92 protein-coding genes and 1 pseudogene (2 of these 93 cut by a window edge) are annotated in these 115,343 nt (G+C 64.2%); 42 read left to right on the forward strand and 51 right to left on the reverse strand.

All coding sequences use genetic code 11. From position 1 onward, the window contains the following. From C7450_RS04925 to C7450_RS04935, 3 genes are all read right to left on the reverse strand, one after another. Positions 1-871: the 5' portion of an efflux RND transporter periplasmic adaptor subunit gene (locus C7450_RS04925; protein ID WP_110373751.1), read on the reverse strand. The gene continues 452 nt to the left of window position 1, outside the view; only the first 871 of its 1,323 coding nucleotides appear in the window; it begins with the start codon at positions 869-871; its stop codon lies beyond the left edge, outside the window. A gap of 120 nt (positions 872-991) precedes the next feature. Next, entirely contained in the window at positions 992-1,492 is a 501-nt protein-coding gene (locus C7450_RS04930) for a peptide deformylase (RefSeq protein ID WP_110373308.1), read from the reverse strand. Further along, positions 1,492-2,925, reverse strand: coding sequence for an MFS transporter (locus C7450_RS04935; protein WP_170147062.1), 1,434 nt, complete (start codon positions 2,923-2,925; stop codon positions 1,492-1,494). Before C7450_RS04935 ends, C7450_RS04930 begins: the two co-directional genes overlap by 1 nt. Before the next feature lie 197 nt (positions 2,926-3,122). On the opposite strand from C7450_RS04935, the gene C7450_RS04940 reads away from it, so the two are divergent. From C7450_RS04940 to C7450_RS04950, 3 genes are all read left to right on the forward strand, one after another. Beyond that, positions 3,123-4,169, forward strand: coding sequence for an L-idonate 5-dehydrogenase (locus C7450_RS04940; protein WP_110373310.1), 1,047 nt, complete (start codon positions 3,123-3,125; stop codon positions 4,167-4,169). A 37-nt stretch (positions 4,170-4,206) separates the two neighbouring features. Then, entirely contained in the window at positions 4,207-5,694 is a 1,488-nt protein-coding gene (gndA, locus tag C7450_RS04945; RefSeq protein ID WP_110373311.1) for an NADP-dependent phosphogluconate dehydrogenase, read from the forward strand. Positions 5,695-5,766: 72 nt separating this feature from the next. After that, positions 5,767-6,285 carry a gluconokinase gene (locus tag C7450_RS04950; RefSeq protein ID WP_245449489.1) on the forward strand — a complete coding sequence of 173 codons (519 nt, stop codon included), beginning with the start codon at positions 5,767-5,769 and terminating at the stop codon, positions 6,283-6,285. Between the two features lie 201 nt (positions 6,286-6,486). On the opposite strand, the gene C7450_RS04955 is transcribed toward C7450_RS04950, so the two are convergent. Together C7450_RS04955 and C7450_RS04960 are read right to left on the reverse strand one after the other, a co-directional pair. Then, a complete protein-coding gene (locus C7450_RS04955) occupies positions 6,487-6,984 on the reverse strand; it encodes a GNAT family N-acetyltransferase (RefSeq protein WP_110373313.1) in 498 nt (165 codons plus the stop codon). Beyond that, on the reverse strand, positions 6,971-8,176 hold the full coding sequence (locus C7450_RS04960) for a GntR family transcriptional regulator (protein ID WP_170147063.1): 1,206 nt from the start codon (positions 8,174-8,176) through the stop codon (positions 6,971-6,973). The genes C7450_RS04955 and C7450_RS04960 overlap by 14 nt, the downstream gene beginning before the upstream one ends. A 148-nt stretch (positions 8,177-8,324) precedes the next feature. Here C7450_RS04960 and C7450_RS04965 point away from each other — a divergent pair, with 148 nt between their 5' ends. The 4 genes and pseudogenes from C7450_RS04965 to C7450_RS04985 all read left to right on the forward strand — a co-directional run bounded on the left by C7450_RS04965 (position 8,325) and on the right by C7450_RS04985 (position 16,389). Beyond that, entirely contained in the window at positions 8,325-9,578 is a 1,254-nt protein-coding gene (locus C7450_RS04965) for an NAD(P)/FAD-dependent oxidoreductase (protein ID WP_110373315.1), read from the forward strand. Between the two features lie 558 nt (positions 9,579-10,136). After that, positions 10,137-10,403, forward strand: a pseudogene (locus tag C7450_RS04975) (Tn3 family transposase); the annotation flags it as partial. 347 nt (positions 10,404-10,750) lie between these two features. Further along, entirely contained in the window at positions 10,751-15,481 is a 4,731-nt protein-coding gene (locus tag C7450_RS04980) for a PAS domain S-box protein (protein WP_170147064.1), read from the forward strand. Continuing rightward, positions 15,445-16,389 carry a GGDEF domain-containing protein gene (locus C7450_RS04985; protein ID WP_210206369.1) on the forward strand — a complete coding sequence of 315 codons (945 nt, stop codon included), beginning with the start codon at positions 15,445-15,447 and terminating at the stop codon, positions 16,387-16,389. The genes C7450_RS04980 and C7450_RS04985 overlap by 37 nt, the downstream gene beginning before the upstream one ends. Before the next feature lie 113 nt (positions 16,390-16,502). On the opposite strand, the gene C7450_RS34275 is transcribed toward C7450_RS04985, so the two are convergent. From C7450_RS34275 to C7450_RS05005, 4 genes are all read right to left on the reverse strand, one after another. Further along, on the reverse strand, positions 16,503-16,826 hold the full coding sequence (locus C7450_RS34275; RefSeq protein ID WP_110373318.1) for a hypothetical protein: 324 nt from the start codon (positions 16,824-16,826) through the stop codon (positions 16,503-16,505). Beyond that, positions 16,807-17,085, reverse strand: a complete 279-nt coding sequence (locus tag C7450_RS04995; RefSeq protein WP_110373319.1) for a hypothetical protein — start codon at positions 17,083-17,085, stop codon at positions 16,807-16,809. The genes C7450_RS34275 and C7450_RS04995 overlap by 20 nt, the downstream gene beginning before the upstream one ends. A 573-nt stretch (positions 17,086-17,658) precedes the next feature. Then, entirely contained in the window at positions 17,659-18,690 is a 1,032-nt protein-coding gene (locus tag C7450_RS05000; RefSeq protein WP_210206370.1) for an NAD(P)-dependent oxidoreductase, read from the reverse strand. A gap of 54 nt (positions 18,691-18,744) precedes the next feature. Continuing rightward, on the reverse strand, positions 18,745-19,920 hold the full coding sequence (locus tag C7450_RS05005; protein WP_110373752.1) for a Gfo/Idh/MocA family protein: 1,176 nt from the start codon (positions 19,918-19,920) through the stop codon (positions 18,745-18,747). 431 nt (positions 19,921-20,351) lie between these two features. Between C7450_RS05005 and C7450_RS05010 the strand changes: the two genes are divergently transcribed. Continuing rightward, positions 20,352-20,792, forward strand: a complete 441-nt coding sequence (locus C7450_RS05010) for a DUF983 domain-containing protein (protein WP_110373321.1) — start codon at positions 20,352-20,354, stop codon at positions 20,790-20,792. A gap of 41 nt (positions 20,793-20,833) precedes the next feature. Here C7450_RS05010 and C7450_RS05015 read toward each other — a convergent pair whose 3' ends face one another. Genes C7450_RS05015 through C7450_RS05025 form a run of 3 tightly spaced genes read right to left on the reverse strand, consistent with a single transcriptional unit; the run spans position 20,834 to position 25,234 of the window. Beyond that, a complete protein-coding gene (locus tag C7450_RS05015) occupies positions 20,834-22,018 on the reverse strand; it encodes an acetate/propionate family kinase (protein ID WP_110373322.1) in 1,185 nt (394 codons plus the stop codon). Next, positions 22,015-23,445 (reverse strand): bifunctional enoyl-CoA hydratase/phosphate acetyltransferase, encoded by a 1,431-nt coding sequence (locus tag C7450_RS05020; protein ID WP_110373323.1) that lies wholly within the window; start codon positions 23,443-23,445, stop codon positions 22,015-22,017. Before C7450_RS05020 ends, C7450_RS05015 begins: the two co-directional genes overlap by 4 nt. Then, a complete protein-coding gene (locus tag C7450_RS05025) occupies positions 23,429-25,234 on the reverse strand; it encodes a PHA/PHB synthase family protein (protein WP_110373753.1) in 1,806 nt (601 codons plus the stop codon). The genes C7450_RS05020 and C7450_RS05025 overlap by 17 nt, the downstream gene beginning before the upstream one ends. Positions 25,235-25,773: 539 nt before the next feature. Between C7450_RS05025 and C7450_RS05030 the strand changes: the two genes are divergently transcribed. The 4 genes from C7450_RS05030 (at position 25,774) to C7450_RS05045 (ending at position 30,086) form a co-directional block, all read left to right on the forward strand. After that, positions 25,774-26,715, forward strand: a complete 942-nt coding sequence (locus tag C7450_RS05030; RefSeq protein ID WP_110373324.1) for an ABC transporter permease — start codon at positions 25,774-25,776, stop codon at positions 26,713-26,715. After that, positions 26,715-27,590 carry an ABC transporter permease gene (locus tag C7450_RS05035; protein ID WP_110373325.1) on the forward strand — a complete coding sequence of 292 codons (876 nt, stop codon included), beginning with the start codon at positions 26,715-26,717 and terminating at the stop codon, positions 27,588-27,590. Before C7450_RS05030 ends, C7450_RS05035 begins: the two co-directional genes overlap by 1 nt. Before the next feature lie 5 nt (positions 27,591-27,595). After that, complete coding sequence (locus C7450_RS05040; protein ID WP_110373326.1) at positions 27,596-28,456, forward strand: glycerophosphodiester phosphodiesterase; 861 nt, start codon at positions 27,596-27,598, stop codon at positions 28,454-28,456. Between the two features lie 67 nt (positions 28,457-28,523). Next, the gene (locus C7450_RS05045; RefSeq protein ID WP_110373327.1) at positions 28,524-30,086 is read left to right on the forward strand and encodes an ABC transporter substrate-binding protein; all 1,563 of its coding nucleotides are present in this window, start codon (positions 28,524-28,526) and stop codon (positions 30,084-30,086) included. A 252-nt stretch (positions 30,087-30,338) separates the two neighbouring features. Here C7450_RS05045 and C7450_RS05050 read toward each other — a convergent pair whose 3' ends face one another. The 11 genes from C7450_RS05050 to C7450_RS05105 form a co-directional block, all read right to left on the reverse strand. Further along, positions 30,339-31,160, reverse strand: coding sequence for a TIGR02594 family protein (locus tag C7450_RS05050; RefSeq protein WP_110373328.1), 822 nt, complete (start codon positions 31,158-31,160; stop codon positions 30,339-30,341). Between the two features lie 341 nt (positions 31,161-31,501). After that, positions 31,502-31,939: a VirK family protein gene (locus C7450_RS05055; protein WP_110373329.1), complete on the reverse strand. Its 438-nt coding sequence runs from the start codon at positions 31,937-31,939 to the stop codon at positions 31,502-31,504. 120 nt (positions 31,940-32,059) lie between these two features. Continuing rightward, on the reverse strand, positions 32,060-33,532 hold the full coding sequence (locus tag C7450_RS05060) for an alkaline phosphatase family protein (protein ID WP_170147065.1): 1,473 nt from the start codon (positions 33,530-33,532) through the stop codon (positions 32,060-32,062). 53 nt (positions 33,533-33,585) lie between these two features. Then, positions 33,586-34,572 carry an ABC transporter ATP-binding protein gene (locus tag C7450_RS05065; RefSeq protein WP_110373331.1) on the reverse strand — a complete coding sequence of 329 codons (987 nt, stop codon included), beginning with the start codon at positions 34,570-34,572 and terminating at the stop codon, positions 33,586-33,588. Next, positions 34,569-35,672: an ABC transporter ATP-binding protein gene (locus C7450_RS05070; protein ID WP_425351150.1), complete on the reverse strand. Its 1,104-nt coding sequence runs from the start codon at positions 35,670-35,672 to the stop codon at positions 34,569-34,571. The genes C7450_RS05065 and C7450_RS05070 overlap by 4 nt, the downstream gene beginning before the upstream one ends. A 95-nt stretch (positions 35,673-35,767) precedes the next feature. Continuing rightward, the gene (locus C7450_RS05075) at positions 35,768-36,715 is read right to left on the reverse strand and encodes an ABC transporter permease (RefSeq protein ID WP_110373332.1); all 948 of its coding nucleotides are present in this window, start codon (positions 36,713-36,715) and stop codon (positions 35,768-35,770) included. Next, entirely contained in the window at positions 36,712-37,593 is an 882-nt protein-coding gene (locus C7450_RS05080; protein ID WP_110373333.1) for an ABC transporter permease, read from the reverse strand. The genes C7450_RS05075 and C7450_RS05080 overlap by 4 nt, the downstream gene beginning before the upstream one ends. A gap of 250 nt (positions 37,594-37,843) precedes the next feature. Then, the gene (locus tag C7450_RS05085; protein WP_110373755.1) at positions 37,844-39,397 is read right to left on the reverse strand and encodes an ABC transporter substrate-binding protein; all 1,554 of its coding nucleotides are present in this window, start codon (positions 39,395-39,397) and stop codon (positions 37,844-37,846) included. 55 nt (positions 39,398-39,452) lie between these two features. Beyond that, positions 39,453-40,940, reverse strand: coding sequence for a M81 family metallopeptidase (locus C7450_RS05090; RefSeq protein WP_110373334.1), 1,488 nt, complete (start codon positions 40,938-40,940; stop codon positions 39,453-39,455). Between the two features lie 444 nt (positions 40,941-41,384). Next, positions 41,385-42,701: a type III PLP-dependent enzyme domain-containing protein gene (locus C7450_RS05100; RefSeq protein ID WP_110373336.1), complete on the reverse strand. Its 1,317-nt coding sequence runs from the start codon at positions 42,699-42,701 to the stop codon at positions 41,385-41,387. A 31-nt stretch (positions 42,702-42,732) separates the two neighbouring features. Continuing rightward, positions 42,733-44,196, reverse strand: coding sequence for a M81 family metallopeptidase (locus tag C7450_RS05105; protein WP_110373756.1), 1,464 nt, complete (start codon positions 44,194-44,196; stop codon positions 42,733-42,735). A gap of 335 nt (positions 44,197-44,531) precedes the next feature. Here C7450_RS05105 and C7450_RS05110 point away from each other — a divergent pair, with 335 nt between their 5' ends. Together C7450_RS05110 and C7450_RS05115 are read left to right on the forward strand one after the other, a co-directional pair. Continuing rightward, positions 44,532-46,031, forward strand: coding sequence for a M81 family metallopeptidase (locus tag C7450_RS05110; protein WP_110373337.1), 1,500 nt, complete (start codon positions 44,532-44,534; stop codon positions 46,029-46,031). Then, positions 46,028-46,408: a RidA family protein gene (locus C7450_RS05115; RefSeq protein WP_110373338.1), complete on the forward strand. Its 381-nt coding sequence runs from the start codon at positions 46,028-46,030 to the stop codon at positions 46,406-46,408. The genes C7450_RS05110 and C7450_RS05115 overlap by 4 nt, the downstream gene beginning before the upstream one ends. Positions 46,409-46,517: 109 nt before the next feature. Here the strand turns inward: C7450_RS05115 and C7450_RS05120 are convergent, their stop codons facing one another. Next, positions 46,518-47,531, reverse strand: a complete 1,014-nt coding sequence (locus C7450_RS05120; protein ID WP_110373757.1) for an ABC transporter ATP-binding protein — start codon at positions 47,529-47,531, stop codon at positions 46,518-46,520. Between the two features lie 50 nt (positions 47,532-47,581). Next, positions 47,582-48,607 carry an ABC transporter ATP-binding protein gene (locus tag C7450_RS05125; RefSeq protein WP_245449490.1) on the reverse strand — a complete coding sequence of 342 codons (1,026 nt, stop codon included), beginning with the start codon at positions 48,605-48,607 and terminating at the stop codon, positions 47,582-47,584. Between the two features lie 225 nt (positions 48,608-48,832). Here C7450_RS05125 and C7450_RS05130 point away from each other — a divergent pair, with 225 nt between their 5' ends. The 4 genes from C7450_RS05130 (at position 48,833) to C7450_RS05145 (ending at position 53,500) form a co-directional block, all read left to right on the forward strand. After that, on the forward strand, positions 48,833-50,446 hold the full coding sequence (locus C7450_RS05130) for an ABC transporter substrate-binding protein (RefSeq protein WP_110373340.1): 1,614 nt from the start codon (positions 48,833-48,835) through the stop codon (positions 50,444-50,446). Positions 50,447-50,667: 221 nt separating this feature from the next. Further along, entirely contained in the window at positions 50,668-51,651 is a 984-nt protein-coding gene (locus C7450_RS05135) for an ABC transporter permease (RefSeq protein ID WP_110373341.1), read from the forward strand. A gap of 12 nt (positions 51,652-51,663) precedes the next feature. Beyond that, positions 51,664-52,605: an ABC transporter permease gene (locus tag C7450_RS05140; RefSeq protein WP_110373342.1), complete on the forward strand. Its 942-nt coding sequence runs from the start codon at positions 51,664-51,666 to the stop codon at positions 52,603-52,605. 166 nt (positions 52,606-52,771) lie between these two features. Continuing rightward, the gene (locus tag C7450_RS05145; protein ID WP_245449491.1) at positions 52,772-53,500 is read left to right on the forward strand and encodes a GntR family transcriptional regulator; all 729 of its coding nucleotides are present in this window, start codon (positions 52,772-52,774) and stop codon (positions 53,498-53,500) included. Between the two features lie 77 nt (positions 53,501-53,577). Here C7450_RS05145 and C7450_RS05150 read toward each other — a convergent pair whose 3' ends face one another. From C7450_RS05150 to C7450_RS05160, 3 genes are read right to left on the reverse strand one after another with little or no spacing between them, the layout of a single operon-like run. After that, positions 53,578-53,967: a RidA family protein gene (locus tag C7450_RS05150; RefSeq protein WP_110373343.1), complete on the reverse strand. Its 390-nt coding sequence runs from the start codon at positions 53,965-53,967 to the stop codon at positions 53,578-53,580. Between the two features lie 53 nt (positions 53,968-54,020). Continuing rightward, positions 54,021-56,078 (reverse strand): alpha/beta hydrolase domain-containing protein, encoded by a 2,058-nt coding sequence (locus tag C7450_RS05155; RefSeq protein WP_110373344.1) that lies wholly within the window; start codon positions 56,076-56,078, stop codon positions 54,021-54,023. 43 nt (positions 56,079-56,121) lie between these two features. Continuing rightward, a complete protein-coding gene (locus C7450_RS05160; RefSeq protein WP_110373345.1) occupies positions 56,122-57,375 on the reverse strand; it encodes a metal-dependent hydrolase family protein in 1,254 nt (417 codons plus the stop codon). A 283-nt stretch (positions 57,376-57,658) separates the two neighbouring features. Here C7450_RS05160 and C7450_RS05165 point away from each other — a divergent pair, with 283 nt between their 5' ends. The 3 genes from C7450_RS05165 to C7450_RS05175 all read left to right on the forward strand — a co-directional run bounded on the left by C7450_RS05165 (position 57,659) and on the right by C7450_RS05175 (position 60,287). Further along, positions 57,659-58,564 (forward strand): NAD(P)-dependent oxidoreductase, encoded by a 906-nt coding sequence (locus C7450_RS05165; protein ID WP_170147066.1) that lies wholly within the window; start codon positions 57,659-57,661, stop codon positions 58,562-58,564. Between the two features lie 185 nt (positions 58,565-58,749). Continuing rightward, complete coding sequence (locus C7450_RS05170; RefSeq protein WP_110373347.1) at positions 58,750-59,541, forward strand: cyclase family protein; 792 nt, start codon at positions 58,750-58,752, stop codon at positions 59,539-59,541. A gap of 236 nt (positions 59,542-59,777) precedes the next feature. Further along, a complete protein-coding gene (locus C7450_RS05175; protein WP_246574280.1) occupies positions 59,778-60,287 on the forward strand; it encodes a MarR family winged helix-turn-helix transcriptional regulator in 510 nt (169 codons plus the stop codon). Positions 60,288-60,346: 59 nt separating this feature from the next. On the opposite strand, the gene C7450_RS05180 is transcribed toward C7450_RS05175, so the two are convergent. Next, positions 60,347-61,066: a response regulator gene (locus tag C7450_RS05180; RefSeq protein WP_110373348.1), complete on the reverse strand. Its 720-nt coding sequence runs from the start codon at positions 61,064-61,066 to the stop codon at positions 60,347-60,349. A gap of 15 nt (positions 61,067-61,081) precedes the next feature. Then, positions 61,082-64,228: a PAS domain-containing protein gene (locus C7450_RS05185; protein WP_170147067.1), complete on the reverse strand. Its 3,147-nt coding sequence runs from the start codon at positions 64,226-64,228 to the stop codon at positions 61,082-61,084. Positions 64,229-64,686: 458 nt separating this feature from the next. Here C7450_RS05185 and C7450_RS33870 point away from each other — a divergent pair, with 458 nt between their 5' ends. After that, complete coding sequence (locus C7450_RS33870) at positions 64,687-65,367, forward strand: response regulator transcription factor (RefSeq protein WP_170147068.1); 681 nt, start codon at positions 64,687-64,689, stop codon at positions 65,365-65,367. Between the two features lie 63 nt (positions 65,368-65,430). On the opposite strand, the gene C7450_RS05200 is transcribed toward C7450_RS33870, so the two are convergent. Genes C7450_RS05200 through C7450_RS05215 form a run of 4 tightly spaced genes read right to left on the reverse strand, consistent with a single transcriptional unit; the run spans position 65,431 to position 69,657 of the window. Continuing rightward, on the reverse strand, positions 65,431-66,267 hold the full coding sequence (locus C7450_RS05200) for a carbohydrate ABC transporter permease (protein ID WP_110373351.1): 837 nt from the start codon (positions 66,265-66,267) through the stop codon (positions 65,431-65,433). Beyond that, positions 66,264-67,214 carry a carbohydrate ABC transporter permease gene (locus tag C7450_RS05205; protein WP_110373352.1) on the reverse strand — a complete coding sequence of 317 codons (951 nt, stop codon included), beginning with the start codon at positions 67,212-67,214 and terminating at the stop codon, positions 66,264-66,266. The genes C7450_RS05200 and C7450_RS05205 overlap by 4 nt, the downstream gene beginning before the upstream one ends. Further along, positions 67,211-68,491 carry an ABC transporter substrate-binding protein gene (locus C7450_RS05210; protein ID WP_110373353.1) on the reverse strand — a complete coding sequence of 427 codons (1,281 nt, stop codon included), beginning with the start codon at positions 68,489-68,491 and terminating at the stop codon, positions 67,211-67,213. The genes C7450_RS05205 and C7450_RS05210 overlap by 4 nt, the downstream gene beginning before the upstream one ends. A 32-nt stretch (positions 68,492-68,523) precedes the next feature. Then, positions 68,524-69,657 (reverse strand): mandelate racemase/muconate lactonizing enzyme family protein, encoded by a 1,134-nt coding sequence (locus C7450_RS05215; protein ID WP_170147069.1) that lies wholly within the window; start codon positions 69,655-69,657, stop codon positions 68,524-68,526. Positions 69,658-69,903: 246 nt separating this feature from the next. Here C7450_RS05215 and C7450_RS05220 point away from each other — a divergent pair, with 246 nt between their 5' ends. Together C7450_RS05220 and C7450_RS05225 are read left to right on the forward strand one after the other, a co-directional pair. Next, on the forward strand, positions 69,904-70,944 hold the full coding sequence (locus tag C7450_RS05220; RefSeq protein ID WP_245449519.1) for a LacI family DNA-binding transcriptional regulator: 1,041 nt from the start codon (positions 69,904-69,906) through the stop codon (positions 70,942-70,944). A 104-nt stretch (positions 70,945-71,048) separates the two neighbouring features. Then, positions 71,049-71,936 carry an aldose 1-epimerase family protein gene (locus tag C7450_RS05225; RefSeq protein WP_110373356.1) on the forward strand — a complete coding sequence of 296 codons (888 nt, stop codon included), beginning with the start codon at positions 71,049-71,051 and terminating at the stop codon, positions 71,934-71,936. Positions 71,937-72,036: 100 nt separating this feature from the next. Here the strand turns inward: C7450_RS05225 and C7450_RS05230 are convergent, their stop codons facing one another. Next, entirely contained in the window at positions 72,037-72,594 is a 558-nt protein-coding gene (locus C7450_RS05230; RefSeq protein ID WP_110373357.1) for an NAD(P)H-dependent oxidoreductase, read from the reverse strand. Between the two features lie 114 nt (positions 72,595-72,708). Between C7450_RS05230 and C7450_RS05235 the strand changes: the two genes are divergently transcribed. The 5 genes from C7450_RS05235 (at position 72,709) to C7450_RS05255 (ending at position 78,573) form a co-directional block, all read left to right on the forward strand. Beyond that, the gene (locus C7450_RS05235) at positions 72,709-73,611 is read left to right on the forward strand and encodes a LysR family transcriptional regulator (RefSeq protein WP_110373358.1); all 903 of its coding nucleotides are present in this window, start codon (positions 72,709-72,711) and stop codon (positions 73,609-73,611) included. A gap of 121 nt (positions 73,612-73,732) precedes the next feature. Then, on the forward strand, positions 73,733-74,152 hold the full coding sequence (locus C7450_RS05240; protein WP_110373359.1) for an Hsp20/alpha crystallin family protein: 420 nt from the start codon (positions 73,733-73,735) through the stop codon (positions 74,150-74,152). 13 nt (positions 74,153-74,165) lie between these two features. Next, positions 74,166-76,595: an endopeptidase La gene (gene lon / locus C7450_RS05245; protein WP_110373360.1), complete on the forward strand. Its 2,430-nt coding sequence runs from the start codon at positions 74,166-74,168 to the stop codon at positions 76,593-76,595. Positions 76,596-76,888: 293 nt separating this feature from the next. After that, on the forward strand, positions 76,889-77,815 hold the full coding sequence (locus C7450_RS05250; RefSeq protein WP_110373760.1) for an ABC transporter ATP-binding protein: 927 nt from the start codon (positions 76,889-76,891) through the stop codon (positions 77,813-77,815). Further along, the gene (locus C7450_RS05255; protein ID WP_110373361.1) at positions 77,812-78,573 is read left to right on the forward strand and encodes an ABC transporter permease; all 762 of its coding nucleotides are present in this window, start codon (positions 77,812-77,814) and stop codon (positions 78,571-78,573) included. Before C7450_RS05250 ends, C7450_RS05255 begins: the two co-directional genes overlap by 4 nt. 124 nt (positions 78,574-78,697) lie before the next feature. On the opposite strand, the gene C7450_RS05260 is transcribed toward C7450_RS05255, so the two are convergent. Beyond that, positions 78,698-80,143 (reverse strand): sensor domain-containing diguanylate cyclase, encoded by a 1,446-nt coding sequence (locus C7450_RS05260; protein WP_342588490.1) that lies wholly within the window; start codon positions 80,141-80,143, stop codon positions 78,698-78,700. Between the two features lie 388 nt (positions 80,144-80,531). Between C7450_RS05260 and C7450_RS05265 the strand changes: the two genes are divergently transcribed. After that, the gene (locus tag C7450_RS05265) at positions 80,532-81,641 is read left to right on the forward strand and encodes an NAD(P)/FAD-dependent oxidoreductase (protein WP_110373362.1); all 1,110 of its coding nucleotides are present in this window, start codon (positions 80,532-80,534) and stop codon (positions 81,639-81,641) included. Between the two features lie 6 nt (positions 81,642-81,647). Here C7450_RS05265 and C7450_RS05270 read toward each other — a convergent pair whose 3' ends face one another. The 3 genes from C7450_RS05270 to C7450_RS05280 are packed head-to-tail and all read right to left on the reverse strand — an operon-like array spanning position 81,648 to position 84,980. Next, positions 81,648-82,478 (reverse strand): ABC transporter permease, encoded by an 831-nt coding sequence (locus C7450_RS05270; RefSeq protein ID WP_110373363.1) that lies wholly within the window; start codon positions 82,476-82,478, stop codon positions 81,648-81,650. Next, on the reverse strand, positions 82,478-83,425 hold the full coding sequence (locus C7450_RS05275; RefSeq protein ID WP_110373364.1) for an ABC transporter permease: 948 nt from the start codon (positions 83,423-83,425) through the stop codon (positions 82,478-82,480). The genes C7450_RS05270 and C7450_RS05275 overlap by 1 nt, the downstream gene beginning before the upstream one ends. Before the next feature lie 10 nt (positions 83,426-83,435). Further along, entirely contained in the window at positions 83,436-84,980 is a 1,545-nt protein-coding gene (locus tag C7450_RS05280) for an ABC transporter substrate-binding protein (RefSeq protein ID WP_110373762.1), read from the reverse strand. Positions 84,981-85,724: 744 nt separating this feature from the next. Between C7450_RS05280 and C7450_RS05285 the strand changes: the two genes are divergently transcribed. From C7450_RS05285 to C7450_RS05305, 5 genes are read left to right on the forward strand one after another with little or no spacing between them, the layout of a single operon-like run. Beyond that, complete coding sequence (locus C7450_RS05285) at positions 85,725-87,668, forward strand: PrkA family serine protein kinase (protein ID WP_110373365.1); 1,944 nt, start codon at positions 85,725-85,727, stop codon at positions 87,666-87,668. A 20-nt stretch (positions 87,669-87,688) separates the two neighbouring features. Beyond that, a complete protein-coding gene (locus C7450_RS05290) occupies positions 87,689-88,999 on the forward strand; it encodes a YeaH/YhbH family protein (RefSeq protein ID WP_110373366.1) in 1,311 nt (436 codons plus the stop codon). After that, positions 88,996-90,552 (forward strand): SpoVR family protein, encoded by a 1,557-nt coding sequence (locus C7450_RS05295; RefSeq protein ID WP_110373367.1) that lies wholly within the window; start codon positions 88,996-88,998, stop codon positions 90,550-90,552. Before C7450_RS05290 ends, C7450_RS05295 begins: the two co-directional genes overlap by 4 nt. A gap of 31 nt (positions 90,553-90,583) precedes the next feature. Continuing rightward, on the forward strand, positions 90,584-92,278 hold the full coding sequence (locus tag C7450_RS05300) for an ATP-binding protein (RefSeq protein ID WP_170147070.1): 1,695 nt from the start codon (positions 90,584-90,586) through the stop codon (positions 92,276-92,278). Positions 92,279-92,288: 10 nt separating this feature from the next. Beyond that, complete coding sequence (locus tag C7450_RS05305; RefSeq protein WP_245449493.1) at positions 92,289-92,627, forward strand: STAS domain-containing protein; 339 nt, start codon at positions 92,289-92,291, stop codon at positions 92,625-92,627. A gap of 59 nt (positions 92,628-92,686) precedes the next feature. On the opposite strand, the gene C7450_RS05310 is transcribed toward C7450_RS05305, so the two are convergent. Genes C7450_RS05310 through C7450_RS05330 form a run of 5 tightly spaced genes read right to left on the reverse strand, consistent with a single transcriptional unit; the run spans position 92,687 to position 98,297 of the window. Continuing rightward, entirely contained in the window at positions 92,687-93,853 is a 1,167-nt protein-coding gene (locus C7450_RS05310; RefSeq protein WP_110373370.1) for an alanine racemase, read from the reverse strand. After that, positions 93,850-94,590, reverse strand: a complete 741-nt coding sequence (locus tag C7450_RS05315) for a GNAT family N-acetyltransferase (RefSeq protein WP_110373371.1) — start codon at positions 94,588-94,590, stop codon at positions 93,850-93,852. The genes C7450_RS05310 and C7450_RS05315 overlap by 4 nt, the downstream gene beginning before the upstream one ends. Beyond that, the gene (locus C7450_RS05320; RefSeq protein WP_170147072.1) at positions 94,587-95,597 is read right to left on the reverse strand and encodes an ABC transporter substrate-binding protein; all 1,011 of its coding nucleotides are present in this window, start codon (positions 95,595-95,597) and stop codon (positions 94,587-94,589) included. The genes C7450_RS05315 and C7450_RS05320 overlap by 4 nt, the downstream gene beginning before the upstream one ends. Before the next feature lie 25 nt (positions 95,598-95,622). Continuing rightward, positions 95,623-97,641 (reverse strand): MFS transporter, encoded by a 2,019-nt coding sequence (locus C7450_RS05325; RefSeq protein ID WP_110373373.1) that lies wholly within the window; start codon positions 97,639-97,641, stop codon positions 95,623-95,625. Then, positions 97,638-98,297, reverse strand: a complete 660-nt coding sequence (locus tag C7450_RS05330; RefSeq protein ID WP_110373374.1) for a hypothetical protein — start codon at positions 98,295-98,297, stop codon at positions 97,638-97,640. Before C7450_RS05330 ends, C7450_RS05325 begins: the two co-directional genes overlap by 4 nt. 224 nt (positions 98,298-98,521) lie before the next feature. Here C7450_RS05330 and C7450_RS05335 point away from each other — a divergent pair, with 224 nt between their 5' ends. Genes C7450_RS05335 through C7450_RS05345 form a run of 3 tightly spaced genes read left to right on the forward strand, consistent with a single transcriptional unit; the run spans position 98,522 to position 103,344 of the window. Next, positions 98,522-99,286, forward strand: coding sequence for a hypothetical protein (locus tag C7450_RS05335; protein WP_110373375.1), 765 nt, complete (start codon positions 98,522-98,524; stop codon positions 99,284-99,286). Further along, the gene (locus C7450_RS05340; RefSeq protein WP_146227265.1) at positions 99,273-101,120 is read left to right on the forward strand and encodes a hypothetical protein; all 1,848 of its coding nucleotides are present in this window, start codon (positions 99,273-99,275) and stop codon (positions 101,118-101,120) included. Before C7450_RS05335 ends, C7450_RS05340 begins: the two co-directional genes overlap by 14 nt. 13 nt (positions 101,121-101,133) lie before the next feature. Further along, positions 101,134-103,344 carry a SpoIIE family protein phosphatase gene (locus C7450_RS05345; RefSeq protein WP_110373377.1) on the forward strand — a complete coding sequence of 737 codons (2,211 nt, stop codon included), beginning with the start codon at positions 101,134-101,136 and terminating at the stop codon, positions 103,342-103,344. Here C7450_RS05345 and C7450_RS05350 read toward each other — a convergent pair. From C7450_RS05350 to C7450_RS05380, 7 genes are all read right to left on the reverse strand, one after another. Further along, a complete protein-coding gene (locus C7450_RS05350; protein WP_245449494.1) occupies positions 103,320-104,390 on the reverse strand; it encodes an RHE_PE00001 family protein in 1,071 nt (356 codons plus the stop codon). The two genes, C7450_RS05345 and C7450_RS05350, sit on opposite strands and share 25 nt — an antisense overlap. 168 nt (positions 104,391-104,558) lie before the next feature. After that, on the reverse strand, positions 104,559-105,353 hold the full coding sequence (locus C7450_RS05355; protein WP_110373763.1) for an ABC transporter permease: 795 nt from the start codon (positions 105,351-105,353) through the stop codon (positions 104,559-104,561). Positions 105,354-105,364: 11 nt separating this feature from the next. Beyond that, positions 105,365-106,228 carry an ABC transporter permease gene (locus C7450_RS05360; protein ID WP_110373379.1) on the reverse strand — a complete coding sequence of 288 codons (864 nt, stop codon included), beginning with the start codon at positions 106,226-106,228 and terminating at the stop codon, positions 105,365-105,367. Further along, complete coding sequence (locus C7450_RS05365; RefSeq protein ID WP_110373380.1) at positions 106,225-107,325, reverse strand: ABC transporter ATP-binding protein; 1,101 nt, start codon at positions 107,323-107,325, stop codon at positions 106,225-106,227. The genes C7450_RS05360 and C7450_RS05365 overlap by 4 nt, the downstream gene beginning before the upstream one ends. A gap of 153 nt (positions 107,326-107,478) precedes the next feature. Then, positions 107,479-108,492 (reverse strand): ABC transporter substrate-binding protein, encoded by a 1,014-nt coding sequence (locus C7450_RS05370; protein WP_110373381.1) that lies wholly within the window; start codon positions 108,490-108,492, stop codon positions 107,479-107,481. Between the two features lie 141 nt (positions 108,493-108,633). Continuing rightward, positions 108,634-110,328 (reverse strand): thiamine pyrophosphate-binding protein, encoded by a 1,695-nt coding sequence (locus C7450_RS05375; protein WP_110373764.1) that lies wholly within the window; start codon positions 110,326-110,328, stop codon positions 108,634-108,636. Between the two features lie 98 nt (positions 110,329-110,426). Beyond that, positions 110,427-111,923, reverse strand: a complete 1,497-nt coding sequence (locus tag C7450_RS05380; protein ID WP_110373382.1) for an aldehyde dehydrogenase — start codon at positions 111,921-111,923, stop codon at positions 110,427-110,429. 258 nt (positions 111,924-112,181) lie between these two features. Here C7450_RS05380 and hutC point away from each other — a divergent pair, with 258 nt between their 5' ends. The 4 genes in view from hutC to C7450_RS05400 are tightly spaced (at most 25 nt apart) and all read left to right on the forward strand, a layout consistent with a single transcriptional unit that may run on beyond the window. Continuing rightward, complete coding sequence (gene hutC / locus C7450_RS05385) at positions 112,182-112,970, forward strand: histidine utilization transcriptional repressor HutC (RefSeq protein ID WP_110373383.1); 789 nt, start codon at positions 112,182-112,184, stop codon at positions 112,968-112,970. Next, positions 112,967-114,292: a UbiD family decarboxylase gene (locus C7450_RS05390; RefSeq protein ID WP_110373384.1), complete on the forward strand. Its 1,326-nt coding sequence runs from the start codon at positions 112,967-112,969 to the stop codon at positions 114,290-114,292. Before hutC ends, C7450_RS05390 begins: the two co-directional genes overlap by 4 nt. An 11-nt stretch (positions 114,293-114,303) precedes the next feature. After that, positions 114,304-114,912 (forward strand): UbiX family flavin prenyltransferase, encoded by a 609-nt coding sequence (locus C7450_RS05395; protein WP_210206371.1) that lies wholly within the window; start codon positions 114,304-114,306, stop codon positions 114,910-114,912. A gap of 25 nt (positions 114,913-114,937) precedes the next feature. After that, positions 114,938-115,343, forward strand: partial view of an aspartate/glutamate racemase family protein gene (locus C7450_RS05400; RefSeq protein ID WP_110373386.1) — the 5' portion only. Its footprint extends 341 nt past the window's final position; only the first 406 of its 747 coding nucleotides appear in the window; the start codon lies at positions 114,938-114,940; its stop codon lies off the right edge, out of view.

Raw genomic sequence — 115,343 nt, forward strand, 5'->3', positions numbered from 1 at the left:
GGCGCTCGTCCCCGTTGGGAAATTCCGCCTTCAGGCGCAGCGTCGCCGTGGTTGGATCGATCCGGTTGTCGATCACCGTGACCCGCCCCGTCCCCAGCACGGTGCCGGACTGGTCCGTCGCCGTAATGGGCACCGGCCCAGACCGCATCGCCTCCTGCATGGCCTGCAAATGCTTCTCTGGCAGCGTGAACAGCACCGCGACAGGTTTCAAGGTCGCCAGAATACCGATCGGCAGGACGTCTGAGGGATGCACGACATTCCCGGCATCGGCCTGGCGGATCCCCATGCGTCCGTTTGTCGGTGCCGTGATCGTCATATAGTCGAGATTGGTTGTCGCGCTGTCGATCGCGGCCTGGTCCGCGGCGATCGTCGCTTTGAGCTGATCAACCGTCGCCTGCTGCTGATCGAGTTGCTGCTTGCTGGCGAAATCCTTGCTGGCGAGCGCCAGAGACCGGGACAGATCCGCCTGGGCGCTGCGCAGCTGTGCCTCGTCCTTCGCCTTCGTGGCACGGGCCTGTGCAAGCGCCGCTTCCGTCAGCCGCGGGTCGAGCCGCGCGAGGACGTCGCCCGCCTTGACGTGCTGCCCTTCCCTGAAGGCAACCTCCTGAAGGGTCCCGTCGACGCGGGTGCGCAGGTTGACGGTCTGGGATGCCTGCACCGTGCCGAGGCCGGTCAAGGTCAGCGGCACATCCCGCCGGGTGACGGGCGTGGCCGTTACAGGAACGGCAGCCTGCGGCGGGGAAGCCGGTGCCGCGCCTTGCGACCGCGCGGGCAGCGTGAGGACGCCCGCCGCTGCCGCGAGCGCCACGGAACCAAGGGCGGCCAGCACAATGAGGGTTCGCACCGAAGTAAAACGCCGAAACGAGGACATGGGACCCTCGGAGATGACCTCCCACACCATCGTTCCCGATTTATGGCGCGACAGTGGCTTGCAAGATTAACTCGCGTCCATGTTGAGCGGGGCTTTCGCGGGATTCCCGCGACGCGACACTCAGCTCAGCCTGTGCAGCTTGTCGTACTGCTTGATCAGCCGGTCCCGCTTCAAACGGGACAGCCGCTGCAACCAGAAGATGCCGTCGAGCTGGTCAACCTCGTGCTGCAGGCAGATCGCGAGGAGACCTTCCGCCTGCTCGGTCTGCTCATGGCCGTCGAGGTCCTGATAGCGGCAGACCACCGCGCGTGGCCGTTCCACCTCGGCACGGACGCCGGGCATGGAGAGGCTGCCTTCCTCGTGGCGCATGAGCGTCTCGGAGATCTCGGTGATCACCGGATTGACATAGATGCGCGGCGCCGGATCGCCCTGCAGCCGGACGACGACAACCCGCTGGAGGACCCCGATATGGGGAGCGGTCAGGCCGAGGCCGGCCGCCGCTTCCAGCGTATCGGCGACATCGTCCGCCAGCCCGCGGAGCGCCGCATCGAAGGTGACCACAGGCGCGGCCAGCTGGCGCAGCCGCGGATCGGGATAACGCAGGATGGCACGCGCCGTCATCACGCCGCTCCCTTTGGCTGTGGCTTGCGGGCGAGGAAGAAGAACAGGCCGGACAGGGCCGTCAGGACGGCAAGGGCGATGAACACTTGCCCGTAGGCCACGGAGGCATCGAGCATGAGCCCGACCGCGACCGGGCTGATGATCGTGACGATCGCCGCGAAGGTCTGCACGATCCCGGCGATCTTGCCATAGGATCGGCGGCCGAAATATTCGCCGATCAGGGCGCTCGACACGGCCGTGCGCGTGCCCCAGGCGAAGCCGAAGATCGCGGCGAAGATCGCGATGGCGACCACGCTCGGCGACGCCGCCAGGATGATGAGCGCCACCGCCGCGGCAACGACATTCGTGCCAAGAAGCACGCGCTTGGGGGCGAGGTCGCCGAGCATGCCGCCGAAAATGCGGCCGGCGAGATTGAAGACGTTGACCTCGGCGAGAAAGAGGGTGGCGACAGCGCGGCCGGAAACCCCCTCGAGATAGGGAAAGAGATGCACCAGCAGCGCCGCCTGATGGAAGTTCGAGAAGGCCATGGCCGCCGTCACGAACCAGAAGGCGTGCGTGGCCAGGGCCTGGCGCAGCGAAAGCCCCTCCGCGCCGGAGGGCCTGGCGGCATGCACACCCGCAACCGGCACCGGCCCCCCGTCGGGCCGCAGGCCGAGTGCCTCCGGATGGCTGCGCACAAGAAGCATCACCGGCAGGCCCAAGCCCAGGATGGCAAAGCCGGTGCCGATGGCGGTGAGACGCCAGCCCACATGGCTTTCGGCCAGAACGATCAACGGCAGCGCGACAAAGCCCGCGACCGCGAAGCCCGCCACGGCGAGCCCCATCGCGGTGGAGCGGCGGGCGGAGAACCAACTGTTGATAAGCTGGCTCACCGTGAGCAGCCCGATCAGGCTATTGGCGAGCCCCATGCTCAGGCACGCGACATAAAAGCCAACCAGAGACTCCATCGTGCCGAACAGTGCAAAGGCCGCGCAGTAGAGGATTGTGCCCGCAACCATCAGACGCTTGGCACCAAAGCGATCGACGAGCGCGCCGCCCAGGGGCCCCAGAAGCGTATCGACCGTCTGGACGGAGCGGCCAAGCGACATCTGCGCCGCCGTCCAGCCGAACTCCTGGCGCAGCGGCTGGGCATAGATGGCGAGCCCCTGCATGGAGATGCTGGTGATCATCTGCGCGCAGAAACCGGCGGCCACGATGATCCAGCCATAGAAGAAACGCTTTTGGACGCGGGCGACGAATGTCAGGGGCACCGCGCCCGGGTCGGATGCGCCGGGTCGATCATCCGGCGGAGCCTCGCGCCTGTTCACCGCGCAGGCACGCCACGTGCCGGCGAATGGATCGAGATCGAGCCTTCGACCATGGAAAAACCTACCGCAGCGACCGCGCGCCTGATGCTCGTGGATAGCGGCCCGCTCTCCGGACGGCAAGTCCATCGCCTGGTCCGATCGCGTATCGGCCTTCGATCTGTGCAAAAAAGTGATGGACGGGGGGTGTTGTATCCTTGGATCAGCCCTACAACGGGGCGTAGAACAGGCTTGGTGCTGCCGATGACCAGAATGGCACGGACCTCTATCGAGTCGTAGGAAGGAATGCGGGGCTCGCTCTCCGCTCGCATTATTCGAGGAAACACATGTCGTCTTCACCATTGGGCGTCGTCGTTCATGCACCCAAGGATCTGCGTGTCGAGGAGGTGGCAGCTGTTGCACCCGCGGCCGGCGAGGTCCGGATCCGTATTGAAGCCGGCGGCATCTGCGGCTCGGACATGCACTATTACAGCCATGGCGGCTTCGGCACGATCCGCATCAAGGAGCCCATGGTGCTCGGCCACGAGATCGCCGGGACGGTGGTGGAGCTCGGTTCCGGCGTCAGCCATCTCGCCCTCGGCACCCGCGTCGCCGTCAATCCGAGCCGCCCCTGCGGCGTCTGCAAATATTGCCGCGAAGGCGCTCCGCGTCAGTGCCTCGACATGTATTTCCTCGGCAGTGCCATGCGCTTCCCCCATGCCCAGGGCGGCTTTCGCCAGAGCCTGACGGTGAAGGCCGAACAGGCCGTGCCGATCGCCGAGACCGTCTCCATGGGCGAAGCCGCGATGGGCGAGCCGCTGTCGGTCTGCCTGCACGGCGCGCGACAGGCGGGACCGTTGATGGGCAAGCGGGTTCTCGTCACCGGCTGCGGTCCCATCGGCATGCTCACGGTGATCGTCGCCCGCTACGCAGGCGCTGCCGAGATCGTCGTCACCGACGTCAGCGACTTCCCCCTGTCGATCGCGCGCCAGGTCGGCGCGACACGGGCGATCAATATCGCCGCCGAACCGGATGCCCTGGAGGCCTATGGAGCAGACAAGGGCACCTTCGATGTGCTGTTCGAAGCCTCCGGCCACCAGTCGGCGCTTGTCGGGGCCTTGGCCGCCCTGCGACCCGGCGCCGTCATCGTGCAGCTCGGGCTCGGCGGCGACATGACACTCCCCATCAATGTCATCGTGGCCAAGGAACTCCAGCTGCGCGGCACCTTCCGCTTCGATTCCGAGTTCAATCTGGCGGTTGAACTGATGAATCGCGGCCTGATCGACGTCAAACCGCTGCTGACCGCCACACTTCCTTTCCGGGAAGCCAACGACGCCTTCAACCTGGCACTGGACCGCTCGCGGGCCGTCAAGGTGCAGATGGCTTTCACATAATAACGGTTCAACCTCGGCCCCTGCCCCATCGGCAGGGATGGTGTATCGCGAGACGGCCCTGCGCTACCCAGGCAACAGACCCCGTCCTCGCGCGAAACAGGAACGAGACATGACGACAAAGGCTTCAGTAGGCGTCCTCGGGCTCGGAACCATGGGCGCCAATCTCGCCCTCAACCTGGCGGACCAGGGCGGCCAGACCGTCGCGCTTTTCAACCGCACGACCATCAAGGCGCAGGAACTCGCGGACGCCAATCCCGCCTTCGCGAAATCCCTCGTTCCGACCGACAGCCTCGAGCGCTTTGTCGAGGCGCTCGCCACGCCGCGCATCATCATCCTGATGGTGCAGGCGGGCGCGGCCGTCGACGAGCAGATCGCGGCGCTCAAGCCGTTGCTCGACAAAGGCGACATCGTCATCGACGCCGGCAATGCCGACTTCAACGACACGCGCCGCCGCGCGGCTCAATTGAAGGACAGCCCGATCCGCTTCGTCGGCATGGGCGTGTCCGGCGGCGAACTCGGCGCCCGCCACGGGCCGTCGATCATGGCCGGCGGCGACGCGGACGTCTATGCGATCATCGGCCCGATCCTGGAGCGCATCGCCGCCAAGTATCAGGGCGCCCCCTGCGTCGCCCATATGGGGCCCGACGGCGCGGGCCATTTCGTCAAGACCATCCACAACGGCATCGAATATGCCGATATGGAGATGATCGCCGAGGTCTATGGCATCATGCGCGACGGCCTCGGCCTCAAGGCTGCGGATGCCGCCAAGGTCTTCACGCGGTGGAACGCGGGCGATCTCGCCTCCTATCTCATCGAGATCTCAGGCGTCACCCTCGCCGAAATCGATCCGGATACGGGCAAGCCGATGGTCGACGTCATTGTCGACGAGGCCGGCCAGAAGGGCACTGGCCGCTGGGCGGTGATCGAGGCGCAGAAGCTCGCGGTCAGCGCCACGACGCTCGAAGCCGCGGTCTCGGCGCGCATCATCTCCGCGCACCGGGCCGAGCGTGCCCGCACCGGCGCGATCTATGACCTCGGGGCCACCGAAAAGCTCACCGGCGTCGACCTCGATGCGCTCGAGAAGGCGTTGGAAACCGCCAAGATCATCGCCTATGCGCAGGGCTTCGTCATCATGCAGGAGGCCTCGAAGACCTTCGGCTGGAACCTTCCGCTCGGCAAGATCGCCGAGATCTGGCGTGCCGGCTGCATCATCCGCTCGCGCTTCCTCGACGCTATCACGCGTGCTTTCGATGCCAGCGAGACGCCGGAAAACCTCCTGCAGGTGCCGGAATTCGTCAAACGCGTGAAGGCGGGCCAGGGCGCGTTGCGCCGCGTGGTGGCGCAGGCCGTGCTCGCCGGCATTCCGGTGCCGGCCCTCTCCGCGGCGCTCGCCTATTTCGACGATCTGCGCCGGCGACGCGGCACCGCCAATCTGATCCAGGCGCAGCGCGACCTGTTCGGCGCACACACCTTCCGCCGGCTCGACCGGGACGGGGTCTTCCATCACGAATGGCCGCCGGTCTGATGCCGGATATACGCGCCTCCACCGCCTCGGATAGCGTCAGTGGCCAGATCCTCAACGTCGATGGAGGCGTCCTTGCGACGCTCTGACCAACCGGTTGCCATCGTGTTGATGGGGGTCGCCGGCAGCGGCAAGACCACGCTCGGCCTTGCTCTGGCCGCACGCTTGGGGCTCACCTTCTACGATGCCGACGATTTCCACCCGCCCGCCAATGTCGCCAAGATGTCGGCGGGCATTCCGCTGACCGATGAAGATCGCGCGCCGTGGCTCGCCCGGCTCGCAGAGCTTTTGCGAACTTCACGCGCTGAAGGCCGTTCGGTCGCTTTGGCCTGTTCGGCGCTCAAGCGGCGCTACCGCGACCGCCTGCGCGAAGGTTGCCCGGCCATCCTGTTCGTGCATCAAGTCGGTGACCGCGCCATGATCGCCGAACGCATGAAACACCGACCGGGCCACTACATGCCGCCGTCGCTGCTCGACAGCCAGTTCGCCGCCCTGGAATTGCCGGATGCGGACGAAAACGTACTGACCCTCGATGGCACCGAACCACCCGCCCTCCTCGTCGACCAGGTTGTCGCCCGGATTGCCGGGTCATAACGAGGGTATCGCGTTGATTTCCCGCTAAACAACGCTAAGGCAGATCAGATCGTGAATACCAGGTGGCTGGCGCCGAACATATCGCTTGGATAAGCGGCTGACGTTTGTGACCGCCGCCGCTGTCGTGTTGGTCGCGCGCCCAAGGCGTCGCATATTTTGCCCGAAAGCGAGCACCGAAATCACAGGCTACCGATGGTAACACTACCCCTTGAGCTCGCGTTCCATGATCCGTGAGTAACCGGAGAAGCCCGCCGCCATCCAGAATGCCAAGCCGTTCGGGTTAGTCTCCAAGACCTCCAAACGCACGGTGTTAGGCTTCTTCACGCGCTTATCGAGCAAGAGTTCAAGGCAGGCGCGGCCGAGGCCGGTCCGCCGCATATCTCGTGTGATGAAAAACTGGCGGATGTAGACCCGACTTACGCCCTTCAACGAGTCGTCCGCCTCGATCCGATAGGTGACGAAACCGACCGGGCCATCCGCCAGCATGAAAATCTCGACGCTGTAGCCGTCGATGTCCTGGAAGCGCTCGAAACGCGCCTCCATCTCCTTCAACGTCAGCGTGGCATGGATGCCTTCGTCCTGACGGAGCTGCAGGTTCATTCGAGCAAGCATCGCGTGATCAGCCCGATCGGCCTCGCGAATAACGAGGCCCGCAAAGGCGATCCGCGGATCGTTCGGTTGCAGATCAACCGGCGTCATCGATCAGGTACTCCATGATGGTGCTGAACGGCGTGAAGCCATTGCGGGCCCAGAACAGCTTGCCTCCCGGGTTGTTTTCGATCGCTTCCAGATAGATCCGTTCGCCGGGCCGATAGCGCTCCTTCACCAGTGCCTGGAAAGCAAGCCGCGGCGCATCGCTCAGGCGGCGATCCTTGACGATGTAGTAGCCACGCAAATGAATGCGCCGACCGCCGGGTTCGAGCGGATCGGGTTCATAGCGATGCAACGCGTAGCCTATGACCTCGTCCTCAAGGACGAACAGGTCGATCGACCAGCCCTGCTCGGCGAACTGGGCGAAGCGCTCTTCCAGTTGCTCCGCCGTCATCGCGTTCCGGTGGCCCTGATCGTCCAGGGATTGCCGGTTCATCCGGCCGAGCAGCGGCAAGTCGCTTGGCTCATGCCGCCGCAGGCGGATCCGGGCCGCGAGCTTCTGCTCGCCCAAGTCCGGCTGTCGCAAGGACCAGGCCGCATCCGACCGTGGTGTGGCCCCGCCATGGGGGTTGAGGTATTGCAGGATGGTGTCGCGCTCCTCCTGAAGATGCTCGGCCATCTTCGAGACAGCGCGATCGGGCCGTCGATCCACGAGCGCCTTGAACAGACCGCGGTGATCGAGCGCGGCGGCCTTCAGATTCTCCGGAGCCGACGGGATCAAGATTTGCAGGAGCTGAAGCTCGACCGCGAGCTTCGCGAAGGTCGTCGTGACACGCTCGTTGCGCGCCGCCGCACAGATCGCCGTGTGGAACGCAACGTCGGCCTCGATCGCACGCTGCCGGGAGTTCGCGAGCACGGCGGTCTCGAAGGCTTCCAGGGCGCCCTCGACCTGCTTCAGCTCGGCGGCGGATCCGAGTTCGGTGGCCTTGGCGACCGCCGCACTTTCGAGCAGGGAGCGCAGGACGTAGATCTCCTCGACCTCGCTCTGCGTGAAGGTCCGCACGAAGCAACCGCGAAAAGCTTCGCCCGATAGCAGACCCGCTTCCCGCAACTGCCGGCAGGCCTCCCGGACCGGGCCGCGGCTCACGCCGAGACGACGCGCAATCTCGACCTCCGGAACTTTCTCCCCGGGACGGATTTCCCCCGCGAGGATGATGCGCGTGATCTCGTCGGCGACGCTCTCGCCCAGCGGTCGCCGCTTGCCTCCGTCGTCGCCCTGTCTTGAAACTGAACTATCCACGACGCTTTCCGACTTCCCGAAAACGCCATCCAGTACTGTCATCTCCGAGATTGTCAACATTTTCTTGATTGTTGACAATAATGGGATTGCTGACTATCCAGCCGCTATCGCCGTTACGGCGCTACGATGCTGATGGCCGGAGGCATTGATGGTCCCCACAGATTGGAACGACGAAGCCGCGATCGTGATCATCGGCGGCGGGGTCGTCGGGTGCTCGATCGCCTATCACTGCGCCCGCGAGGGGCTCTCCGACATCCTGCTGATCGAACGCGGGGAAATAGGGGCCGCGACGACCGCGCGAACCGCTGGGCAGGTCTCATCCGGCCGCACCGACCCCAACATGCTCCGCATGCAGCGGCACACCTTCAACCTCATCCCGGACCTCGAGGATGAAGTGGGCGAGCCTCTGGACTTCCGGCGCGTGGGCAATCTCCGGGTGGGCTTCTCTGCCGAGCGTGCAGCCGAACTCGCGAAGCTGGAGGCGCCGCTTTCCGCGGAGGGCATCCCCTTCGAGCGCCTGGACGCTCCGGCCGCCCGCGAGCTCTGTCCCTGGCTGGACATGTCGGACGCTGGGACGCGCCTTTGGCTGCCCGATGCCGGTATCATCGACGGAACCCGGCTGGCTGCCGCCTATGCCCGGGCCGCCAGAGGGCGCGGCGTTCGCATTCAGCGTGGCGTCAGCGTGATCGACGTCGTCCGCGAAGGCCCGCAGGTCATCGGGGTGCGAACCGCAAGCGGGACTGTGCGGGCACAACATGTAGTCGATGCCGCCGGGGCCTGGTCGGCGGTCGCCGCAAGGGCTGCCGGCACATATGCGCCTGCGGCGCCGACGCGAAGCCACTATTGGGTGACAGCCCCGCATAGAGATGGCGTGGCCAGCCAGCCGATCCTCAGCCTTCCCGACTTCAAGGGGTACACCCAGCCGTTTTCCGGCGGGCTGCTCGTTGGCTTCTCCGAGCCCGCTTCCAAGACGTTCGACCCCTTCACGCTGCCGGACGATGTAGATTTCGCCCCGCTTTTCGATCCGGAAGCCGATCAGGAACAGCTCGTCGTCCAGCTCGACCCCATGCGTAGCGTCGCGCCGTCGATCGACGAGTGGCGATTCTCACATCACATCGCCGGGCTGTGCACCTACACGCCGGACGGAAAATTCGCGATCGGCGCCTTCGAAGGCCTGAGCGGCTTCATGATCGCGACCGGCTGCTCCGGCGCAGGCGTTGCTGCGTCGGGTGGCATCGGACGTCTGATCGCCGAACTCCTGGCCGGACAAGCGCCATTCGTCGACCCCCATCCATTCAGACCCGACAGGTTCGGAACCGTGGATCCGGCCTCGGAGGCGTTCCGTGCGGCATGTTCGGCGGCGCGCGCGGGCAAATGGAGCGGCGCCGTCTCGCCGCGGTGATCCGCCCAGCAAGAAAGCAACGACCAGGCGGGTGCCGTCTCCCGAGGGGGGACGGGCTCCCCTCCGCGACCACACAGTGCCCCATCCCAAACAGACAGGGGGGTCGGGCGATCGCTTGGCAGCGTATCCAGGCCCTCCACTCTTTTGGAGCAGAGGATGCCGACCCGTCGCAACACCCTTGAATTGGCCTTCGCGGGCTTCGCCGCCAGTGTCTTCCCGGCCTAGGCCCAGGGCTGGAACTTAAAATATCCCGAGCTGGTCTTCGCCGTGATTCCGGCCGAGAACGCATCGGGTGTCATGGAGCACGACGGCCCGTCTTCCATCGCGCGCGCGGATAACGGGAGCGAAGATCGAGGCCTTCGCGATCGACACCAATCTCGATGGCACTCAGGGCTATTACTCGGTCTTCTACGTGAAGAAGGACTCGCCTTATCGAACGATCAAGGATCTGAAGGCAAGAACCTGAGCCTCCTCGACCCGAACTCGACGTCCGGCAACAACGTGCCGCGCTTCGTGCCCAATCAAATGCGCGTCGAGCCCGAGAGCTTCTTCGGCATCGATCACAGCCACGAGACCCAGCAATACCGCGCCTCCGGACTGAACCTCGTCATCGCCGCGATCGTCTATTGGAACTCCACCGACATGGCCGTTGCCGTGGCACATCTGCGATTGATCGGTGAATCCGTTCCAGACGATCTCCTGGCCCATACCTCGCCGGTCGGCTGGGAGCATATCGCCTTCTCAGGCGACTTTCTCTGGGATCGCGCCGCGCTGGCGGCGAACCGAAAACCGCTCAATCTGTCGCCCAATAGCCGTGCGGCATGATCGCGTTCACCGATCGTTAGCGCTTAGCGTTGTTTTGCGGGAATCCAACGCTACGCCCTCAAAACGCCCCCCATCGCAAGCTGCGCTGTTGCAAAAATGACTATCGCAATTTCCAGATTGCCGTAATGTATTCGCTGGAAGCGAAACAGAGAATCTTGTCGGAGAAAGAACAGTTTTTGTAATCCTTCTCAGACAGTTAAAGATCATGCCGTCCGGTGGTTCCCTGTCTCTGGCATGAAAGCAAGAGCAGGGCACTCCCAGCACAGATACGAGAGCCGACGGGCACTGGGATGTCTATAGCGGAACGCGGTGGGGCCAAGAGTGCCATATCAGCCCCAGAGAGTGCCATGTCAGTCCCAGACGGCGGGGAGCGTATCGAACCCTTGCAAATCCCGGCATTCTATATTCAACGCTGGAGCGCGCTTGTCGATACGCTCGCCCGCCTATGGCCCGGCACGGCGCCGCGCGTTCTGCAATTCATCGCGCATCGCTTTGTGCCGGTCGCCATGCTGGCCGACGACACGGCCGCCATGGACGATCCCGTCGCGCCTGTCCGTCACCAGGTGCTGGAGACCGGGCACGTCATGGCCGATACGCCTTCGGGAACCTATGTCGGCCTGCGTCTTGACTGGCCTGAGGGGCAACCGTTCGGCGTGATCGAAATCACGGGCCACGCAGAGCCGGCCGACACGGCGGCGATGCGCTGCCTGCTGGAGCAGTTTCATACAGTTATTGCGGATAATCTGGCCGACATTGCCACGCGCGCAGCGAGGATTTTCCCAGATAAGGTCTATCGGCAGCTTGCCGAGGCCAGCGCCGACGAGTTTTATGTTCACGATGAACAGGGGCGCTTGCTGGACGTCAACGCGCGCGCATGCCTCAATACGGGTTATAGCCGCGCCGAGCTCCTTACGCGCAACGTTGCTGAACTCTCCCCGACATTCAGTCGAAGCGAGCTTCTCGATTTCTGGGCGGAAACAGCGCCGGGCACCAGTCGACTGCTCAATATCGGGCGATGCGATCATAGCGGTGCGACCCTTCCCATCGAGGTCCTGGTGACCTGCCTCATGGTCGACGGGCGCAAGCTTTTCTTTGCCTGGGTGCGGCCCATCGCGGAACGGGTGGCCTCGGAAGAGGCTATTCGGCGATTGAACGCCGAATTCGAGCGACGTGGTGGTGAGTGCGGGGAGGAATGGCGCCAGTCCGCCGATGTCCTGCAAGCCGTGATGGACAGCGCGACCGATGCGATCTACGTCAAAGACCTGGAAGATCGTTTCCTTTTGTTCAACAAGGCCGCCGCGCGCTTTGCCGGCCGCGACAGCGCCGAGGTGCTCGGAAGAAGGGCGATCGACATCTTCGGAAGGGACTTCGGGGATCCTAGCCGCCGGCATGAGCTGGAGGTCATGAAAAGCGGTCGTCCCTCGACGATCGAGGAAGTGCTTCCGACCTCGGAGGGCGAGCGCCTCTTTCTGACGACCCGTAGCCTCTATCGTGACAGCAATGGCGCAGTCGCCGGACTCATCGGCATTTCGCGAGATATTACCGAGAAGAAGCGTGCAGAGCAGGCCCTGCGCGACAGCGAAGCGCGCTGGCAATTCGCCCTGGACGGCTCCGGCGACGGTGTCTGGGACTGGAATGTCCTGACCGGTCACGTCTTCTATTCCCGGCAGTGGAAACGCATGCTCGGCTATTCCGACGATGAGATCGGCGACACGACTGACGACTGGTCCGACCGGATCCACCCGGACGACAGGGAGCGCTGCTGGCAAATCATCGGCGAGCATTTCGCCGGAACAGATCCTGTCTTCACGCTTGAACATCGCATGCGGGCCAAGGATGGATCGTGGCGGTGGACCCTCGATCGCGGAAAGATCGTCGAGCGCGAGGCGGATGGGACGCCCACGCGCGTCATCGTCACGCATACGGACATTACCACGCATAAGGCGGCACTGGACGCGCTCATCGCAAGCTACCAGTCTCTCCGCCAGGCGGAAAAAATTGCCCGCATAGGGAGTTGGTCATTTTGCGTCGCGACGCAGGAGTTTTCCTTATCCGAGACGCTCAAAGAAATGATCGGCATCGGGCCGGAGGCCCCAACGCCGACGCCCGCCGGCATGCGCGCTCTGCTTGATCCCGCCGGAGCCGAAGCCATTGCTGCTGCGGTGCAGCGCTGCCTCGCGACCGGCGAGCCTTATGGGGTCGATGTTCATCATTTCAGGCGTGATGGCACAAGCTTCGCCGCCCATATCCGCGGACAGGCCAATCGCGACCCGGACGGCGCGATCGTCGGGCTGACCGGCACGGTTCAGGACATCACCGAGCGGGAAGAGGTCCGGCAACGCATCGCCGTGCTCGCGGATAACCTGCCGAACGGCGCGATCTACCGCCTTGAATGCAATCCGCCTGAACAATACGAGCTCACCTATGTCAGCGCCGGTATTCACGCGCTCATTGGGATATCGGCGGAAGAAATCGTCAATAATCGCGACGCATTCATCAGTGCTATCCACGAGGACGACGTCGAGCGTTACAAAAGCACTATTGTATACTCGCTCGAGACACAGACGGTCTTCGATTGCCAGTTCAGGGCGCGCAGGCGCGACGGACGGATCATATGGATGCATTGCCGCTCGGCGCCACGCATGATGCCGGGCGGGACGACCGTCTGGGACGGCATCATGCGTGACATCACGATCGAACGGGAAGCGGCCGAAACGCTTGAGCGTGCCAAGGAAGCGGCCGAGGCAGCAGAACGGGCCAAAAGCGATTTTCTGGCAACCATGAGCCACGAGATCCGTACGCCGATGAACACGGTCATCGGCATGACACGCCTGACCCTTCTCACCGATTTGGCTCCCAAGCAGCGCAATTACCTTGAGAAGATCGACGCATCCGCCAGGACACTCCTCTCGATCATCGATGATGTGCTTGACTTTTCGAAGATCGAAGCCGGCCGGCTGGAGCTCGAGGACACCGAATTCACGCTTGAATCGGTGCTGGAATCGGTCTCTGACGTCACGGCGATGCGCGCCGAGGAAAAGGGCCTCGAGATCGCCTATGCCGTGGCGCCGGAGGTTCCGCGTCAGCTGCGCGGAGATCCCCTGCGCCTGGGACAGGTCCTGATCAATCTGGTCGGCAATGCTATCAAATTCACCCATGAAGGAGAGGTGGTCGTCACCGTCAGCGCTGCGCCGGGCCAGGACAGTCGCCATGTTCTGCTGGAATTTGCCGTGCGCGACACCGGCATCGGCATGACATCTGCCCAGATGTCCGGGCTATTCCGGCCGTTCGCCCAGGCTGATGCGAAGATGGCACGGACCTACGGCGGAACGGGTCTTGGCCTTGCAATCTCCGAGCAGATCATCGCCTTGATGGGCGGCACGATCGCCGTCGAAAGCGAATTCGGGCAGGGCAGCACCTTCCGTTTTACGGTAAGGCTCAGAACCGATCCCGCGGCCGCGGCAACCGTCAAACCCGTCTGCCACAAAGCGATCAGCGCCCAGCGTGTTCTCATCGTCGATGACAATGCAAGCGCAAGGGAGATCTTGCGCCACATGGTGGAGGCCTTCGGTCTGGAAGCGCTTGCGGTTGCGTCCGGCGCCGAGGCGCTGTCCATCCTGCGGGCTGCCTCGGGCTCGCACCGGCCGTTCGATCTCGTGCTGATGGATTGGCGCATGCCGGGGATGGACGGCATCGAGACCGCCCGCCGCATCCGCGCCGATGCCTCGATCGAGCATATGCCCGCCGTTCTCATGGTCACGGCCTATGGCCGCGACGAGGTGCTTCAGCAGATCGATCAGATCGGATTGCAGGGACTGCTCATCAAGCCGGTGACCGAATCGGTGATGTTCAACACCATCATCGATACCCTGCCGTCCGCCCACATCGGCCCTGCCCGCCGGACGAGGCGGGAGCCGCCATCGACCACGCCGCGCCCTCCTCTCGTCGCGCAGCTCGCCGGCAAGCGTGCGTTGGTCGTCGACGACAATCCGCTCAATAGAGAGGTAGCCTGCGGCTTCATCGCTGCTGTCGGGATGAGAGCCGAGACGGCGGACAACGGTATCGAAGCCCTCGCCCGGCTTCGGCGCAGCCCCTTTGATGTGGTGCTCATGGACGTGCATATGCCGGAGATGGACGGCCTCGCCGCCGCAAGGGCGATCCGCAGCCATCCGGACTGGACCGATCTTCCGATCATCGCGCTGACCGCGCAAGCGCGCGTCGAAGATCGCCGCGCGAGCCTGGACGCCGGGATGACAGCCCATCTCACCAAGCCGATCGACGAGACGGCTCTCTATGAAACGTTGCTTGACGCCCTTTCGGCGCCCGCCCGCGCTCCATCGATAGCTTCCTCACCGATCGATGCCCCGACTGCGGCGTCTGGAACCTCGTCCGCGGGGGCTCAACCTTTCGCGCCAGCCCTCGACATCGCATCCGTCATCAGCCGTTTCGGCGGCCGCCGGGATCGCATCGCACGGCTGCTGCGAGGCTTTGTGCACGATTTTGCCGATGCCTCCGCTGCACTTGACGATCATCTCCGGCGCGCCGATTTCGCGAAGGCCGCTGCGCTCGCCCATACGGTCAAGGGGGCGGCAAGCTATCTCGGTGCGCGCGACTTCTGTGCCGCTGCCGAGGCCATAGAATACGTGGCCATCGACGATCAGGCGGCAGTGGCGGCCGCTGCGCGCGACTTCCGCATCCGGTTGCAGGAACTTCTGACCGAGGTGCGCGAGCATCTGGATGCCCAGCCGGCACCTCAGCCATCCGGCCGCGCACGCCGCCAAGACCTGTCTCCTCAAGACCCGTCTCGCCAAGAGCCGCTTGGCCACGACTCCCTCGGCCAAGACAACGCGCTCGCACGCGCGCTCGTCGCCAGGCTGGAACCCTTGATCAGTCGCGGCGACTACGCCGCCCACCAGTTGCTGGACGAACTGGCTGATGCTGGCGCGGCGTCTGCGATCGGGCATCACGTCGAGGCCCTGCGTGCTTATTTCGACGAGCTGGAGCTCGACAAGGCTGCGCGGGAACTCCAGCAGATCGAGGCTTGTCTGCAATCATCACCCCCTTCGGTTCGCGGATGAACGACCTGACTACACCGACCGTCCTCATCGTTGACGATGAGCCTATGAACAGGATGGCGCTTGCGGAGCTGTTGAGCGGGGAATGCCGTTTGCTCCTGGCCAAGGATGGCGCAAGCGCCCTGCAGCGCGTCGCCGATGAGCCGGACATCAGCCTGATCCTGCTCGACGTTTCGATGCCCGGCATGGGGGGCTATGAGGTTCTGCGCCGCCTGCGAGCCGACGCGCGCACCGCCGACATCGGTGTGATCTTCGTCACGGGCCATACGGATGAACGCGACGAGGAACGGGGCCTGCTGCTGGGCGCCCAGGATTACGTCTCCAAGCCGATCCGCCCCGCGATCGTCAAAGCCCGCGTCCGGAATTATCTCAAGCTCGCCATGCAGCGCCGCGAGCTTGAACGGCTATCGCAGCAGGATAGCCTTACAGGGATCGCCAACCGCCGGCATTTTGACGAAGAACTGGCACGGGCCTGCCGGCACGCGCGGCGCAGCCAGGAATCCCTCTCGCTGGCGATGATCGATGTGGACCATTTCAAGCAATACAATGACCACTACGGCCACGGCGCCGGCGATGACGCCCTGCGTCGCATCGCCCATACTTTGGCGGGCGTGGCGCGGCGTCCCTACGATCTGGTCGCACGCTACGGCGGCGAGGAATTCGTTCTGCTGTTGCCCGGCGTTGTCGATGTCGAAGCGGTCCTGGAACAGGCGCGCCGCGAGGTGATGCAACTCGGCATCGCGCATCAGATGTCCACGACCGCGAGCGTCCTCACGGTCAGCTGTGGCGGCATCGTAGCGGACGCCGGCCGACTGCCCAAGACGAAGGAATCCTTGCTCAATCGCGCCGATGAAGTCCTCTATCGGGCCAAGCGGGAGGGGCGGAATCGCGTCCTGACCGAGCGGTTTTGAGAAGCCTCAATCCAGGAGGCACGTGATGTGCAATCCCCTGCGATCGCGGGGGGATGGGCGTCCCACCCATACCGTCTCGGCAGCCCGCCAACCGACGGCATGGAAGCCGAATCTCAGGCGCGGCCGGCTATCGGCATCCGGAGCAGATCCGGCTCGCGCAAAATCTGCGCCGTCATCGCCAAAGCCGCCTGCAGCAGTGCGATATCCGCCTGCGGATTCGGCCGCCAGCCGCAAGGACACGCATGATCGCCACGATGAGCATCGCTCACTTCCCTATAGACCGAGCCGAGCGCCTCGGCCGTCATTCTCAGGACAGCCATCGGCGGCAAGCGGCTTCCGTGCAGCACATCACAGAAAGCCGCCATGAGTGCCTGGCGCAATTCCTCATCATAAAAACGCCCGTCCTCCGGCGATGTGTCATGCAGCACGACATCCAACCCTTCCTTCGCGTGGCACGTCGGACTGCACTCTGTCCGAAGCGTCGACCAAGCCGACGGCCAGAAGATCGACCAGCCGCTGCATGCGTCGCGACAGCGCATCATAGGCAAGGGAACTCACATTGGCCGGGCCCTTGACGAAGGCATAGGCACATTGCAGTTCCAGCCTCGTCGCCCCGGTCCGCAACAACTCCTCGACGATCAGCCGATCCGTCTGTCCCACAATCGTCGCCACGTCGCGCTCACAAATGACGCTCATATCGATCCTCGATCTGGACCCGGGCGCGACCCGATCGCAAGGCATCAGCTCGCGGACAGGATTCTCGCCGGGCAATATCCGTAAAAAATTGCGCCTGATGTAACAGCTGAATTATTCGGGTTCAGCGAAAAATTCAGAGCCACTCCAGCCTAAAGCTCAAATAATTCCAAATTTAAAATCTCTGATGGTTAAAATGAGGAGAAAAATTGGCGGGGATACGATCATATTCTTGTAACTTAGAATGTTCGATACGCGTTTTGCCGACCAATGCTTCCATCATTCCGTCGGCTTCACACATAGAGGGCAAATCGCCGTTCTGCAAGTCACATCCGCAGTAAAATACATAGAACTATTCGAATATCATAACTTGTTATTTCTCTAATCTTCTCGATAAGTATCGCTGCCCGCTGCAATGCCGATCACCGCCCCATTGGAAACAGGCCGATGATCGTGGCGTGATGGGTCACGCTGTCGCTGCAGTCAGGCGATACCCGCCCCACCCGGCCGGCCGGCGGCAGCCCGGACCCCGCGCCCTCCCCGCATTGCGTGACCTGGAAAGGACGGGCGCGATCCCTACGGGAGCTTGCCCCCTTGCGCCGGCGGGCTGCGCATCTTGAGCACGGTCTCCCAGCGCGCCGGCTGCAAACGCTGCGGCGGCAGCCCCCGCAGGATGAGATCGAGATCGTCGAGCACCATCTCGCCGATCGCCTCCATGGCGGCGGGCGTTCCGCCGGCGCGATGGGGCGAGAGGAGCAACCGGCTTTGGCGCACGGGGTCGCCGGCTGCGATCGGCTCATCCGGAAATACATCTGTTGCCGCTCGAAAATGCCCTGCGTTGGCAAGGTCGGTAAAGGCGTCAAAGTCCACGACGCCCGCGCGGCTGCCGAGCACGACGATACTCCCGGGCGCAATGCGTTCGAGCGCGGCGCGCCCTAAAAACCCCTGATTGTCAGAGGTCACGCCTGCCAGAATGAAGATGAACCGCGAGGTGGACAGCACCGTGTCGAGATCGGCGGGGCGGACCTGCTCGGCGCGAAGCGCCCCGCCTGGCAGCCAGGGATCATAGACCTGGATGTCGGCCGCGAAGCCGGCGAGCATGCGGCGCAAGGCCCGCCCGATATTGCCATAGCCGATCAGTCCGACCCGCGCCTCGCTGAGGAGAACCGCGTCCTGATTGCCGGCAAGGCCGTAGCGCTCGGTGCCGGCACGCACCGCGCCATCAGCGGCCGTGATCCCGCGGGCGAGATCGAGCGCCAGCGCCAGCACCATTTCCGCCACCGGCACGGCAAAGGCCGGCGCAATCGACAGCACCGCGATACCGCGCGTGAGACAGGCGTGGTAATCAATGTTCTGATAGAAATTGCCCTCGACATTCAGGACGGCCCTGAGCTTTGCAGCGCGTTCGACGCGCGCGGCCGGCAGGGGCGTCTGCCCGATGATGGCGACGGCCTCGGGAAGCATCGCCTCGATGAGGCCATCGTCCATGGGTGCGTGCTCGCTCTGGACGACCTCGGCCATCGCCGTGAGCCGCTCCCATTGGGCCGCGTTGAAGATGCGCTCCCGCTGCCGCGGATGGGGATCGAGAAGCACCACCGGCTTTGTCACTGCATATCCCTCCCTGCCTGTTCTTGCTGTCGGCCTGATCGTTGCGCGGTCGTCTCACACGCGCGGAACGGTCGCCCAGGTGCCGCTTGCGGTCGAGGCAAGGCACGCCTCGATGAAGGCAAGCCCTTCAGCGCCATCCGCGGCTGTCGGTGCCATGCGGGCGTAATCCTCCGGCTCACGGCCGGCCCGGCGGGCCGCGACGAGCGACGCAAAGTCGCGATAGATATTGGCGAAGGCCTCGAAGAAGGCCTCCGGATGCCCCGGCGGCAAACGCGCGGCCTGACGGCTGTAGGGATGCAGGGTCGGCAGGCCCCGTGTGCGCAGCTCCGCCGGCCTGGCATTGCGCATGATGCGCAGTTCATTGGCGCTGGCCTGCGCCCAGGCCAGGCCCCCCTCCTCGCCATAGGCCTCCAGCGTCAGGGCGTTCTCGGCACCCGTCGCCGCCTTGGTCACGAACATCACGCCGCGCGCACCGCCCTCCAGCCGCAGGATGACCGAGGCGGTGTCGTGGGCCACACGCCCGGGAATGACCGCGCCGACATCGGCCAGCACGGCCTCGACCCGCCGACCCGTCACGAAGGTCAGCATCTGATGGGCATGGGTGCCGATGTCGCCGAGCACGTGGCTCAGCCCGCCGCGGGTGGGGTCGAGGCGCCAGCGCAGACGATCGGTGATCGCCTCCGGGTTGCCCTCGACATGCGAGCCGAGCGATCCCTGCACATAATTCGCCTGTACCAGGCGCAGCGTCCCGAGTTCACCAGCCGCGACCGCGCTCTTCGCCTCGCGCAGCATGGGATAGCCGGAGTAATTGTGGGTGAGGCAGAAGACGAGCCCGCGCGCGCGGGCCTTGGCGACCAGGGCGCAGGCTGAAGCGAGGTCATTCGTCAGAGGCTTGTCGCAGATCACATCGAGACCGGCGTCCAGGGCCATCTCGGCATAGGCCTGATGGCTGTCGTTCGGCGTCATGATGGCAACGGCGTCGATGCCGTCCGGTCGTTCCGCCTCCGCCGCGAGCATGGTTTGAACGTCGCTGTAGCCGCGTGACAGGCCAAGCGCCTCGGCCTCCTTGAGCGCGCGCTCGGGATGCGAGGACAGGACCCCGGCCACGAGCTCAAAACCGTCGTCGAGGCGGGCCGCAATCCGGTGCACGGGTCCGATCAGGGACGCGCCGCCGCCGCCAATGAGCCCAAGGCGCAGACGACGACCCAACAGTTCAATGACGGAGATCATGGCGACGCCTCCTGCCCCCTGGATGAGAAACGTGCTCGATCCCGACATGCGGAGCGGCACCTTCGTTTCGCGCAGGATGAAGCATCGCGCGCGACTTACAAAGCCCCTGCCGGCAAAAACCCGCATCTAGACGTCCGGCTGGCGCAAGGCCGATGTGACGCGGGACGCGCCGCCGCCGTGATGCAGATTTCGCGGGACCACCCGAATGACGTTTGCCACGCTAATGCTTGCCTTTTACGCATACACTTACAAATTGTATGCCTTCTCTGAAATGACCGCTTTCTCAGGATTTTTCTCATTCGAGGCTGCGGCATCATGCCTGCGACGTTAGATCCGGCGGGCCGACCACATTGAAGATTGACGATGGATACATACATTACGCATACAGATCGCCTGTCATAGCCGGTCCGCGAGTATCGAGGAGAAGCGCGATGTCCGAGAGCGCGGTGTCGAAGAATGAGCAGTGGCCGCCACTGCCACCCATGAGAACAGGACTGCGTGGGCGCTGTCCGCGTTGCGGACAGGGCCATCTGTTCAAGGGCTTCCTGACCCTGGCGCCGGAATGCGAGGTCTGCGGGCTCGACTATCAATTCGCCGACCCCGCCGATGGGCCGGCCTTCTTCGTCATGATGTTCGTCTGTATCCCGGCTGTTCTGTTCGGGCTCTGGATCGAAACGGCCTACGAGGCGCCCTGGTGGGTCCATCTGTTCACGACCCTGCCGGTGCTGCTCCTCTTCTCAATCCTCCCGCTCCGGCCCTTGAAGGGCTGGCTGGTCGCAAGCCAGTTCTTCTTCAAGGCGGAGGAAGGCCGGCTCGCCCGGCCGGAGGACGATCCGCCGGCCAAGGCCGCCCCCCAATCAGGCAGCCACTGAGCTCGTGGTGAAGGGGTCAAGGCGGCTCGCGCCGCCCGGCCTCACCGCGTCACGGCCAGCACGCTCTCCGCCTCATCGGCGATCACCTGCTCCTCGTCCGTCGGAATCACGAAGGCCGAGACAGGGCTCGTGGCGGCGCTGATGCAAGCGGCATTGGCGGCATTGGCCTCTGCATCGAGCGCCAGTCCAAGCCAGGCAAGACGATCGGCAACGGCGGCACGCACCCGCGGCTGGTTTTCGCCGACGCCCGCGGTGAACACGATCGCATCGAGCCCGCCCAGGGTCGCCGCAAGCCGGGCGATTTCCCCGGCGATCCGGAAGGCGAAAACATCCAGCGCTTCGCGCGCCTCCGGGCGGTCGCTCGCCAGGAGCTCGCGGCTGTCGGCGCTGATCCCGGACATGCCGAGAAGGCCGGACTTGTTGTAGAGGATATCGCTGACCTCGGCCTCGCTGCGCCGCCCGCCCTCCAGAAGATAGAGGATCACGCCCGGATCGAGCTGACCGCAGCGCGTCGCCATCGGGATGCCGTCGAGGGTGGAGAACCCCATGCTCGTATCGCGACTGACGCCACAGTCGAGCGCGCAGAGGCTCGCCCCGCTGCCGAGATGGGCGGCGACGACCTTCCCGCGGGCGACAGCCGGCGCGCGACGCGCCAATTCCCCGGCGATGAACGCATAGGACAGGCCGTGGAAGCCGTAGCGCTTAACGCCCTCGTCATGCAGCGCCCGTGGCAGGGCGAAGCGGCGCACCACATCGCTCTGCGTGCGGTGGAAAGCCGTATCGAAGGAGGCTGTCTGCGGCAGGTCGGGATGCAAATCGCGGATGGCGCGGATCAACCGCACGCATTGCGGCTGATGAAGCGGCGCGAGCGGCGTCAAGGCGGCGATCCGGGCAATGGCCGCCTCATCGAGTGAGACGGCCCCGGCGAAGACGTCGCCGCCGTGGACCACGCGATGGCCGACCGCGGTCACAGCCCCCATGTCGAAATGCCCTGCCAGCCAGCCGAAGGTCTCGCCGAGCACCTCCTGCAGCGCGCCGTCCGGTGACGCGGCCAACGTCACGTCTGCCGTGGCCGGCCCTTCGGTGAGGTGGAAGGTGAGTGGCTTGCGGCGAAAATCGATGGTCCCCTTGCCGATCCGCTCGCAGCGGCCGCCGGCGCGTCTGAACAGACCGATTTTCACGGTCGAGGAGCCGGCATTGAACGTCAGCAACAACGCGTCGCTCATCGGAGGGGCCTCTTCACCAGCGCCCGGCGCGCGGCCACCAGCTTGGCCAGCGCAGCGGAAGCGATGCGCACCTTGAGCGAATCCGAGCGGCTCGTGAGAATGATGGGCACCCGGGCGCCAAGCACGAGCCCCGCCGCATCCGCACCGCCGAAATAGATGAGTTGCTTGGCCAGCATGTTGCCGGCCTCAAGGTCCGGCACCAGCAGGATATCGGCCTGCCCGGCGACGGGAGAGACGATGCCCTTCGTGCGGGCGGCTTCCAGGTTGATGGCGTTGTCGAAAGCGAGCGGCCCGTCGACGCGGGCGCCGACGATCTGCCCCCGCGCAGCCATCACGGTCAGCGCCGCCGCATCGAGCGTCGACGGCATGGCCGCATTCACCGTTTCAACGGCTGCCAGCACCGCGACCAGCGGCTCGGCAATGCCCAGGGTCACGAGAAGGTCCACCGCGTTCTGGCAGATGTCCCGCTTGTGCTCGAGGGTCGGCTGGATGTTGATCGCCGCATCGGTCACGATCAGCGGCTTGCCGTAGGCCGGGACGTCCATGGCATAGACATGGCTGATGCGCCGTTCCGTGCGCAGGCCGGAATTCGGATGGACGACGGCGCCGAGCAGTTCATCCGTATGGAGACTGCCTTTCATCAAGGCTGCCACCTTGCCGGCTACCGCCAGTTCCACCGCGCGGGCAGCGGCGGCATGGCTGTGCTCCACCGGCTCGATCGTCAGCCCGTCCAGCGATAGCCCGGCCGCGGCCGCGACCGCGCGGATCTTCGCCTCCGGCCCGACCAGCAGCGGATCGAGCAGGCCCTCGTCGCGGACTTCGATCGCCGCCTTGAGCGCCTCCGGTGAGCAGGGATGCACGATCGCGGTGCGCAGCGGCGGCAAATCCCGCGCCTGCTGCACGAAGGATTCGTAGCGATCATGGTGGCGCAGGGTGACATCCGGCAATCGGGTCGGCGCCCAGCTGATCGACGCCTCTGGCGCGATCACGGTCGCGGTGCCGGTCAACACATCCTCGCCCTTCTGATTGGTGCAGCGGGTGTCGAGCAGGACGATGCGCTTCTCCGCGCGCTTCTCCAGCACCGTCGCCGTGACGGTGATCGTGTCGCCGGGCGCCACCGGCTTGCGAAAGCTGAGATCCTGATCGAGATAGATGGTACCCGGTCCCGGCAGCTTTGTGCCGAGCAGCGCGGAGACGAGGGCGCCGGTCCACATGCCGTGCGCCACGATATGACCGAAGAGATCGGAGGCCGCGAAGCGCGTGTCGAGATGGGCCGGATTGACGTCGCCCGAAACGACAGCGAACAGATCGATATCGTCGCGGTTGACAACGCGGGTCAGCGATGCGCTCTCCCCCACCGTCAGTTCGTCGAAGGTCCGGTTCCTGAGCATGGTATCGTTCACGGCCGCCTCACCTTTGCAGGACATAGGTGCCCGGGGCGGCACCCAGCGGTCTGTAACCCTTGTCCACCGCCCCGATGGCCGGCGGCGCGACGCGCTCCGGCGCGGAGTGGCGCGCGAGCCAATCCGCCCAGGCGAGCCACCACGAGCCCTCCTGGCTCTCCGACACCTCTGCCCATTCGTCGGCGCTCAGGCAGACGTCCGTCGCCATCTTCTCGGCCGAGCGGAAGCGGCGGCGTGGACGACCGGGCTCGCTGACGATGCCCGCATTGTGGCCACCGCTCGTCAAGACGAACGTCACATCGGTGTCGGTGAGATAGTGGATCTTGTAGACTGAGTGCCAGGGCGCCACATGGTCGCGTTCGGTGCCCACCGCGAACATGGGCGCGCGAATATTCTGCAAGGCGGCCGGCCGGCCGTCCACTATGAAGCGGCCGGCTGCGAGCTCATTGTCGAGATAGAGCCGCTGCAGATATTCCGCATGCATGCGATAGGGCATGCGCGTGGAATCCGCATTCCAGGCCATCAGATCGATCATCGGCGCCCGTTCACCCATCAGGTAGTCGTGCACCAGCCGTGACCAGATGAGATCGCTGGAGCGCAGCAGCTGGAACGCCCCCGCCATCTGGTCCGCAGCGAGAAAACCGCGGTTCCACATCATGCTGTCGAGGAAATGCACCTGGCTGTGGTCGATGAACAGCGCAAGCTCGCCGGGCTCGCTGAAATCCGTCTGCGCCGCGAGCAGCGTCACGGATGCAAGACGATCATCGCCCGCACGGGCCATGGCCGCGGCGGCGATCGCCAAGAGCGTGCCGCCAAGACAGTAGCCGGTCGCATGGATCTTTGCGTCCGGGACGATCGCATTGACGGCATCGAGTGCCGCCATGACCCCCATCCGGCGATAGTCGTCGAGCCCGAGATCACGATCGCCCGCATCCGGGTTGCGCCAGGACAGGCAGAACACCGTATGGCCCCGATCCACGAGATAGCGGATGAGGGAGTTATGGGGCGAGAGATCGAGGATGTAATATTTCATGATCCATGCCGGTACGATCAGCACCGGCTCGGCGAAGACGTCGCCCGTCGCGGGCTTGTACTGGATCAACTCGATCAGGTGGTTGCGGAACACGACCTCGCCCGGCGTGACCGCAACATCGCGTCCCACCACAAAATTCTCTGTGCCGGCGGCAGGCTGCCCCGTCCCGATACGCCCGATATCGTCGAGCCAGTTCCTGTAGCCTTCCGCGAAATTCATGCCCGCGGTCTGCCAGAACTTGGCGATCACTTCCGGATTGGTGAAAATATTGTTGGAAGGCGACAGCACATCGAGAAGCTGCCGCGCCGAAAATGACACGACATCCTCGTGGTGCGGGGAAACGCCCGGCACGTCGCGGGTCACGTTGTGCCACCATTGCTGATTGAGCAGGAAGGCCTGGACGAGGAAGCTGAAGGGCGGCTTCTGCCAGGCGTCGCCCGTGAAGCGGTTATCACCTGGCAAAGGCGCGATGCAGGGGGGTGTCTCAGGCACGTGGCTGGCGATGGCAAGATAGCCGGCAAAGCGGTTGGCTTTGCGCATGGCCTTGGTCAGCAGCTCCGCCTGCTTGCCCGGCGCATGCGCCAGGTGGATCGACCAGTCGAACAGGGCGAGCGCCATGGCCGCCGGCGACAAGCCCCCCGTCAGCTGCGCCGTGAGGGCCTCACGCATGCGGTCGACCGCCTTGAACACCTCATCTTCGCCGCCATCGGGCCGATGAGGCGCGCGGGTCATGGCGGAGGAGGCGGGAGCGGCGGGCCGCGCCCGCGTTTGCGGAGGCATTGGGGGCGGCACCTGGGGTGACACCTGGGGTGACACCGGGAACGGCATGACATGGCCTGAATGTGTCACAGGCGCATCGACGACACCAGCACGCGGCACTTTCCTCAAGATACCATCCTTCTCCACGGCGAAGACCATCGGCGACATAAAGCCACCCGGCCTCGCGACTAGACCTGCTCCGGCATTTTACCGTAGCGCGCCAGCCTCCCATAGGCTTGATCTGCATCAATCCATCCCGGTCCATTGGCTTAAACCGGGAAAACGTCCGAGATTTGGGCGGCATAGTCACCTATCGGCAACTGCCATCCCGCCATCATGATCTTCTCAGAACACGACGTTGGTGTCGAACAATAAGGGATAGATCCTGCAAACCGCAGGGAGGAGGCGCTTCGAAGCGTCTGATGGCTATGCATGATCTCAACCTGACCCATGTCGAGATGTCTTTTCCGGGCCTGCCGCCGCGCCTGTCACATGCCTGTCGTGGATCGCAGAGCACATAGATCCCTTCAACTGCACGTCAGAATCTGATCGGTTTCACCATGCTACGCTTTCTGGCTGTGCGAACGGCTCGCGCCATTCTCACGCTGTTCATCTGTGTTTCGGCCGTCTTCGTCACCTTACGCCTGGCGGGCGACCCTGCTGAAATCATGCTTTCCGTTGATACGCCCCCTGACGTGCGCGCCTATTACAGCCAATTGTGGGGTCTCGATCAGCCGATATACGATCAGTACATCCGCTACGTCACAAGCGCGTTGCGCGGTGATTTCGGGATATCCTTCGCCGACGAGCGACCCGCCTTCGATGCGGTGGTCGAAGCCTTGCCGAATACCGCGCTGCTCGGCTCCGCCGCACTGCTGCTTGCCCTCGCCATCGGCCTGCCGCTCGGCATCCTTGCGGCCCTCAAGCACAACAGCGCCATCGACAGGCTGGCGATGGCCTCGGCGGTCTTCGGTTATGCCGTGCCGGTGTTCTTCCTCGGCATCCTGCTGATCCTGCTCTTTGCGCTGAAACTGAGGGTATTGCCCTCCGCCGGATCGGACAGCCTCGTGCATCTCATCCTTCCGGTCGTCACCCTCGGGCTGCCGCTCGCGGGACGTCTGGCGCGTTTTGCGCGCACATCGACGCTGGAGGTGCTCGGCAAGCCCTTCATCCGCGCGGCGCGCGGACGCGGGGTGATGCCCATCGGCGTCATCCTGCGTCACGCGCTCCCCAACGCGTCCGTGCCGCTCCTGATGTTCCTCGGCATCGAGATCGGCAATATCCTTGCCGGCAGCGCGGTCGTGGAGACCATCTTCGCCTGGCCGGGCGTCGGCCGTCTTCTCGTCGATTCCGTCGCCACCCGCGACCTGCCCGTGGTGCAGGCCGTCATCATCACCATCACGCTGATCATGGTGTCGGCCAACCTCCTCGTCGATGTCCTGCATATCCTGATCGATCCGCGTCTCGGCGGCTTCGGCCGCGCCTCGGGAGCGCATGCGTGATGGCAACGCTCGAGACACCTGCACCGGCGCAAGGCCGATCGGCATCGCTCGGCATGTCGCCGGTCGTCGTCATTTCGACGGCCTTCCTGTTCTTCATGGTGTGCGTTGCGGTGTTCGCCGAGTGGCTGGCCCCGGCCCATTTCACGACGCAGAACCTTGCTGCGCGCCTGCGTCCGCCGATGACAGTGCAGGGCGATTTCACCTATTATCTCGGCACCGACCAATTGGGCCGCGACATCCTGAGCCGGCTCATATACGCCATCCGCACGTCCATCCTGATCGCCGTGCTCGGCACCCTCATAGGCGCCGTTGTCGGCACCCTGCTCGGCTTCGTTGCGGCGCGATTGCGGGGCCTGCCCGATCAGGCGATCATGATGCTGGTCGACACGCAGGCCGCGATCCCGGCGCTCCTGCTGGCCCTGACGATGCTCGCCTTCTTCGGCAATAATGTTGTCCTCTTCATCATCCTCGTCAGCCTTGACGGATGGGAGAAGTACACGCGGCTCGCCCGCGGGCTCGTGGTCTCCGAACAGACCAGCGACTACATCAACGCCGTCGAGGCGCTCGGCGCGCGCTCGGGCCGCGTCATCCTCAAGCACCTTCTGCCGAACATCGTCGCGGCGCTCGTGGTGCAGGCGACCTTGAACTTCCCCGGCACCATCCTCCTGGAAACCTCCCTCTCGTTCCTCGGCCTCGGGGTCCAGCCGCCGGGCACGTCGCTCGGCCTGATGCTGGGCGAAGGCCGGCGTTACCTGCTCAACGCCTGGTGGATCGCGGTCTTCCCGGGATGCGCCATCTTCCTGACGACGCTCGCCATGAGCCTCTTCGGCGACTGGCTGCGCGACCGTCTCGATCCGACCGTCGACCGAGGATGAACGCGATGGCCTTTGACTGGACAGCACCTTCAGCCAGCCCGCTCGTCATCGCCCATCGCGGCGGCGCGCTGCTCGCGACCGAGAATACCGCAGCCGCCTTCAGCGCCGCCCGCGGCGCCGGGGCGCATGCCATCGAAACCGATGTGCGCCGCACGGCGGATGGGGCGCTGGTCTGCGTCCATGACGCGGATCTCATGCGTCTCGCCGGCGACCCGCGCAGCGTCAGCGCGCTGACCTTCCAGGAGCTGCGGGCCAGCCTTCCCGAGGTGATGATGCTGGATGAAGCCCTCACCGCCTCCGAGACGATGGGCGTCCTGCTCGATGTGAAGACCACCGACAGTGCGATCCTCGCCCCCATCATGGCGGTCCTCGCCGAGGGCGAGGCGATCGAGCGCACCATGCTCGGGCTGCGTGAGCTGTCGCTGATCGAAGCCGCCCGGATGCGTTCGGAGGCAGTCAATATCCTGGCCTTCCTCGAAGACTGCGACGCGGCGCGGGAGGCGTGCGACGCGGGTGCCAACTGGTTCCGTCTATGGGAAGGCGATGCGACCGGGCAACGCGCCGAAGCCGTGCGGGCGGCCGGTCTCCATCTCGCAGTGATGGTCGGCCAGCCGCGCGCGCAGCCGCTGCCGGACGAGTACCCGCCCTTCCCGGTGGGCCATATCGATGCCGCGGGGCTGGCCGCCCTCGCAGCCATCCGGCCGGATGCCATCCTTCTCGACGACCCCCGGCTCGTCCCCAATCTCCAAGTTTCCGGTCTCCAAGTTCCGCAACGCGAAGTTCCAAACTCCAGGGCCCGACGCGGCGGGAGCGACCGCTTCAAGAGCAGTCCCCTGTCGCCCCCCGCTCTGCATGACCCCACGTGATGGCTGCCCATGATGACCGCATGGGCCGGCCGGCGCGGATCGTTTATCCACCTCAAAGGAGCTGATCATGGTTACGTTCTCACGCCGCCACATTCTCGGAGGTGCGGCTGCCGCCCCCTTCCTGATGGGGGCAACGCGCGGCTTTGCGGCCGCCGGTGACCGCCCCAATTTCACGATCGCCGTCGCCGATCTGCCGGCGACGCTCGAGCCGGCGCGCGAGCTCTCCAATGTCGGCACCCGCGTCACCTATTCGATTTTCGACACGCTGATCCGTCGTGACTTCCTGGGGTCGCCCGACGGCGGCGGCTCGGAGCTGAAGCCGCATCTCGCCACCAAATGGGAGCGCGTGTCGCCGTCGGAGCTCATCGTGACGCTCCGCCAGGGCGTGAAGTTCCACAACGGCGATGAGCTCACCGCCGACGATGTGGCCTATACCTTCCGCGATGGGCGGCTGTGGGGCGACAAGGCCCAGATCCCCAGTGGCAAGCCCTATTTCGGCGTCCTCTCCGGCGTCGAGCCCATCGACCGCTACACCGTCCGTTTCCGCACCAAGGTACCGGATGTCCTGCTCGAGCAGCGCCTCGCCTCCTGGTGCGCCTGGATCGTCAACAAGCGCGCCTATGAGGAAATGGGCTTTGAAGCCTATTCCAAGAAGCCCGTCGCGACCGGCCCCTACCGGGTCGTCAGCCATAGCGCGTCGGAAGCAACCGTGCTCGACGCCTTCGACGACTATTTCATGGGGCGTCCGACGGCCAAGCGCGTCACCTTCAAGCGCGTCCCGGAACTCGCTGCCCGCGTCGCCGGGCTAGTGGCGGGCGACTATGATCTCATCACCAACATCCCGCCGGATCAGATGAACGTGGTGGGTGACTACAAGGACATCGACGTGCGCTCGGTGGTGCTCGCCAATGTCCATGTCATCGCCTTCAACGAGAGTGACAAGCTGTTGTCCGACAAGCGCGTCCGCCAGGCACTCGCATCGTCGATCAATCGCCAGCAGCTCGTCGACAGCCTCTGGCAGGGAACGGCTGTCGTGCCGGCAAGCCACAACTTCCCCGAATACGGCCAGATGTTTGTCGAGGGCCGCAAGCTTCCCTTCGACCCGGTGAAGGCAAAGGCGCTCCTCAAGGAAGCAGGCTACAACGGCGAGCCGATCGTCTATCGCACCCAGGCGAATTACTACACGAACGCGCTTGAAGCCGGCCAGATCCTGATAGAGCAGTGGAAGGCCGTCGGTATCAACGCTTCGCTGCAGGTGGTGGAGAATTCCACCCAGCTGCGCGGTCCCGGCGCCCAGATCTTCAACTGGTCGAATTCGACGCGCCTGCCTGATCCGCTCGGCGCCATTTGGGTGGCCTGGGGGCCCGACGGCGAGATCCAGAGCCAGCATTTCTGGAAATCCACTGATGCCTTCAACAAGGCGGGCCGCGCCCTGGAAGCGGAGACCGATCCCGCCAAGCGCAAGGCTCTCTTCACCGAGATGCTGGACATCTGGGAGGACGAGGCGCCAGCGACCATCCTCTACCAGCCAAGCGAGGCCTATGCGATCAAGAAGTCGATCGCCTGGCGCCCGACAACCTTCTACTTCATGGATCTTCGGCCAGACAACCTGTCCTTCGGCAAGGTGTGAGGGCGAGCTCCTTCCGATAAGCGAAAAGGCGGCTCACGCCGCCTTTTCTGTATCATCCTCTCCGCAGGTCGCAGGAGACGTGACCGGCGTCGAGAGCCAATCAGGCTTGCACGGAATCGTCGGACGCCACCCAAGCCAGCGTGGGAACCCGTGGCAGACGAACCTGCTCTGGACCCGGGTTTGTCTCGACCGAGTGCTTGTCTCGACCCCGTGTTTGCCTAGACCCAGTATTTGCCTAGACTCAGTGTTTGCCTAGACCCAAGCCTCGTACGAGGTCGCGCCCGTGCCGATGGTGGCGATCTCCACATCATCCAGATCAAACCGGTCCAGGGCCGGAATCTGGCCGTCGTCAGCCTCAGGATCGGTCGCCAATATGTCTGGGTCTAGCAGAATGTCGTGGCTCATGCCGACGGCAGCAGTCCCGTCACCGTCCTGATCAAGCACGAGCGCGGTTCGCTCCTCGCTGCTGCCAGGCTCAGGAGACGCCGGCAGTATGTACAAATCGTCTGACGGAATGTCCACGGAGCGGGTGGACCGCGCAGACACCGTCGCATGGTCGTGCGCGGGTGCCGTCGCGGGGGTCAAAGCGGCTATTTGTTCATTGTTGAGAGTAGGCACGTTGTAGAATTCGCGATCCGGCTGACCATCCGGCCAGCGATAGCCGAGGACCCGCGAGGCCGGGAAGGCTTCGACAGTCACCGCATCGTGCTGGTTGCCACCCAGGAGCAGGAGGTCCCCGGTCTCGGTCTTTCCGACGAGAAACCCCGCATGCCCTTTCCAGGAGGTGGGCGATTCACGCCAGAGCACGACCACGCAACCGACGGCCGGCTCGTCGAGGGTCACCGGCAGATTAAGCCATTTGCGTGCGACTTGCCCCGTTTCGACGGTCTCTTCTCCGGAGCTCCGCAGGATGTGATCCATGAAGGCACCGCACCAGGGCGTCTCGTCGTCACGGAACGGTGCTCCCATGTCCTGCCACCAATCGACGATGGCTTGATTATGCGTCGGCCCCGGGATCTCGCGCATGCCGACATGGCTGCGCGCAAGCGTCAACCATTTTGCTTCTCTGGCCATGTTATCATCTCCAAGCCAATTTGATTATTTGCTTTATACTTGATTCCAATCAAGTAAAACGGAATATACCGATGGCGAAATGCGACAACAATGAAATAAGACAGAGAAGTATGGTATAATGCGCGCACCTCATAAAGACTTATAAATATAATATATATTTCGATTTTTAGAAGATTACCGAGATGTCGCGCGATTTTTGGCGTTCGATTTCCGGCCCTCGCTGGCCTTCCCCCGAGGGACGCATGACGGCCTCTTAACGCGCGGAGGCAGGGTATCGCGACAGCGCGCAAGGCGCGTTTCGCCCGAGAGGCCCCTCTCCGCGCGGGGACGATTCGGACGTCTCAGTCACCCTTCAACTGCACCGCGCCATCGCGTCGATTGCAGAGGTAGCGCTGCTCCGGCGATGCGGGTTTATAGGTCGCAGGGTCAATACGCCTGAGCGTAAGCTCAACACTATCGTCGGGCTTGAAGCGTGCCCGAATGTATTCGAGCTTCATCGATCCATCGGTCGCTTCAAAGAGATGCGTGCCCGAGGTTGCGATATAGTCGTCCAACAGATTGTAGGCGAAGAAACGTACAACTGCCGCGACGGGAGGCCCTTGCTTGCCCTTGTCGTCCTGGCATTTGGCGAAGTCGATCACGATGGACGGCAAGGCCCCACGCGCCAGGGCGGCGCGTAACTCCTCATTCCCCATCTCCGATGCTTGCGCCGACGTCCAGAGAACCGCGCCTGGCCCGACAAGCGCATTCACCAGACCAAACCACCACGCCCGCCGCATCAGCGCCCCCCAACGAACGATGTTGAGGGATGATCTTATGAACGATGCGACTTTGGCGCGGAGATCTGATCCTTCTTCATGGCGATCGACGCCGATGGCACATGAAGCCTGGGCGGCTTATCAATGCCCCCCGCCGAGGATGAAACGCCGACCGGCGTGCGCCACCATGTCGACATGCTGGGCAAAACGTCCATCGCCGGCTGAATGCCGCGTGACCTGGGGCTCGTCTGCGGCAGGCCGCGCGAGATTGCGGCCCTGCATCGTCGGCGCAGGCGCGATGCCGATGAGCCCGAGCACGGTCGGGGCGATATCGATGATTCCGGCCGGCGCCGCCGTCTGGCCGCCACGGCCTTCCGCAGTCTCCGCACCGACGATCAATACGGTATTGAGCTCATGCGGGTTGATGCCGCCATGCATGCCGCCGCCGAGCGGAACATCGCCGGGCGTCATGATGCCGAGCCCCGGCAATCCGAACGGGTCCTTGGAGAGGTCGGAGCGCAAGATGAACATAAGGTCGGGCTGGCGCATATGCCCATTGCCGATGAGGTCGAGCGACAGCGTGCCCGCAATCTCCCCCTCCACGTCGTTCCGCGCCCGGGAAAACACGTGGCCGACATCGGGCTGTTCCATCAGCCAGCGTGCCAGGCGGCCGACTGTCGCCGCATCGCCGTCACGCAAGCGGATCTCGCCGCTGATGCCGCCTGTCACGGTCAACGCGGCCTCGCTGATGTCGCGCCCCAGATTGACCTTGAAGCCGGCGGCAGCCGCATCCGCGAAGAGCGGTCGCACCGCCCCTGTCGAGATCTGGCCGTGGTCGGACGCCACGATGACGGCGATGCGATCGCGATCCGGCTGGCTCTCCACCCAGTCGAGGATAGCGCCCAGGCCGCGGTCCGCCTCGGCGAGGCCCGCCTTCGCTTCCGGCGACCCGAGGCCCTTGTAGTGGAACGTCGTGTCCGGCTCGTTGAACCACACGATCGCGACGTCGGGCGCGAGCTTCGGCAGCACGTAGTCCACCATCAGCGTGGCTGCGTAGCGCAGCTCGTCGAGCCGTGGCAGCTCCCGCTTCGGCAGGGGCCCGACATGCGCGATCGCCTCCGTCACCGCTTCGGGCGTCTGGGTGCCTTCCACGCCATGCATGGAAAAGGTCCAGTGGCCATTGGTGCGGGCACGCGGATTGATGAAATGCGTGGCCCCCGCCGATCCCGTATGCACGACCGCCAACCGCTTGCCGGCTTTTGCCAGGACGTCACCCAGGGTGTCGACCTCGACCATCCGGCCGCCGTGGTAGGCCTCGGCGCGGCGGATATGGTCGATATCTCCGGTCATGAAGATAGCGTCCGGCAGCGCCTCGCGGTGGTAGAACGCGTTGCCGACGATGCCGTGCACGGTCGGCGGCGCGCCGGTCGCAATCGACGTCGTTGCCACGCGCGTGACCGAAGGAAAGACGCTGCGGGCCTCGCGGAACCAGGTACCGCGGGCTGCGACCCGCAGGATATTCGGCGTCAGCTCCGGCGTCACCAGATCCGGACGCAGGCCATCAAACACTGTCACGATCACCCGGTCGACGGCCGGCTTGCTATCTTCAACCATTACGATGTCCTCGAAAGCGATAATCACACCGCGCCACGGCGGACGCCATCGCGTTATGCAGCGGCGGACCGGGCTGAGACCGCCGGAACGAGGTGGCAGGCCGCCAATCGCCCCTCGGCGACAGGCCGCAGCGGCGGTACCTCGCTTCGACATATGGCGGTGGCACGCGGGCAGCGCGGATGAAAAGCGCAGCCCGCCGGCCGATCGACCGGATTCGGCGGATCACCTGCCAGCACGATGCGCTTGCGATCACGCTGCCCGACGGTTGGGATCGCCGAGACGAGCGCCTCGGTATAGGGGTGGGCCGGCGTGTGGAAGAGATCGTCCGGCGCCCCCTGTTCGACGATCCGGCCGAGATACATCACCGCGACCTCGTCGGCGATCTGCCGCACGACCTTGAGATCATGGCTGATGAAGAGATAGGCCATACCGAAACGCCCCTGCAGATCCTGCAGGAGATTGATGACCTGGGCCGCGACGGAGACATCGAGGGCCGAGATCGGCTCGTCGCAGACCACAAGCTCTGGGTCGAGCACGAGGGCGCGCGCGAGGACGACGCGCTGGCGCTGCCCGCCCGACAGCTCGTGCGGATAGCGCTCGAACATCGCCGCACGCAGGCCAACGGCATCGAACAGGGCGAGCGCCCGCTCGCGGGGCGTCTGCGGACCGCCCTTCAGCCCGTGGATGATCAGCGGCTCGATGACCTGCTCACCGACGGTCAGACGCCGATCCAGCGCCGCCAGCGGGTCCTGATGAACCATCTGCATGCGGCGCCGCATGGCGCGCCAATGGCTGTCGCGCGTCGCCGATACCGGCTCCCCGGCAAAGGTGATGCGGCCGCGGCTGGCCGGCTGAAGCCCCAGGACCAGCTTCGCGGTGGTCGACTTGCCGCAGCCGGATTCCCCGACGACTCCAAGCGTCCGCCCCGCATCGAGCGTGAAATTGACACCATCGACGGCATGCAGCCAGTGCGTCTCGCCGCGCTTGCCGGTGACCCGGTACCGGCATGCCAGATCCCGGACATTCAACAGGGGGGTCACGCCGACAACTCCCGCTGGCGATCGCGATTCGGCCAGTCCAGATCCTGCACCACCGGATCATGCCGGCCGGCCTCACGGGCGGCCTGTCGTTGCCATTCGCCCATCAGGGCGTCGAGCCGCCGGCATGCCGAAAGATGACCCGTCCCGGCGGGCTGCAGCACGGGAATGCCGTTGCCGCAGTGCGCCTCCGCATAGGCACAGCGCGGCGCGAAGGCGCATCCGGGCGGCATTGCGTCCGGCGAGGGCACCGTGCCGCCGACCGGCGTCAGCCGCACGCGCGGTCCCTCCAGAGAGGGAAGCGCGGCCAGAAGTCCCCGCGTATAGGGATGGCGCGGAGAGCCGAGCAGATCCTGCGTCGCGGCCGTCTCCACGACGCGCCCGGCATACATCACGGCCACGCGGTCGCAGAGATCGGCAATGACGCCGAGATCATGGGAGATCAGCACGAGCCCCATGCCGGTATCCCGCCGGATATCGCGGATGAGGTCGAGAATCTGCGCCTGGATGGTGGCATCGAGCGCCGTGGTCGGCTCGTCGGCCACCAGCACATCCGGCTCGCCGGCGAGCGCGATGGCGATCATCACACGCTGGTTCATCCCCCCCGACAGCTCATGCGCATGCTGGCGCAGGCGGCGGGGCGCATCGGCGATGCCGACGCGGTCGAGCAGGCGCAACGCTTCCCGCTCTGCCGCCTTGCCGGTGAGCCCGCGATGCAGGCGCAGCGCCTCGCCAATCTGCGTGCCGATGCGCAGGATCGGGTTCAGGCAACTCGTCGGGTCCTGAAAGATCAGGCCGATGCGCCCTCCCCGCACGTCGGCGAGCTCGCGTTCGCTGAAGCCGCTCAGATCCCGGCCATTCAGGAGCACGCGGCCCGTCGTCACCGCGCGCTTGCCGAGAAGGCGCAGCGCCGCAAGCCAGGTAACGCTCTTTCCGCAGCCCGACTCGCCGACAATGCCGAGCGCCTCGCCGCGCTGAAGCGTCAGATCGATGCCATGCACGACGCGCGTCCGGCCGGCGCCCTGCGCGAAGGCGACCGTGAAATCCTCGAGTGACAGCAGCGGGGGCGCCGCACCAGTGGATCCCGGGACGGGATGCAGCAACGGCAAGAACCTCCCCGAGGGAGGCTGTTGGGAAACGGCAGTCATCATCCCCGCATTTGCACGCGGATTGATGACGGCCGCATGACACGGGACTTTCAGCGGTATTCGATGCGGGGATCGATGACCGCATAGAGAATGTCGACGATGAGGCTGATCGCCATGTAGATCACCAGAATAACGACGATGCAGCCCTGGATCAGCGGATAATCGCGCGTGCTGATGGCCTGGATCAGGAGCCGCCCAAGCCCGGGATAGGTGAACACGGCCTCGGTCACCACGGCCCCACCGATGAAATTGGCCACCATCAGGCCAACGATCGTGATGAAGGGCAGCAACGCGTTCTGCATGATGTGATGCCCGACGATCTGACGCTCCGAGACCCCCTTGGCACGGGCGGTGCGGACATAGTCGGCGCGCGCCTCGCTGACGAGCGAGGCCTTGAGAAAGCGCGCCAGAATGCCCGACACATAAAGGCCGAGCGTGAGGCCGGGGAGAATCAGGCTACGCAGGGCCTGGTTGGGATCCTCCCAAAGCGGCACATAGCGCGACGCCGACGGCAGCCAGCGTAGTTCCACCGAGAACAGCAGGATGAGCAGGATGCCGAGCCAGAAGGTCGGCACACCGAGCGCGAGCGCGTTCCAGCCGTTGAGCAGCCTGTCGACCCAGGATCCTTCCTTCACGGCGCCGGTGATCGCCACGGGAATACCGATGACCAGGGCAACCAGAATGGAGACCAGGGCGAGTTGCAGCGTCGCCGGCAGGCGCTCACCGATCAGCTTGGTCACCGGATCGCGGCTGTGCAGCGACTGGCCGAAATCTCCGGTGACCGCATGCGTCAGCCAGTTGAAATACTGCACGGGAATGGGGCGATCGAGCCCGAGCTTGCGTGTCGCGGCGGCGATCTCCTCCGGCGTCGCGTTCTCGCCGACCATCATGCCGACCGGCCCGCCCGGCACGGCGAAGATCATCGCCCAGATGGCGAAGGACGCGATCAGCAGCACCGGGATGAGTTGCGCCAGCCGGCGCAGGATGAAACCCGTCATGGCCCGGCCCTCTCCAGTTCACCGGGCGTCCCGCCCCCCGAACGCGGATCGAGGGCCCGCGACATCTGTTTCCCGATGGTGTCGAAGGACAGAATGGTGAGGGTGAGAACGAGACCCGGCAGCACGGCGTAATAGGGTGCCTCATAGAGGTAGGACTTGCCCGTGCGCAGCATCTCGCCCCAACTCGGCGTCGGTGGCGGAACGCCGACCCCGAGGAAGGCCAGCGCCGCCTCCAGCAGGATGGCGACCGAGGACAGAACGATCACCTGCACCATCAGCGGGCTCAGGATGTTGGGCAGGATGGTCCGGAACATGATGTAGCTCGACGAGCAGCCGAAACCGCGCACCGCCGAGACAAAATCGAGCTGGCGCAAGGTCAGCACCTGGGCGCGGGCGATGCGCGCGAAACTCGGAACGCCGGCGACGCCGACGGCGATCAGAGCCGCCGTCTGGCTCCGCCCGAGCACCGCGATCAGCGCCATGGCCAGCAGGATGTTCGGCAGCGCCAGCAGCACGTCGATGAAGCGCATCAGCACGGTGTCGCGCCAGCCGCCGAAATAGCCGGCGACGAGCCCGATCGGCACGCCGATCAGCGCCGCGATGATGACGGCACCTGCGGCCGTCACCAGCGATGTCCGCGCGCCGAAAATCACCCGCGCCATGATATCGCGCCCGAGCTCGTCGGTGCCGAACCAGTGGCTGCCGGATGGCGGCTTCAGCGAGTCAACGATGTTTTGCGCGAGCGGATCGATCGGCAGGACATTCGCGAAGACCGCCCCGAAGATGACGACGGTGAGGAATCCGAGACTGATGATGAAGCCGAGAGGGGGCAGCGGCCGCCGCCGCCTCTTCGTCAGAACGCCTTCCTGGACAGTCATCGACGGCCCCTCCCCGCCGGCCGGCACCTGCCTGCGCGGCAGTTTGCGTCAACGGGGCGTACCCGGCCATAGCAATGTGAGCGGCTTCTTCGCCGATCCGATGCACAGACAAGCCGAGAGACCGGCAGCTCAACCCCTGTCCGGGCGTCTGCCGTTCTGTCGTCGATATCGTCGGGCCGCGATCGGATGTCGGCGATAGCGGCCCTGCTGCACGGATCCTTCAATAGACGACCTGGACCCATCACCCCCATTACTTGAACCCGATGGTCCGGGCGACGAGGAGGTTGTCCATGTCGGGGGTGATCCCGCCGATCTTGTCCGAGGCGACGATCAGGCCGACTTCATAGGAGTTGGTCGGGATGCCGAAAGACTCATCCACCAGCACCTTGTTGAGGTTGTCATAGGACGCCTTGACGTCGGTGCCCGAACCGAATGTCGTGTCGACCTTGGCAATGGCCGCCACATAATCCGGATGCGGGTGCGGGTCCTTCAGGACCGGGTTCTTCGAGGTGCGATAGATGGAATTCGTCGCGACGCGCGAGGGAAACTTCTGCACATTGCCCACGCCGCCGAAGACGGCGTCGAAATTGCCCTTGAGCAGGGCATCGACGAATTCAGCGCCCTGGCGAATATCGAGGTCGATCTTGATGCCGACCTGGGCAAGCGTCGCCTGAACGACCTGGCTGATGCGCACGGAGGGCTCGTCGCTGCCGTTGACCAGCAGTTTCCAGTCCTGCATCTCGGCCGGCGTGAGCCCGGATTCCTTCAGGAGCGCCTTGGCCTTCTCGAGATCATAGGCGTAGGTCTTGGTATAGGAGGCATCGAAGGCCGGGCTCGCCGGCGCCCATGGCAGGGCGACGACCTGCCCCATGCCGGCATAGCCGACCCGCAGGATGCCGTCGCGATCCATCAGATAGTTGAAGGCCTGCCGGAACTTCTTGTTCCGGAACGGGCCACGTGTCGAATTGATGCGGAAGACCTGGACAAGCTTGCCCGGGCCGTCGAAGACCTGGTAGCCGGCGTTCTTGAGGCGCGCGGCACTGCGCGAGGAACCGTTATAGACCATGTCGATGGCGCCGGATTCGAGCGCCGCCGTTGCAGCGGCATCCTCGCTGAAGATCGTGAAGACGATCTCCTTCGACACCGGCTCGCCCTTGCGCCAGTAATTCGGATTGGCCTTCAGCTTCATGCCCTGGCCGACCGAACGGCTTTCCAGCAGGTAGGGACCCGTGCCCGCCGGCACCGTTTCCACCGTCTCGACGCCCTTCGGGTCGATCGGGATGAGGAATTGCAGAAGGTCCAGGATCTGACGGTCCGGCACCGGATCCTTGAAATTGATGGTGACGGTGCGATCGTCGGGCGCGGTCCAGTCCTTGACGACCGCCATGGTCGAGTAGACGTTCTTGCCGCGGGCCGGATCCGCGCCCTTCGTCAGGGCCGCAATCACACCATCCGCCTTGAACGGCGTGCCGCTGTGGAAGGTCACGCCGTCACGCAAGGTCACCGTGACGGACTTGTTGTCCGGCGCGATTTTCCATGCGGTCGCGAGGCTCGGCACGGGTTTGCCGTCGGCGGTATATTCGATCAGGCTGTCGTAGAGGTTCTTGATGACGTAGAAGTTCACCGTCGACAGCTGCTGCGGATCATAATTGGCGATCTCATCGAGAACGCCGATGCGCAGCGTGCCACCCTTCAACGCCTGGGCGGAGGCCGTCGCCCCCATGGCCAGACCTGCAATGGCGAGGCCTGCCGCAGCACAAACCGCGATGCGAAGCATCCGCAGCCCAAATTTCCTATATGTCATGCCGCTCTCCCGCTTTGTCACAATGGGCCTTGTTGCAAGGTCCCGTTCCCGCTCTTCATTGTTGTGGATTTCGCCAATCATCGAAGCGTTCCAGCGGATACACCGGCCGCGGAATATTCTTCCAGGGCAATGTGAATACGTCGGACTGGCCCGGGCCACGTGTATCGGCACGAATGACCTCGGACGAGATCGGCGCGAAATACTGGAAATTCGATGCGGTTTTGAGAACCGCTATTTTATAGTCCTTGGGGTTGATGCTGAAAGCCTCGTAGGCAGCCGGTATATTGCCCGCAACACCACGCAACTCCGAGATCAGGAGCGTGCATGGACCCACGTCGAAGATCACGACGCGCCCCATATCGATATGGGTCTGGTGATTGAAAGCGACGGGAATCCGCCCGTCGGCAACCTTGCGCACGGTGCCGGTCACCTCAAGCGGCGAGAAGAACGCAGTCGCGGCGTCCCCACCGATGGGAAGCGTGACGGTGGCGCCCTCCCCGGCCTCCGTCAGCCGCGCGACGGTCTGTGGCGAGATCAGGGGAATAAGGGTCGGGCTCTTGATGCCAAGCCGCAGGATAGCCTCGAGGATCAGGTTGCTGTCGCCGGCCGAGCCGCCGAACACCGTGTCGCCGGTATCGCTGATCACCACCACGCCACGCGCGGCGCGGTCGGCCATCATGACCGCATCGTCGACCGAAACGGCTTCCTTGACCTGGAAATCGTCGCGCATCGACCAGGCGAGATCGGCGAGCTCGTCGGCCAGACGTTCCGCGAGTTCAGGGTCGTTATCCGTGACGACGACGGTTGCCCAGCCGCCTTCGGCAACGTCGAGCCATGGCTGCATGGGATAGTTCGAGGCCTGCAGAACACGCGGATCAGCCTCGAGGGCGCGGGCGCGATCAAACCAGATCTTCATCGGCCCCTTCGCCGTCAGGAACTGCTCCTGATGCGACAACAGCGGGATCTTCCGCCACGCCGTCACCGGCTTCAGCTTGTTCGTCAGGACCTTCAGGAGGACTTCCGTCCCGACCTTGCCGGTATCGAATGTATCATGGGGCTGGGTGCGATGGCCGACGATGATCGTCGCATTGTCGATCATCGTCTGTGTGATGTTGGCGTGGTGGTCGAGCCCGACCATGATGGGCACATCCGGCCCGAGAATGCTGCGGCAGAGAGCGATCTGTGCGCCTTCGACATCGTCGATCCCCTCGGCCGCGCAAGCGCCATGGAGTTGCAGCACGAGCCCGTCGACCGGCATGGCTGCCGTCAGGCCGTCTCGGATTTTCTGCTGGAAGAAGTCGAACGCTTCACGGGTGATGCGCCCGCCCGCCCCGCTCCAGGCTCTGATGATGGGCACCGTCTCGACGGGAAGACCGGATTCCGCCACCGCCGCGTAATGGCCGCCGACCTGACCGAGATCCGTGAGTTCAGCCGGGATGGCATCACCCTCGAGGATCCCGAAGGCGGCGTAGTCCGAAAGCTCTGTCAGCACGGGATTGAAGTCATTCGTCTCCTGGCCGATATGAATAAGCGCTAGCCGCACCTGACCACCCCCGCGATTATAGAGTGAATACTGGCGATAAAAGGCGAATCACGCTCCCGGAGCGAAATGACCCGCCACGATCGCCAATTCTAATACATCAGAGCACAAGGGCATCGCTTCTTGTTCCGAACTTCTTGAGCGCTGCCGTGAGCTCCACCGTTCCCGACTTGATCGAAGCGTAGTAACGCGCAGAATTCGCGTCAAGAACCCCTCGTTTCGTCAGAAGAAACGTTGTGCCCTCCTCAGCGCCCCGCGGCTGCGACGCGAGCGTCCGTACCGTAACCCCAGACGTCATCGCGCCGCATGAGCAAGGCTCCACCCGTCGCGGGAGCTCCCCCCTCGGACCACGCCGCCTGAGCCGCCTGCCTGGATTTCGCAGCAGTCCGGGGCGGTTTCCTTCCGTGTGGGAGGCACAGCGGAAAGCCCTCCTTCGGTCGACGGCGATCAGAAGAAGGTGCGGATGCCATCGACGACGCGGTAATCGTCATCGACCAGCGCCATGAACGCCCATTTGTCGAAGGTGGTGCAGGGGTGGCCGATCCCGAAGGCCACCATGTCGCCGACGGCAATCGGGCTGTCGAGCGGAGTGCCAAGGTGGCAGTGCTGGTCGTTGAGGGCGAGCACAACATGCCCCGCCGGCATGGACCGGGGCGCTGTCATGCTGCCGTCGGGCCGGTACCAGCGCAGGGGAACCGGCATCCCGGCATCATAGCTGATGTCACGCTTGCCGACGGTGAGGATGCTCCGACCCTGCTCCGGCCGCGATTGCACATAGGCCCACACCTCCAGCGCCGGCTCCAGTCCGCCTTCGGGGAGGGCCAGCGAGGTCTCATTGAGGATGCGCCTGAAGGCGGCGGCATAGCTCAGCGAATCGTGCGTGAGATAGCAGCCGGACCGCAGCACCTTCACGACAGGGCGCGCGAAGGCGGCCGCATTCAGCCGTTCACCGACCCGATCGAACAACGAAGAACCGCCGGCGCTGAGGACCATCCCCTGGCCCGCCGCCAACAGTCCCTCGTCGTCCGCCTGCTTTGCGACCGCGATCACCTCGTCGAGGAGCCGGTCCGCCCCGGCGGGCGTCGGCTGCAATCCCTCGAAACACTCGAAGCCGGCAAGCTGCAAGCCGGGGATCTCGCCGACGGCTCGCGCCACGGCCAATGCCTCCTCGCGGGTACGGGTGCCGGTTCGCCCCCCCTCGAAGCCGATCTCCACAAGAATATGGAGCGGATTGCCGGCCGGCGCCTGAATACGGGCGGCGCCCTCGGCGAGGAGGGCTATGCCCGGAAGGCTGTCGGCCAGACAATAAAGTTCCATGCCATCGTCGCGGATGGCCGAGAAACAGGCATCGATGGCCGGCCGGCCGACCGGCTGATTGGCGAGGATCACGCGCTTGACGCCGAAGCGGCGGCAGACATCGAGCTGCTGCGCCGTGGCGACGGTGATCGCCCAGGCCCCGTCCGCCACCTGCAGGTCGAAGAGTTGCGGCGCCATGGTGGTCTTGCCATGGGGGGAGATCTCCAGGCCGTTCAGCGCCGTGAAGGCCTTCATCCAGCGGCTGTTGGCTTCCAGAACCGAGGTGCGGATCACCGCCAGCGGCAGCGGCATGTCACCGGCCAGCACGTTCCATCCCTGGCGCCCGACATCGGCCAGTGTGAGACCTTCGCAACCGGGCGGCAGCCCCTTGGTGGATCTGTCGAGCACGGCCGCGTGCAAGGGTTCCAGCGCAAGACGCGGCAGGGGAGAGGTTTTCGTCGATGCCATCGCGTCGGGACCTTGGGGCTGTGAGGGACAATCAGAGCAGGGGATTCGGATCAAGCGGCGCCAGCGGGCGCCGCGCCTTCTTATAGGGGATCTTGCTGGTATCCGATGGGTAGGGTCCACCCGTATCGAGATAAAGCACGGTCGCGGCGATCGGCGCGAAGGCGGCGTAGAAATGATTGGATGACTTCACGACCACGAGGGTCTTTGCGGCAAGGTCCACCCCGAGATCGGTGAAGGCCGGCGGGCTGAAGGTCTGCGCGCGGGTGGAGGACAGCACCACGTCGAGATTGCCGATGGAGATCGCCGCGGCCGGTCCCAGCGACACCCAACTTTGCTCGAAGGGAATGATGAGATCGTCGGTGATTCCGCGCACCCGGACATCGGCATCGATGGGATGGCCCGATGTCGGGGCGGCCTTGCCACAGAAGCGCAGGCGGAATTCGGCCCCGACCCCTGCCGCGCGACAGAAGCTGACGGCGACCGGGTCCCACATCGCCCCGATGGCGGCAGGAATATCCGGATGTTTCAGCAGCGCCTCGACCATCACCGAGGAATCGCCCGCGACGCCACCGCCCGGATTGTCCCAGCGATCCGCGAGGACCACCGGCCGGCCGGGTTGCGCGAGCCGCACCGCTTCCGCGATGCCCTCCTCGGGCTTGTAGTGGCGCGGAACGCCGCCCCCCGGACCCCAGCCCAGGATCTCACGCCCCAGGCTTTCAGCCAAATTGGCGGCCTTGCCGAGATCACCGTCGCTGATCACCATGACCTTGGTGCCAACGTCATAGACGTCGCCCGCCTGGAAGCCGTGCGCCACCGAAATGCTGAGGATGCCGTCATGCCCTTCCATCGCCAGCAGCCGGTCGACGAAACTGCGCCCCGGCTCCCGGCTCGTCATGAAGCCGGAGATGGCGCGGCAGTCGAAGACGGCGGTGACCGGCTTGACCTCCCCGCGCGCCGCCCTCAGGCAGAGCGCCGCAAGGTCGCGCGCCCGCTCCAGGAAGTCGGTATGCGGAAACTCCTTGAAAGCATTAATGACATCGGCCGCCTCGACCATCTGATCGGTGAGATGGCAATGCATGTCGAGTTCGGCGCCGATGATACAGTCGGGGCCGGCCACCGCGCGGGCGTGGGCCAGGAGATCGCCCTCGCAGTCGTCATAACCGTGAGCGACCATCGCACCATGCAGGCCGAACAGCGCGATATCCACCGGCAGGGCCGCTTTGAGCTGCGCGATGATCTCGTCGCGCAGGCTCTCGTAAGCGTCGCGTGAGACGAGCCCGGCAGGCTCCGCCCAGGTTGCGGTGCCCTCGATCACGGTCAGCCCTTCACGCTGTGCCAGCTCGCGGGCCGCGATCATCGGGCCCGAGCACAGCGTTGGCGTATCGGGATGGGTGCCCGGCGGACAGTAGAACGCCCCTTCGAAGGCGCTGCGATCGACGAAGAGCGGGGCGAATGTATTGGTTTCCGTCGCCAATGACGCCGCAAAGACACGCATCCGATCGTCCCCGCTGATCTGCGGACCGCACGAAGCCGGCCCGACCGTTTCCATTCATGCGCCCGAAGCGGGCCTGCAGGCAGTAACGGACAAGAGGAAACGGCTGTCAAACAGACATCGTTTCGCCTCACGGAATAATCGCCACTTGCGCCGTGATGACGGGCGTTCAAAGATGCGGTGGTGAGATCACCTTTACATGCCAGACATTGCCGGGGTTCTTTGGCCTGCCCCGATGGAGCCCGAAGTTCCGGCGAAACCGGATAGAATTCATGATATCGCCGGGACGCCCCCGTGTGCTGTGGAACGGCTCCGAAAAGCCGAGGAGATAACGCCCTATGACGAAACGCCCGCGCATCCTGCTGGCTGCCCTGTTCCACGAAACCCACACGTTTGTCGACGAGATCACCACGCTCGAGGACTACACGATCCGGGATGTCCTCGACCGCCACGGGGATGGCTCCACCGTCGACGGCTTTCTCGAGGTCGCGAAAGAAGAAGGCTGGGAGGTGGTGCCGGCCGCCGACTTCACCGCCTTGCCCTCGGGAACGACGGACCACGCCGTCTTCGAGCTGTTCTGGGACAAGCTGAACGCGACGCTGACCTCCGCGCTGGCGGATGGCGGGCTCGACGGGATCTGGCTCGCCCTGCACGGCGCGATGGTGACGACCGAATGTGTCGACCCCGAAGGCGAACTGCTCAGCCGTATCCGCGCGGTCCCCGGGGCGGAGCACCTGCCGCTGTTCGGCGTCTTTGATCTGCATGCGAACTTCACCCCCGCGATGGCCCGCCACGCCAACGGGCTGATCGCCTATCGCGAGAACCCCCATATCGACGCGCGCGATTCCGCCGTTCGTTCGGCGCGCCTGATGGCACGGGCTTTGAAGGAGAAAACCGTCCCGCATATGGTCACCCTGACCGCCCCGCTGATGTGGCCGCCGACCGGGACGGGCACGGCCGACCGGCCGATGCGGGACCTGGAAGCGCTCGCCCGCCGGATCGAGGTGGAGACCCCTGCCATCTGGGCGGCGAATGTGGTTGCGGGCTACTCGTTTTCCGACACCCCCGATACGGGCGTGTCCTTCGCGGTGATTACCACCGCCGATGACACCGTCGCGCAATCCGCTTTGCAGCGCTTGCGCGACCTTGCGATCGAGTTGCGTGAGTTCGGTTTGCCGGAGGAGTGGAACCTCGACGCGGCGGTCGCTCATATCAAGACGCTGGAAGGCGGCCCCTATGTGGTCGTGGAGCCTTCCGACAATATCGGCGGTGGCGCGCCGGGCGACGGCACCGCGGTGCTGCGCGCTTTCCTGAACCATGATTTTGACAATGCGGCGGTCGCCATCTCCGACCCCGCCGCCGTCGCAGCCCTGGCTGACGCCGTCCCTGGCGAGACGCGCCGGCTCTCCCTCGGTGGCAAGGGCAGTGCGATTGCTGATCCGCCGATCGAGGTCGATGCCCGCTTCGTCAGCCGCAGCGATGGGAACTTCACCCTGGAGGATCGCAACAGCCATCTCGCCGCCTCGCAGGGTGTGCATTTCGCCATGGGCCCCTCTGCGGTCGTCACGGTCGGCAAGGGGATCAAGGTCTTGATCACCAGTCGCAAGACGCCGCCCTTCGATCTCGCGCAGTTCCGTTCACAAGGGATCATCCCGGAAGATCTGAAAGCGATCGGCGTGAAGGCGGCCGTCGCCCACCGCCGCGCCTATGATCCGATCGCGGCCGGCAGCTTCACGGTGGAAACGGCCGGGCCCTGCACGAGCCGGATCGCGACCCTGCCCTTCCGCCGGCTGCGGCGCGGCGTTTTTCCCATCCACGCCGATTGGAGCCCGGAATGATCGACTATCCCGCCGCCCCCGACACGCCTCGCTCGCATCTGCCGTTCAGCCCCTGCACGCGCGTGGGTGATCTCATCTTCGTCTCCGGTCAGGCATCGGTCGACGCGACGGGACAGATCATCTCCGACAGCTTCGAAGGCGAGATGCGTCGCTCCATCGAGAACCTGCGCAAGGTGCTGGAGACGGCCGGCAGCGATCTCGCCCATGTGGTGCAGACGCGGAATTATGTGCGTGACGCGAGCGATCTCGCGCAATTCAACGCGATCTATCCCGACTATTTCCGCGAGCCCTATCCGGCCCGCACCACGATCACCAACTGCCTGACGGAGGCACTCCGCTACGAAATCGAGTGTATCGCCGTCGTCAAGGCGACGTGACACCGGATGACGGCCTGCCCGTTCTCCGGCGTCATTCCGGACGATACGCACGGCTCGCGGGGCATCCCCGGCGATCCCATGGACAAGCGCTCGGATCCCATCCGCCACGCTATTGCGTGATCTCCTCGGCGCGGTGGCAGGCCACCAGACTGCCGTCCACCGCTCTGATCTCCGGCCGCTCGTGCCGGCACCGCTCCACCGCGAAGGGACAGCGCGGGTTGAAGGCGCAGCCATGCGGCGGATCGATCGGATTGGGAACCTCGCCCTGCATCGGCTCGCGGATGGCCCCGATGCTGTGCAGCGTCGGCATCGTCCGCATCAACAGCTTGGAATAGGGATGGCGCGGGGACCGGAACAGGGTCTCCTTGTCCGCGAGTTCAACGATGCGGCCGAGATACATCACGCCCACCGTGTCGGACATATGGTCGACGACGGCGAGATTGTGGCTGATGAAGAGATAGGTGAGCCCGAGTTCGTCCTGCAGATCCCGCATGAGATTGAGGATCTGCGCCTGTACGGACACATCCAGCGCGGATGTCGGCTCGTCGCAGACGATGAAGGCCGGCCGGCTCGCGAGTGCGCGCGCCACTGCGATGCGCTGGCGCTGGCCGCCGGAGAATTCATGGGGATATTTGTCGGAATCGGCAGCCGACAGACCAACGCCCACGAGGAGGTCCGCGACGCGCTCCCGGACGTCCCGGCTGCCATCCGCTAGTTTCAGCGCCAGGATCGGCTCGGCGATGATCCGCCCCACCCGCCAGCGCGGGTTGAGGCTGCCATAAGGATCCTGGAAGATCATCTGGATGTCGCGCCGATAGGGGCTCGCGCCGTCGGCGATATCCTCGATCGGGGTATCACGATAGCTGACCGTGCCGGACGTCGGCTTTTGCAGGCCGGCGATGCAGCGGGCAGCCGTCGATTTCCCGCAGCCGGACTCGCCGACGAGGCTCAGGGTCCGCCCCTGCGGGATCTCGAAGCTGATGTCATCAACCGCTTTCAGGGTCTTGCGCCCCTGGCCCGTCGTCACGCGGGTGATCCATGGCGCGGAGACGTCAAAGACCTTGCGCAGATGCCTGACCTTGACCAGAGCCGCGGCGGGAAGGCGCTCCGGCGGGGGTTCCAGCCGGGGCTCGGCCGGCCTGTCGATCGCGATATGCGCAGCGGCAATCGTGCTCACGCGGCCACTCCCCGCTCTGTCGCCCAGCAGGCGGCGCGATGGCCGGCGGATGGCTTGAGCTCCGGCCGCTCCTGGCGGCAGATGTCCATGACATCAGGACAACGCGGGGAGAACGCGCAACCTCGCGGGATGGCATCGAGCCGCGGCATCGCCCCGGCGATCTGCGGCAAACGCCTGAGGCGGCGTCCCACCTCGGGGATGGAGCCCATGAGCCCGCGCGTATAGGGATGGCGTGGCGTCAGGATCACGTCCCTCACGGGTCCGATCTCGACGATACGGCCGGCGTACATCACGGCAACGCGCTGCGCGGCTTCCGCGATCACCCCCATGTCATGGGTAATGAGCATGACGGCGGTGCCCTTGCGCTGGCACAGATCACGCAGGAGCGCGATGATCTGCCCCTGAATCGACACGTCGAGCGCCGTTGTCGGCTCGTCCGCGACGATCAGACGCGGACGGCCAGCCAATGCCAGAGCGATGACCACGCGTTGGCGCATCCCGCCCGAGAATTCGTGGGGGTAATTGGCAAGGCGTGCCTCGGGGGCGGGAATGCCGACCTGGGCCATCAGGCTGATGGCTTCCTGGCGCGCCGCCTGGCCCTTGAGCTCCGTGTGCTCTTCGATGGTCTCCACCAGTTGGCGGCCGATGGTGAAGACGGGATTGAGCGAAGTGAGCGGGTCCTGGAAGATCGTCGCGATTTCCGCACCGCGAACCTTGCGCAAATCCTCGGGCGGCAGGTTGTCGATCCGCCTGCCATTACAATGGATCTCGCCGCCGACGATGGCGAGGGGCGGATCGATGAGGCCGGTCAAGGCCGTGCCCATCATCGACTTGCCGGCGCCGGATTCGCCCACGACGCCCAGGATCTCGCCGGGCATGATCTCAAACGAGACATCCCGCACGACAGGGATAGCGCCGCTCTCGGTGTTGAGCGCGACCTGCAGGCCTTTCACCTCCACGAGAGGCGCGGCCCGCTCGGGCGCTGCCGATGCGGACGCCGCCGATGTCACCAACGGTAGCACAGCCATTTCCCTCGTTGATCATAATTGGCCATCGCCTCCGCACCGGCTGACCGCGAAGCCCGCGTCGATCCGGCAATTCACCGGGCCGCGCCGACGGGCTGCGACCCCTCTGTGTCGAAGCTGGCACCTGACAATGCACGAAAGGAGCCGTGCTCGTAAAGTGTCTTGATCAAATGATCGGTTTGGTGGACGATAGGCCTATAATCGATAAGGGGAATACGGACCATGATCCGGACCAAGTGGCTTACGGCACTCTGCGCAACCGTCTGCATGGCAACGGCGATCTCTGGGATGACACCGGGCGTCGCGGCGACGCTCCGCTATGGCGGCACGACCCCGCCCCTGACCATGGATCCCCACGTGACCAATGACTTCGTCACGACCGCCTTGGTTCGCCAGATCCATGACACCATCGTCGACTTGCAGGACGACATGCAGATCGGCCCTGGCATTGCCACCGCGTGGACCTATCAAGGGAACAATACGTGGCGCTTCAAGATCCGCGAGGGCGTAAAATTCCAGGATGGAACGCCGCTGAGCGTTGACGACATCATCTTCTCCATCATGCGCCAGAAGGGCAGCCCCCTCTACACGGCGCTGTTTGGCGGCATCAAGGAGGCGGTCAAGGTCGACGATACAAGCGTCGATGTCATCTCCAACGGCCCGGACCCGATCCTGCCGCGCAAGATGGTTCGCCTTTTCGTCATGTCGCAGGCCTGGGCCAAGGCCAACAACGTCGAAAAGCTGCCCGACCTTGGCGCCCAGGGCACCGAGGCCTACTCGCTCCGCCACGCCAACGGAACCGGACCGATGCAACTCGTGTCCCAGGATCCGGGCCGCAAGACCGTCTTCGCCCGCAATGCAAACTACTGGGGGCCATTCCCCGGCAACGTGACCGAGGCCATCTACACGCCCATCGGTTCTTCTCCGACGCGCGTGGCCGCCCTGCTCTCGGGCGAACTCGATCTCATCACCGATCTCCCGATCCAGGACATCGAGCGCGTGAAGTCGACGCCCGGCTTCCACATCGAACAGGTGCCGCAGCAGCTCTCCATGTTCCTGGAGATGGATGGCACGCGCGATGTCGCCCTTGACGTCTTCGACAAATCCGGCAAGCCGCTGCAGGCCAACCCGCTCAAGGACGTCCGCGTCAGGAAGGCGCTCTCGCTGGCGATCGACTCGAAGCTGATCGTCCAGCGGGTCATGCGCGGCCAGGCCGTGCCGCTCAGCGTTGGCGGCGCCTACGGCATGGATGGCTTCCAGAAAGATCTCGACACCGGCCGCCCCTACGACGTGGAGCAGGCCAAGAAGCTTCTGGCGGAAGCCGGCTATCCCGATGGCTTCGCGATCCAGCTGAACTGCCCGCTCGAGCGTTACACCAATGCCGACGAGATCTGCCGCGCCGTCGCAAGCATGCTTGCGCGTGTCGGAGTCGAGGTGCGGGTGAAGGGCATGGTCTGGCCGGAATTCGCGCGCATGCTTGTGAATGGTCCCTCATCCAGCTTTCACCTGATCGGCGGATCAGGCAATTCCGGTGACCTGCAGGACACCTTCGTCTCGATCATGGCCACCCGCGACAAGGCCAAGGGGCGTGGCGGCACGAACTGGGCGATGTGGACGAACCCGGAATTCGACGCGGTCGTGGACGAGCTCGTGACGACGTTCGACCCGGCCAAGCGCACGGAACTCTATCGCAAGGGCCTCACCATCGCGCGCGACCAGGTCCAGGGCATCTACCTGTTCCAGCCCGTGCTGAGCTGGGGCATGAAGGATAGCGTCAGCGCGTCAGCCCGCGCCGACGCGGCCGTCATGCTGCAGAAGGTGCAGATCAAGCCATAGCTTTCTTGCCACGGGCGGCGGATCGGCATGCGAAATCCGTCGCCACGCCGCCCTGCGAGGCGCGTGGACCTCGCGAACACCCTAGAGCAAGTCCGTCTTTTGCGGACGTGCTCCGCTCAAAAATTAACGAGCAAATTCAACGACTTCGATGGTATCGGGCGATTCCATCTAAGTCGGATTTGCTCTAGGCCTCGGATAGCCGGCACTGAAGGGCCTCTGGAATGCTTGCCTTCCTCTTGAACCGCCTGTTCCACGCACTCCTCGTGGTCTTCGTGGTCAGCGTCCTCGCCTTCATTCTGGGCGATGTCGTGGGCGATCCCGTCGCGAGCATCCTCGGCCTCGACGCCACACCCGCCGATCGGCTGGCCCTGCGTACGCGCCTTCACCTCGATGAGCCGGCCGTTCTTCGCTACCTCTACTATGTACAGAACCTTCTGCACGGTGACCTCGGGGTCTCCTACGCCGCCCAGCGACCCGTGAGCGCATTGCTCGCCGAGCGCATACCGGCAACCGTGGAGCTTGCCGCCGTGGCGCTCACCCTGTCCCTGGCGATCGGCGTACCGCTCGGGGTCTACGCGGCGGTCAAACGCCGCCAAATGCTGGCAAACGCCCTGATGACCCTCTCCGTCCTCGGCGTGTCGTTGCCGACCTTCGTGGTCGGGATCCTCCTCATCTTCTGCTTTTCGCTGAGGCTCGGCTGGCTGCCCTCCTTCGGGCGCGGCGAGGTCGTCACCATCGGCTTCTGGACGACGGGCTTCCTCACCGCATCGGGCCTGAAGTCGCTCATCATGCCGGCACTGTCGCTCGCCATCGGACAGATTGCGCTGGTGGCCCGCCTGTCCCGCGCGGAAATGCTCAACGTGCTCAAGAGCGACTACATCCGCTTCGCGCGTGCCCGCGGGTTGAAGAATCGCGCGGTCTATTTCTCCCACGCGCTGCGCAATACGCTCATTCCCATCATTACGGTCAGTGGCATCCAGCTCGGCTATCTCGTCGCCTTCGCGGTCGTCGTCGAGCAGGTCTTCCAGTGGCCCGGCATGGGCCTCCTCTTCCTGCAGGCACTCGGCCAGACCGATCTGCCGGTGATCTCCGCCTTCCTGATGGTGGCGGCGCTGTTCTTCGTGGGCATCAATCTCGTCGTCGACCTCCTCTATGCCGTCGCCGATCCCCGGCTGCGCATCAAGACGCTGTCGGCGCGTTCATAAGGGGCCCGTTCCATGTCCGCCGTCGTCAATTCCAAAGCCCGGCCCTGGAGCCTCTCGTCCCTCTGGCGCAACGCCTTCGTTCGACGCCTTCTCAGGGCCCCGGCCGCCGCAGTTGCGCTGGCGGTGCTCGTCCTCCTCGTCCTCAGCGCGGTCTTCGCACCCTGGCTGGCGCAGACCAACCCTTACGATCTCGCCTCCCTCGATCTCCTCGATTCGCATCTCCCACCCGCTTTCGTGGCGGGCGGCGATCCACGCTATGTCCTGGGCACCGACAGTCAGGGGGCCGATCTCGCTTCCCTGATACTTTACGGCCTGCGCTCCTCGCTGCTCGTCGGCGTCTGCGCGGTGTCGCTCTCCGTCACGCTCGGGACCATCGCCGGCCTCGCGAGCGGCTATCTCGGCCGCTGGGTGGATGGCGTCATCATGCGCATTGCTGATATCCAGTTCACCTTCCCCGCCATGCTGCTGGCGCTTCTGATCGGCGGCATCAGCCAGTCGCTCATGTCCAACGCGATGCGTGCGACGCTCGCCATGCCAATCGTGATCCTTGCCCTCGGGATCTCGCACTGGCCGCATTTTGCACGGCTGGTGCGGGGCGCCGTGCTCGTCGAGCGCCAGAAGGACTATGTCGCAGCCGCCCGGCTGGTCGGCCGGGGACCGATCTTCATCATGGGGATGCAGCTCCTGCCGAATGTGCTGAACCCGATTTTCGTGCTGGCCACCCTCGATATCGCCTTCGCGATCATGTCGGAGGCCACGCTGTCCTTCCTCGGCTTCGGCATGCCCTCCACCCAGCCCTCGCTCGGCACCCTCATCCGCATCGGCTATGGCTACCTCTTCTCCGGCGAATGGTGGGTGGTCATTTTTCCCGGGCTCACGCTCGTCCTCATCCTTGTCTCCATCAACATCTTCGGTGACTGGCTGCGCGACATGCTCGATCCCCGGCTCCGCTGACAAGCGTCTTGGGCCGCATGGCCTTTTCAGCGCGCGAGGGCGATTTCGCGGAATTATTCGGGTATAGGAACTGGCCTCGCATGGCCTGTCGCGAGGAGAATTCGTTGGACGGCCGGTGCCCCGCGCACCGGGCGATGCCTTTCGTCACTTGGCTAAGGAGGACAGCGTGCGTGACACCGGACAAGGACTGCCGGAACATCCGGGTCTAGGCCCTGTGGCTTCGCGCAGGACGATCCAGGAGGAAGTCTACCAGCGCCTCAGCCACGCCCTGATGACAGGCTGGTTCGACCCCGGCCAGATCCTCACCATCTCCTCGCTGTCGGAACTCTTCGGCACGAGCCACATGCCGGTGCGCGAGGCGCTCCGCAGGCTCACCGCCGAGAAGGCGCTCGAGGTCGTGTCGACCGGCTCGGCCTGCGTGCCGACGGTCTCGCGCGCCCGCCTCGACGATCTCTGCAACACGCGCATCATCGTGGAGGGAGCAGCCGCGGAACTCGCGGCCCCGCATATCACGCCGCGCGATCTGCGCACGCTCGAGCGCGCCGCAGACGACCACGCCCGCGCCGAGGAAGGCGTCTATGCGATGATGGCGAAGAACCAGGAGTTCCACTTCACCATCTACCGCGCCACGCATTCCCCGGTCCTGATCCAGCTCATCGAAGCACTGTGGCTGCGGTTCGGACCCTATCTGCGCATGTTGACCCGGCATATGGAACCGCTCCTGAAGACGACGGATGCGCAGATCTATGCCAAGCACCACTACGCGATCATCGATGCGATCAAGACGCGCGACCCGGCCGCGGTGAAGGCGCATCTGATCGAAGACATCGCGACGACCCAGGCGCTTCTGCAGACGCTGTGTCCGACTGACGACAAGAAGTCCAGCGTCGCTTGACGCCAATCCTTGGGCGCCGATTGGCCTTGCCTGAACGTCTTTGACGCAGACGGGCTTGCGGTTGAAGCGGCCCGCCCTCAGATGCGGCTGCGTTTCAAGGCCGTGACCTCGATCTCGACCTTGATCTCTTCCACCGGAAAGCCGCAGATGATGGTCGTATTCGTGGGACGCGGATCGGAGAACGTCTGTCCCAGGATCGTCGAGACGGCCATGACATCGGCGCGATCCGCGAGATAGACGCGGACCGTGACGATATCCGCGAGGGCTGCCCCGGCTTTTTCCAGCGTTTCACGGATGGTTTTCAGGGATTGCCGCGTCTGGTCTTCGACGCTGTCGGGAAAGGCGCTGCTCGCGGGATCATAACCGGCGGTCCCGGAGACAAATATCCATTCACCGTCGACCACCGCCCGCGAATAGCCCGCGAGTTCCTCGAATTTCGAGCCCGACGATATCGTCCATCGCGTCATTTCATCAACCTCATGGTGTTCGGCTTCGCACCTGGCGGCTCTGCAGTCGCCGCTCACGCCTCATCGGAGGCGGCCGGCAGGTACACGATATGGCGGGCGCGGCCCCAATCGCGGGCCGCCTCCGCCGCGCGCTCGACATCCTCCGCCAGCAAGAAACGCCGTTCGGCGAGAGCGCCGGCGGCGGCGCGGATTGCTGCGACATAACCGGCAGGCGTGCCGTAGCGCTCCAGGATCGACGGGCGGGGATCGCCGGTGACCTCGCGTTCCTCGCGCGTCTCAGGCAGAGGGATACAGCTGCCGCTGAAATCGTGCAGCGCGCCTGCGCCATGGCCCGGGATGCGGAGGTTCCAGCCGGTATAGGTGCCGAGCGGCGCCGCCACCATCGGCGCGCGCAGCCCCGCGCGGTCGTTGCCATCGGCATCGACGGCCGGCACCAGGACGGCATAATGCTGGGTGGTACTGACCACAGGCGGCTCGACGATCGCAGCGCCCGCCTCGAAATCCGGCCCGTAGTCGACCAAGGGCAATTCATTCGGTCGCGCGGGCAACGCGACGCCCGGAATGGCCGGAAACTGCCCCCGCCACGCGTCCATCGTGACGAGCGTGCCATCGTCCCGGCGCGGCACGGCGCTGGGCGGCGGCGCCTGGCCGTCACGCACCCACGCATCCATCGCCTCCAATGTGGCGCGGAAGAAGGCCGAGGTGGCCACGATATTCTGCGCGTTCTGGCACACCCCACGCTGCACCGGCGGCGTGGCGCGCGGATCGGCCCAATGCTGGGAACTCGCCCAGAAATAAATGCGGACGGTCTCGGGCTGCGGCAGATCGTTGCCCTCGGTATCCGTATGCACGAGCGACCCGCGACGGTACCAGTATTCGCTGGCCGTCTGCGTGTGGATCACCAGGGGATCGGTCTCCGGCCGCTTCAGGATGCCGTCCTCGGCGCCGGTCAGGTGATCCGTGCTCACCGCGTAGGAGAAGGGAAAGCGGTCCGACGGATTGAGCCAATCCTCGTATTGGCGCGACGCCGCCACGACGAGATTGGTGAAGCGGTTCATCGTGGTGCGTCCGCCGCCGGCGATATGGGTCAGCATGCCGTCGAAGACCTTGCGGCCTTGCGCATCGGCATTGAAGCCCCGATGGATGAAGTCGCGGATGCCCCGCCCGGTCTGTGACCGTCCCCAGCCGTAGAAGCGCAGCGGAGGCGCACCGTCCGCGCGCAGGAGATTGGCCCCGCCTTCCGTCTGTTTGAGGAAGCTGACGAGATCGCGCATCGCGGCATAGCCGAGGTCGAGCACGAGCGGATCCCGCGCGGTATAAAGAAGCTCGTAGATCCACCCCGGTTCGAAGCCTGCGGGAATATAGAGATGGCTGTCCGACGCGACGATGCCCTGCTCGGCGCCGGAGATATCGCCCTGCCCGCCACGCCCGCCGCCCTCGACGCGGGCGAACTGCCATGCATCCACCGGCAGCGCCTCCGCCTCGCTCCACGGATAGCGGCGCCGCTGCAGCACGGCCTCTCCCGTATCGAGCGAGGCCGCCGGCAAGGGCCGCGTGCCGGCCTTGGCACTGAGCGGCAGCGAGGTCACGCCCCGCGTCTCGACGATGAACTCGGCCCGCACGCGGCCTGTCACGGGACCATCCGGATAGCGCGCCACCGGCAACCGCGCGACCAGGCGGCCGTCACCCGGCAGGACATCGCCCTGCCACGCGGCGCTGATCACGGTGTAGCCTCGTCGCATCAGGAAGCCGTTGCCGGCATCGGCAAGGCTCTGCGGCGCATTGCTGGCGGGACCGTCGTTGTAGAACTGCAGGGCGCGCTTGTTGCCGCGGTTCACGAATTCGACCATCGCCGCGCCGTTGCCGCGCTCGAGCGCAACCGGCTTGAGGATCCACAGGTCGGTGGATGCATGGACGAGCCCGTCGTCGCCGCGCTGGGCCAGCCCGATGTCGATCATCCAGGCATAGGCCGGATTCTGCGGGTCGATCGCGACATGCGCGCGGGCGTCCATGCACTCATAGGTGCGCGTTTCGCCCCCCGCTTCGCCGAAAGCGTGCCCTTCCGCGAAAGGTCGCCTGCGGATGATCTCCAGATCCACCACACCACTCATCCCATCATTCCTCGACAACGCCGGTGCCTCGGGTTTAGTCCCTTCAGGCCAACCGCGTCTCAAGCTCGTTCTTGTGGAAGGCTCCGCCCTTCATGATCAACCGCAGATTCTTATGCGGATCGGCGAGAAGAGCGACGTCCCGTGTCGGATCACCGTCGCAGACGATCAAATCGGCATGCGCACCCGGCGCGACGACGCCGAGGCGCCCGGTCTCCTGCAGGATCTCCGCATTGACGGAGGTCGCGGAACAGAGAACGTCGAAGGGTGACTGAACGCGGCCGCGGATCGCGAATTCGTCCGATTGGGCATATTCCATCTCGCCCATGAGATCGGTGCCGAAACCGGTTTTGACACCGGCATCCGTGCAGGTTGCGAGCATCTCGATGCCAGCGCGATTGACGAGGCGCAGCTTGTCCATCACGTAAGGCGAGAGACCGAGGCGATCGCCATGCTTTTCCGTCTCCTCGTAGCAGACAAGGGTCGGCACGACATAGGCGCCCTTCTCGACCACGAAATCGGCTGTCTTGCGATCGATGAAATTCGCGTGCTCCACGGTGCGCACGCCGCTCGCGACCGCATGATGGATCGCCTCGGCCGTATAGGTATGGGCGCAGACATATTTGCCGCGCCGCGCGGCCTCGAAGACGGCAACCTCGAGTTCCTCACGCGTGAACTGGATGTTCTCGATGGCGTCGGTCGGCGAGCCCACACCACCGGAGGCCATCACCTTGATGTGGTCGGCACCCTTGCGCAACTCGTTGCGGACCACGCGCCGCATCTCGTCCGGACCGTCGGCAAAGCGGTAGAAGAACACGAAGGCGTTGCTGTTGTGGTCGATGTCGTAGCGGTCGTCGGTCCGCCTGCGATGATCGCCGTGGCCACCCGTCTGGGTCATGGCGGGACCGCCCACGTAAAGCCGGGGTCCGGGAATATACCCCTGCGCCACCGCATCCCGGATGCCCACATCACCGCCGCCCACATCGCGCACGGTCGTGAATCCGCGGTCGAGCATCGCACGAATCCGGGGTACGGCGCGCGCCGTCATGAGCGTGAGAGGCATGCTCTCGTTGCGCGAGGCGACGAGATTGACCGCGAACACATGGACATGCGCATCGATGAGCCCCGGCAGGAGCGTGCGTCCGCCGACATCCACCTCGATTGCGCCGACAGGTGCCTTCAAGGGCGTGTCGGACACGTCAGCGATAGCCCCGTCGACCACCAGAACGTCCGTCCCTGGACGCAACGCCTTCGTCACGCCATCGAAAAGCTTGCCGTTGCGCAATAGGACGGATGCCATCGTCAGGACCCCTCGGCGGTTCTTGATTGGTGGCTCGGGATCGCCGAACCTTGATGCAAGGTCGCAGTATTGTCGCGATAGCAACGCCTGTAAAGTCGTTTGATCAAACGATCGGTATCCTTCTGTTGATCGGCCGGCCATCGCACCGGCGCGGCTCACCTCAAACGGCTTGCAAGGGGCGCGAAGAAGACGATGGGCTTTAAATCCAGCTTGACGCCGATCCATTCCTGCGATCCTTTGATCAAATCCTCGTCGATTGACTGGGCGGTGAACGATGGCGCAAATGACCGTCGGCTTTATCGGAGTTGGCCGGATGGGGCGGCCGGTCGCGCTCCATCTCCTTGCCGCTGGACATCCGGTGATCGTCCTGCCGGGCGCGCGGCGCAGTGCGATCCCGGAACTCAGGGCCGCGGGCTGCCTGCTGGCGGAAACACCTGCCGCCCTCGCCGCGGCCTGCGACGTCGTCGTCACCTGCCTGCCCGCATCGGCAACCGTCGCGCGTGTCGCCACGGGGGCCCAGGGCCTGATCGCTGCGGCGCGGCCCGGCTTCGTCCACATCGACCTCACATCCGGCGATCCGGGGACAGATCTCGTCCTCGCGCAGGCGTATACGGAAAAGGGCGCTGCCTTCGCCGACGTCGGCATGTCAGGTGCGCCGGAACGCGCCGAGACCGGCCAACTCACCCTGATGGTCGGCGCCACCGACGTGATTTTCGCGGAGATCAAGCCTTTGCTTGAGGTCTTCTCCAGCCAGTGCCTTCACCTCGGCGAGATAGGTAGCGGCCACCGCGCGAAGACGATTATTGCGTCCTATGGCATGGCGATCGCCAATGCCACCGCAGAGACTCTGATTGTTGCGCGCCACCTCGGCATTGATCTCGGTGCGATCCACAAGGTGATATCGGGCAGCGGCATGAACAGCACCACCTTCCAGACGATGGCGCTCGCCGCTATGGGTGAAACGGCCCAGGCCCGCAAACTGACGATCGGCAGCGCGTTAAAGGACGTGGCCAGCTTCGTCGCCATGGCGGACGCGGCAGGCTTTGCAACGACCATCGCACCCGCCACGCTGCAGTCACTGACCCGTGCCTGCGCGGCAGGCCACGCCGAGACATTCGTCAGCGATTTGACGGCTGTGTTGTCAGATATCAGCGGTCACAGCGCTGTGGCGCGCACCGCGTCAGCATGACGATGGGCCGCTGCCATTCCATCCATTTTCATATTCCTTCGGTGGAAACCGATGCTCACCCTTCTCATGCGCCGGTATTTCATGCTTGAAGTTTCATGGACCGCATTTACGATATCCGACACGACGCGCCGATGAACTCAAACGGTCCTTTTAGAACAATCAACGCTCTTTCCGAGGGACATGACATGCAGGCTCAAGCACTTCTGGCCAATTTTGCGTCCGCGCTCGCGGCAGGCGACATCTCCGTGGTCGATCTCACGGCGACGCTCGGTCCGGACACACCCGTCCTCTACCTTCCGCCGCAGTTCGGCAAAAACACGCCCAGCTTCAAGATGCATGAAATCTCCAATTATGACGCCAATGGCCCCTGGTGGGCGTGGGGCTGGATGGAGCTCGGCGAACATACCGGCACGCATTTCGACGCGCCTTCGCACTGGATCTCCGGCAAGGATCAGCCCAACAATACGACGGACACCCTCTCGCCGCAGACCTTCGTCGCCCCGGCCAATGTGATCGACGTCAGCCAGGAGGTCGCCGCCAATCCGGATTTCCTCCTGACTGCGGACCATGTCCGCGCCTGGGAGGCGAAGCACGGGGCGATCGAGCCGGGCTCCTGGGTGTTGATGCGTTCGGACTGGTACCATCGCAACACCAGCACCGAGGCCTTCCTCAATTCCGATGAGAACGGTCCGCATACGCCCGGGCCGAGCGTCGATTGCGTGCAGTATCTCTTGACCAAAGGCGTGCTGGGCTTCGGCAACGAATGCGTCGGCACCGATGCGGGCAGCGCGGCCACCTTCGATCCGCCCTTCCCCGCCCACGCCCTCATCCTGGGCCAAGGCGGCTATGGCCTCGCGAGCCTCGTCAATCTGGACAAGCTCCCGCCCAAGGGCGCGATGGTGGTGGTGGCGCCCCTCAAGATCGTGAATGGAACCGGAAGCCCGGTGCGGGCGCTGGCGCTCGTCCCCAAATCCTGACTTGACCGCAGGCGAAGGCTCGTAGAAAGCATGACAAACCGGTTGAGAGACACCGGTTTGTCAGATCGAACGCGAGGCTCCGAGCGTGGCGTCGGTCTGGCTCGGCGCGATGTTTTCACGATCCGGCCTGACAAGCCGGCCGCCGGCCTTCGCGACCGGTGTGCCCGGGAGATGAGCGTGGGTTCTGAACAATACGGGGCGAGCTTCGCTCAGGCTCCCGAGAAAGGACTTTGACATTGAAGGCGGGACGTTTTCCCAGTGGGCTCCTCCACGGCAAACCCGCGCCCGATGGAGGCATTCCGTCGATCGGAGAAATTGGGCTCAACCAGTTCGCGCCCTATCTGCTGAACAGGCTTTCAGCCATATGGAACCTGCAGGTGCAGGAAGCGCTGAAAGACTTCGGCCTGACGACGACGAAGATGCGCGTGCTGGCGACGCTGTGTGTTTCATCCGGCCTCACCATCAACGAACTCGCCACCTATGCCGTGACCGAGCAATCGACGATGAGTCGGACGCTGGATGCGCTGGAGGAACAAGGCCTCATCCGTCGCCGCGCCCGCCCGGACGACATGCGGGTGCGCGAAATCCACATCACGGAAGAAGGCCGTGAAACCTTCACCCAGTTCTGGCCCAGCTTTTACGCCATGTACAATGAGATGTTCAACGGCGTCGACGAGAGCGAATTCCGCGCTTTCATAGCCACCCTCCACAAGCTTTTGCACAACCTCGATCAGCAAAATTTATAGTATTCCGGACCCCGCTCGCAGCACTCCCCCGCCTGGCGAGAGTGCTGCGAGCGACCCGATCAGTTGCAGCCTGGAATAGGCTCGAACATATAGCCTTCGCCACGAATGGTTTTGAACAGTTCGGGTTTGGACGGGTCGGCTTCGAGCTTCTTGCGCAGGCGTGCGATGCGGATGTCGACGCTGCGATCCGCCTCCCCGAGCGGGCGGCCATGCGCGAGCTCACACAGGCGCTCACGGGTCAGGACCTGGTGCGGGTGACGCGCGAAGGCTTCCAGCAACTCGTATTCCATGCTGCTGATCTCGATATCCTCGCCTGCGGCATCGAGGAGCCGCTTGCCTTCAAGATCAAGGCGGAAGCGGCCCAACGACAGCGACCGCCGCGGGCGCTGTGCTTCGAGTGGGCGCGGCGGCACGCGCCGGAGCACGCTGCGGACACGGGCAAGCAGCTCGCGCACCTCGAACGGCTTGATGAGATAATCGTCGGCGCCATGGCCAAGCGCAACCAGTTTGCTCGTTTCGTCGGCATTGGCCGTCAGCATGATGACCCCCATGCGCTCGGCCGTACCGCGCAGTCGCCGCACGATGGATAATCCGCTCTCCCCGGGCATATTGATATCGAGAAGAATAAGATCAGGGGTCTTCAAGGTCATAAGCAGATCGAGCTCAGCTCCGCTTTCTGCCCCGCTCACCTTGAAACCCTGCATGCCGAGGTAGTCCTCGATCATGCTGCGCAGGCCAGGCTCGTCATCGACGATAAAGATTTCCGCTGGTGCGTTCATTGCGCATCTACCCGGCTATTCGACTGCAACCCGGCTATGGCGTCCCGTCTTGCTGGATACCGCCAGCAGCGGCTGCAGCAACGCCCTCAAAACCTCGATATCGATCGGCTTTTCGATCATCGTCAATCCTTCGCAACGCAGCGTCGTTTCCGCGGTCAAGGCATCCCCCGTCATGATTATGACGCGTCCATCGAGATCCGGGCGTTCCTCGGCAATGAACGAGAGCAGGCGCTCACCACCAATGCCAGGCATGCGCAGATCCGTAAGCACGGCATCGAATGGTTGTTCCGCGAGGAGCTTCTGCGCGTCATAGCCGCTCGTCACGGTCATGACGGTCGCGCCATCACGCTCGAGCGCCTCAGCAATGAAGTTCGCGATGCTGGCTTCATCATCGACGATCAGGACCCGTCCACTGAGTGGCTGCCGCTGCAACGCCAGTTCGGGCCCGCCGCGCCGTGGCGGCGCCGCGGAAATCGGCAGTTCGACCCGGCACAGAGCGCCCCCATCAGGCCCGGGATCCAGTCTGATGGTGCCGCCATGGGCTTCCACAATACCGCTGCACAGCGACAGGCCGATGCCCGTACCGACACCGAGGGGCTTGGTCGTGAAAAAAGGCTCGAAGGCCCGCTGCTTGACCACGTCATTAACCCCATGCCCGGAATCCAATACGTCGATAACAATAGTCTGGTCGCGAAGCGCCGTCCTGATGATAAGCCGCCGGCGCCCCTCGATGCTTGTCATAGCCTGCATGGCGTTGAGCACCACGTTCATGAAAACCTGGTGGAGCTGATCGGCATCCGCCAATATCGCCGGCAAGTCCGGGGCACGGTCGCGGATCACTTCGACGCCGTTGACACGCAGGCCATAGGCCGCGAGTTCCACGACATCATCGATGATACCTTCGACATCCACCAACTTCTTCTCAACGGGCTTGGATCGCGCCATGGCCAGGAAGCGCTTGACGATGCGCGCGCAACGCTCGGCCGCCACATGGACCTCCCTGGCGCGGCGGCGCGTCGGCTCATCCGGCGCAAGCTCCTCGAGCATCCCCGAATAGCCGACAACGATGGACAGGGGATTGTTGAGTTCGTGGGCCACACCTGCCAGCAGGGACCCTAAAGCCGCGAGCTTCTCATTCTGGTAGAGCGCATCGCGCTGGCGGCGCAACTCTTCCTCGGTCATCTTCTGCAATGTCAGGTCCACCGCAAAAATGCCGACGCCGTCGATCGCCCCTTCGGTATTATGCAAAGGAAAACGGATGGCCAGTGCATCCCGATAATGGTCTCGCCCGGGATAATGCTCTTCGCTGACCTGGACCTCGCCGGTGGTCAGCACGTGGTTGATGCTCGCATCGAGCGCAACCATGGCTTCCGTATTGATGAAATCGGACATGCGCTTGCCGGTGATCATGCCGAGTTCACGGCTCAGCATGCGTTCTGCTTCGGGATTGGCCATGACGAGGCGCCCGTCCGCATCCATCAGCATGATGGCGACCGGCGCATAGGCCAGCAGAGCCGCAAGCCTTGCCTCGCTTTCGCGCAGTTGCATCTCCGCATGCCGTGCTTCCGTGACGTCACGGAGAAGGATCACTGCGCCGCCATCGGGCATCGCGCTCTGGCGGAAGCTCACCCAACGTCGATCGAAGAGGATGGGATCCCCGCCATGCGCCGCGAGCCAGCGTGGATCCAGCAGGTCGCTCAGGTGGCTGCCAATGGCAATCCGCGCCCGGCCGTCCCGTCCGACGAGTTCCGCGAAAGCCTCGTTATAGAAAATGATATGTCCAGCGGGATCGACAATGGCGAAGCCATCGATCAGGCTCGAGGCCGCAGCGAGGAACCGCGCTTCGCTCTCCTCAAGCTTTTTCTGGTAGTTGCGGCTGTTGGCGAATGCCTCCGATATCCGTGCGAAGCTCGGCTTCCACCCCTTCGGCAACACGGGTGCTTCAGCTTCGATACCGGCCGCCTGCGCTCCCAGATAATCCGCCAGGCGAAAGCTCGGCAGGATGTAAGACCTGTGCAGGAAGTGGAGAATGCCCGCGAGCGTGGCGACCAAGCCGCAGAGGATCAGCGCGTAGGATATGATGTGAGGGAGAAGGTAGGCGTTCAGATCGCTGTTGGGCAGGACATAGATCAAGCGATAGCCCGAATAAGGTCCGACGCGCGATATGACCCAGTTATCATCGACCTGGATGAAATCGCTATCGGTGGTCAGCGCAAGTATCTTCTGCGCCAGACCGTCCGCAAAAAGGTATTCACGCATCTTCTTGAGATCACCGCCGAACGCCATACCGTTCATGCCAAGTATCTCATTGTGATTGTTGAGTATCGCGACCATTCCGACGGGCTGTTTCATCGGCGTCAGGATGGCATCGAAAGCGCTCAAAAGAACATCGGCGGCAACCACGCCGTAGAACTGGTCGCGCACATAGACCGGCGCGGCATGGCTCACCATCGGTCCCGTCCCGCCTGCATCCTCATAGATGTCCGTCCAGTAGGGGACCCGATTGGTGTTATGCCGAGGCCGGCCGAGCTGATACACGGGATAGCTCTGCCATAGCTCCAGCAGTTGCCGCATGTCCTTGAATGAGAACCTCTCGGCGAGATCCTGGACCAGTTCAGTGAGGCTGGCCCCGGGGTAGAGCACAACAAAATTGGCCGAGGCGGGCATGAAATAACTCCAGCGCGCATTCGTGCCGACGATCTGGTCGAGTTTGAGCATCGAGAGCAGTTCGAGGCCGGCATCGACCGGGCCGGCTTCATCGCCGCGAAGTTGGAGCAATTCCGGGATGCCAAAGATGTTGCCGTCCTCTCGCGCAGTGGAGCCGGGAGCCCATTCGACGCCGGCAAGCGATCCGGTTTTCAGCGGAACATCCACTGACCGAAATTCGCGCGCGTTGGCCTCGCTGAAACTGCGGCTTTCCATGACGATATGCCGCTCGACCGTCAGCCGCATGTGCTCGACCTGGCGGCTCGTACCCATGAGCATGATCCGCAGCGCAAAATGCTGCTCTGCCGTGAAGTTGTTGAGCTCCGACAAAAGAGCGCGACGCTGGGGGACGAACTGCGCGACGGCAAGGCCGATGATCAGCCCCACGAGGGGAAGCGAGCAAACGAGCAGGAGGCGCGCCGACGGGCCGATGCCGGATATGCGAGACAGGACCATTCTCCTCGCCCCAAAAAAACGCATCACACCTCCGCACAAGCAGTCAGCCCAGTTCCTGAGCTCCCTGACACGCCGGCCGGCCGATGTCGCGGGCGCCAACCCGGACATGGCCTGATACTTCATGGCGACGTTTCATAGTGATGTCGGAGCCCCGGCGCCATGGTTCCATCACAGCCGCAGATGGAGCGGAGGGCAAGGGCGCCCCATGGCGGCGGTCACGAAACACTGCGCCGGGCAATTCTGCCCAGCCGCGCGCACCCCCTCGGACAGGCCGATCCCACCGGCCGCCACAGGTGGAACGATCGACCCGCCATCCACCATACCCTATGTGGTGGGTAGGTCACCCGCCGCCGCAAGATTCGCGGGTTTCCGGACACAGAAGAATTTTGGTATTATGCTACATAATGTGTGCGGTTCGTCGGCATGGGCAAAGCCTGTGCCGAGATGGAAGACGTGCCATGGCGGATGTGATTGTTGTCGACGATGATCGGGCGATCTGCGGAATGCTCGATGACTATCTGACGCTGGAGGGTCACGTGGTGCGCTGCGCCGCCGATTCGCGTGCCTTGTCGACGATGTTGGACAAACAGCTTCCCGATCTCGTCGTGCTCGATCTCAGCCTGCCCGACGAGGATGGATTGAGCATCACGCGCCGTCTGCGCCAGGGCTACGACTTCGGCATCATCATGCTGACAGGCACCAACGATCTGACCGATAAGGTGGTCAGCCTGGAGATCGGCGCTGACGATTATGTGACCAAGCCTTTTTCGCTGCTGGAACTGGGCGCGCGCATCCAGGCTATCCTGCGGCGCCGGCGCGCTGAAAAAGACACGATTGTGCCGTTCGGCGCGTTCTCGCTTGATCTGAAATGCTGGAAGCTGTTCGAACCAGACGGGCGCGAGGTCAATCTATTCCCGACGGAGATCGACCTGATCGCCGCCTTCGCCACCAATCCCGGCAGGATGCTGAGCCGTGACGAGATCCTGCGGCTGGCCCCGGCCTACGGGACGGACCCGCTCGATCGCAGCATCGATACGCGGATCACACGCCTCAGACGCAAGCTCGAGAGCCACGGCCTCGATGGCGACCTCGTCAAGACGTCCCGCGGCAATGGCTATATCTATCGCGGCACCTCCTGACTTCAACATTCCTGCACTGCCGCCGATGTCACGCGTCCGCCGCGATGGCGCGCTGCAACCGGGCTACGCCTTCACCGCGCCGGCGGTGATCGCGCTGACGAGATGCCGGTTGAGGAAGCCGTAGAGGATCATCACCGGCAGGGCCGCGATGACCGAGGCGGCCATCAACTCGTTCCACTGCACGCGATACTCGCCGACCAGATTGGCGATGCCGACCGACACCACGAACATATTCGCGTCCGTCGTCAGCACCAGCGCCCAGACGTAGGAATTCCAGGCGATGATAAAGGTGAACAGCGCCACCGCGACGAGCCCCGGCCGCGCCAGCGGCAGAATGACCTTGAAGAAGGTCTGCAATCGGGACGCGCCGTCGATGATCGCCGCCTCGTCGATATCCCTCGGGATGGTGCGGAAGAAGCCGATCAGCATCCACACCGAGAACGGCAGGGCAAAGGACGAATAGGCCAGGATCAGCGCCAGATAGGTATCGACGAGGCCGAGCGATGCCATGATCTGGAAATAGGGGATGATCAAGAGCGTTTCCGGCAGCATCTTGGTGAAGAGCAGGAAAAGCACGAAGGCGGCGGCGCCGCGCACGAAGAAGCGCGTGAAGCCATAGGCCGCGAGTGCCGACAGCACGACGGACAAGGCGGTGGCTCCAACCGACACGATGAGGCTGTTCAGGAGATAGCGGCCGATGGGCCGTGTCTCGAAGACGACGCGATAGGCATCAAACGACCAGTTCGCCGAGAAGAAGGTTGGCGGCGACTGAAAGACCTCGGGCCCCGGCTTCAGCGATGTATTGACCATCCAATAGAAGGGGAAGAGCGTCACCGCGAGCGCCGCCAGGATCAGCGCCCAGCGCAGAATGTCGGCCGGCGTCAGCGTCACACGGGTCATCGCGAACCCTCCTGCGCGTGGGTGCGCGTCAGCCCGACATAGAGCACGGAGAAGGCGAGCACGAGGATAAGAAGAAGCACACCGATGGCCGCCGCCTCGCCGAAATGATTGGCGCGGAACGCCGTGTTATAAAGCAGCGCCGGCAAGACTTCCGTCGCGCCGATGGGGCCACCGCCCGTCATCACCGCGATGATGTCGAACATCCGGATCGTATTGATGATGTCGAGCGTCGAGGCGACCACAATGAAATACTTCAGATTTGGCAGCGTGATGTAGCGAAACTGCTGCAGAGGCGAGGCGCCGTCGATGCCAGCCGCCTCATACTGCTCCACCGGGATGGTCTGCAGACCGGCCAGCAGCAGGAGCATGACGAAGGGCACGCCGCGCCAGACATCAACCGCGACGATCGAGCCGAAGGCGAGCGAGGGCTCGCCGAGCCAGGCCTTGTAGCTGTCGATCAGCCCGACGGCCGAGAACAGATAGTTGACGACCCCGAACTGCGGCTCCAGCAGCCAGAGCCAGACCGTCGAGCCGATGGCCGGTGCCACCATCCAGGGCGTGAGGAAGGCGACGCGCAGCACGGCACGCGCATGCACCACGCGATTGAGCAGCATCGCGAGGCCGAGCCCGATCGCCACATGCATGGCGACGCACAGCGCCGTGAAGGACAGAGAGACCCGAAGCGAATTCCAGAAGGCCTCGCTCTCCAGCACGCGGGCATAGTTGTCGAAACCGACAAAGATCGTATTCAGCCCGCGTGTGCGCTCGAGGCTGGTCCAGAACGCCTTAACGAGCGGCACGACGATGACGGCGCACAGGAAGATGAAGGCCGGCGCGATGAAGAGATACCCATGCCAGCGCTCGCTTTCGAGGCCGGGCCGGGTGGCTTGGCCCCGGCGGCGCTGGGGCAGCGCCGGCCGGGAAAGGCTGTCGGAGACGACCGTCATTGGTCTTTCAGCTTACGATTGATCTTGGCATCGAGATCCTTGAACACCGTCTCGACCGTGTCCGGCGCGAGGAGTGCCTTCTGGACCGCATCGACGATGTCGCCGGCGGCGATATCAGCCCAGATCGGCAGCGGCAGGGGATAGGGCTTCGCATTCTCACCGATCTTCAGGAAGGTCAGGAGCATCGGATCGCTCTTGATCTCCGGTTCGTTGGCGAGATCGCTGCGAATGGGCATCCAGTTCGCGACCTTGGCGCGCTTGATCGACCATTTCGCATCGGCCTCGAATTTGATGAACTTCCACGCGGCTTCCGGATTTGGGCAATCGGCCGCGATGCTGGTCGACGTCATCGTCTTGAGGGTCGGCGCATTGGGGATCTGATGCGGTGCGGGCGCGACGATGAGCTTGCCCTTCAGCGCGGGGTTGTCTTCCTCGGCCTTGGCGATCGCCCAATTGGCATTCCGCATGGTGGCGATCTTGTTCTGCGCGAACATGACGGTCTGTTCGAGATAGTTCGTCGTGGTCGGCGCCGGCGCGGCGAAGCCGTCCTTTGCCATCCCGAGGTAAGCCTTGATGGCCTCAAGGCTCTTCGGGTTCTTGGCGAAGGTCGCCTCGGTCATGTCGGCGTTGAACACCTCACCGCCGTTGGAATAGATCCATGTCAGCAGGACGCGCGTGGTGGTATCGGTCTTGCCGCCCAGGATGGCGGTGGCCCACTGGCCGTCCTTGGTGAGGGCCTTGGCCCAGGTCATGTAATCGGCCCAGCTCACCGGCGGCTTCGCGGGATCGAGCCCGGCGGCCGTCACGAGATCCTTGTTGTAGATCTCGGCATAGATGCCGCCCCAGATCGGCACGCCATAGAGCTTGCCCTGCCAGCGCGCGGCCTTCATGACCTCGTCGCTCCAGGCCTTCCGCCAGGCTTCCGGCTCCGCGTTCCAATAGCTGTCGAGCGCCATGAGATAGCCGTTATAGGCGGCCGTCGTGAGGTCCACGGAGACGAGGCAGGGCGCGCGGCGCGCCTGCGAAGCCGTCACAAATTTCGTCCAGTGGTCTTTGCGCGCAACGAGAACCGGCTCGATCTTGATGCCGGGATTGGCCGCCTCGAAGGCCGCGACCATCTCCTTCCAGACCGGCTCGAACTGCTTCTCCGTCAAATTGGCGGTCTGCCATTGGAGAACGATCGGCTTGTCGGCGGTTTGCGCGGTCGCGCCGGCGGCGCCCATCAAGGCAAGCCCGCCAGCAATCCCGGACAACAATGTGCTGCGTGTCGATTTCATGAGTGTGGTCCTCCCTTAACTCTTCTGGATTGTCACCGAAACAGCGAGCCCGGCCGCTCACCAAACGGCTGGGGCTTGAAGGCGTGGTCCTTGAGCGCCTCGATGTCGGGCTCGAGGCCGAGGCCCGGGCCGTCGGGCAGGATGAAATGGCCGTCCTCGAACCGAATTGCCGGGCGGCTCACCGCGTCGCGAATGGCGCGCTGCGGCTCCATCTGCTCGAGGATGTAAAAGTTTGGAATGCTGGCGGCGAGATGCATGGAGGCGACCGTGCAGATCGGTCCGCCCGGATTATGCGGCGCCACCGGGACATAATAGGTGTCAGCCATGGACGCGATGCGTCGCAACTCGGTGAACCCGCCGCCGTGCATGATGTCCGGCTGGATGATCTTGCAGCCGCCCTCCTCCAGCAGTTCGCGGAATTCATAACGCGACAGCAGGCGCTCCCCTGTGGCGATCGGCGTCCTGAGCTCGCGCTGGAGCCGTGCCATGACCTTGGCGTTCTCGAAGGGGATCGGTTCTTCGAACCAGCCGGGCCTGTACGGCGAGAGGGCATCATCGAGCATCACGGCCGTGCGCGGCGACAGGAACTCGCTGCATTCATGGAAGATGTCGACATCCGGCCCGGCGCCCTCGCGCGCCGCCGCCATCATCTCGCGGGCGAGACGCAGTTCCCGCGCTTCGTTGGCGCGGAGGCCGTCATAGCTGATGAGGCAGCATTTGAAGCCCGTGAAGCCCCGGCGCACGGCTTCGCGCGCGCCCTCGAACGCTGCTTCCGGCGTGCGCACTCCGGAAAGCCAATGGCTGGCATAGACGCGCAGACGCGTGCGGTGCGCCCCGCCCAGCAGGCGGTGTACCGGCACGCCGAGCCGCTTGCCCTCAAGGTCCCACAGCGCGATGTCGATCCCGCTCAACGCACTTGTCAAAGTCGCGCCACCCCGCCAGCGCCAGGCGTTGTACAGGCGGTGCCAATGCTGCTCCGGGCCCGCGGGATCCTGGCCGATCAGATGCGGCGCCATTTCCCGTATGGCCGTTTCAACCGATTCGATCGGCCCATGCAGGGAAGCTTCGCCCCAGCCGATCAGCCCCTCATCTGTGGTGACGCGGACGAACAGCCAGTTGCACCAGTCAACCCAGAATTTAAACGTTTCAATTCCCGTGACTTTCATATGGAGATGGTCTTCCCGGTTGGTGCGGCTTGTGATTGAAACGTTCCAAACGTAAATTGAAATGGATATCGCCATCAAGCGAAATTCGCGACCGAACGCGCGAAATCACCGGAGTAGAGCCGAAGGGATGGTGCAACTCATTGACGACCTTCGCCATTTTCCGCATCTCCGCAATCGGTATGAAGACGGTGGATGGCCGGGCACGGGCCCGCTATCGTGCGCCGGAAGTGAGGGGCTTTCTTGAGCGTGACGCGCAAACCGACCATGCATGACGTCGCCCGCCGCGCAGGCGTTTCGACGGGCACCGTCTCCAACGTCTTGAACGATCCGCATGTGGTCAGTGCGGACAAGCGTGAGCGGGTGCTCGCGGCCATTGCGCATCTCGGGTATCTCCGCAACAGCTTGGCGCAGAGTCTGAAAAGCGAGAGTTCTCGCGTGATCGGGCTCTGCGTGCCCCATGCAGCCAGCGCCTATTTCACGAGTTTGATCGACGCCCTCGAGGACATCGCCTACACGCGCGGGTTCGAGATGGTGCAGATTCTGAGCCGACACGATCCGGACATGGAGTATCGGCGGGTCGAAACGCTGCTCGCCCATCGCATAGCCGGCCTCATCATGGTGCCCAGCCAGTCACCGCATCGCACGTTCGACCTGCTCGACCGCGCGCGCATTCCAGCCATCATGGTGGACCGGTTCTGGTCGGACGAGCGCTTCGACTATGTGACGATGAACAATAGCGAAGCGATGACGGCAACGGTCGCCGGCCTCGTCGCCCATGGGCATCGCCACATTCTCTATACCGCGCGTTATCCGGACCTCGTCACCACCCAACAACGCATCACGGCCTTCGAGGCCGCGGGACGGGCTGCACCGGAACCCACGCGCACGACCGTTCTCGTCAGCGGCGAGGATGAGATCGCCTTCGGGCAAAGGCTCATCGCGGCCCTGCGCGCGCCCGATGCTCCGACGGCCGTCATCGCCAGCAACAGCGTCATCACCCTCTGGGTGCTTCGCGCCTTCAAGGCGGCAGGGATCACCTATCCCGACGATGTCTCCCTCGTTGCCTTCGACGAGCCGGTCTGGGCTGACGTGATGACGCCGCCGCTCTCGATCATCCGGCATCCCAGCATCGCGATCGCCGAGGCAACCTGGGAATTGCTGATGGAACGGCTGGGGGACAGCCGCAAGCCACCGGCAGAGGCCAAGCCGCGCCGGCACGTCCAGCTCCCGGCGACGCTCGAACTTCGCGGCTCGGTCGGCGCGCCGCGCATCCAAGCGCAGTCGTGAGGACGCCCCGCGCCGGAACGAACGCACCAAGCCTCGACGCTTTGCGCTTTGCGATTTAAATTCCTCGCCCGGCGAGACCGGACCCCGCACTCACATGGTGGACCATGCCCCCATCCCCGTCACCCGCGCTTGTTCCTATCGAGAGCCACGGCTATCGCGCCGAAATCAATCCCGCTGGGGCTGAACTGATGAGCCTCAGCCACGACGGCCGGCCCTTGCTCTGGCCAGGCGACGTGAACAGCTGGGCCGAGCGCGCACCCGTGCTGTTTCCGACCATCGGCCTTGTCACCAATGGTGAAATTCAGGTGGACGGACGCGCCTATCCGATGCCGCCGCACGGCTTCGCCAAACGCTCCGCATTCACCGTGGTGCAAAGCGAGCCAGATCGCTGCAGCCTGACCCTCGAAGCAACAGCAGCGACCCGTACGCAGTACCCCTTCGACTTCGATTTGAAGCTGGATTACAGCCTCGGCGCCGATGGCCTGCGCATCGCCGCAACCATCACCAATCCCGGCAGCGAGGTCCTGCCCGCGAGCTTCGGCTTCCACCCCGGTTTTCGCTGGCCGCTGGAGTCCGGGGTGCCGAAGAATTCCTATACGGTGAGTTTTCCGGAAGACCGAAGCCTGACGACCAAGCGGCCTGTGCAGGGCTTCTTCACCGATGAGAGCGCGGTCGTCGATCTTCCAGACGGCCATCTCGCCCTCAATGACGACCTCTTCACAGGCGGCGGCCTTTTCATTGTCGCGCCGCAGAGTTCGCATGTGCGCTTTGGTGCGCCGGCCGGCAGGCTTGCGCTCAAGATCGGTTATGAGAACTGCCCTGACGTGATGCTGTGGATGAAGCCGGGAGCGGAATTCCTGTGCATCGAGCCCTGGCACGGCAGGCCGGACCCGCTCGGCTTTTCCGGAGACTTCCGCGGCAAGCCGGGTCTCGCATCCATCGCCCCCGGCCAATCGGTTGTCGTCGCGATGACGGTAACAGTGGACGCCTAGGGCAAATCCGACTTCGATGGAATCGTCCGATACCATCTCTATCAATGAATTTGCTCGTTAATTTTTGAGCGGAGCAAGTCCGCAAGAGACGGACTTGGCGCTAGACGCCTGTGGCGATCCACTGCCGCAGGCGCGCCGCATAGTCCCGGCCTGCCTCGGCCAAGGCGGTGCAGGGCAGCGTGTTCGCCTCATAAAGCAGAAAAGGCTCGGCCCAGCGCAGGCCACACCGATGGGCTGTGACACGCAGGGGCGACAGCAGCGCCTCGAGCGGCACGAGGTTCGCGCCGGTCTCGGTATAGGTGCTTGCCTTGTTCCCCGCGGTTGCCGCAACGAGCAGCGGGCGGCCTTCCAAGAGTCGCCCCTCGGTCTGATAGTTCATATAGAACATCCGGGTGAGCACGACGTCCTGCCACGCCTTGAGTTGCGGCGGGGTCGAATACCACTGCACCGGAAACTGCATCACGATCCGCTCGGCCGCGAGCAGGCGCGCCACCTCGACATCGGCATCGATGCGGCCATCCGGATAGTGGGACCTGACGTCGACCACGGTCACATCGTCGAGCGCTGCGGCCGCGTGGAGCAGCGACCTGTTGGCGCGTGATCGACTCATATCGGGGTGAAACATCAGGACAAGCGTGCGGGCGTGGCTCTGCGACATGGCGGCCTCCTCTGAGGGCAGTAGCTGGGTCAGGAGCGATGCTCGATGGAGAGAGGATGCAGGCCCGCCAAAAATTCTTCCAATCGATAATCAATATATGCAATTATCTATCCTATGAATTTACGGGGATATGATCTCAACCTGCTCGTCGTGCTCGACGCCCTGCTCGACGAGGCGCATGTCTCGCGCGCCGCGAAGCGCCTGGGGCTGTCGCAACCGGCCACCTCGAGCGCGCTCGAAAGGTGCCGGCATCTGTTTGGCGATCCCCTGCTCGAGCGCACCGGGGGCGGCATGCGGCGCTCGCCGCGGGCGGAGACCCTGCGCGCACGTTTGAAAACCCTGCTGGCGGAGGCCGCAGACCTCATCAAGCCGCCCATCCCCGACATCCGGGCAATCCGCCAGACCGTCCGCATCGTCATGGCGGACTATCCGGCTGTGATTGTCGTGGGACCGCTGCATGCCTCTCTCGCGCGGTCGGCCCCCGGCATAGACCTTGTCATCCAGCCCTGGCAGGGCGGCGCCGCCGCCCTTGATGGCCTCGCCAAGGGCACCATAGACCTCGCGGCCTCGGTGTTTCCCCGGCATGATCCGTCATTCACGCGCAAGGAAATGCTGCGGGAGCACTATCGCGTGCTGATGCGCCGGGATCATCCGGCGGCCGCCGACTTCACCCTGGACCGATGGCTCGATTTCCCGCATGTGCTGGTCTCCGCGCGCGGCGAGACGCGGGGAGACCTCGATGACGCCTTGGCCGCAATCGGCCGACAACGCCATGTCGGTATTGTCGTGCCGAGCTTCATCATGGTGCCACCCTTGCTTGAGGGCGCCGATCTCATTGCGATGCTGCCGAGCCGCTGCTTGCCACTGGATACTGCGGAGCGTTTCGTTGTGTTCGAGCCGCCTATTCCTGTTCCCGGCTTTCCTCTGCACCTTGCCTGGCATGTGCGTCGAAATGCCGATATTGCCGTGCAGCATGTCGCGGGCGTCATGACGGAGCTGTTGGAGGCAATGCCATGATCGCCACGCCGAACATCTCACTTGTCTCGCGCCAATCGCCAAGATCATCATTGGTAATTGGCAGCGGCCGTACTCACATCCTATCTATGGTCATGACGAAGAAGCGCTGCGGAGGCCGAGAATGAAGAACCGGGACCTGAAGGCCTGGATGTGGTCCGATGCTGTCGAGATGCTGGCACGTGCCGAGCGCATGCACCGGGACCTGTTTCGGCCTGCCTCCGGCGCCGGCGGCGGCCGGACCGCAACGCCCCAATGGGAGCCTCCCGTCGATGTCCTGGAAACCGACCATGAATTGCGCGTACTCGCCGCCCTGCCTGGCGTGGACCCGGATCATATTCAGGTCTCCATCGTCGGCGGCGTGCTCATCATCGCGGGCCAGCGGGTTCTGCCACCGGAGTTGAGAACGGCGACCATTCATCGTCTCGAATTGCCGCAGGGCCGCTTCGAGAGGCAACTTCAACTGCCGAAGGGACGTTACGAGGTCGGTCGACCAACGGTCGACCATGGCTGTCTTCTCGTCGTGCTGCGCAAGCTTGTTTGATCAGGGCCCTGCCATGATGTTTAAGAATTCCCCCAATTTCGCCCCAGATGCCAGCGGCGCGCCCAGCGCGGAGGCCAACGCCAATACCAATGCGCGACCGATCGAGCTTCCAGCGGACGCTCTGATCATCGTGCCTGTGCGCAGCTTTGTCCTGTTCCCGGGCGTCGTCATGCCGATCGTCATCGGCCGACCGGCTTCGATCGCGGCCGCCCAGCAGGCCGTGCGCGAGGGGCGCCAGATCGGCGTCCTGATGCAGCGCGACCCCGATGCGGAGCCTTCCCCTCTCGGCCTGCACCGCATGGGTGTCGTCGCCAATATCCTGCGCTTCGTCACCGCCCCGGATGGCTCGCATCACCTGATCTGCCAGGGCGATGGACGCTTCTATGTCGAGGAGTTCATCAGGGAGACGCCATACCTCGCGGCGCAGGTGCGGCGCATCGAAGAGCCGGAGGGACACAGTCCCGACATCGAGGCGCGCTTCCTGCATCTGCAGGGGCAGGCCATGGAAGCCCTGCAGCTCCTGCCACAGGCCCCGCAGGAACTGCTGGCGGCCGTGCAGGGCGCGACATCGGCCTCGGCCCTGACCGACCTTGTCGCGGCCTATATCGACATATCGCCGAACGACAAGCAGGATATCCTCGAGACCGTGGATCTTCATGCGCGCATGGAGAAGGTCGCGAAGGTCCTCGCGCAGCGCATCGAGGTGCTGCGGCTGTCCCAGGAGATCGGCCGTCAGACGAAGGCCTCGCTCGACGAACGCCAGCGCGAAGTGCTGCTGCGCGAGCAGATGGCCGCCATCCAGCGCCAGCTCGGCGAGGGCGATGGCAAGGCCCAGGAGGTGGCGGAGCTCACCGAGGCGATCACCAAGGCTAAGATGCCCCCGGAGGTCGACCAGGCGGCGCGCAAGGAGCTGCGCCGGCTGGAGCGCATGCCCGACGCCTCCGCCGAATACGGCATGATCCGCACCTATCTCGATTGGCTGATCGAACTGCCCTGGGCTTTGCCCGAGGAAAAGCCGATCGACATCGCGGAGGCGCGGCGGATCCTCGACGAGGATCACTTTGGTCTCGACAAGATTAAGACGCGCATCGTCGAATATCTTGCCGTGCGCAAGCTCGCGCCGCAGGGCAAGGCACCGATCCTGTGCTTCGCGGGCCCGCCCGGCGTTGGCAAGACCTCTCTCGGCCAGTCCATCGCGCGCGCGATGGGGCGGCGGTTCGGGCGCGTCAGCCTCGGCGGCGTCCATGACGAAGCGGAGATCCGCGGCCATCGCCGCACCTATGTCGGTGCCCTCCCCGGCAACATCATCCAGGCGATCCGGAAGGCCGGCTCGCGCGACTGTGTGCTGATGCTCGACGAGATCGACAAGATGGGCGCCGGCGTCCAGGGCGATCCTTTCGCAGCCATGCTGGAGGTGCTCGACCCCGAGCAAAACAGCACGTTCCGGGACAATTATCTCGCCGTGCCGTTCGACCTGTCGCGCGTGGTCTTCATCGCCACGGCCAATATGCTCGATACGATACCCGGCCCGCTGCGCGACCGCATGGAAATCATCACCCTGTCGGGCTACACCGACAACGAAAAGCTGGAGATCGCCAAGCGCTATCTGGTGCGCCGGCAGTTGGAAGCCAACGGCCTCAAGGCCGATCAGGTCGATATTGCCGATGACGCACTGATGGCGATCATCCGCAGCTATACGCGTGAAGCCGGGGTCCGTAACCTCGAGCGGGAGGTGGGGCGAGCGCTCCGGCATATCGCGGTCGGCATCGCCGAAGGCAGCGCCGGCCACACGCATATCGGTGTGGACCAGCTCGATGACCTTCTTGGACCGCCGCGCTTCGAGGACGAGGTCGCGATGCGCGTCAGCGTCCCCGGCGTCGCAACGGGCCTCGCCTGGACGCCCGTCGGCGGTGACATCCTGTTCATCGAGGCGACGCGCACTCCGGGCGGCGGACGGCTGATCCTCACCGGTCAGCTTGGCGAGGTGATGCGGGAGAGCGCCCAGGCGGCGCTCAGCTTGGTCAAGAGCAAGGCCAGGGATGTCGGCATCGACCCCGCTCTCTTCGAGCGCAATGATATCCATATCCACGTCCCGGCCGGCGCCACGCCCAAGGATGGACCGAGTGCCGGCGTCGCGATGTTCACGGCGCTCGTCTCGGCGCTCACGGGGCGAACGGTGCGCAGCGACACGGCGATGACCGGCGAGATCAGCCTCCGCGGCCTGGTCCTGCCCGTCGGCGGGATCAAGGAAAAGGTGGTGGCTGCCGCCCGTGCGGGCCTCACGCGCGTGCTGTTGCCGGCACGCAACCGCCGGGACTACGAGGATATTCCGGAGGATGCGCGCAAGCGCCTCGCATTCGTCTGGCTGGAGCGTGTCGATGACGCCATCGCGCAAGCCCTGGAACCGGCGACCGAGGACAAGAAGACAGCCGCGGCGGAATAGGCCCGCCGGGTCCAAAAGCCATCGAGCCTGCCGCCTGCCCATCGGCAAGCGGCAGGCATTCCTGACGCGACGCACCCTGTGCACGGCGTGCTGTGGCGCACAGCCCGATCCTGAAACGGGGCATTCTCCCAATTTCGTCGTAAAATTTGCCTGTCGGCGACTGGCGCCGCGTCGGCTTGGCAAGTAGGGTCCGGCCTTCCCTTTTCCGGAACCGGAATCAGCGCCCGGGCCTGTCAGTCACGCCATCCCCGATGCAGGCGAGGTTCTGGCCCTTCCCGCTTCAAAGTGCCACGATGCAACCCATCATTGCCATTTCCAATCTTTCGAAGACCTACGCCTCGGGCTTCCAGGCGCTCAAGGGCATCGATCTCGCCATCAACACGGGCGAGATTTTCGCGCTGCTCGGTCCCAACGGGGCCGGCAAGACGACTTTGATCAGCATCATCTGCGGCATCGTCAGCCCGAGCGAGGGCACGATCCTGGCCGACGGGCACGACATTACGGTCGAATATCGCGCGGCGCGTTCCAAGATCGGCCTCGTCCCGCAGGAATTGACCACCGACGCCTTTGAGACCGTTTGGGCAACGGTGAGCTTCAGCCGCGGCCTCTTCGGCAAGCCGGCCGATCCCGCACATATCGAGAAGATCCTGCGCGACCTGTCGCTATGGGACAAGCGCAACAGCCCTATCCGCACCCTCTCCGGCGGCATGAAGCGCCGCGTCATGATCGCCAAGGCGCTCTCGCATGAACCGCAGATCCTCTTCCTCGACGAGCCGACCGCCGGCGTCGATGTCGAGCTGCGCCGCGACATGTGGGATGTGGTGCGCGGTCTCCGCGACCGCGGCGTCACCATCATTCTCACGACACACTATATCGAGGAAGCCGAGGAGATGGCCGATCGCATCGGCGTCATCGACAAGGGCCGCATCATTCTCGTGGAAGACAAGCACGAGTTGATGCAGAAGCTCGGCCAGAAGCGGCTGACCGTTCTGTTGCAGCAGAAGCTGAATCATATTCCGCCCGAGCTTGCCGCCTATAACCTCGAGCTGTCAGCCGACGGGCTTGAGCTTGTCTATACCTATGACACGCAGGGCGAGCGCACAGGCATTACCGACCTCCTGAGCGCACTCCGGAGTGCGGGCGTCACATTCAAGGATCTGCAGACGACGCAAAGTTCGCTCGAGGAGATCTTCGTCAATCTCGTGAGGAACGGCGCATGAACTATTATGCCATTCGCTCGATCTACAAGTTCGAAATGGCGCGCGCCTGGCGGACGCTGCTGCAGAGCATCATAGCCCCGGTCATCTCCACGTCGCTCTATTTCATCGTGTTCGGCGCGGCCATCGGCAGCCATATGCAGGAAATCGATGGCGTCAGCTATGGCGCTTTCATCGTGCCGGGCCTCATCATGCTGTCCCTGCTCACACAGAGCGTCTCCAACGCCTCCTTCGCCATCTATTTTCCGAAGTTCACCGGGACCATCTACGAGCTTCTCTCCGCACCGATCTCGCCACTGGAAATCGTCGTCAGCTACGTCGGAGCGGCTGCCACCAAGTCGGTCATTCTCGGGCTGATCATCCTCGCGACGGCTTATCTCTTCGTGCCGCTCAGGATCGAGCACCCGGGCTGGATGGTGCTCTTTCTCATCCTGACGGCGATCACCTTCAGCCTGCTCGGCTTCATCATCGGCATCTGGGCCGACGGTTTCGAGAAACTGCAACTCGTGCCGCTTCTTGTCGTCACACCCCTCACCTTTCTCGGCGGCAGCTTCTATTCGATCACGATGCTGCCGCCCTTCTGGCAGACGGTGGCGTTGTTCAACCCCGTCGTTTATCTCGTCAGTGGTTTCCGCTGGAGCTTCTTTGGCGTGTCCGACGTCGACGTCACGATCAGCGTCGGCATGGTCATCGTCTTCCTCATCCTGTGCCTCGGCGTCGTCACCTGGATCTTCAAGACGGGGTATCGGCTGAAAAGCTGAGCCTGGAGCATATTCGGTGAATTCCGGTTCACCGAATATGCTCCAGGCCTTTGATTTTACGCATTGTCTTCACGCGAACCGGTTTCCACTTCGCTCGAAAATGCTCTAATCCGGCGGTGGCGTGTCAGGAGCGCGCACCGCCCGTGCGGCCGCGACGGCGGTCGTTCTGTGAGCTGGAGTAGTAGGTGCGCTTGGCCTTGAGCATCAGCATGTCGGCACGACTGACGACGGCTTCCAGACGCTCATCCGCCTGGCTGGTGGCCACCCCGAGCGAGAGCGTGAGCGGCAGGCCGGAATAGAACTGGTTGTTCAACTCGATCAGTTTTTCGAGCTCCTCCATCACCGCCTCGCCCTCCTCCTGCCCCACGCCAGGCATGAGCACGGCAAACTCATCGCCGCCGATGCGCGCCACGTGATTCGGCTTTTCGACGAGCTTGCCGAGCACTTCGCCGGCCCGGCGCAGCAGCCCATCGCCGGCAGCATGGCCGAGCTGGTCATTCACGCGCTTCAGGCCGTTGAGGTCGGCCATGATGATCGTCACGGGCCGTGGGCCGCGCCGCTCGAGCCTGTTCAATTCCTCCACGAAGAAGGAGCGATTGTAGAGCTTGGTCAGCACATCATGCTTGCCGAGAAATTCGAGATAGGCCTCAGCCTTTTTGCGTGCGCTGATATCGGTGAGGGCCACTTGAACGAGTGACCAGTCGTTCTCGTAGCCCGGCAGGACAGAGAACTGCATATGCAGGGTCAGCTCCTTGCCCTCGAGGTCGTAATTCACGACCTCGCGTTGCTGGAACAGCCGGTTGTTCCAGAGATCGATGAGCTGCTCCTTGAAATGCTGCTCCATGCCGTCGCGGAAGACGTCGGCGAGCCGCCGCAGCAGCGTCGGCTTATCCGGCGCGCAGAAAAGCTCAAGGGTATGCCGGTTGACATCGAGCACGCGAATCTCGGCCATACAGCGCGAGATGAACTCCGGATGGACGTCGATGAAGACGCGAAAATCGACGATCCCCCGTTCGCGAACCTCATCGATCAGCTGCTTGATGCTGGAAAAATCCTCGACCCATAAAGAGACGGGCGAATGCTCGAACAAGCCGCGGGCATATTCCTCCGCAGCGATGATGCGACGCCGTGCGTGTTCGCGCTCCGAGACGTCCTCTATGGAAACGAGCACACGCTCCCAGCTCGTCTCGTAGCCCGGCAGGATGGATCCGTGGAGCTGGATATCGAGCCGCTTGCCGGACAGGGAGAAGTTGATCGTATGACTGAAGAAATGTGTCTTGCCCTCCCACATCGTGACGAGTTCTTCGATATGGGCGTCGAGCATGTCATCGCGGAAGATGCGACCCAAATTCTCGACAAGGTGCCCGACATCGCTCGCCTCGAACAACGACAGGGTCTTGCGGTTGACCTTGATGATGCGGATGGCGCCGGAGCACTGCCTGACCCGGTCGAGATCGGCCAGGAGATGGGCGCGCAGATCCGTGACGCCCGACGCGCGCCAAGCATCGAAAATCTGTCGGAGCCCGCTGTAGTCCTCAAGCCAGAGAGAGACTGGCGCAAGCTCGAACATCTCGGTGTCATCATTGCCAGTACCTGGCGCACCGGAATGCATGAACTCAGGATGGTGCATCGGATACCAACCCTTGGCAACGGCAGCCCCTACGCGGCTGCCGCGCTAACACTGATAAGACCGGTCCCTTGTGCCAGCAAGCTCCACCGTTCGGCAAGCCTCCGTTAACCATATTTTTCACCTTCGACACCGGTACAATCACATCGTTCACCCGATCCGGACGGGAACGCATCGATCCACGCCAAAAAATAATGCAAAGTTGAGGGATGCGGCGTGCGATAGCAGGCAGCGCCGCAAAACTCACAAGCACCGCCGCTGACATGTGCGTGCGCAGAAAGCTGTGCAGAGTGGCGCTGCGAGCACCGAAACAGAGGGAAAGGCCAAACGCGTGGAAGACGTCGATGTCGTTGTTGTCGGTGCCGGCGTTGTCGGCCTTGCCATCGCGCGCTGCCTCGCCCAGGCGGGGCGGGATGTCCTCGTCCTCGAAGCCGCCGGGGCCATCGGCACAGAGACATCCGCGCGCAACAGCGAGGTGATCCATGCGGGCATCTATTATCCCCATGGCAGCCTGATGGCACGCTTCTGCGTGGAGGGTCGCAGGAGGCTTTACGCTTATTGTGCCGAGCGTGGCATCCCGCACCGGGCCTGTGGCAAACTGATCGTTGCCACTGACGACAGCGAGCGCGAGCGCATCGCCGGTATCGCGGCGCATGCGGCCGCCAATGGCGTGGAGGGATTACGCTTTCTGACCGCCATCGAAGCCCAGGCGCTCGAGCCGGCCCTCCATTGCGCCGGAGCACTGCTCTCGCCGGCAACCGGCATCATCGACAGCCACGCCTATATGCTCTCGCTGCAGGGTGACGCGGAGAACGCCGGCGCGAGCTTCGCCTTTCGCTGTCTTGTCCGCGCGGGAGAGGTCATGAAGACCGGGATCGCACTGACAATCGACGACGGCCATGAGACACGGCTTCATGCCCGCACCGTCGTCAATGCGGCCGGGCTCCATGCCCCCGCCCTGGCCAGCGCCATTCGCGGCATGCCGCCCGCGAAAGTGCCGCAGGCCTATTTTGCCAAGGGCAACTATTTCGGCCTCAGCACGCGTGCCCCTTTCGCGCATTTGATCTATCCCGTCCCGGTGCCGGGCGGGCTAGGCACCCACCTCACGCTGGATCTCGCCGGCCGGGCGCGCTTCGGGCCCGATGTCGAATGGATCGATCACATCGACTATGCCGTCGATCCCGCGCGGGCCGCCTCCTTCTACGGCGCGATCCGGCGCTACTGGCCCGAACTGCCTGATGGTGCTCTCCAGCCCGACTATTCCGGCATCCGCCCCAAGATCGCTCCCGCGCGCGCCGGCACCCAGGACTTTCGTATCGAGGGTGCCGAGACCCATGGCGTCCCGGGCCTCGTGAACCTGTTCGGCATCGAATCGCCGGGCCTGACATCCTCGCTGGCGATTGCCGACCATGTCGCCATGCTCGCGGACATGAGCGCCTGAAGGTGCTTACAGGGTCGCATCGCGTGGGTCGAAGAGGTCACGCAGGCCGTCGCCGACCAGGCTGAAGCCGAGGACCGCGAAGGCGATGGCGAGGCCTGGGGCAAGCGCCAGCCAGGGAGCGCTCTCCAGATAGGTCTGGGCCTCGGCCAGCATGCGGCCCCAGGTCGGCGCAGGCGGCGGAAGGCCAAGGCCGAGGAAGCTGAGGCCCGCCTCGGTGAGGATGGCGAGACCGAGCTGGATCATGACCTGAACCACAATCTGCCCGGCGATATTGGGCATGACATGGGCGACCATGATGCCGCCCTCGCCACGGCCGATGCTGCGCGCCGCCAGCACGTAGTCGCGGGACTGGACCTGCAGGGCGATGCCGCGCGTCATGCGGGCGAAGACCGGCACCATGAAGACGGCAATGGCAAGGATCGCGCTCATAGCCCCCGTGCCCATGAGTACGCCGAGCACCATGGCCGAGAGCACGGGCGGGAAGGCGAAGATCACGTCGCAGACGCGCATCAGGACGGCCTCGGCAAGACCCCGCCGTCGGGCCGCGGCAAGGCCTGTCAGGACACCGGCGCTGGCGCCGAGGGCGACCGCCAGGACAGCGATGGACAGGGAGTTCCAGGCCCCGGCCATGAGCAGGGAGGTGACGTCTCTCCCGAACTGGTCCGTGCCGAGCCAGCCGCTCGCAAACGGCGGCTTGAGCCTCGCCAGGATGTTCATGCGCGCCGGTGGAGCCGGCGTCCAGACCAGGGATAGGCAGGCGCCGGTGACGAGCATGGTGATGATCGCCGTGCCGATGGCGAGTTTCACATGTCGCAACGCCGTCCGCCACACAACCATCAGCGCCTGTCCCGCATGCGGGGATCGAGAAGGAGATAGCAGAGGTCGACGACGAAATTCACCACGATGACGAGGGCCGCAAGGAGAAGGACGACCGATTGCAGGACGACGATGTCCCGCTGCGCCACGGCCTGGAACGCAAGGCGCCCCAGGCCGGGCAGGCTGAAGACATTCTCGACGAGGACCGCGCCCGCGATGAGGAAGGTGAACTGCAGGCCGATGATGGTGATGATCGGTACGACCGTATTTGGCACGATGTGCCGCCACAGGATGAGGCGCGGCGGCAGCCCCTTGGCACGCGCCGCGCGAATAAAATCATCGCCGCTCAGCTCCACGACGGCGGTGCGCGCCACGCGGGCGAGGACACCCGCCTGCGGCAATGCCAGCGCCAGAGCTGGAAGCACCAGCGCTCCGAAGGCCGGCGTGACCCCGGCCTGCCAGCCCGGGAACCCGCCGGCCGGCAGCCAGCCGAGCCATGTGGAGAAAACGAGGATCAGAATAAGGCCGATCCAGAAATTCGGCAGCGACATCGCCGCTTGCGCAAAAGCCATGGCGCCGTAGTCGACCGGCTTGTCGCGGCGAGCGCCGGCGGCGATGCCGAGCGGCAGGGCGAGCACCATCGCCATGGCGATCGACAAGACCGCGAGTGGCAGCGTCACCAAAAGCCGCGCCGCGATCAATTCCGCCACCGGCACGCCATAGGTTATCGACGTGCCGAGATTGCCCGTCAGCATGCCGCCAAGCCAGGCGAGATAGCGGAGAACGGCCGGCTGGTCGAGGCCAAGTTCCTGGCGCAGCGCCGCCAATGTGTCCGGTCGGGCCGACGTGCCGAGCATGATGGCCGCCGGATCACCCGGCAGCACGCTCATCACCGTGAAAACAAGCAGCGAGACAAGCGCCAGGGTCAGCACCAGGCCCAGCAGGCGCCGGACGATGAGAGCGATCATCGCGCCACCATCAATCCTCCCAGAACACCTCGGTCAGGTCGTTCGACGGGATTGGCTCGTTGGCCCAGAGCCCCTTCAGCTTCTTGTCCCAGATGCCGAGCTTGGGCATGACAAAAAGATAGAGCGCCGGCACATCCTCGGCGAGCATTGTCTGTGCCTCGCCATAGAGCTTGAGGCGGGCCTCCTCGTCGGTCGTCTGCTCGGCGCGCCGGATGGTCGCGTCGAAGGCCGCGTTGCGATAGCCGAAGTAGTAGTCCGGCCGCGCGTAGATGCCGATGTCCATCGGTTCGGCATGCGCGACAATGGTCATGTCGAAATCATGACCGGTCATGACCTCGCTGACCCATTTTGCGGGAAATTCGGTGGGCACGATGGTCATGGTCACGCCGATCTCGGCCAGCATCGCCTGCAGCACCTCGGCCGAGCGCCTCGCATAGCTCATCTGCGGCACCTTGATCGTGAAGGTGAAGCCATTGGGGTAGCCGGCCTCGCTCAGAAGCGCACGCGCCCTGGCCTTGTCCGCGGGGTAGACACCCGTCAGGTCGATGAAGCCCGGATCATTGGGCGTGTAGTGGCTGCCGATTGCCTGCCCCAGGCCCGACCAGGCCCCTTCGATCAGCAATGGGCGATCGACCGCGAGCATCAGCGCCTGCCGCACCCTCTTGTCGTCAAAGGGCTTAATCCGGTTGTTCATGCCGGCCACCACCTTGAGCTCAGTGTTCCCGACCACGGCGGCAAAACGGCTGTCCTTCTGGAAGGTGCCATAGAGTTCCGGAGCAGCGAATTCGGGAAAGGCGTCGACGTCTCCGGCCCGCAGCGCCGCGGCCTGGGCCTGGGGATCCCCGATGAACCGAAACGTGGCCCGCTGGAGCTGGACGGGCTTCGCCGTGTTCCAATAATTCGCATCACGCTCCAGAACGACCCGGTCCCCTTTTGCCCAGCGCACAAATTTGAAGGGGCCGGTGCCGACGGGTTCAGTCCTGTTGGATTGGGCCGACTTCGGCTCGACCATGACGGATGCGGGCCAGCCCAGCCAATAGAGCAGATTGCCCGCCGGCTCCTTGAGCGTGACGACGAGGGTCGCAGGATCCTGCGCCGTGACCGTATCGATCACGCTGAAGAATTGTTTCTGCGGGTTGGTCGAGGCCGCTCCCCTGGCCCGGTCGAGCGCAAATTTCGCTGTCGCGGCGTCGAAAGCCTCGCCGTTGTGGAATTTGACGCCCTTGCGGAGCGAGAATGTGTAGGTCAAGCCGTCCGGCGACACAGTCCAGCCTTCCGCGAGCTGGGGTTGGACCTTGCCGTCACGGTCGATGCGAACGAGGCCCTGATAGATGTTCTGCCAGGTGACCTGGCCGATCGCCACCGGCGCGGCCGCTGTCGGGTCCAGGCCCTGCGGCTCGACGGACATGCCGACGACCACATGGCCGCGCCCTGCGAAAGCGGCGGGGCTCAGAATGGCACAACACGCGAGCGCCAGGACGGCCCTTGCGACAGGGCGATGCCGAGAGGTCCGCGACCCCCGCCCCGGGGTGGGGCGAACGCCAAAGAGGCTCATCACGCGAAGGCCCATCGCGCGAAGACCCATGACTCGAAGGCCTGTGGTGCTAAGCCCTGTGGCGATCCGTGCCGGCCTCACGTCCATCGCAGCCCCCTCTCCGCTCCCAACCCCCATGCCGATCTCCACTGTTCTTGCCTTCAGAATGGCGCGGGCTTCGTGATAGCCCATAGACAACGCCATTGCTGCAATCGCGAACAGCGCTGGCGGCATAGTGAATGGCACAGCGAACGCCCGACAACAATGACCTTGCCGGACCAATCAGCCGGCTGCTGGCGCGGCGTTAGCCCGTCGCCGATTGCCCAGGGGGAGGCCATTGCGTCCATCAGGGGCATTGCAGGCTATCCCCACCTGACGGGGCCTGTCGCAAGCGGCTGCTGGCGAAGGAAGCTGTTGAGAACTATAATGGGATTCACGCTAAACGATTCGCATTTGGCGTCCGCCGGAATGCGGATGTTGACGCTGAAAGCCGCACTGGGTGCTACACGCTGACGCGCCCAGACAACATTCGCCTGTCATCGCTTGTAGTTTGGCCCCGAAAACACCATTTCAATAAGCGGAAATTTCCGAGACGATGTGTGCACATGCAGCATTGTGATCGAATACAGGCTAGCACGACGACGCATTGTAGGCGATCCTGCTGATAAGTGAGCGTCCGTAATAGCGTTTATTAAGTCGAGCACGTAAACTCTCTGCAACGGCACGCTTTAGGGTTATAATGCTTCGTTAGGGCAAAGGTACACAATGCTCCCGAGCGACGACCTCTTCACAAGCTACACCAGGGCCTTCGAGGCCCGGCGGCAGACTGAGATGTCTCTGGCGGACTATCTCAAGGGATGCCGCAGCGATCCCATGCTGTATGCAAGCGCCCCGGAGCGTTTGCTGGCGGCGATCGGAGAGCCCGAAATCGTGGACACCTCGAAGGATCCGCGTCTCGGCCGCATCTTCATGAACCGCACAATCCGCACCTATAAGAGCTTCGCGGAATTTTACGGCATGGAAGAGACGATCGAACGGATCGTCTCGTTCTTCCGTCACGCGGCGCAGGGGCTCGAGGAGCGCAAGCAGATCCTTTATCTGCTGGGCCCGGTCGGCGGCGGCAAATCGTCGCTCGCGGAGCGGCTGAAAGCCCTCATGGAGGTGCATCCGATCTACGTGCTCAAGGCGGGCGATGAAATCAGCCCTGTCTTCGAGAGCCCGCTCGGGCTGTTCGGGCCCGATATGGGCCCTGTCCTTGAGGACGAATACGGCATTCCCCGGCGTCGCCTGACCGGCCTGGTCAGCCCGTGGTGCCGCAAGCGCCTGGATGAGTTCGGCGGTGACATCTCCCGTTTCCGCGTCGTGCGGATCATGCCGTCCCGCTTGAGGCAGGAGGGTATCGCCAAGACCGAGCCAGGAGACGAGAACAACCAGGATATATCCTCGCTCGTCGGCAAGGTGGATATCCGGAAGCTCGAGACCCTGTCGCAGAACGATCCGGACGCCTACAGCTATTCCGGCGGTCTCAATCGCGCCAACCAGGGCCTTCTCGAATTTGTCGAGATGTTCAAGGCGCCGATCAAGATGCTGCATCCCCTTCTCACGGCGACGCAGGAAGGCAATTACGTCGGCACGGAGAATATCGGCGCTATTCCCTTCACTGGCGTGATCATGGCGCATTCCAACGAGTCGGAATGGCAGAATTTCAAGAACAACAAAAATAACGAGGCCTTTATCGACCGCATTTATGTGATCAAGGTTCCTTATTGCCTGCGCGTGACCGAGGAGCGGCAAATCTATGAGAAGCTGGTCCGTGGGTCCGAACTGACGGATGCCGCCTGCGCGCCGGGAACGCTCGAACTCCTCGCGCGCTTCTCGGTCTTGTCGCGCCTCCGGGAACACGAGAATTCCAACCTGTTCTCGAAGATGCGCGTCTATGACGGTGAGAGCCTGCGCGAGGTCGATCCCCGCGCGCGCAGCCTCCAGGAATACAAGGATGCCGCCGGTGTGGACGAGGGCATGGACGGCGTGTCGACGCGTTTCGCCTTCAAGGCCCTGGCCGCTGCTTTCAACCACGATACGGCAGAAATTTCGGCTGATCCCGTCCACCTGATGTATGTTCTCGAACAGATGGTGCGGCAGGAGCAGTTGCCCGCTGAGGTGGAGAAGCGATACCTCGAATTCCTGAAGGCCGAACTGGCGCCACGTTACGCCGAATTCATTGGCCATGAGATCCAGAAAGCCTATCTTGAGTCATACCATGACTATGGACAGAATCTGTTCGATCGCTACGTGGCCTATGCGGATGCGTGGATCGAAGATCAGGACTTCAAGGACCCGGATACGGGGCAATTGCTCAATCGTGAGCTCGTCAATCAGGAATTGACCAAGATCGAGAAGCCTGCCGGTATCGCCAATCCAAAGGACTTCCGCAACGAGGTCGTCAAATTTGCATTGCGTACGCGGGCAAGCCATGGTGGGCACAACCCCTCCTGGACGAGCTACGAGAAGATCCGCGAAGTCATCGAGCGCCGCATGTTCAGCCAGGTCGAGGACCTTCTGCCGGTCATCAGTTTCGGCACCAAGAAGGACGGCGAGGCGGAAAAGAAGCATGGCGAATTCGTGGAGCGCATGACGTCACGAGGCTACACCGAGCGACAGGTCCGGCGGTTGGTGGAGTGGTATATGAGGGTGAAGCAGGCGGGCTGATCAGGTCGGATGACGCATCTGTGTATATCATTGATCGACGCCTCAATCCCGGTGGCAAGAGTTTTGCCAATCGCCAGCGCTTTTTGCGACGCGCGAAAGCGCTGGTTCAGCGTGCCGTCCGTGACAATTTCAAGAGCCGCAGCATCAAGGATCTCGACCAGGGCGGCGAGATAGGAATCACGCGGCAGGGGGTGCACGAACCCACATTGCGGCGTGCAGCGAGCGGCGGTCAGCGCGACCATGTGCTTCCCGGCAACAAGGACTATCTGGAAGGCGACACCATCCCGCGGCCGAGCGGCGGTGGTGGCGGGTCGGGCTCCCAGCCCGGCCAGGGGGGCGACGGCGAGGACGAATTTCGCTTCGTCCTGACGAAAGAGGAATATCTCGATCTCTTTCTCGATGATCTCGAATTGCCGGATCTCGCCAAGCGCCGCCTTATGGATACCGAGGCCAAGGAGATCCAGCGCGCCGGATATTCAACGACGGGGTCGCCCGCCAGCCTTGCGGTCGCGCGAACCATGCGGTTGTCGCTCGCCCGCCGCCTCGCGTTGCGCAGGCCGAGTGCCAGCGAAATTCTGGAGCTCGAGCGGGAAATCGCGCGCCTGGAGCAGCAGGGTGGGCATGAGAGCCAGATTACGGCGCTCAAGGAGGAGTACGAACGCCTTGTCCGGCGGAACCGGCGCATCTCCTATATCGACCCGATCGACCTGCGCTATCGCCGCTATGAATCCAATCCGAAGCCGGTCGCCCAGGCGGTGATGTTCTGCCTCATGGATGTGTCAGGCTCCATGAGCGAGCATATGAAGGATCTCGCGAAGCGTTTCTTCGCCTTGCTGCATCTCTTCCTGACACGATGCTACAGCCATGTGGACATCGTCTTCATCCGCCACACCGATCGCGCCGAGGAGGTCGACGAGCAGACCTTCTTCTATTCGACGGAGACCGGCGGCACCATCGTCTCGACCGCGCTTGAGGAGATGCTGACGATCATGCGCCAGCGCTACAATCCGGCCGACTGGAACATCTATGTCGCCCAGGCCTCCGACGGCGACAATATGGGAAGCGACAGCGTCAAGGCCGCGACGCTCCTGCACGACGAGATCCTGCCTGCCTGCCAGTATTTCGCTTATCTCGAGGTCGGCCGGGAGGAAGACCCCATGCCGACGGGAACGGCACCGCGGCCGAGCGATCTCTGGCGCACCTATGAGACAATCGCCACTGCGGATGGGCATTTCGTCATGCGTAAGGTCTGGCATCGGCGCGAGATCTACCCCGTATTCCGCGAGTTGTTCCGGCGCAGGGGGTCCAATGTCCGCGGCGGTGCGGCATGACGGCAGACCTGCCCCGCGGCCGCACGCATCCGCTCCTGTTTTCCGGCACGGACTGGGATTTCGACACCATCCGTCGCATTTATGAAGCGGTGGAGGAAGCCGCACGCAACGAGCTCGGGCTCGATACCTATCCCAACCAGATCGAGGTCATCACCGCCGAGCAGATGCTGGATGCCTATTCGTCCACCGGCATGCCGCAGCTCTATAAGCATTGGTCCTTCGGCAAGCAGTTCGCCCATCACGAGCTTGTCTATCGCAAGGGCATGCGCGGGCTCGCCTATGAGCTCGTGATCAACTCCGATCCCTGCATCAGCTATGTGATGGAGGAGAACTCGGCGATGATGCAGACGCTCGTCATCGCCCATGCGGCCTTTGGCCATAATCACTTCTTCAAGAACAACTATCTGTTCCGGCAATGGACCGACGCGGAGGGCATCCGCGACTATCTCGAATTCGCCAAGGGCTATGTTGCTTCCTGCGAGGAGCGCTATGGCCAGGCGGCCGTCGAGCAGCTCATCGATGCCGCCCATTCGCTGATGAACCAGGGCGTGCATCGCTATCCCCGGCGGCAGCGGCTGGACCTCAAGGCGGAGGAGCAGCGGGAGGCGGAGCGCCACGCCTATCAGGAGCGCTTCTACAATGACCTCTGGCGCACCATACCGACCGGGGCACAGCAGGCCTCGCGCCAGAGCGAGGACAAGCGCCGTGCACTCCTCGAACTCCCGGAGGAGAATATCCTCTATTTCCTGGAGAAAACCGCGCCCAAGCTCGCCCCCTGGCAGCGCGAGATCCTGCGTATCGTCAGGCATGTCGCCCAGTATTTCTATCCGCAGTCACAGACCAAGGTGATGAACGAAGGCTGCGCGACCTATTGTCATTATCGCATCATGACGCGCCTGCATCGGCAAGGCTCGATCAACGACGGCGCTTTCCTCGAGTTTCTGCAGTCGCATACCAATGTGGTGGCGCAGCCGACCTTCGACACGCCCTATTACAACGGCATCAATCCCTATGCCCTTGGCTTTGCCATGATGGAGGACATCGCGCGCATCTGTAACGACCCGCGCGACGAGGATCGGGAGTGGTTTCCCGATATCGCCGGCAAAGGTGATGCCGACAATGTCCTCAAGCATATCTGGGCGAACTACCGCGACGAGAGTTTCATCGCCCAGTTCCTCAGCCCGCGGCTGATCCGCGAATGGCGCATTTTCCACGTCCTCGACAACGCCAACAAGAACGTGCTCGAGATCGCCGCGATCCATGACGAGCGGGGTTACCGCCGCATCCGCCGCGCGCTGGCGCGCCAATACGACATTGCCTGGCAGCAGGCGGACATCCAGGTGGTCGATGTGGATCTGGCGGGCGATCGCCACCTCATCCTGCAGCACGAGGTGGTCAACGGCATTCTGCTCGCGGAGGGCGACACCGCCCAGGTGCTACAGAACCTTGCCACCCTGTGGGGTTACAATGTAATCCTGCGTGAGGTCGATCCAGCGACTCGCAAGGTGCTGAAGGAGCATGTTGCGCGGGCAACGCCTGCCATCGCGGCGTAGAGGGCGTCAAGGCGTTAGGGATCCGTGGACGATGACTGCGCCAGCCACGATTGTCATCTGCGCCGGGCAGCCGGTCGATACGGGCGGGCTACGCGGTGCCTTCCCGGAAGAGCTCGTGCCCGCCGTCCGGGATGCGCTGCGCGCGCACTTGGCCGCTTTTCCCGCCTTCATCGGCTACTCATCGGCCACGGCCGGTGCGGACATCCTCTTCGGAGAAGAGGTCCTGGCTCTGGGTGGCCAGCTCAATCTCGTCCTGCCCTGCGAAATCAGTGATTTCATCGCCCAGTATGTCGCGCCCGCCGGTGATGCCTGGGTGGCGCGCTTTCACGATCTGCGGACACGGGCATCGCGCGTCGAGATCAGCTGCGAGGAGCGCCTCCTCGGCGATGAAACGCTGGTGCGCTTCAACAATCAGATTCTGCAGGGGCTGGCGCGGCTCGAGGCCGACCGCCTCAAGGCCGAGACCCATCTCGTCATCGTCTGTAACCTCGGAACGCCCCCCGAGCCCGGCAGCCCGACCGATTTCATGGTCCATTGGCCGGATGACGAGCGCCTGACAGTGATCGATCTGGACGCGCTCGCGAGTTCCACCGGCGTGGCGACGGGACCACTGGCGCGAGCCGGCATTCCCTTCGACGGCAACATGATCTTCGGGACCAGTCCGCGCGCCATTCGCGCCATCATGTTCGCCGACATCGCCACTTTCACGAAAACGTTCCAGGATGACCAGCTGCCGCTCCTCTGGGATTTCCTGGCGGAGGCCCAGCAGACGATCGAGAGCACGGCGAAGACGCCGATCCTCATCAACGCCTGGGGCGACGGGGTGCATGCCGCGGCCGAGACGGCGCACGATCTCGCTGACTACGCCGCCGCGCTGGCTGCGAGCGTGCTCGAAATCGATCCCGCGGCCTATGGCCTGTCGGCGCGGCCGCGCTTCCGCATCGCCCTGCATGCCGGTCCCGTCTTCGTCGGTCTTCACCCCCTGACCGGCCATGGCATGATCTATGGTCACCATGTCAACCGGGCCGCACGCATCGAGCCGGTGGCGCTCCCCGGCCAGATGTATGCCTCGCGTTACTTCGTGGCGCTGCTGCGGGCTGAAATGGACGCACGTGACTATGCGGCACGGGAGGCGGGGATTGCCTATGCGCCACGCTACAGGGCCGATTATATCGGTCAGATTGACCTGCCGAAGCATTTCGGCAGAGAAGCTGTCTATCGTCTCGTTGATCTCAACGCGGCTTTAGCTGCGACGGATGAGCCTCAACGCGCCATGAAAAGACTGCACGCGCCTTGCTTGAAGCTGTCGGTCAAGAACGATCTCAGCGAGATCAGCCGTCTGGCCGAGGAGATCGACGCCTTCTGCGCGAAGGTCGGCATCGGCGAGGACGCGGCCTATGCGGTGAACCTCGCGCTGGATGAGCTCCTCACCAATACGATCAGCTATGGATTCAAGGATCAGGCGGCGCACGCGATCGATGTGGCGCTGTCCCTGGAAGCCGACGTCCTTGTCATCACCATCCGGGATGACGGGGTCGCCTTCGATCCGTCCATTCCCCCGACCCCCGATGTTCATGCGGAGATCGAGGACCGTGATATCGGCGGGCTCGGCGTCCATTTCGTCCATACGGTGATGGATGAGATCGACTATCACCGACGCGACGGGCATAACGAACTCACGTTGAAAAAGAACGTCGCCGCGTCCGCGCGCGATACGGGACAGTAGGAGAGTTCTGTTGAATATCGAACGGCTGGAAATCGACGGCGTCAGCGTGGCGGCCCCGGTGGGCCGCGTCGACAGCAACACGGCCCGCGAGCTCGAGGCGACGCTCGTGCCGCTTTTCGACGAGGCGAAGGCGATTGCGGTCGACTTCGAACGCCTCACCTACATCTCGAGTGCCGGCTTGCGCGTGGTCCTGATCGCCGCCAAATTGTCAAAGGCCAAGAACGTCCCGCTCGCCCTCGCCGGTTTGTCGCAGCCCGTGCGGGAAGTGTTCCAGATTTCCGGCTTTGCGAAGCTGTTCGACATTCACGAGAGGCGCGCGGACGCCGTCGCGGCCTTGGCGAAAGCTTAGAGCAGGCTGATTTTTACACGGAACCACCGCGTCGTCCGGGGCGGCCCCAGGGGAAGCGCCTATTCATTATAGACCTTGCGCGTGCCGGCACCGATCGCCGTCAGAAGTGTGTTGGGGGCACAGTCGCATGCCTGGGCCAAGGGCTCGAGCGGCAAGCCGGCATCGAGAAAAACGACCTCGGGATGTCCTTCGAGATCCCGCGGATCCATATCGGTGACGTCGACCATCGTCAGATTCATGGCAATCCCACCGACCGTCTCGACCAGCATATCCCCGATACGCGCGTGAAGGCATTGCCCGAAACGCTGCGGCAGGCCATTGGCATAGCCGATCGCGACCGTCGCGATCCGCGACGCACGCGTGAGTTCCGTCCCGGCGTAGCCAAGCCGGCGCCCGGCCGCATAGTCGGCAATGCGGAGGATCCGCCCGGACAGGCGATAGCAGGGCACGAGGCCGTCCTGCCAGACGCGTGACGTCTGCACGCCATAAAGCGCACTGCCGACCCGCGCGATATCGAAATGCCATGGCGATGGCCAATAGACCCCGGAGGACGAAGCAAGGCTGACCGGCGCCTCGGGAAGTCCCGCCAACCACTGGGTCAGCCGGTGGTGCTGCTCGTCATTGCGCGCATCGGCGGGCTGGTCGAAGGCGGCGAGATGCGAAACCCAGGCCTTGACGTCGAGGTGGCGCCACAAGGGATCGAGCATCGCCCTGTCGCTGAGTTCCTCGCCGGTGAGGCCGAGGCGCCCAAGCCCGGTGTCGATCTGGATCGCGACCGGAACAGCGATACCCGCGGCGGCGGCAAAGGCCGCGACCGCGCGCATCTCGGCAAGGCTCACGAGGACGGGGATGACCTCAGCGCGCCGGAACGCGATAGGCTCGCGCCCGGCGAGGCCAAGAAGGGTATACACGGTTGCAGCCGGCGCCAGGGCGCGCACACGCAGGGCCTCGTCCAGATCATCGACCCAGAAGGTATCGCAGCCTGCGGCCAACAGGCTTGCGACCACAGGCTCGAGGCCGAGGCCATAGGCGTCCGACTTGACGACGGCCGTGACGGAGCGCCCCGTAAAACGCCGCCGCATCTCCGCAAAATTGGCGCGCACGGCCGCAAGATCAACGTCCAGGCGCGCCTCTGCAATTCCCTCGACCTTCGGAGACGGGCGAAACGCATCCGGGATCACCAGCTCATGCGGAAGTACAGCCACCTGATAACTCCGCGGCGTCATGCCAACCTCGCAAAGAGGATCTCATAACCGCCGTCATCGCGCCTGCGCCAGGCGACGCCCGCGCGCCCCTCCTCCATCAGCCTCTGGGTTGCCCTGACGTCGGTGGCAGCAACCCAGACGCCCGCACCATCGGCCGGCGGCGACGGCCCCCTCTCGACGGCCCGGAAGACCAGATACCGCCAATGGCCCCCGTATTTCCGCCTGAGCGCACGAATCTGGAAGCCCGCATCGAGGAGATTGGTCCAGCTGCTCGCATTGCCAGGGGCCGCCGTGGCATAGACCTGCGCCACGCCAGCCTGCCGCGCGGCCTGCAGCCGCTGGTCGATGAGGGCTCCATGGAGCCGCCTGCCCCAATCGGCGGGACGGACCGACGCGCCTGCAAATTTCGCGAGCTTGACCGACGGCGCGAGGCCGATGACGGGTCGGGCATCCTCGGACCGCGGCAGCGCGAGCTGCAACACCCCATAAGCCGCGAGCCCCTTGTCGTCGAAGGCGCCGACGATGCGTCCCCCACCGGCAAGGATTCCGGCAAAGAATTCACGCGTCTCCGGTTTCACCAGGGACGGGTCGCTCATGGCCGCGATCGCCTGACCGTGCAGCGCATAGACGTCATCGAGATCCGCGACGACAAGCGGCCGCCATGACAGCGGCTTTGCCGCAGGAACCGCCTCCGGCAGGTCGCCGGGCCGGCGTGGATCCGTGACGTGACCGACGATCGCCCCCATCGTTTTCATCATCCCGTCAGCACTTCCGCATAGTTCAGCATCTCGATCGGCGGATAGAGATCGAGCTCTTTGGCGACCGGCATATTGATGATCAACGAGAAACGTTTGAGACTTTCAATGGGTATCTGCGCAGGGGGTATGCCCTGGCGCAGGATCTTCACGGCTTTCGACGCCGCAAGCTGGCCGACGGAATAATAGCGGGTCACGAGGGCCACCAGCGCCCCGCCCTCGCGGATGGCAAGTTCGGCGGCGCCGAATGTCGGAAGCTTCTCTTTCAGCGCCGCCGGCACGACGCGCTTGTATTGCGTACCGAGGAACGTGTCCGGCAGGAGATAGAGCCAATTGGCCCCGGCCCCTTTGATCTCCGCAATCAATTCCTCGATCCCGTCGGCGATCGGCCGCCCGGCCGAATCGACCCGGAACTGGCGCGCGACGAGTTCAAATTTCATCGTCGGCTGGAGAGCCTTCACCTCCTCGACGATCGCCACCGAATTCTGCTCGGTCTGGGTATAGAGGATGCCGAGCTTCTCGATCGGACGGTAGGAACTCATGGCCCGAAGCTGGATCGCCGTCGGCACCACATGCACCGCACCGGTCACATTGCGTCCGGGGTCGGCGAGGCTCGGCACGATACCGGCATTCACCGGCGCGGCGACCAGGGTGAAGACGATCGGCGTTTCGGTGATGAACGCGGCCTTGTCGGCCGCGTCAAAGCGGCCGGCGACGCCCAGGGTGACCGGCGTTCCCCATGTATAGACGAGATCCGGCTTGAGCTGGCGGATCTCCGCGACGAAATCGCTGAGCTTGGCCTTGCCTCGGTCGGCATCGCGCTCGATGAACGTCGCCTCGACCTTGTTGGCGGCCAGATAGTCGTCGAAGCCGTCCTCGACCTCGGTGCGGCCGCGATAGGTGATGCGGTAGATCTTGAAAGGCCCGTTGCGCGCCTGCGCAAAGGCGCCACCGGCCGCGAGCGCGGCGGTGCCACCGGCTGCAAGCTGCAGAAACGAACGACGACGCATCACAAACCCCTTCTGCCCCCGCCTCTTATTCTGCCTGTACGGCCGTTGCATGACGCGACGACCGCCAGTAGGCAAAAACGGCCACGAACACAGCCGAAGCGAAGGCCATGCCAAGTCCGATAACGATCACGGCCGAGGTAAATCCGTACCGCCCCAACAGAAAGCCCGCACAGGCCGGACCCAGCGCGTTGCCCGTGCGTTCGACGAGGCGGAAGATACCATAAAGTGAGCTGTCACTGATATCGCCTGCCAACGCGCGGCCAAATTCGCCGACCAGCGCCGATTGCGGTGCGATGCTGATGGCCTGGCCGATACCGAACAGGCCGAGCATCAAGGCAAGAACCAAGGGCTCCTCGGCGCTGATGAGGACGCTGAGCCCCGAAAGCCCGGCGACGATTCCGCCGAGCGCCACGAAAGGCGCCCTCTGGTTGAACCGGCTTGCCAGCGCGGCGAAGACCGGCACCAGGATGACCATCGCGATGGGATAGACCATCAGGAGCCTCCCGGTCGCGGCCTGCCCCGCCCCCAGCGCCTGCATATGCAGGGGGACGAGGAAGAAGCAATAGGCGACCAGGATGATCTTGGCGGGCAGCGCACAGAGGAAGAACAGGCAGGCGAGCGGCGGCGAGGCGAGGATCGGCCCGAAGTCGCGCCAGCGTATGGTTGGCCCCTTCGGCACTGCGGTGTGTTCCCCCCGGCGCGCGCGCGGCATGGCGATGAGCGCGAGGACGAGACTGGCACCGGCCACCAGGCCGGCGATGACGAAAGTCGCGCGGATGCCGAGACGATCGGCCAGAATCCCGCCGATCGGCGGGCCGCACAGGCCGGCGACCAGGATGGCGCCGATGAACATGGCCATGCCGCTGGCCCGTTGGCGCAGATCCGTATTGTCGATGACATAGCCCTGCGCGCTGACGAACACGGCGGCGAAGCCAAGCCCCGAAATCATGCGGGCGAGCGTGAGCATGATGAGGTCCGTCGCCATCGCCGAACCGATGTAGCCGGCCAGCCCAAGGGCCGCGCCGACGACGAGGCTCGTGCGCCGCCCGAGCCGATCCGTCACACCGCCGAGAATGGGCTGGGAGAGCGCGACGACGGCGAGAAAGGCGACCATCGGCAGGCTGGTGACCATATCCGGCGAAAGTCCGGGGATCGGCGCCGCGAGATCCTTGATGTAGATGGGAAGAAAGGGTCGCGTGAGCTCTTCCGCGAGCATGAAGATGAAGAGCGGCGCGCGCACCGCGATAACCGAAACCGGTGCTTCGCTGGAGCCTTCGCCGAGCTTGAAATCCCTGCGCAACCCATCGACGACGGCTTGCCGCAGAGCATCGCCCTGGGCCGCGAGCCGGGCGACGAGTGCCAAATAGCGGCGATTGAGCTCGACGAGCCGGCGATCGATCCGCGCGGCAAGGCGACCGAACTCGCTGCCGCCGTCAACCGCCGGATGCAGGCTGAGATCATCGCGGGCGATCGTGTCGAGCCGCGTCTCGACACCCTCGATGGCGCCATAGAGCCCCGCGCCGAAGGCGATGTGCATGAGTTCAAGCGCCACCAGCGCCGTGACGATCATGATGATTGCGAGATCGATCCAAAGCTCCGACACGACCTTGCGGGCGAAGGCGGGATCGAGCCCCAGCGTCAGCACGGCCGGGCTGGCGGGGCCACTGCGCACAGCGACGGATAAGGTCGCTTGGGACCGATCGAGACCAAGCGCCAGCGGCGGCATCCCGCCGGGAAGCGCGCCCGCCGCATTGAGGACGGCGCCATCGGGCGCGCGCAGCATCGCAAAAGCGATGTCGGGATTGCCCGCGACCGTGCGATCGAGATAGGGGCCGACGCCCTGCAGCCTGTCGAGGGGAATGCCGAGATCAAGCGCCCTGCCGATCAGGCTGGCGACCGAATCGGCAACCGTCGCAGCCTTCGCCTCGAGTTCCGGGAGCAGCACGGTCTCGGCGCGGCCGGCCGTGCGCCAGCTGAAGGCGGCAAGCGCCATCACCAGCACGAGGACCAGGATGGCCGACAACTGTATCCGGACGCTCTTCACCGGAGTTGATCCATGGCGGCGCCGTCCTGATGGAGCGTGTCGAGAGCAGCGGTGGCCCGCGCAAGGGGACTGGCTTCGCCACGCGCCTCGACGGCAGCACGGGCACGGGCCAGAAGATGCCGCAGCACCAGAAAACAGCCGAAGCTGCCGGCCAGGACGGCGGCGAAGCCGATGGGCAGAGCGTCCTGCGCAGCCGCCGCGCGGATCGTCGCGACCCCACGCGTGACCGCGGCATCGTCGAACCGGATGGCGACATTGCCGATGGGGGCGCCGAAGTCATTGACCAATGGCTGGTCGTAACGAAACGCCTGCCGGTCGTCCGCCCGTCTGTCCGGGTGCCCGGCGCGCGCCGGGTCGCTGCTGAAGAGCACCGTGCCGTCGACGCCGCTGACATCGATGGACAGCGTGAGCGGGTCGGCGGCCGCCTGGCGGGCGAGCACCGCCGGCAAGGTTATCTGCTCGGAGAGCCTGAGGCCAAGGGCAAGCGCGTTGTTGATGTCGTCGGCGATGTCCTGCGCCACCATGGCCATGCGCGAGCGAATGAGGTCGCGATAGGCGGTACTGACGCCCGACGCCGTCATGAAAGCGGCGAGCGCCATCGCCAGTCCGATGATGATCGCAAATAACGGCAAGGTCCGAAGTGACAGCCTGATCATCTCGTGCCCCCCGCACCTGCTGCTCAACCACACCTAACCGGCGTCGACGCGTCGGCGCCGAACTTCCCATTTCGAAAGACATAGCATAACCGCAAGAAATCAACGGCAAATATAGCGCATGCGGTGACAGTGGCGAACAGTTCCGATACCGTTCGATTCACCTGCATCCTGCCTGATCCGCCAATTGTGTCACTGAGCGCATGTCTCCCGCTGTCCGAACAATTTTGGCCCTCCTCGGCCTGACCGGCGCTGGAATTCTTCTGGCCGGCGCCCTTGTATTCGGCGGACTGGACCGTCTGCGGCTCCGGGTGGTCGAGGCGAATATCGACTTCGTGCTGACGCAGCTGCGTGATTCCATCGAGGCCAATGTCAGCCTGGGCATTCCGCTGCAGGATCTGCGCGTGGTGCAGGATCTCCTCGAGCGATCGCGAATCGGCAACCCGAGCCTCCTCGCCGTGGAGGTTTTCTCGCCGGCCGGCATATCCCTCTTCAATACGGATCGCGGCAGTATCGGCGAGGACATCACATCGACATGGCGCGATGGCGTCCGTCACGCCGGCAACGGCGACCGCTGGCGTGTCGAGGAATTTGGCAATCTCATCGTCGGCCAGGCCATCCGCAATGATTTCGGTGAACCTGTCGGCTATGTCGCCGTGACGGTCGCCGGCCCGACGGGACAATCGCCGATCGTGTCCGTCATCGTCGCCAGCGCCTGGCGTTTTGCCGTCGTCCTGCCGGCAGGATTGTTCGGCGTGGGTCTGGTCGTCTGGTTCATGTTCCGATGGCGTTCCCGCGAGATCATGGACGTCACCGCGCGTCTTTCGGCGAGCGGCTCGCCCCCCTTGCCGGCGCCCCCTCCCGACGCGGACCTTGTCCGCCTCGCCGACCAGGTCGGCGAAGCGGTCGACGCCGCGGTGAAGCAGCTTGATCAGACAACGACAGCCGTGCTGAAACTCGACGACGATGGCGTGCGCGATGCGGCGGCTTGAGGCGCGATCCCTGCGCGACCGGCTGGCCGCGATGGTGATTGCGATCGCCGTTGCCATGGCCATCGCCGCCGGGGGCTGGCGCGTGCTCGATGCGGCCTGGGCGGAAAGCGCCCCGGGGCTCGACGGCGCCACGCGGCTCGGCGCCGAGGCGGTCGGGCGTGCGCTGAGCGGCCAGATCGAGCATGCGCTCGCCCTCGGGATACCGCTCGACAAGCTGGTCCGTGTCGAAGATTATCTGAAATCCGTGGTCGCCTCGGCGCCCCAGGTCGACGCCGTAGCCCTTCTCGACGAGGCCGGCCGGCCGATCTTCACGACACGCGAAGGCGTCGCGGGCCTCACCTTCCCCGTCAATGGCGGGGGGCAGCGCGCGACACTGGTTCTCTCGACAGAATCACCCTTTCTCAATGCTGCGACGGTTCGTCTGGAAATCCTCCTGGGCGCCACCGCCCTACTCGGGGGCATGATCGCGTTCCTCATCGCGAGCCTGTTTCTCGAGATGCATCTCGCTCCCGCGCGGGCAAGGCTCGCTCTGGCACTCGCCCGGGCTGCCCGGGGCGATTTCGCCGTCGCGATTCCGACGACCGGGCGCGGGCGGACAACGGCCGCCTTCCGTGCCCTGGCGCGGCGGATCGAGCCCGTCCATGTGGCCGCACGCCATATCGCCGATGGCATTGCGACCGTGCGGGCGATCGACTTTGACGGCAGCCTGAGCAAACGGCTCGATCCATTGCTCGCAACGGTCGCCGCCACGCGCGGCCTCGCCGATATCGACCCCGGCGAAACACCGCGCTCGACGGTGCCCAGTCCCGCCGCCATCGCGACGCGCGTGCTCCTTCTGGTCAGCCTTTATGCCGGTGCCTGGCCGTTGCTCGCGAATTTCGCGATCGACCGCGGCACGGACATGATCCCGGCGCCCTGGCGTCCGGTTACGCCCCTCTTTGCCGAGGCTGTCGCCGTTGTCCTCGGCATGTTGATCTGCCGTTCCATCGCACCGTCAGCATCCCGCGTCGCGGCCGCCCTGGGGACCGCGCTCACCGCCCTCGCCTTCACGGCCGTCTTCTGGTGCCGCTCCTACGATCTTTTCGTGGCCTTGCGGGCCGCGGCCGGCCTGGGTCTTGGCGTCGCCCTCACGCCCCTGCTGCGCGACCCGCGCCTCACCGCGCATCCGCGCGGGCTCGTGGCGCTCATAGGCCTCACCGGCCTCGTGATCGGGCCACTGTTCGGTGGACTGGTGGCGGAGGCCATCGGCCGACGGGGCACCTTTGCCCTCCTGGGCATCGCATTGCTGGCGATCGCCCCGCGGGCTGCCGCAATGCCTGCCGCTGCAGCGGGAGACACGGCCCTGCGGCTCAACTTCCCCGCGCAGGCCGGGCGTCTGCTCCAGCTTCTCTCGCTCATGACGCTCGCGGCGCTCGTGCTCGTCATCGTTCCGTCAGGACCGGGCTTCGACAACTATGCCGTCGGGGCGGGCCTGATCGTTGCAGCCGGCTTGGGCCTGGTCGTGGCGCCGGCCACCCTGCCGCCGGTCTTCGCGGGTCTCCTGGTCGGGGTGGCGGGCGCGCTGTGGCTTTCCGCCGCCGGCGCGGTGCTGCCCGAGGCATGGCGATGGCCCGTCAGCAGCATGCTGATCGGCATCGGCGTGGGCAGCCTTCTGAAATGGCAAGCCGCGGGCCTGTTCCGACATGGCCGGTCGGCAATCGCGGGGCTTGCGCTCGGCGCCGTGGTGGCCCCTGTCGCAACCATCCCGGGCTTCGCCGCGATGAGTATCATGCTGCCCCTCGGCGTCCTCCTCGCGGGAGTTTCGATGCTTGCCCGCGGCCGGCGTAACCCATGATGAGGTGGCGCTGATGTTCCTCAGAACCCGGGTCGCGCTCCTCGTCTCGATCGTGCTTGTCATCGCGCTTGGTGCCGTGGTGTTGCTCGGCCTGCAACGCGAAAACCTTGCAGCCCGGCCCTATACGGCGATCGCCATCACCGGACAGGATGCCTTATGGCGGGAGATCCTTGCCTCGCAGACGGACGAACTCACCGCGACGGTGAACGGGATCGCCGGCGACGAGCGTCTTCAGGCCGCGTTGATTGCCGGCGACCTGCCGCGCATCCGCACGCTGCTCTTCAACTTCGCAAGTTCTGGCGCCAATGCACATGTTGGAGCCAACTCAGGTCCTGGCGCAAACTCCGTTCTTGGCGCAAACTCCGTTCTTGGCCTCGACGCCAACGCGCTGGAGGAGTTGCAGATCATCGACCGTCAGGGTCGGGTGGTCGCAACGAGTTCCCTCGTGCCGGAGCCGCCACGCCTGCTCGACATCAGCACGGTCGAGGCCGTGCTGGATGGGGCGCGCCCTGCGGGCATCCGCCAGGTGGGATCGGATCAGTTCCGGGTGCTCGCCACGTCGGTCCTCTCCGTGCCATCCGGCGATCGTTGGGTCATCATCGCGGCCGCTCCGACCACACAGCCGCTGACGCATTTTTCGACGGCCATGGGCGGCGAGGCCTTCATGCTCTCGACGCGCGGCCGGCTGATCGACGGCACAGATCTCGACCTCTGGCGCAGCCTGGCCCTGGAGCTGCCGCAGCGCACGGCGACCGTCACCCAGGCCGAGCTCGGTGACCACCTCTACGCCGTCACAGCGGTCCCGATGACGGATCTCTCGGCCGGCTTCGCGGGGCTGCTCGTCGTCGTGCAGGACGCGACGGCAAGCCTGAGCGCCGTGCGCATGCTGACGCGCCTCGGCCTGGTGATGGCCGGCTGCGTGCTGCTGCTGACGCTGGCGGGCTTCTATCTCTACCTGCGGCGGAGCTTCGCGCCGCTCGAGCAGGCCGTTGACGTGCTCGACGCGCTCGGACGCGGCGACACCTCGGTCCGGCTGAGCGGAGGCGGCAACGATGAGATCGGCCGCATCGCGCGGGCGGTTGTGGAACTGCGCCGCAGCCTTGTCACGCTCGACCAGACACGCCGGCAGCGTGAGCTCCAGCGCCGCAGGCAGGAACGCTTCGTGCGCCGGCAGATGGAGGAACTCGCCGGCACATTGGAACCGGGCGCGCGCGAGGAGGTTCTCGGCGATCTCGGCCGTATCGTCGCGGCCACCTCCACCCAGGGCGAGAAGCCCGGCGAACCAGCCGATCCGATCGCGCAACTCATCCGCCACGACGATCAGCTCGGGCCGCTTGCGGCGGTGCTGCAGCAGATGTCCGGCCGCGTCGTCGAGCAGCATCGGCGGTTGTCCGAGCTTGTGGCCCGCCTGCGCGAGGCCCTGGTGCGCGAGACCCAGCTCGCGACGCTGCAGCAGGAGCTCGCGATCGCCCATGACCTGCAGCAATCCGTCATTCCCGACGATTTTCCCGACCGGCCCAGTTTCTCGATTTCCGGCTTCATGGAATCGGCCCGCGAGGTCGGTGGTGACTTCTACGACTTCTTCGAGCGTGCGGACGGCAAGCTCGTCTTCGTCATTGCCGACGTGTCCGGCAAAGGTATCCCCGCCGCCTTCTTCATGGCGATTTCGCGCACGCTTCTGAAGGCGATCGCACTGTTCGAGAATGATCCGAGCGTGTGTATCCGACAGCTCAACGAACTCCTGGCCGCCGACAATGACCAGATGATGTTCGTCACCCTGTTCTTCGGGATCTTCGATTCCACGACCGGCCATCTCGACTATGTGAATGCCGGCCATGGCCCACCGGTGCGGCTTGGCGCGAATGGCACAATCTCCATGCTGCCGATCACCGACGATATGGCGGTTGCCATCATGGAGTCCGTGCCGTTCACAACGCGCTCGATCGACCTCGCGCCGGGCGACAACCTCGTTCTCTATACGGACGGTGTGACCGAGGCCTTCAATGCCGCCGGCGAGCAATATGGCGAAAGCCGGCTGATGGAAATCCTGAGCCAGGTGTCGCTCGACGACGCGCCGGGCGCGCTCTCGTCAGCGGTCGCAGACGATGTCGCGCGATTCGAATCCGGATGCGACCGTTCCGACGACATCACGCTCGTGGTGTTGCGCTACAAGGGCCTATCCGCCGCGGTGGATCGCCATCAGCGAACGGCCCAGGCCCTGTAGCGGCCGCGGCCGGTCACTTCCTTTAAGGTCGGGCTCAATGCGCCGATCAGATCAAGGGCGCCGCGCGCCGTGATCCTGAGCTCCTTCGCAACGAGCTGCGGCGTCACCAGCGGCTTGGCCAGCACGAGCTCAACAAGACCGGGCAGGCGCGAATGCGACCGCCGGTTCGTCAGAAACCGTTCGAGCTGTGTGCGCGCCAGCATCAGCCTGTCGTGCTCCTGCAGGCCCGCCTCGGCCGCCGCTTTGATGGCATTCAGCATGGCGACCTTCGGCGGCGCCATCGCATAGCCGTGCAACGTGGACCCGCCCTTGGCGCGACGCGACTCGCGCAGGCCGAGACTGACGCAGGCGAGATGATGCGCGGTCTTGCCGCCCGCCCGCAGAACGGCGGCGACCAACAGGGGCCCGAGCCAGGGCATTGTCTGCAGGGGGGCGAGATCGACCCAGGCCTCCCATGCGTCGAGCGCCGCAAGAACGGGGGGCCGTTCCAGATCGATACGGTCCCGCCAATGCGTAAGCAATTCGTCGTCATCGCGCTCGGAATCGTAGAGGCCGAGATCGGCCAGGCCGGACACGCGTCCCGGCGCCGGCAGGCGCGCATTGACGATGGTCCGGTTGGAGCGCGCCAGAAGCGCATCGATATCGGCGAACGCACGCTCCGCCTCACCGTCGACATCCGCGCCGACGAGGTCCTTGACCCGTTGCGAGGACAGCGAGGCCTCGTCATCGAGCCACGACGGATTGCGGCCGCTCAAGGCACCAAGGCCCGCGGCGCTCAAGGCCCAGCCGGGCGGATGGTTCGCGATGCTGCGATGGGCTCTCAGCACCGCCGAAGCGCGTGTCAGCTCGTGGGTGGGCGTGCGAATGTCCATCGCCGCATCGTTCAGCACGAGATCTTCGAGGTGAACGAGCTCACCGGCAATCCAGCGTGCCGCACATGCCTCATTGAAGTGGCTGCGGCTCATCCATGCGTCGCGCACAGGGCTCGCCCTGAGACGCTCGTCGAGGCGCGCGAGCGCATCCTCCGCGAGGAGAAGCGGACCCATCAAGCTCTCTGACGAAGCCGCAGCACTCGGTTTGCGAATCATGCTCATATGTCAGCATCTTGCACGATCAGAGCGGGCACGTCAGCCAGGCGCCATTGATCAGTGTGCAGGTGTTGGACATGAACCCGCGCGAACGCCTGTTGACGCGGGCTTGATGTGCAGATCCGCTCAGCGTTGCATGACGCGGCGTAGCCCGGCCATACGGTCGATGACCACCATCGCAACTGCCGAGATCAGGATGAGCGAACTGGCGAGCGCCGCGCCGACCGCGTCATACTGGAACTTGATGTAGGAAAATAGCTCCACGGGCAGGGGGGTCCAGCCGGGCGGTGCCAAAAAGACCGAGATCGGGAAATCGTTCCACGACAGCACGAAGCACAGGACAAAGCTCGAAACGAGGCCCGTCTTGATGACCGGCAGCGTGATCGACACCATCGTGCGCAGGGGACCGGCGCCGACATTACGTGCCGCCTCTTCCAATGACGTGTCGAAATTCTGCATGCTGGCGGTCAGGATGCGGACCGCAAAAGGCAGCACATGGATGGAATGGCCAATGATCAGCGCCGGAATGCCCGCGCCGAAGCCGAGCCGCGCGAAGAAGACGTAAAGGGCCAGGCTGAAGATCGTGGTCGGAATCAACAGCGGCGACATGATGAGGAGGTTGATGAAGGCCTTGCCCTTGAAATCGTAGCGCACCATTGCGAGCACCGCCAGAAAGGCGAGCGTATTGGCGATGACGGATGCAGTCAGCCCGAGCGATAGACTGACACCCATGGCGCGCACGAAGGTGTCCGACGTCCACGCGGCATGGAACCATTCCAGCGTGAACCCCGTCGGCGGCAGGATGAACTCCCTCGGATTGACCGAGACCATGAGGGTGATCACAATGGGGAAGAACAGGAAGGCCATCGCCACATAGGTGAAGAGGCGCAGCGCGAGCGTTCCGACGTCCGGTGAGCGCATGAAGGGGGTCCTCATCGCTTGACCTCCAGCCTGTTGAGAATGAGCTTGCCGAACACGAAGGCCATGCCCATCAGGATGGTCGCGTTGGCGGCAATCATGATGACCGACAGGCTTGAAGCGAAAGGCAGGTCATTGTTGAGGAGCGCTTCACGATAGATCACGAGACCGATCATCTGGGTATCGTTCGCCCCGACCATCAGCGGCACGGCAAAGGCCGAGAAATTCAGGGTGAAGACGATGACGAGGCCCGCATAGAGGCCGGGCAGGGTCAGGGGGAACGTGATCCGCCAGAAGGCTGTCCAGCGATTGGCCCCGACATTGCGTGCCGCTTCCACGAAGGAGGGATTGAGGCGCTCGATGGAATCGAGCAGGGACAATACGATATAGGGCATCCCGATATAGACGAGCAGGATGATGACGCCCTTCAGGTCCCACATGTAGCGCACGGGCTCATCATAGACCTGCAGCGCGATCATCAGCGAGTTCAGGAGGCCACCGCCACGAAAGATGACGATCCAGCCGTAGACGAGGGTGACGAGCCCGATCAGCAGCGGCGACAGGACCATCGTCACCAGAATGCTCCGCTGCAACCCGCGGGTCTGCGCGATGTAGAGCGCCACGGGATAACCGAGAAGCACGGAGATCAGCGTCGTGACGATGGCGACGCGGATGGAAAACCAGAGCGTATTGATGAGATACCAGCTTGAGCCGAGAAAGCGCGTGTAGTTGTCGAAGGTAAAGGCCGACACCATATAGGCGCCGTCGACGGTCTCGTTGAAGCTGGTGCGGACGACCCACAGCAGCGGCAGCACGACGAAGATCGTGAGCGCGATAACGGCCGGGGCGAGAAGTGTAGCAGCGCCGCGCGACTTCATGACGCCCGCCGCCTCCGGCCTTCGATCAAGCGGAAGTGGTCCGGCTCGATGTTTACCCACACGTGATCGCCGATGTCAGCCGCGCGGCTGTTGTTGTGGGTTTCGATATACAGGCTCTCACCCGTCGCGATCTGCGCGGTATAGCGGATGGTGGGCCCGAAATACTCGACGAAGTCGATACGCGCCTTGAAGACGTTTGCGCCCTCCTGCTGGGCGGCGAGTATGCGCACGCGCTCGGGCCGCAGCAACACCCGGACGTCCGCGCCCGTCGGCACCTGAATGTGGCTGCCGACGTGGAGCACGAGGGACGGCCCCACCCGCACCGTCGTGATGCCATCGGCCACACCGGCCACCGTGCCGTCGAAGAAATTGGTCGTGCCCACGAAGTCGGCGACGAATTCGGATTGGGGATCCTCATAGACCTCGAAGGGGCGCGCGATGCGCGCGATCTCACCGCCACTCATGATGACGACGCGGTCCGACATGGACAGCGCTTCCTCCTGGTCATGGGTGACATAGAGGGTCGTCATGTTCAGGCGCTTCTGGAGCTGCTTGAGCTCGCGCCGCATGGCGACGCGCAGCGCCCTATCGAGGTTGCTGAGCGGCTCGTCCATCAGCAGCAACTGCGGCTCCAGTGCCAGCGCCCGCGCCAGCGCCACGCGTTGCTGCTGGCCGCCGGACAGCTCGCGCGGCAAACGCGCCTCGTAACCGGACAGGCCCGTGACGGCGAGCGATTCCTCGATCTTGCGCTTGATGAAGGCCTTGTCGCGCTTGCGCAGCTTCAGGCCGAAAGCGACGTTCTCCGCAACCGTCATATGCGGCCACAGCGCATAGTTCTGAAAGACGAAGCCGACCTCGCGCTTCTCCGGCGGCAGATGCGTGACATCGCGGCCGTTGACGCGGATCGCACCGTCGGACGCCATGATGAAACCGGCAATCATGCGCAAGGTTGTGGTCTTGCCGCAGCCGCTTGGCCCGAGCAGCGATACGAACTCGCCGTGGTGAACATCGAAGGACACGTTGTTCACGGCCGCGACCTGGCCATAGCGCTTACAAACGCCTTCAACCTGGATGGCTTTGTCGGCGACAGTCTTCATTTCAAAACGCTCTCCAGGATGCATCCGGCGCTGACGGTGCGCGACGACCACAGACGGCAGACTGGCTACCGCGCTGGACCGATTGCAAAGCATAGGGATAAAGGGGCGTGGCCGGGAAGCCCCCTTGGCTTCCCGGCGGTTGGCGTCAAGATGTTACTTGCTCGTCATCTTGTTGAGCTCGTTCTGCCATTTCGCCTTGTTGGCCGTGATTTTCTCCTGATCCGGCAGGAAGAGGCGCTTGAACTGCTCGTTCTGCACGAGGAGATCCTTGTAGACGAAGTCGGCAGGGATCGTGACATTCTGAACCGTCGGCGCGTAAAGATTGCGTGTCGCAAAAGCGAGCTGCACCTCAGGGCTCAGGATATAATTGACAAACGCCTGCGCCTTGTCCGGGTTCTTCGCCGCCTTGGTGATATTGACGCTGGTGATCAGCGGGAATGTCCCCTCCTCAGGCCGCACGAACTTGACGTTCTTGGCGCCCTTCTCGAGGAGTTCCTTCATGCGGCCGGTCGCCAGCATGCCGAGCCATGCGTCTTCGGTCTGGAACAGCGACACCATCTGGCTCTCCACATCGAGAGAACCGATGAGATTGCCGCTCTTCACGAGCGCCGCCATCTTGTCGAGCCCAGGCTGGATATTGTCGATGCTGCCGCCGTTCTTCTGGGCCTGCAGGACCGTCAGGCTGAGCGTCGGGATATGCTCGAAGCCGTAGATGACCACGTGGTTCTTGTAGGCCGGCTTCCACAATTCATCCCACGATGTCGGCGCGGCCTTCACCTTGTCCGTGTTGTAGGCCAGCACATAGTCGCCGACATTCGCGAAGACGGTATAGGGCGAATAGATCGCGTTGCTATAGAGATTGGCCATATTCGGGATCTTGCTCTTGTCGAGCTCCATCCAGAGGCCTTCCTTCTCGCCGGCAATCGAGTTCAGCAATGTATTCGTGGCGACATCGACCTGACCGAGGCGGGACTTCACGAGATGGTCGGGGCTCGCGCCGACGACCCACTCGATCTTGCACTTTTCCTTTTCCTCGAAGGCTTTGGCCACGGACTCGTAGGTCTTCTGGTAGCTGCCGCCCCAGGTCGTGACACGCAGCGTGCAGTCCTGCGCGAAGGCCGGCTGCGCGAATACACCGAGAGCTCCAGCAAGGAGCAACGCTGACATTGATTTTTTCATGTCCAAATCCCCTTTGGATGGCGATGGGCCGTTTCGGTCCCGGTAGCACTGCCTCTCTTCTGGCGGAGAGGTTGAATAACCCTTGCATGATCTGCCGAGGCGCGCCGTCTCCCTAGGGCGACGGTGCCATCAGCGCTTCGCCTCGCGGCGCGCCCTGAGATCACTCAGGGAATAACGCGCGTGGATAGCCTCCTGGTCGATGCACATCTCGATCAGGGCGGGCTTGCCGGCGTCGAGGCAACGCTCGAATGCCAGTGCGAATTCCTCGGTTTTGGTCACGCGCTCCGCGTGGGCGCCATAGGCCTTCGCGAGTGCATGGAAATCCGGATTGACGAGCTGCGTGCCGTTGACCCGTCCTTCCAGACGATTTTCCTCATGAATACGGATCGTGCCGTACATATTGTTGTTGAAGAGAACGACAATAATATTGGCGCCATACTGTACGGCGGTCGCCAGCTCTTCCGAACTCATCTGGTAACAGCCGTCGCCGACAAAATCGACGACGATACGCGCGGGATAAAGAAGCTTGGCGGAAATCGCCGCCGGCAGGCTGTAACCCATCGAGCCGCTGATAGGGCCGAGCTGCGTGTGCAGCCTGTAATGGGCGAAATAGCGCTGGCTCCACGTCGCATAGGCCCCGACGCCGTTGGTGACGATGGCATCCTCCGGAAGTCGCTGGCGCAGCCACTTCATGATCTGCGGCAGATCGATGGGGCCTGGGCACGGTCCGGGCCGCGTCTCGCTATCGAAGGTCTCGCGGAGCGTCGCCGTCCATCCGGCCCAAGCGCTTGAGGAGGTGGGTGCGTGGACGGCGAGTGCTGCGGTGAAGCCGTCGTTGTCGGCGAGCAGGGCGAGCTCGACCTGAAAGACGCGGTTGAGCTCGGCAAAGCTGCTGGTGACATGCACGATCTTCTGTTGCGGAACCGGAATATTGAAGAGTGTGAACCCCTCCATATACCCGGCGCCGATCGTATTCACGTCGCTCAGCGAGTCGTTGCACATGATGACGAAGTCGGCATTCTTGATATGCGCCAGCAAGGCCGGGTTGGATCCGATGCCGATTTCGCCGACGTAGCACGGCAACCGGTGATCAATGATATCGCGGCGGCGGAATGTGGTGACGACCGGGACGTTGTTTTGTGTGGCGAAGGCCTGCACGTTGTCGCGCGCCGCTTCCGTCCAGCCGGAGCCGCCGACGATCAGGAGCGGCCGCTCGGCCTCGGCCAGCATGGCGAAGATGCGCGCGATGTCGTCCGGCGCGGGGATCCCGGCCGAGGCCGGCACACTCGGCTTTCCGGCGGGAACCGTGGCGTCTTCTTCCAGCACATCCTCGGGGATGACGAGCACCACGGGCCCCATCCGCCCGGTCATCGCGGTCTGGTAGGCGCGCTGGATGAACTCCGGAATCCGCGCTGCATCATCGATCTGCGCGACCCACTTCGTCATGGGCGCGAATAGTGTGCGGAAATCATAGGCCATGAAGGCCTCACGTTCCATCAAGGCGCGCTTCACCTGCCCGACGATGAGGATCATCGGGGAGGAATCCTGGTAGGCGGTATGGACAGCGTTCACCGCGTTGGTCGCGCCGGGGCTGCGGGTGACGAAGGCAATCCCCGGTCGTCCCGTCAGTTTGCCATAGGCCTCCGCCATCTGCGCGGCGCCATTCTCATGCCGGCAGCTGATGGCGCGGATGTCGGGATGGCGGACGCCAAGCGCATCGAGCGCGCAGAGGAAGCTTTCTCCCGGCACGTGATAGACGATATCCGTCCCGTTGAGCTTAAGCTCATCTGCGAGAATTTCACTGCCTTTGCGCTTGGTCATCATGGCCATGCTTTCCAAAACGGACGGGATGGGAAAGGAGGCCGTTGCTGCGGCCGCCCTTCCGTATAACGTCACTGTGTCGTAACCGGGTCGTCGTGTTGTCACCCGATGACGAAGGGATTGTCGATCTCTTCGGCGGTCGACAGCCAGACGGCCTTGGTCTGCAGATATTCGCGAATTCCCTCGACGCCGTTCTCGCGGCCGATGCCGCTCTTCTTGTATCCGCCGAAGGGCGTCGTATAGGAGATGTCGCGGTAAGTATTCACCCACACGCTGCCCGCCTCGAGCATTTCGGACATCCGCAGAGCCTGGCGCATGTTGGCCGTCCAGACGCCGGCGGCAAGGCCGAACTCGCTGTCATTGGCAATCTCGACGGCTTCTTCCATCTCATCAAAGATGATGGTGGACAGAACCGGGCCGAAGACTTCCTCGCGGGCGATGCGCATTTCGTTGTTCACGCCGGTGAAGATCGTCGGCTCGATGAAGAAGCCTTCGGCACATTCGGCAATGTCGGGGCGCTTGCCGCCCAACACCAGTTCCGCCCCCTCCTGCCGCGCGATGTCGATATAGCCGAGCACCTTGTCATATTGCATGCGGTTGGCGATCGGCCCGATCTGGGTCGTGATATCGCGCGGATTGCCGATGCGGGCCGACTTCGAGAAGGCCGCGAGCTTCTCCACGAACTGATCATGGATGCCGCGTTGGACGAGCAAGCGCGACCCGGCGATGCAGGTCTGGCCAACGGCGCCGAAGATGCCGCCGACCACGCCCCGCACCGCATTGTCGATGTCGGCGTCGCTGAACACGATGTTCGGGGACTTGCCGCCGAGCTCAAGACTAGCCCGCTTCACATCCTTGGCCGCGAGCGAATAGAGATAGGCACCCGTCGCGGTCGAACCGGTGAAGCCGAGATGGCGCGTCAGCGGATGCGTGACGAGCGGCTCGCCCGCCTCCTTGCCGAAGCCTGTGACGACATTGATGACGCCCGGCGGGAAGCCCGCGGCCTCGACGAGTTCCATGAGCTTGAGCGCCGTCGCGGAGGTATATTCCGCCGGCTTCATGACGATGGTGTTGCCCGCCGCCAGTGCCGGCGCCGCCTTGAGCGAGAGTAAGAGGAGCGGCGCGTTCCAGGGCACGATGCCGACGCAGACACCGAGCGGCTCGGGCCGCGAGAAGCTCAGCGCAGGCTTGTCGCAGGGATGGACGACGCCCTCGATCTTGTCGGCAAGCCCGGCATAATAATAGAACCACTTCGGGATATAGCGGATCTGGTGCTGCATCTCGGCCAGCAGACGCCCGTTGTCGCGAACCTCGATCTCCGCCAGCGCGTCCGCATGCTCCTCGATCAGCTGGCCCAGGCGATAGATGAGCTTGCCGCGCTCGGAGGGGTGCATCTTGCCCCAAGGGCCTTCCTTGAAAGCCTTGTGTGCGGCCTGGATCGCCCGGTCCGCATCCGCCGCACCACCGCGCGCGACCATGGCCCACGGACGCGCGGTGAAGGGATCGACGGTCTCGAAATACTCACCCGACGCGGGTTTAACCCACTCGCCTCCGATATACATATCCAATCGCGGCAGCTCGCCCGCATGCGATGTCATTCAACACTCTCCCACAACTCAACCGAGCCGACGGCCCGCACGGCTATCCCCGATCGCGCGCTGCACCGCTGCGGCCGCCACATAATCTATCATTGAGTGATCGTTTTGATATCTCTTTTATGGATAGTGATATCATTGAAAACCTGCTGTCAAGCGCCTGCAAGGCAAATTCATTGGAATGGCAGACTGGACAATTGTCTAAAGCGCGGCGTATCGTGTGAATAGTGATATCCATTTATTCGCACCGCTGGATGGCGCATGAGCGAGCAGCTTCCCGTAACGCAGCCCCTTTACGGCCAGATCAAATCGGCGATCGAGAAGCGCATCCGTGCAGCCGAGTGGCCGGCAGACTTTCAAGTTCCGCGCGAAGAGGAACTGGCCGAGGAGTTCCGCGCATCGCGGCTCACGGTTCGCCGCGCGCTGCGTGAACTCCAGACCGAGGGGATGCTGGTCCGCATCCAGGGCCGCGGCACCTTCGTCATCGGCCCGCGTATGCAATGCGCTATCTTCGAGCTGCCCGACGTATCGGAAGAGATCGAGGATGGCGGCGGCGTGCATACCTGCGAAGTGATATCACTTTGCACCTTGCCCCGCGACAGCAGCCTCGCCAGCCTTCTCGCCGTGCCGAATGGGGGAGCGGTGTTCCACTCGCGCCTCCTGCACAAGGAGGATGGCACGCCGATCCAGATCGAGGACCGGTTCGTGAATGCGGCGGAAGCGCCTGACTATCTGAAGCAGGACTTCACCCGCATCACGCCGCATGCCTATCTCCTGCGGGAGACGGAAGTCACCTATGTCGACAACACGATCCGCGCCATCCGCCCGGACGAGGAGAGCCGGGCTGCGCTGCAGATCGACGGCAACCAGCCGTGCCTGCTCCTCGATCGCCGCACCTGGCGCGGTGACATCCCCGTCACGCGCAGCCGCTTTCTCTATCCCGGAGATCGCTATCGTCTTCGCAGCTCCCATGAAGCCACCACAAGTAGTGCGCGGTCGGGCGCGGCGTCCTCCACACCAATGAACGCATCCCCCCGGAGAATTCGATGAGGGACTACATTGCGCGTTTGCGCGCGCGCGGCGATCTTCTGGTCGTCGACAAGGAGATCGATCCGTTTCATGAGCTGGCGGCCGTCACCGCCGCAGCGCAGAAGCGTTGGGACAAGCCCATTCTCTTCAACAAGGTGAAGGGGACGCGCTTTCCAGTCGTCACCAATGTCTATGGCTCGCGCGAGCGCCTCGCCGAGGTCATCGGCATCGACGCGAAGGATTTTTGCCGGCAATGGAGCAATCTGGCTGCTCTCGGCAAGGGAACCGCTGGAGCCGACCCGTTCGCCAGGGTTGAAGACGACGGGCTGATCGAATGCAAACTATCCGATCTACCGCTCATTACTTATTCAGACCGGGATGCGGCCCCCTATTTCACCTCGGCGATGTTCATCGCCAAGGATCCGGAGACCGGCGTCGGCAACCTCTCCTATCATCGCTCGATGTATGTCAGCGACGATGAGCTGCGTTGCCGTCTCGCCCCGCGCCATCACCTCACAATCTATCACGAAAAGGCCGAGAAGATGGGCAAGCCGCTGGAGGCGGCGATGCTCATCGGCGCCCCGGCGACGTCCTTCCTCACCGCCGCCGCCCCCCTGCCCTATGACGTCGACGAGCTCGAGGTCGCCGCGCGCCTCAAGGGCGCGCCGATCGCCATGCGCAAGTGCAAGTACATCGACCTCGAGGTGCCGGCGGACACCGAAATCGTCATCGAGGGACGCTTCCTGCCCAACGAGCGCCGCGCCGAGGGCCCCTTCGGCGAGTTCATGGGCTACTATGTGCCCGAGGGCCCCAACGCCGTCTTCGAGGTGCTTGGCGTCACCGTGCGCCGCGACGCGGTGTTCCACAGCATTCTGTGCGGCTCGCCGGAGGAGGTGCTGACGCTGGAACTATCGGTCTCCGCGAATATCTATCAGCGCCTGAGTGCGGCCCTGCCCGGCATCCTCGATGTCACCTGCCAGCCCTTCGTGACCCATGCGATCATCAAGATCGACCCGCAGTTCGAGGGCCATGCCCGCCAGGTCATGCTCGCCACCATCGGCGCCGAACCGATCTGGGCCAAGGTGGTCACCGTCGTCGATGACGACGTGAACATCTACGACATGGATGACGTGATGTGGGCAATCCTCACCCGTTGCCGGCCGGATAAGGACATGCTGATCATCCCTGAGACGCCGTCCTTCTATCGCGACGACGCCAAGGACCACTGGGGCCGTCTCCTGATCGACGCCACCAAGCCGTTCAACCGGCGTGAGGAATTCGAGCGCAAGAAGATTAGGCTTGCCGACACGGTCAATCTGGCGGACTGGTTCCCGAACGCCTGATGGGACACGGGATGACTGGAGCAGAACCACAACGCATCATCGTCGGGATCAGCGGCGCATCCGGGGCCATATATGGCGTCCGCGCCCTTGACCTGTTGCAGGCCGCGGGGGTGGAGACGCATCTCGTCGTCACGCGCTCCGCCCATCTCACACTATCGCAGGAGCTCGGGCTTGCGCCGGCCGCGCTCGCCGAGAAGGCGACCGTCGTGCATAACGTGGCCGATATCGGCGCGTCGATTTCCAGCGGCTCGTTCCGCACGCTCGGAATGCTGATCGCGCCCTGCTCGGTGCGCACGATGTCGGAGATCGCGACCGGCGTCACCTCGAGCCTCATGAGCCGCGCTGCCGACGTCGTCCTGAAGGAGCGGCGCAAGCTCGTGCTGATGGTGCGCGAGACACCGCTCCACCTGGGGCATCTGCGTACGATGACCGCACTCAGCGAGATGGGGGCGATCATCATGCCGCCGGTCCCGGCCTTCTATGCCCTGCCCACCTCTTTGGCGGACATGGTGGACCATTCGGTCGGACGGGCGCTCGATCTGTTCGACATCGAGACGGGTTCGGTCCGCCGCTGGGCGGGCATGGCGGCAGCCCGCAAGGCCGATCCCGACTTGCCTTGAACGCATGCCTGGAGACTTCCGCGTCATGACATTCCCATCGGCTCGCATCGAGCGCCCCCGTCCCGTGCATGGCACGACAGTCGGCATCATGGTGCTGGATACGCGCTTTCATCGCCTGCCCGGCGACGTCGCGAATGCAGAGACCTGGCCGTTTCCCGTCCAGTTTCGCGTGGTGCGCGGCGTGCGCCCGCAGGACGTCATCGCGGGCAACCCGGCTGACGCACTTGCGCGCTTCTACGAGGCGATCGACGACCTTGTTGGCACAGGCGTCGCGGGCATCACGACGAGTTGCGGCTTTCTCGCGGCCGTGCACCCGGAGTTGCGCCGCTACAGCCCGGTACCGATCGCCACATCGAGCCTGATGCAGATCCCGCTTGCCCTGTCCCTCCTGCCCGAGGCACAGACGGTCGGTATCATCGTGTCCGACAAGG

The sequence above is a fragment of the Chelatococcus asaccharovorans genome (assembly GCF_003201475.1).
GTDB classification, from domain to species: Bacteria; Pseudomonadota; Alphaproteobacteria; order Rhizobiales; family Beijerinckiaceae; genus Chelatococcus; species Chelatococcus asaccharovorans.

What these genes read in the sequence shown, in the direction of transcription:
- C7450_RS05050 (WP_110373328.1), bottom strand. Translation starts at nt 31,160, where the DNA reads ATGGCCAGAGAAGCAAAATGGTTGACGCTTGCGCGCAGCCATGTCGGC.
- C7450_RS05020 (WP_110373323.1), bottom strand. Translation starts at nt 23,445, where the DNA reads ATGTCCTGCAAAGGTGAGGCGGCCGTGAACGATACCATGCTCAGGAAC.
- C7450_RS05160 (WP_110373345.1), bottom strand. Translation starts at nt 57,375, where the DNA reads ATGGCATCCGTCCTATTGCGCAACGGCAAGCTTTTCGATGGCGTGACG.
- C7450_RS05260 (WP_342588490.1), bottom strand. Translation starts at nt 80,143, where the DNA reads ATGTTCGAGCTTGCGCCAGTCTCTCTCTGGCTTGAGGACTACAGCGGG.
- C7450_RS05340 (WP_146227265.1), top strand. Translation starts at nt 99,273, where the DNA reads ATGCGGCGGCTTGAGGCGCGATCCCTGCGCGACCGGCTGGCCGCGATG.
- C7450_RS05330 (WP_110373374.1), bottom strand. Translation starts at nt 98,297, where the DNA reads ATGATCAGGCTGTCACTTCGGACCTTGCCGTTATTTGCGATCATCATC.
- C7450_RS05230 (WP_110373357.1), bottom strand. Translation starts at nt 72,594, where the DNA reads ATGTCGCAGAGCCACGCCCGCACGCTTGTCCTGATGTTTCACCCCGAT.
- C7450_RS05100 (WP_110373336.1), bottom strand. Translation starts at nt 42,701, where the DNA reads ATGGCATCGACGAAAACCTCTCCCCTGCCGCGTCTTGCGCTGGAACCC.
- C7450_RS05370 (WP_110373381.1), bottom strand. Translation starts at nt 108,492, where the DNA reads ATGTCAGCGTTGCTCCTTGCTGGAGCTCTCGGTGTATTCGCGCAGCCG.
- C7450_RS05040 (WP_110373326.1), top strand. Translation starts at nt 27,596, where the DNA reads ATGGCCTTTGACTGGACAGCACCTTCAGCCAGCCCGCTCGTCATCGCC.
- C7450_RS05300 (WP_170147070.1), top strand. Translation starts at nt 90,584, where the DNA reads ATGACTGCGCCAGCCACGATTGTCATCTGCGCCGGGCAGCCGGTCGAT.
- C7450_RS05295 (WP_110373367.1), top strand. Translation starts at nt 88,996, where the DNA reads ATGACGGCAGACCTGCCCCGCGGCCGCACGCATCCGCTCCTGTTTTCC.
- C7450_RS05185 (WP_170147067.1), bottom strand. Translation starts at nt 64,228, where the DNA reads ATGGTCCTGTCTCGCATATCCGGCATCGGCCCGTCGGCGCGCCTCCTG.
- C7450_RS05015 (WP_110373322.1), bottom strand. Translation starts at nt 22,018, where the DNA reads ATGAGCGACGCGTTGTTGCTGACGTTCAATGCCGGCTCCTCGACCGTG.
- C7450_RS05285 (WP_110373365.1), top strand. Translation starts at nt 85,725, where the DNA reads ATGCTCCCGAGCGACGACCTCTTCACAAGCTACACCAGGGCCTTCGAG.
- C7450_RS05390 (WP_110373384.1), top strand. Translation starts at nt 112,967, where the DNA reads ATGAGGGACTACATTGCGCGTTTGCGCGCGCGCGGCGATCTTCTGGTC.
- C7450_RS04980 (WP_170147064.1), top strand. Translation starts at nt 10,751, where the DNA reads ATGTCAGTCCCAGACGGCGGGGAGCGTATCGAACCCTTGCAAATCCCG.
- C7450_RS05075 (WP_110373332.1), bottom strand. Translation starts at nt 36,715, where the DNA reads ATGACGGGTTTCATCCTGCGCCGGCTGGCGCAACTCATCCCGGTGCTG.
- C7450_RS05365 (WP_110373380.1), bottom strand. Translation starts at nt 107,325, where the DNA reads ATGAAGACTGTCGCCGACAAAGCCATCCAGGTTGAAGGCGTTTGTAAG.
- C7450_RS05010 (WP_110373321.1), top strand. Translation starts at nt 20,352, where the DNA reads ATGTCCGAGAGCGCGGTGTCGAAGAATGAGCAGTGGCCGCCACTGCCA.
- C7450_RS05380 (WP_110373382.1), bottom strand. Translation starts at nt 111,923, where the DNA reads ATGACATCGCATGCGGGCGAGCTGCCGCGATTGGATATGTATATCGGA.
- C7450_RS05240 (WP_110373359.1), top strand. Translation starts at nt 73,733, where the DNA reads ATGAAGAACCGGGACCTGAAGGCCTGGATGTGGTCCGATGCTGTCGAG.
- C7450_RS04965 (WP_110373315.1), top strand. Translation starts at nt 8,325, where the DNA reads ATGGTCCCCACAGATTGGAACGACGAAGCCGCGATCGTGATCATCGGC.
- C7450_RS05255 (WP_110373361.1), top strand. Translation starts at nt 77,812, where the DNA reads ATGAACTATTATGCCATTCGCTCGATCTACAAGTTCGAAATGGCGCGC.
- C7450_RS05200 (WP_110373351.1), bottom strand. Translation starts at nt 66,267, where the DNA reads ATGACCCGTGTGACGCTGACGCCGGCCGACATTCTGCGCTGGGCGCTG.
- C7450_RS05030 (WP_110373324.1), top strand. Translation starts at nt 25,774, where the DNA reads ATGCTACGCTTTCTGGCTGTGCGAACGGCTCGCGCCATTCTCACGCTG.
- C7450_RS05105 (WP_110373756.1), bottom strand. Translation starts at nt 44,196, where the DNA reads ATGCGTGTCTTTGCGGCGTCATTGGCGACGGAAACCAATACATTCGCC.
- C7450_RS05275 (WP_110373364.1), bottom strand. Translation starts at nt 83,425, where the DNA reads ATGATCGCTCTCATCGTCCGGCGCCTGCTGGGCCTGGTGCTGACCCTG.
- C7450_RS05250 (WP_110373760.1), top strand. Translation starts at nt 76,889, where the DNA reads ATGCAACCCATCATTGCCATTTCCAATCTTTCGAAGACCTACGCCTCG.
- C7450_RS05130 (WP_110373340.1), top strand. Translation starts at nt 48,833, where the DNA reads ATGATCCGGACCAAGTGGCTTACGGCACTCTGCGCAACCGTCTGCATG.
- C7450_RS05135 (WP_110373341.1), top strand. Translation starts at nt 50,668, where the DNA reads ATGCTTGCCTTCCTCTTGAACCGCCTGTTCCACGCACTCCTCGTGGTC.
- C7450_RS05375 (WP_110373764.1), bottom strand. Translation starts at nt 110,328, where the DNA reads ATGATGACCAAGCGCAAAGGCAGTGAAATTCTCGCAGATGAGCTTAAG.
- C7450_RS04995 (WP_110373319.1), bottom strand. Translation starts at nt 17,085, where the DNA reads ATGAGCGTCATTTGTGAGCGCGACGTGGCGACGATTGTGGGACAGACG.
- C7450_RS04955 (WP_110373313.1), bottom strand. Translation starts at nt 6,984, where the DNA reads ATGACGCCGGTTGATCTGCAACCGAACGATCCGCGGATCGCCTTTGCG.
- C7450_RS05360 (WP_110373379.1), bottom strand. Translation starts at nt 106,228, where the DNA reads ATGAAGTCGCGCGGCGCTGCTACACTTCTCGCCCCGGCCGTTATCGCG.
- C7450_RS05055 (WP_110373329.1), bottom strand. Translation starts at nt 31,939, where the DNA reads ATGCGGCGGGCGTGGTGGTTTGGTCTGGTGAATGCGCTTGTCGGGCCA.
- C7450_RS05080 (WP_110373333.1), bottom strand. Translation starts at nt 37,593, where the DNA reads ATGACTGTCCAGGAAGGCGTTCTGACGAAGAGGCGGCGGCGGCCGCTG.
- C7450_RS05215 (WP_170147069.1), bottom strand. Translation starts at nt 69,657, where the DNA reads ATGAAAGTCACGGGAATTGAAACGTTTAAATTCTGGGTTGACTGGTGC.
- C7450_RS05310 (WP_110373370.1), bottom strand. Translation starts at nt 93,853, where the DNA reads ATGACGCCGCGGAGTTATCAGGTGGCTGTACTTCCGCATGAGCTGGTG.
- C7450_RS05085 (WP_110373755.1), bottom strand. Translation starts at nt 39,397, where the DNA reads ATGACATATAGGAAATTTGGGCTGCGGATGCTTCGCATCGCGGTTTGT.
- C7450_RS05045 (WP_110373327.1), top strand. Translation starts at nt 28,524, where the DNA reads ATGGTTACGTTCTCACGCCGCCACATTCTCGGAGGTGCGGCTGCCGCC.
- gndA (WP_110373311.1), top strand. Translation starts at nt 4,207, where the DNA reads ATGGTGTATCGCGAGACGGCCCTGCGCTACCCAGGCAACAGACCCCGT.
- C7450_RS05315 (WP_110373371.1), bottom strand. Translation starts at nt 94,590, where the DNA reads ATGATGAAAACGATGGGGGCGATCGTCGGTCACGTCACGGATCCACGC.
- hutC (WP_110373383.1), top strand. Translation starts at nt 112,182, where the DNA reads ATGAGCGAGCAGCTTCCCGTAACGCAGCCCCTTTACGGCCAGATCAAA.
- C7450_RS05060 (WP_170147065.1), bottom strand. Translation starts at nt 33,532, where the DNA reads ATGGTTGAAGATAGCAAGCCGGCCGTCGACCGGGTGATCGTGACAGTG.
- lon (WP_110373360.1), top strand. Translation starts at nt 74,166, where the DNA reads ATGATGTTTAAGAATTCCCCCAATTTCGCCCCAGATGCCAGCGGCGCG.
- C7450_RS33870 (WP_170147068.1), top strand. Translation starts at nt 64,687, where the DNA reads ATGGCGGATGTGATTGTTGTCGACGATGATCGGGCGATCTGCGGAATG.
- C7450_RS05005 (WP_110373752.1), bottom strand. Translation starts at nt 19,920, where the DNA reads ATGATCTCCGTCATTGAACTGTTGGGTCGTCGTCTGCGCCTTGGGCTC.
- C7450_RS05150 (WP_110373343.1), bottom strand. Translation starts at nt 53,967, where the DNA reads ATGACGCGATGGACGATATCGTCGGGCTCGAAATTCGAGGAACTCGCG.
- C7450_RS05205 (WP_110373352.1), bottom strand. Translation starts at nt 67,214, where the DNA reads ATGACGGTCGTCTCCGACAGCCTTTCCCGGCCGGCGCTGCCCCAGCGC.
- C7450_RS05035 (WP_110373325.1), top strand. Translation starts at nt 26,715, where the DNA reads ATGGCAACGCTCGAGACACCTGCACCGGCGCAAGGCCGATCGGCATCG.
- C7450_RS05155 (WP_110373344.1), bottom strand. Translation starts at nt 56,078, where the DNA reads ATGAGTGGTGTGGTGGATCTGGAGATCATCCGCAGGCGACCTTTCGCG.
- C7450_RS05345 (WP_110373377.1), top strand. Translation starts at nt 101,134, where the DNA reads ATGTTCCTCAGAACCCGGGTCGCGCTCCTCGTCTCGATCGTGCTTGTC.
- C7450_RS05165 (WP_170147066.1), top strand. Translation starts at nt 57,659, where the DNA reads ATGACCGTCGGCTTTATCGGAGTTGGCCGGATGGGGCGGCCGGTCGCG.
- C7450_RS05110 (WP_110373337.1), top strand. Translation starts at nt 44,532, where the DNA reads ATGACGAAACGCCCGCGCATCCTGCTGGCTGCCCTGTTCCACGAAACC.
- C7450_RS05170 (WP_110373347.1), top strand. Translation starts at nt 58,750, where the DNA reads ATGCAGGCTCAAGCACTTCTGGCCAATTTTGCGTCCGCGCTCGCGGCA.
- C7450_RS05180 (WP_110373348.1), bottom strand. Translation starts at nt 61,066, where the DNA reads ATGAACGCACCAGCGGAAATCTTTATCGTCGATGACGAGCCTGGCCTG.
- C7450_RS05355 (WP_110373763.1), bottom strand. Translation starts at nt 105,353, where the DNA reads ATGCGCTCACCGGACGTCGGAACGCTCGCGCTGCGCCTCTTCACCTAT.
- C7450_RS05395 (WP_210206371.1), top strand. Translation starts at nt 114,304, where the DNA reads ATGACTGGAGCAGAACCACAACGCATCATCGTCGGGATCAGCGGCGCA.
- C7450_RS05350 (WP_245449494.1), bottom strand. Translation starts at nt 104,390, where the DNA reads ATGGGTCCGCTTCTCCTCGCGGAGGATGCGCTCGCGCGCCTCGACGAG.
- C7450_RS05115 (WP_110373338.1), top strand. Translation starts at nt 46,028, where the DNA reads ATGATCGACTATCCCGCCGCCCCCGACACGCCTCGCTCGCATCTGCCG.
- C7450_RS04930 (WP_110373308.1), bottom strand. Translation starts at nt 1,492, where the DNA reads ATGACGGCGCGTGCCATCCTGCGTTATCCCGATCCGCGGCTGCGCCAG.
- C7450_RS04940 (WP_110373310.1), top strand. Translation starts at nt 3,123, where the DNA reads ATGTCGTCTTCACCATTGGGCGTCGTCGTTCATGCACCCAAGGATCTG.
- C7450_RS05025 (WP_110373753.1), bottom strand. Translation starts at nt 25,234, where the DNA reads ATGCCTCCGCAAACGCGGGCGCGGCCCGCCGCTCCCGCCTCCTCCGCC.
- C7450_RS05270 (WP_110373363.1), bottom strand. Translation starts at nt 82,478, where the DNA reads ATGGTTGTGTGGCGGACGGCGTTGCGACATGTGAAACTCGCCATCGGC.
- C7450_RS05210 (WP_110373353.1), bottom strand. Translation starts at nt 68,491, where the DNA reads ATGAAATCGACACGCAGCACATTGTTGTCCGGGATTGCTGGCGGGCTT.
- C7450_RS04935 (WP_170147062.1), bottom strand. Translation starts at nt 2,925, where the DNA reads ATGGACTTGCCGTCCGGAGAGCGGGCCGCTATCCACGAGCATCAGGCG.
- C7450_RS05280 (WP_110373762.1), bottom strand. Translation starts at nt 84,980, where the DNA reads ATGAGCCTCTTTGGCGTTCGCCCCACCCCGGGGCGGGGGTCGCGGACC.
- C7450_RS05225 (WP_110373356.1), top strand. Translation starts at nt 71,049, where the DNA reads ATGCCCCCATCCCCGTCACCCGCGCTTGTTCCTATCGAGAGCCACGGC.
- C7450_RS05140 (WP_110373342.1), top strand. Translation starts at nt 51,664, where the DNA reads ATGTCCGCCGTCGTCAATTCCAAAGCCCGGCCCTGGAGCCTCTCGTCC.
- C7450_RS05235 (WP_110373358.1), top strand. Translation starts at nt 72,709, where the DNA reads ATGAATTTACGGGGATATGATCTCAACCTGCTCGTCGTGCTCGACGCC.
- C7450_RS05320 (WP_170147072.1), bottom strand. Translation starts at nt 95,597, where the DNA reads ATGCGTCGTCGTTCGTTTCTGCAGCTTGCAGCCGGTGGCACCGCCGCG.